The 115,343-nt window shown below is 43.2% G+C and carries 110 protein-coding genes and 1 tRNA gene (1 of these 111 running past the window's edge); 68 read left to right on the top strand and 43 right to left on the bottom strand.

Features of this window, described 5'->3' with window-relative positions; all coding sequences use genetic code 11:
• The 10 genes from BM232_RS04345 to BM232_RS04300 all read left to right on the top strand — a co-directional run.
• A protein-coding gene (locus BM232_RS04345) for a formylmethanofuran dehydrogenase subunit B (protein ID WP_091711958.1) crosses the window boundary here: on the top strand, positions 1 to 163 show its 3' portion. The gene continues 1,112 nt to the left of window position 1, outside the view; only the last 163 of its 1,275 coding nucleotides appear in the window; its start codon lies off the left edge, out of view; its stop codon occupies positions 161 to 163.
• Between the two features lie 13 nt (positions 164 to 176).
• Positions 177 to 1,844: a formylmethanofuran dehydrogenase subunit A gene (locus tag BM232_RS04340; RefSeq protein ID WP_091711957.1), complete on the top strand. Its 1,668-nt coding sequence runs from the start codon at positions 177 to 179 to the stop codon at positions 1,842 to 1,844.
• Positions 1,841 to 2,740, top strand: a complete 900-nt coding sequence (gene fhcD / locus BM232_RS04335; RefSeq protein WP_091711956.1) for a formylmethanofuran--tetrahydromethanopterin N-formyltransferase — start codon at positions 1,841 to 1,843, stop codon at positions 2,738 to 2,740. The genes BM232_RS04340 and fhcD overlap by 4 nt, the downstream gene beginning before the upstream one ends.
• Complete coding sequence (locus BM232_RS04330; protein ID WP_091711955.1) at positions 2,737 to 3,552, top strand: formylmethanofuran dehydrogenase subunit C; 816 nt, start codon at positions 2,737 to 2,739, stop codon at positions 3,550 to 3,552. The genes fhcD and BM232_RS04330 overlap by 4 nt, the downstream gene beginning before the upstream one ends.
• A 90-nt stretch (positions 3,553 to 3,642) precedes the next feature.
• Positions 3,643 to 4,647 carry a class 1 fructose-bisphosphatase gene (locus tag BM232_RS04325; RefSeq protein ID WP_091711954.1) on the top strand — a complete coding sequence of 335 codons (1,005 nt, stop codon included), beginning with the start codon at positions 3,643 to 3,645 and terminating at the stop codon, positions 4,645 to 4,647.
• A 191-nt stretch (positions 4,648 to 4,838) separates the two neighbouring features.
• A complete protein-coding gene (locus tag BM232_RS04320; protein ID WP_091711953.1) occupies positions 4,839 to 5,306 on the top strand; it encodes a DM13 domain-containing protein in 468 nt (155 codons plus the stop codon).
• Positions 5,307 to 5,357: 51 nt separating this feature from the next.
• Entirely contained in the window at positions 5,358 to 6,380 is a 1,023-nt protein-coding gene (locus BM232_RS04315) for an alpha/beta fold hydrolase (RefSeq protein ID WP_091711952.1), read from the top strand.
• A gap of 4 nt (positions 6,381 to 6,384) precedes the next feature.
• The gene (locus tag BM232_RS04310) at positions 6,385 to 6,780 is read left to right on the top strand and encodes an MAPEG family protein (protein WP_091711951.1); all 396 of its coding nucleotides are present in this window, start codon (positions 6,385 to 6,387) and stop codon (positions 6,778 to 6,780) included.
• A 99-nt stretch (positions 6,781 to 6,879) separates the two neighbouring features.
• A complete protein-coding gene (locus tag BM232_RS04305; RefSeq protein WP_091711950.1) occupies positions 6,880 to 7,404 on the top strand; it encodes a lipocalin family protein in 525 nt (174 codons plus the stop codon).
• Between the two features lie 48 nt (positions 7,405 to 7,452).
• A complete protein-coding gene (locus BM232_RS04300) occupies positions 7,453 to 7,884 on the top strand; it encodes an MgtC/SapB family protein (protein ID WP_091711949.1) in 432 nt (143 codons plus the stop codon).
• 9 nt (positions 7,885 to 7,893) lie between these two features.
• On the opposite strand, the gene BM232_RS04295 is transcribed toward BM232_RS04300, so the two are convergent.
• Complete coding sequence (locus tag BM232_RS04295) at positions 7,894 to 8,244, bottom strand: VOC family protein (RefSeq protein ID WP_091711948.1); 351 nt, start codon at positions 8,242 to 8,244, stop codon at positions 7,894 to 7,896.
• 189 nt (positions 8,245 to 8,433) lie between these two features.
• Here BM232_RS04295 and BM232_RS04290 point away from each other — a divergent pair, with 189 nt between their 5' ends.
• The 5 genes from BM232_RS04290 (at position 8,434) to BM232_RS04270 (ending at position 13,463) form a co-directional block, all read left to right on the top strand.
• Entirely contained in the window at positions 8,434 to 9,000 is a 567-nt protein-coding gene (locus BM232_RS04290; protein ID WP_091711947.1) for a sigma-70 family RNA polymerase sigma factor, read from the top strand.
• A 5-nt stretch (positions 9,001 to 9,005) separates the two neighbouring features.
• Positions 9,006 to 9,998: a FecR family protein gene (locus BM232_RS04285; protein WP_177207247.1), complete on the top strand. Its 993-nt coding sequence runs from the start codon at positions 9,006 to 9,008 to the stop codon at positions 9,996 to 9,998.
• A gap of 76 nt (positions 9,999 to 10,074) precedes the next feature.
• Positions 10,075 to 12,462 carry a TonB-dependent receptor gene (locus BM232_RS04280; RefSeq protein WP_091711945.1) on the top strand — a complete coding sequence of 796 codons (2,388 nt, stop codon included), beginning with the start codon at positions 10,075 to 10,077 and terminating at the stop codon, positions 12,460 to 12,462.
• A gap of 104 nt (positions 12,463 to 12,566) precedes the next feature.
• The gene (locus BM232_RS04275) at positions 12,567 to 13,007 is read left to right on the top strand and encodes an acetyltransferase (RefSeq protein WP_091711944.1); all 441 of its coding nucleotides are present in this window, start codon (positions 12,567 to 12,569) and stop codon (positions 13,005 to 13,007) included.
• Between the two features lie 18 nt (positions 13,008 to 13,025).
• Complete coding sequence (locus BM232_RS04270) at positions 13,026 to 13,463, top strand: GNAT family N-acetyltransferase (protein WP_091711943.1); 438 nt, start codon at positions 13,026 to 13,028, stop codon at positions 13,461 to 13,463.
• A 34-nt stretch (positions 13,464 to 13,497) separates the two neighbouring features.
• Here BM232_RS04270 and BM232_RS04265 read toward each other — a convergent pair whose 3' ends face one another.
• From BM232_RS04265 to BM232_RS04255, 3 genes are all read right to left on the bottom strand, one after another.
• On the bottom strand, positions 13,498 to 16,656 hold the full coding sequence (locus BM232_RS04265; RefSeq protein ID WP_091711942.1) for an efflux RND transporter permease subunit: 3,159 nt from the start codon (positions 16,654 to 16,656) through the stop codon (positions 13,498 to 13,500).
• Positions 16,657 to 16,668: 12 nt separating this feature from the next.
• Positions 16,669 to 17,751, bottom strand: coding sequence for an efflux RND transporter periplasmic adaptor subunit (locus tag BM232_RS04260; RefSeq protein ID WP_091711941.1), 1,083 nt, complete (start codon positions 17,749 to 17,751; stop codon positions 16,669 to 16,671).
• A gap of 251 nt (positions 17,752 to 18,002) precedes the next feature.
• Positions 18,003 to 19,304, bottom strand: a complete 1,302-nt coding sequence (locus BM232_RS04255) for a DEAD/DEAH box helicase (RefSeq protein WP_091711940.1) — start codon at positions 19,302 to 19,304, stop codon at positions 18,003 to 18,005.
• A 298-nt stretch (positions 19,305 to 19,602) separates the two neighbouring features.
• Between BM232_RS04255 and BM232_RS04250 the strand changes: the two genes are divergently transcribed.
• The 3 genes from BM232_RS04250 to BM232_RS04240 all read left to right on the top strand — a co-directional run bounded on the left by BM232_RS04250 (position 19,603) and on the right by BM232_RS04240 (position 22,351).
• Positions 19,603 to 20,331, top strand: coding sequence for a plastocyanin/azurin family copper-binding protein (locus BM232_RS04250; protein ID WP_091711939.1), 729 nt, complete (start codon positions 19,603 to 19,605; stop codon positions 20,329 to 20,331).
• Positions 20,332 to 20,399: 68 nt separating this feature from the next.
• Positions 20,400 to 22,151, top strand: coding sequence for a 30S ribosomal protein S12 methylthiotransferase accessory factor YcaO (gene ycaO, locus BM232_RS04245; RefSeq protein ID WP_091711938.1), 1,752 nt, complete (start codon positions 20,400 to 20,402; stop codon positions 22,149 to 22,151).
• A 123-nt stretch (positions 22,152 to 22,274) separates the two neighbouring features.
• Positions 22,275 to 22,351 (top strand) — tRNA-Asp (locus tag BM232_RS04240).
• A 187-nt stretch (positions 22,352 to 22,538) separates the two neighbouring features.
• Here the strand turns inward: BM232_RS04240 and BM232_RS04235 are convergent.
• The 14 genes from BM232_RS04235 to def are packed head-to-tail and all read right to left on the bottom strand — an operon-like array spanning position 22,539 to position 35,355.
• Entirely contained in the window at positions 22,539 to 23,288 is a 750-nt protein-coding gene (locus BM232_RS04235; RefSeq protein ID WP_091711937.1) for an HAD family hydrolase, read from the bottom strand.
• A complete protein-coding gene (locus BM232_RS04230; protein ID WP_091711936.1) occupies positions 23,278 to 23,469 on the bottom strand; it encodes a DUF3012 domain-containing protein in 192 nt (63 codons plus the stop codon). Before BM232_RS04230 ends, BM232_RS04235 begins: the two co-directional genes overlap by 11 nt.
• A 15-nt stretch (positions 23,470 to 23,484) precedes the next feature.
• Positions 23,485 to 24,762, bottom strand: coding sequence for a dihydroorotase (locus tag BM232_RS04225; protein WP_091711935.1), 1,278 nt, complete (start codon positions 24,760 to 24,762; stop codon positions 23,485 to 23,487).
• Complete coding sequence (locus BM232_RS04220) at positions 24,759 to 25,733, bottom strand: aspartate carbamoyltransferase catalytic subunit (protein WP_091711934.1); 975 nt, start codon at positions 25,731 to 25,733, stop codon at positions 24,759 to 24,761. The genes BM232_RS04225 and BM232_RS04220 overlap by 4 nt, the downstream gene beginning before the upstream one ends.
• The gene (pyrR, locus tag BM232_RS04215; protein ID WP_091711933.1) at positions 25,730 to 26,254 is read right to left on the bottom strand and encodes a bifunctional pyr operon transcriptional regulator/uracil phosphoribosyltransferase PyrR; all 525 of its coding nucleotides are present in this window, start codon (positions 26,252 to 26,254) and stop codon (positions 25,730 to 25,732) included. The genes BM232_RS04220 and pyrR overlap by 4 nt, the downstream gene beginning before the upstream one ends.
• Entirely contained in the window at positions 26,251 to 26,670 is a 420-nt protein-coding gene (ruvX, locus tag BM232_RS04210; RefSeq protein ID WP_091711932.1) for a Holliday junction resolvase RuvX, read from the bottom strand. Before ruvX ends, pyrR begins: the two co-directional genes overlap by 4 nt.
• Positions 26,667 to 27,227: a YqgE/AlgH family protein gene (locus BM232_RS04205; RefSeq protein ID WP_091711931.1), complete on the bottom strand. Its 561-nt coding sequence runs from the start codon at positions 27,225 to 27,227 to the stop codon at positions 26,667 to 26,669. The genes ruvX and BM232_RS04205 overlap by 4 nt, the downstream gene beginning before the upstream one ends.
• A gap of 7 nt (positions 27,228 to 27,234) precedes the next feature.
• Positions 27,235 to 28,617 carry a Trk system potassium transporter TrkA gene (gene trkA, locus BM232_RS04200; RefSeq protein WP_091711930.1) on the bottom strand — a complete coding sequence of 461 codons (1,383 nt, stop codon included), beginning with the start codon at positions 28,615 to 28,617 and terminating at the stop codon, positions 27,235 to 27,237.
• Positions 28,618 to 28,626: 9 nt separating this feature from the next.
• Positions 28,627 to 29,901, bottom strand: a complete 1,275-nt coding sequence (locus BM232_RS04195; RefSeq protein ID WP_091711929.1) for a sigma-54-dependent transcriptional regulator — start codon at positions 29,899 to 29,901, stop codon at positions 28,627 to 28,629.
• Entirely contained in the window at positions 29,898 to 32,063 is a 2,166-nt protein-coding gene (locus BM232_RS04190) for a sensor histidine kinase (RefSeq protein WP_091712075.1), read from the bottom strand. The genes BM232_RS04195 and BM232_RS04190 overlap by 4 nt, the downstream gene beginning before the upstream one ends.
• On the bottom strand, positions 32,054 to 32,629 hold the full coding sequence (locus BM232_RS04185) for a DUF4390 domain-containing protein (RefSeq protein WP_245752810.1): 576 nt from the start codon (positions 32,627 to 32,629) through the stop codon (positions 32,054 to 32,056). Before BM232_RS04185 ends, BM232_RS04190 begins: the two co-directional genes overlap by 10 nt.
• A complete protein-coding gene (rsmB, locus tag BM232_RS04180; RefSeq protein ID WP_091712074.1) occupies positions 32,607 to 33,920 on the bottom strand; it encodes a 16S rRNA (cytosine(967)-C(5))-methyltransferase RsmB in 1,314 nt (437 codons plus the stop codon). The genes BM232_RS04185 and rsmB overlap by 23 nt, the downstream gene beginning before the upstream one ends.
• On the bottom strand, positions 33,913 to 34,842 hold the full coding sequence (fmt, locus tag BM232_RS04175) for a methionyl-tRNA formyltransferase (protein ID WP_091711928.1): 930 nt from the start codon (positions 34,840 to 34,842) through the stop codon (positions 33,913 to 33,915). The genes rsmB and fmt overlap by 8 nt, the downstream gene beginning before the upstream one ends.
• Positions 34,843 to 34,851: 9 nt before the next feature.
• Positions 34,852 to 35,355 carry a peptide deformylase gene (gene def, locus BM232_RS04170; RefSeq protein WP_091711927.1) on the bottom strand — a complete coding sequence of 168 codons (504 nt, stop codon included), beginning with the start codon at positions 35,353 to 35,355 and terminating at the stop codon, positions 34,852 to 34,854.
• Between the two features lie 399 nt (positions 35,356 to 35,754).
• Here def and BM232_RS04165 point away from each other — a divergent pair, with 399 nt between their 5' ends.
• From BM232_RS04165 to topA, 4 genes are all read left to right on the top strand, one after another.
• Positions 35,755 to 36,786, top strand: a complete 1,032-nt coding sequence (locus BM232_RS04165; RefSeq protein WP_091711926.1) for a LysM peptidoglycan-binding domain-containing protein — start codon at positions 35,755 to 35,757, stop codon at positions 36,784 to 36,786.
• Positions 36,787 to 36,804: 18 nt separating this feature from the next.
• The gene (gene dprA / locus BM232_RS04160; protein ID WP_091711925.1) at positions 36,805 to 37,908 is read left to right on the top strand and encodes a DNA-processing protein DprA; all 1,104 of its coding nucleotides are present in this window, start codon (positions 36,805 to 36,807) and stop codon (positions 37,906 to 37,908) included.
• Positions 37,909 to 37,932: 24 nt separating this feature from the next.
• Positions 37,933 to 38,400 (top strand): Smg family protein, encoded by a 468-nt coding sequence (locus tag BM232_RS04155; RefSeq protein ID WP_091711924.1) that lies wholly within the window; start codon positions 37,933 to 37,935, stop codon positions 38,398 to 38,400.
• An 84-nt stretch (positions 38,401 to 38,484) separates the two neighbouring features.
• Positions 38,485 to 40,767, top strand: coding sequence for a type I DNA topoisomerase (topA, locus tag BM232_RS04150; protein WP_091711923.1), 2,283 nt, complete (start codon positions 38,485 to 38,487; stop codon positions 40,765 to 40,767).
• A gap of 20 nt (positions 40,768 to 40,787) precedes the next feature.
• Here topA and BM232_RS04145 read toward each other — a convergent pair whose 3' ends face one another.
• From BM232_RS04145 to purE, 4 genes are all read right to left on the bottom strand, one after another.
• Entirely contained in the window at positions 40,788 to 41,303 is a 516-nt protein-coding gene (locus BM232_RS04145) for a hypothetical protein (protein WP_091711922.1), read from the bottom strand.
• Between the two features lie 15 nt (positions 41,304 to 41,318).
• Positions 41,319 to 41,624: an Rdx family protein gene (locus BM232_RS04140; protein ID WP_218153294.1), complete on the bottom strand. Its 306-nt coding sequence runs from the start codon at positions 41,622 to 41,624 to the stop codon at positions 41,319 to 41,321.
• Position 41,625: 1 nt separating this feature from the next.
• A complete protein-coding gene (locus BM232_RS04135; protein ID WP_091711920.1) occupies positions 41,626 to 42,765 on the bottom strand; it encodes a 5-(carboxyamino)imidazole ribonucleotide synthase in 1,140 nt (379 codons plus the stop codon).
• A gap of 113 nt (positions 42,766 to 42,878) precedes the next feature.
• Positions 42,879 to 43,370 carry a 5-(carboxyamino)imidazole ribonucleotide mutase gene (gene purE / locus BM232_RS04130; RefSeq protein ID WP_091711919.1) on the bottom strand — a complete coding sequence of 164 codons (492 nt, stop codon included), beginning with the start codon at positions 43,368 to 43,370 and terminating at the stop codon, positions 42,879 to 42,881.
• Positions 43,371 to 43,598: 228 nt separating this feature from the next.
• Between purE and gltB the strand changes: the two genes are divergently transcribed.
• The 3 genes from gltB to hemE all read left to right on the top strand — a co-directional run bounded on the left by gltB (position 43,599) and on the right by hemE (position 50,697).
• Entirely contained in the window at positions 43,599 to 48,083 is a 4,485-nt protein-coding gene (gene gltB, locus BM232_RS04125) for a glutamate synthase large subunit (RefSeq protein ID WP_091711918.1), read from the top strand.
• A 23-nt stretch (positions 48,084 to 48,106) separates the two neighbouring features.
• Positions 48,107 to 49,510 (top strand): FAD-dependent oxidoreductase, encoded by a 1,404-nt coding sequence (locus BM232_RS04120; RefSeq protein ID WP_091711917.1) that lies wholly within the window; start codon positions 48,107 to 48,109, stop codon positions 49,508 to 49,510.
• 122 nt (positions 49,511 to 49,632) lie between these two features.
• Entirely contained in the window at positions 49,633 to 50,697 is a 1,065-nt protein-coding gene (hemE, locus tag BM232_RS04115) for a uroporphyrinogen decarboxylase (RefSeq protein ID WP_091711916.1), read from the top strand.
• A gap of 82 nt (positions 50,698 to 50,779) precedes the next feature.
• Here hemE and BM232_RS04110 read toward each other — a convergent pair whose 3' ends face one another.
• From BM232_RS04110 to BM232_RS04100, 3 genes are all read right to left on the bottom strand, one after another.
• Positions 50,780 to 52,051, bottom strand: a complete 1,272-nt coding sequence (locus BM232_RS04110; protein WP_091711915.1) for an ammonium transporter — start codon at positions 52,049 to 52,051, stop codon at positions 50,780 to 50,782.
• An 18-nt stretch (positions 52,052 to 52,069) separates the two neighbouring features.
• The gene (locus BM232_RS04105; protein WP_007144177.1) at positions 52,070 to 52,408 is read right to left on the bottom strand and encodes a P-II family nitrogen regulator; all 339 of its coding nucleotides are present in this window, start codon (positions 52,406 to 52,408) and stop codon (positions 52,070 to 52,072) included.
• 62 nt (positions 52,409 to 52,470) lie between these two features.
• A complete protein-coding gene (locus tag BM232_RS04100; protein ID WP_091711914.1) occupies positions 52,471 to 53,223 on the bottom strand; it encodes a TorF family putative porin in 753 nt (250 codons plus the stop codon).
• Between the two features lie 297 nt (positions 53,224 to 53,520).
• On the opposite strand from BM232_RS04100, the gene lgt reads away from it, so the two are divergent.
• Positions 53,521 to 54,303, top strand: coding sequence for a prolipoprotein diacylglyceryl transferase (gene lgt, locus BM232_RS04095; protein WP_091712073.1), 783 nt, complete (start codon positions 53,521 to 53,523; stop codon positions 54,301 to 54,303).
• On the opposite strand, the gene BM232_RS04090 is transcribed toward lgt, so the two are convergent.
• Positions 54,290 to 54,643: a diacylglycerol kinase gene (locus BM232_RS04090; RefSeq protein ID WP_091711913.1), complete on the bottom strand. Its 354-nt coding sequence runs from the start codon at positions 54,641 to 54,643 to the stop codon at positions 54,290 to 54,292. The two genes, lgt and BM232_RS04090, sit on opposite strands and share 14 nt — an antisense overlap.
• A 102-nt stretch (positions 54,644 to 54,745) precedes the next feature.
• Here BM232_RS04090 and mnmG point away from each other — a divergent pair, with 102 nt between their 5' ends.
• The 15 genes from mnmG (at position 54,746) to glmU (ending at position 69,653) form a co-directional block, all read left to right on the top strand.
• Entirely contained in the window at positions 54,746 to 56,629 is a 1,884-nt protein-coding gene (mnmG, locus tag BM232_RS04085; protein WP_091711912.1) for a tRNA uridine-5-carboxymethylaminomethyl(34) synthesis enzyme MnmG, read from the top strand.
• Positions 56,629 to 57,258 (top strand): 16S rRNA (guanine(527)-N(7))-methyltransferase RsmG, encoded by a 630-nt coding sequence (rsmG, locus tag BM232_RS04080; protein WP_091711911.1) that lies wholly within the window; start codon positions 56,629 to 56,631, stop codon positions 57,256 to 57,258. The genes mnmG and rsmG overlap by 1 nt, the downstream gene beginning before the upstream one ends.
• 8 nt (positions 57,259 to 57,266) lie before the next feature.
• A complete protein-coding gene (locus BM232_RS04075) occupies positions 57,267 to 58,043 on the top strand; it encodes a ParA family protein (protein WP_091711910.1) in 777 nt (258 codons plus the stop codon).
• Between the two features lie 15 nt (positions 58,044 to 58,058).
• Positions 58,059 to 58,919, top strand: a complete 861-nt coding sequence (locus BM232_RS04070) for a ParB/RepB/Spo0J family partition protein (protein WP_091711909.1) — start codon at positions 58,059 to 58,061, stop codon at positions 58,917 to 58,919.
• A gap of 296 nt (positions 58,920 to 59,215) precedes the next feature.
• On the top strand, positions 59,216 to 61,075 hold the full coding sequence (locus BM232_RS04065; protein ID WP_091711908.1) for a methyl-accepting chemotaxis protein: 1,860 nt from the start codon (positions 59,216 to 59,218) through the stop codon (positions 61,073 to 61,075).
• Between the two features lie 209 nt (positions 61,076 to 61,284).
• Complete coding sequence (locus BM232_RS04060) at positions 61,285 to 61,659, top strand: ATP synthase subunit I (protein WP_091711907.1); 375 nt, start codon at positions 61,285 to 61,287, stop codon at positions 61,657 to 61,659.
• A gap of 7 nt (positions 61,660 to 61,666) precedes the next feature.
• A complete protein-coding gene (gene atpB, locus BM232_RS04055; RefSeq protein WP_091711906.1) occupies positions 61,667 to 62,536 on the top strand; it encodes a F0F1 ATP synthase subunit A in 870 nt (289 codons plus the stop codon).
• A 49-nt stretch (positions 62,537 to 62,585) separates the two neighbouring features.
• Positions 62,586 to 62,819 carry a F0F1 ATP synthase subunit C gene (gene atpE / locus BM232_RS04050; protein WP_091711905.1) on the top strand — a complete coding sequence of 78 codons (234 nt, stop codon included), beginning with the start codon at positions 62,586 to 62,588 and terminating at the stop codon, positions 62,817 to 62,819.
• Between the two features lie 49 nt (positions 62,820 to 62,868).
• On the top strand, positions 62,869 to 63,339 hold the full coding sequence (locus BM232_RS04045) for a F0F1 ATP synthase subunit B (protein WP_091711904.1): 471 nt from the start codon (positions 62,869 to 62,871) through the stop codon (positions 63,337 to 63,339).
• A 12-nt stretch (positions 63,340 to 63,351) separates the two neighbouring features.
• Positions 63,352 to 63,885, top strand: a complete 534-nt coding sequence (locus BM232_RS04040) for a F0F1 ATP synthase subunit delta (RefSeq protein WP_091711903.1) — start codon at positions 63,352 to 63,354, stop codon at positions 63,883 to 63,885.
• Positions 63,886 to 63,911: 26 nt separating this feature from the next.
• Positions 63,912 to 65,453 carry a F0F1 ATP synthase subunit alpha gene (gene atpA, locus BM232_RS04035; protein WP_091711902.1) on the top strand — a complete coding sequence of 514 codons (1,542 nt, stop codon included), beginning with the start codon at positions 63,912 to 63,914 and terminating at the stop codon, positions 65,451 to 65,453.
• Between the two features lie 14 nt (positions 65,454 to 65,467).
• Positions 65,468 to 66,334 carry a F0F1 ATP synthase subunit gamma gene (gene atpG, locus BM232_RS04030; RefSeq protein ID WP_091711901.1) on the top strand — a complete coding sequence of 289 codons (867 nt, stop codon included), beginning with the start codon at positions 65,468 to 65,470 and terminating at the stop codon, positions 66,332 to 66,334.
• Positions 66,335 to 66,364: 30 nt separating this feature from the next.
• Positions 66,365 to 67,741, top strand: a complete 1,377-nt coding sequence (gene atpD / locus BM232_RS04025) for a F0F1 ATP synthase subunit beta (protein WP_091711900.1) — start codon at positions 66,365 to 66,367, stop codon at positions 67,739 to 67,741.
• A gap of 17 nt (positions 67,742 to 67,758) precedes the next feature.
• The gene (locus BM232_RS04020; protein WP_091711899.1) at positions 67,759 to 68,187 is read left to right on the top strand and encodes a F0F1 ATP synthase subunit epsilon; all 429 of its coding nucleotides are present in this window, start codon (positions 67,759 to 67,761) and stop codon (positions 68,185 to 68,187) included.
• A gap of 101 nt (positions 68,188 to 68,288) precedes the next feature.
• Positions 68,289 to 69,653 (top strand): bifunctional UDP-N-acetylglucosamine diphosphorylase/glucosamine-1-phosphate N-acetyltransferase GlmU, encoded by a 1,365-nt coding sequence (gene glmU / locus BM232_RS04015; RefSeq protein ID WP_091711898.1) that lies wholly within the window; start codon positions 68,289 to 68,291, stop codon positions 69,651 to 69,653.
• Between the two features lie 14 nt (positions 69,654 to 69,667).
• On the opposite strand, the gene BM232_RS04010 is transcribed toward glmU, so the two are convergent.
• The 3 genes from BM232_RS04010 to BM232_RS04000 all read right to left on the bottom strand — a co-directional run bounded on the left by BM232_RS04010 (position 69,668) and on the right by BM232_RS04000 (position 72,039).
• Entirely contained in the window at positions 69,668 to 70,108 is a 441-nt protein-coding gene (locus BM232_RS04010; protein WP_091711897.1) for a hypothetical protein, read from the bottom strand.
• On the bottom strand, positions 70,090 to 70,659 hold the full coding sequence (locus BM232_RS04005; RefSeq protein WP_091711896.1) for a Panacea domain-containing protein: 570 nt from the start codon (positions 70,657 to 70,659) through the stop codon (positions 70,090 to 70,092). The genes BM232_RS04010 and BM232_RS04005 overlap by 19 nt, the downstream gene beginning before the upstream one ends.
• Before the next feature lie 1,053 nt (positions 70,660 to 71,712).
• On the bottom strand, positions 71,713 to 72,039 hold the full coding sequence (locus BM232_RS04000) for a DUF1820 family protein (protein WP_091711895.1): 327 nt from the start codon (positions 72,037 to 72,039) through the stop codon (positions 71,713 to 71,715).
• A gap of 348 nt (positions 72,040 to 72,387) precedes the next feature.
• On the opposite strand from BM232_RS04000, the gene BM232_RS03995 reads away from it, so the two are divergent.
• The gene (locus BM232_RS03995; RefSeq protein ID WP_091711894.1) at positions 72,388 to 73,893 is read left to right on the top strand and encodes a B12-binding domain-containing radical SAM protein; all 1,506 of its coding nucleotides are present in this window, start codon (positions 72,388 to 72,390) and stop codon (positions 73,891 to 73,893) included.
• A 255-nt stretch (positions 73,894 to 74,148) separates the two neighbouring features.
• On the opposite strand, the gene bfr is transcribed toward BM232_RS03995, so the two are convergent.
• Positions 74,149 to 74,631 carry a bacterioferritin gene (bfr, locus tag BM232_RS03990; RefSeq protein ID WP_091711893.1) on the bottom strand — a complete coding sequence of 161 codons (483 nt, stop codon included), beginning with the start codon at positions 74,629 to 74,631 and terminating at the stop codon, positions 74,149 to 74,151.
• A gap of 161 nt (positions 74,632 to 74,792) precedes the next feature.
• Between bfr and BM232_RS03985 the strand changes: the two genes are divergently transcribed.
• The 3 genes from BM232_RS03985 (at position 74,793) to BM232_RS03975 (ending at position 77,589) form a co-directional block, all read left to right on the top strand.
• Positions 74,793 to 76,130: a ferredoxin reductase family protein gene (locus BM232_RS03985; protein ID WP_091711892.1), complete on the top strand. Its 1,338-nt coding sequence runs from the start codon at positions 74,793 to 74,795 to the stop codon at positions 76,128 to 76,130.
• Positions 76,131 to 76,210: 80 nt separating this feature from the next.
• Positions 76,211 to 77,164 (top strand): magnesium/cobalt transporter CorA, encoded by a 954-nt coding sequence (gene corA / locus BM232_RS03980; RefSeq protein ID WP_091711891.1) that lies wholly within the window; start codon positions 76,211 to 76,213, stop codon positions 77,162 to 77,164.
• Between the two features lie 59 nt (positions 77,165 to 77,223).
• Positions 77,224 to 77,589, top strand: coding sequence for a winged helix-turn-helix transcriptional regulator (locus BM232_RS03975; RefSeq protein ID WP_091711890.1), 366 nt, complete (start codon positions 77,224 to 77,226; stop codon positions 77,587 to 77,589).
• 95 nt (positions 77,590 to 77,684) lie between these two features.
• Here BM232_RS03975 and katG read toward each other — a convergent pair whose 3' ends face one another.
• Together katG and BM232_RS03965 are read right to left on the bottom strand one after the other, a co-directional pair.
• Entirely contained in the window at positions 77,685 to 79,901 is a 2,217-nt protein-coding gene (katG, locus tag BM232_RS03970; RefSeq protein ID WP_091711889.1) for a catalase/peroxidase HPI, read from the bottom strand.
• Positions 79,902 to 79,994: 93 nt separating this feature from the next.
• Positions 79,995 to 80,900, bottom strand: a complete 906-nt coding sequence (locus BM232_RS03965; RefSeq protein ID WP_091711888.1) for a hydrogen peroxide-inducible genes activator — start codon at positions 80,898 to 80,900, stop codon at positions 79,995 to 79,997.
• 113 nt (positions 80,901 to 81,013) lie between these two features.
• Between BM232_RS03965 and BM232_RS03960 the strand changes: the two genes are divergently transcribed.
• The 8 genes from BM232_RS03960 (at position 81,014) to BM232_RS03925 (ending at position 87,522) form a co-directional block, all read left to right on the top strand.
• The gene (locus tag BM232_RS03960) at positions 81,014 to 82,009 is read left to right on the top strand and encodes a hypothetical protein (protein ID WP_091711887.1); all 996 of its coding nucleotides are present in this window, start codon (positions 81,014 to 81,016) and stop codon (positions 82,007 to 82,009) included.
• Positions 82,010 to 82,025: 16 nt separating this feature from the next.
• The gene (locus BM232_RS03955; protein WP_091711886.1) at positions 82,026 to 82,385 is read left to right on the top strand and encodes a glutaredoxin family protein; all 360 of its coding nucleotides are present in this window, start codon (positions 82,026 to 82,028) and stop codon (positions 82,383 to 82,385) included.
• A 57-nt stretch (positions 82,386 to 82,442) separates the two neighbouring features.
• On the top strand, positions 82,443 to 83,087 hold the full coding sequence (locus tag BM232_RS03950; RefSeq protein WP_091711885.1) for a hypothetical protein: 645 nt from the start codon (positions 82,443 to 82,445) through the stop codon (positions 83,085 to 83,087).
• Positions 83,088 to 83,233: 146 nt separating this feature from the next.
• Positions 83,234 to 85,336: a TonB-dependent siderophore receptor gene (locus BM232_RS03945; protein ID WP_091711884.1), complete on the top strand. Its 2,103-nt coding sequence runs from the start codon at positions 83,234 to 83,236 to the stop codon at positions 85,334 to 85,336.
• Between the two features lie 113 nt (positions 85,337 to 85,449).
• Positions 85,450 to 85,788 (top strand): zinc ribbon domain-containing protein YjdM, encoded by a 339-nt coding sequence (locus tag BM232_RS03940; RefSeq protein WP_091711883.1) that lies wholly within the window; start codon positions 85,450 to 85,452, stop codon positions 85,786 to 85,788.
• A 105-nt stretch (positions 85,789 to 85,893) separates the two neighbouring features.
• Positions 85,894 to 86,250: a nuclear transport factor 2 family protein gene (locus BM232_RS03935; protein WP_091711882.1), complete on the top strand. Its 357-nt coding sequence runs from the start codon at positions 85,894 to 85,896 to the stop codon at positions 86,248 to 86,250.
• Between the two features lie 19 nt (positions 86,251 to 86,269).
• Entirely contained in the window at positions 86,270 to 86,695 is a 426-nt protein-coding gene (locus tag BM232_RS03930; RefSeq protein ID WP_091711881.1) for a hypothetical protein, read from the top strand.
• The gene (locus BM232_RS03925) at positions 86,695 to 87,522 is read left to right on the top strand and encodes a DODA-type extradiol aromatic ring-opening family dioxygenase (protein WP_091711880.1); all 828 of its coding nucleotides are present in this window, start codon (positions 86,695 to 86,697) and stop codon (positions 87,520 to 87,522) included. The genes BM232_RS03930 and BM232_RS03925 overlap by 1 nt, the downstream gene beginning before the upstream one ends.
• 4 nt (positions 87,523 to 87,526) lie before the next feature.
• On the opposite strand, the gene BM232_RS03920 is transcribed toward BM232_RS03925, so the two are convergent.
• Positions 87,527 to 88,705, bottom strand: coding sequence for an MFS transporter (locus BM232_RS03920; RefSeq protein WP_091711879.1), 1,179 nt, complete (start codon positions 88,703 to 88,705; stop codon positions 87,527 to 87,529).
• A gap of 101 nt (positions 88,706 to 88,806) precedes the next feature.
• On the opposite strand from BM232_RS03920, the gene BM232_RS03915 reads away from it, so the two are divergent.
• Both BM232_RS03915 and BM232_RS03910 read left to right on the top strand, forming a co-directional pair.
• Positions 88,807 to 89,670 carry a LysR family transcriptional regulator gene (locus tag BM232_RS03915; RefSeq protein ID WP_091711878.1) on the top strand — a complete coding sequence of 288 codons (864 nt, stop codon included), beginning with the start codon at positions 88,807 to 88,809 and terminating at the stop codon, positions 89,668 to 89,670.
• 194 nt (positions 89,671 to 89,864) lie between these two features.
• Positions 89,865 to 90,785 carry a DUF808 domain-containing protein gene (locus tag BM232_RS03910; protein WP_091711877.1) on the top strand — a complete coding sequence of 307 codons (921 nt, stop codon included), beginning with the start codon at positions 89,865 to 89,867 and terminating at the stop codon, positions 90,783 to 90,785.
• Between the two features lie 40 nt (positions 90,786 to 90,825).
• Here BM232_RS03910 and gdhA read toward each other — a convergent pair whose 3' ends face one another.
• A complete protein-coding gene (gdhA, locus tag BM232_RS03905) occupies positions 90,826 to 92,151 on the bottom strand; it encodes an NADP-specific glutamate dehydrogenase (RefSeq protein WP_091711876.1) in 1,326 nt (441 codons plus the stop codon).
• A gap of 210 nt (positions 92,152 to 92,361) precedes the next feature.
• On the opposite strand from gdhA, the gene BM232_RS03900 reads away from it, so the two are divergent.
• Positions 92,362 to 92,949 carry a hypothetical protein gene (locus BM232_RS03900; RefSeq protein WP_091711875.1) on the top strand — a complete coding sequence of 196 codons (588 nt, stop codon included), beginning with the start codon at positions 92,362 to 92,364 and terminating at the stop codon, positions 92,947 to 92,949.
• Between the two features lie 44 nt (positions 92,950 to 92,993).
• On the opposite strand, the gene BM232_RS03895 is transcribed toward BM232_RS03900, so the two are convergent.
• A complete protein-coding gene (locus BM232_RS03895) occupies positions 92,994 to 94,373 on the bottom strand; it encodes a DegQ family serine endoprotease (protein ID WP_091711874.1) in 1,380 nt (459 codons plus the stop codon).
• 18 nt (positions 94,374 to 94,391) lie between these two features.
• Entirely contained in the window at positions 94,392 to 95,282 is an 891-nt protein-coding gene (locus BM232_RS03890) for a DnaJ C-terminal domain-containing protein (RefSeq protein WP_091711873.1), read from the bottom strand.
• A 162-nt stretch (positions 95,283 to 95,444) separates the two neighbouring features.
• On the opposite strand from BM232_RS03890, the gene BM232_RS03885 reads away from it, so the two are divergent.
• A complete protein-coding gene (locus tag BM232_RS03885) occupies positions 95,445 to 97,538 on the top strand; it encodes a TonB-dependent receptor (protein ID WP_091711872.1) in 2,094 nt (697 codons plus the stop codon).
• A 66-nt stretch (positions 97,539 to 97,604) separates the two neighbouring features.
• On the opposite strand, the gene BM232_RS03880 is transcribed toward BM232_RS03885, so the two are convergent.
• The gene (locus tag BM232_RS03880) at positions 97,605 to 99,083 is read right to left on the bottom strand and encodes a RimK family protein (protein WP_091711871.1); all 1,479 of its coding nucleotides are present in this window, start codon (positions 99,081 to 99,083) and stop codon (positions 97,605 to 97,607) included.
• 166 nt (positions 99,084 to 99,249) lie between these two features.
• On the opposite strand from BM232_RS03880, the gene BM232_RS03875 reads away from it, so the two are divergent.
• The 3 genes from BM232_RS03875 to BM232_RS03865 are packed head-to-tail and all read left to right on the top strand — an operon-like array spanning position 99,250 to position 101,932.
• A complete protein-coding gene (locus BM232_RS03875) occupies positions 99,250 to 100,323 on the top strand; it encodes a DUF2817 domain-containing protein (protein ID WP_091711870.1) in 1,074 nt (357 codons plus the stop codon).
• On the top strand, positions 100,301 to 101,419 hold the full coding sequence (locus BM232_RS03870) for a GNAT family N-acetyltransferase/peptidase C39 family protein (RefSeq protein ID WP_091711869.1): 1,119 nt from the start codon (positions 100,301 to 100,303) through the stop codon (positions 101,417 to 101,419). Before BM232_RS03875 ends, BM232_RS03870 begins: the two co-directional genes overlap by 23 nt.
• Before the next feature lie 54 nt (positions 101,420 to 101,473).
• Positions 101,474 to 101,932 carry a tellurite resistance TerB family protein gene (locus BM232_RS03865; RefSeq protein ID WP_091711868.1) on the top strand — a complete coding sequence of 153 codons (459 nt, stop codon included), beginning with the start codon at positions 101,474 to 101,476 and terminating at the stop codon, positions 101,930 to 101,932.
• Positions 101,933 to 101,944: 12 nt separating this feature from the next.
• Here BM232_RS03865 and BM232_RS03860 read toward each other — a convergent pair whose 3' ends face one another.
• A complete protein-coding gene (locus BM232_RS03860) occupies positions 101,945 to 102,520 on the bottom strand; it encodes a GIY-YIG nuclease family protein (RefSeq protein ID WP_091711867.1) in 576 nt (191 codons plus the stop codon).
• 172 nt (positions 102,521 to 102,692) lie between these two features.
• Between BM232_RS03860 and BM232_RS03855 the strand changes: the two genes are divergently transcribed.
• The 6 genes from BM232_RS03855 to BM232_RS03830 all read left to right on the top strand — a co-directional run bounded on the left by BM232_RS03855 (position 102,693) and on the right by BM232_RS03830 (position 110,763).
• Positions 102,693 to 103,184: a sigma-70 family RNA polymerase sigma factor gene (locus BM232_RS03855; RefSeq protein WP_091711866.1), complete on the top strand. Its 492-nt coding sequence runs from the start codon at positions 102,693 to 102,695 to the stop codon at positions 103,182 to 103,184.
• Positions 103,185 to 103,187: 3 nt separating this feature from the next.
• Positions 103,188 to 104,126, top strand: a complete 939-nt coding sequence (locus tag BM232_RS03850; protein WP_091711865.1) for a FecR domain-containing protein — start codon at positions 103,188 to 103,190, stop codon at positions 104,124 to 104,126.
• Positions 104,127 to 104,231: 105 nt separating this feature from the next.
• Positions 104,232 to 106,670 carry a TonB-dependent receptor gene (locus tag BM232_RS03845; protein WP_091711864.1) on the top strand — a complete coding sequence of 813 codons (2,439 nt, stop codon included), beginning with the start codon at positions 104,232 to 104,234 and terminating at the stop codon, positions 106,668 to 106,670.
• A 142-nt stretch (positions 106,671 to 106,812) separates the two neighbouring features.
• The gene (locus BM232_RS03840) at positions 106,813 to 107,325 is read left to right on the top strand and encodes a sigma-70 family RNA polymerase sigma factor (RefSeq protein WP_091711863.1); all 513 of its coding nucleotides are present in this window, start codon (positions 106,813 to 106,815) and stop codon (positions 107,323 to 107,325) included.
• Positions 107,318 to 108,265, top strand: a complete 948-nt coding sequence (locus BM232_RS03835; protein WP_091711862.1) for a FecR domain-containing protein — start codon at positions 107,318 to 107,320, stop codon at positions 108,263 to 108,265. Before BM232_RS03840 ends, BM232_RS03835 begins: the two co-directional genes overlap by 8 nt.
• A 77-nt stretch (positions 108,266 to 108,342) precedes the next feature.
• On the top strand, positions 108,343 to 110,763 hold the full coding sequence (locus tag BM232_RS03830; protein WP_091711861.1) for a TonB-dependent siderophore receptor: 2,421 nt from the start codon (positions 108,343 to 108,345) through the stop codon (positions 110,761 to 110,763).
• Positions 110,764 to 110,880: 117 nt separating this feature from the next.
• Here BM232_RS03830 and BM232_RS03825 read toward each other — a convergent pair whose 3' ends face one another.
• From BM232_RS03825 to BM232_RS03810, 4 genes are all read right to left on the bottom strand, one after another.
• Positions 110,881 to 111,243, bottom strand: coding sequence for a hypothetical protein (locus tag BM232_RS03825; RefSeq protein WP_091711860.1), 363 nt, complete (start codon positions 111,241 to 111,243; stop codon positions 110,881 to 110,883).
• A gap of 157 nt (positions 111,244 to 111,400) precedes the next feature.
• Positions 111,401 to 112,273 (bottom strand): PA4780 family RIO1-like protein kinase, encoded by an 873-nt coding sequence (locus tag BM232_RS03820; protein WP_218153293.1) that lies wholly within the window; start codon positions 112,271 to 112,273, stop codon positions 111,401 to 111,403.
• A gap of 161 nt (positions 112,274 to 112,434) precedes the next feature.
• Entirely contained in the window at positions 112,435 to 112,800 is a 366-nt protein-coding gene (locus tag BM232_RS03815; RefSeq protein ID WP_245752808.1) for a Fis family transcriptional regulator, read from the bottom strand.
• 34 nt (positions 112,801 to 112,834) lie between these two features.
• Positions 112,835 to 113,500, bottom strand: coding sequence for a pyridoxamine 5'-phosphate oxidase family protein (locus BM232_RS03810; RefSeq protein ID WP_091711857.1), 666 nt, complete (start codon positions 113,498 to 113,500; stop codon positions 112,835 to 112,837).
• A 405-nt stretch (positions 113,501 to 113,905) separates the two neighbouring features.
• Here BM232_RS03810 and BM232_RS03805 point away from each other — a divergent pair, with 405 nt between their 5' ends.
• Both BM232_RS03805 and BM232_RS03800 read left to right on the top strand, forming a co-directional pair.
• Positions 113,906 to 114,205 (top strand): hypothetical protein, encoded by a 300-nt coding sequence (locus BM232_RS03805; RefSeq protein ID WP_143092256.1) that lies wholly within the window; start codon positions 113,906 to 113,908, stop codon positions 114,203 to 114,205.
• A gap of 432 nt (positions 114,206 to 114,637) precedes the next feature.
• Entirely contained in the window at positions 114,638 to 115,027 is a 390-nt protein-coding gene (locus BM232_RS03800) for a hypothetical protein (RefSeq protein ID WP_143092255.1), read from the top strand.
• Here the strand turns inward: BM232_RS03800 and BM232_RS03795 are convergent.
• A partial coding sequence (locus tag BM232_RS03795) for an integrase core domain-containing protein (protein ID WP_143092254.1) occupies positions 115,020 to 115,343 on the bottom strand: 324 nt, incomplete at its 5' end. The two genes, BM232_RS03800 and BM232_RS03795, sit on opposite strands and share 8 nt — an antisense overlap.

The raw sequence follows: 115,343 nt of genomic DNA, 5'->3' as shown, positions 1-115,343 counted from the left end.
GCAGGAACCGGAAGTCTTTATTCCTGTTGGTGTGCCAGGCATTGATCACGTCGGTCGTACCTTCCGCTGTGATAGTTCTGTGTCATTACCACTTAAAAAATTACGTGACAGTGGCTTACCCAGCACTTATGACGTGCTGACTGCTGTTGAGAAAGCCCTGTAAACGGAGAAAAAATATGCTGACAAAATTAACGGGTGGACGCATTTTTGACCCAGAACATGGGCAAAATGATGTTGTAAGAGATATTTACATCCGAGACGGCCGCATAGTGGATGCGCCGGCGGATGGTAAAGTCGATGAAGAAATTGATGTTCGTGGCAAAGTGGTTATGTCTGGTGCGATTGATATGCACACCCACATTGGTGGCGGTAAGGTCAATATTGCCCGCACGATGTTGCCGGAAGATCATGCTGAATCCTTGGTTGAACGTACTGAGTTAATGCGAAGTGGTTGTGGTCACGCTGCGCCAAGTACATTAACAACTGGTTATCGCTACGCTGAAATGGGTTACACAGCAGGTTTTGAACCTGCGGTCATGCCAGTAAATGCGCGTCAGGCACATATGGAAATGCATGACACACCGATTATCGATAAAGGTGGTTATGCCATGCTGGGAAGTGATGACTTCCTGTTACGCATGATGGCGGCAAATGAAGATCAGGAAGCGATCAATAACTATGTTGCCTGGACTTTAACCCATAGTCAGGCGATTGGTCTGAAAGTGGTCAATCCTGGCGGTATTAACGCATTCAAATTTAACCAGCGTAAGTTGGATTTAGACGAGAACAATAGTTTTTACAATGTGTCTCCACGTGAGATTCTTCAGCGTTTATCACGTGCAGTGACGGAGCTTGGTGTACCTCATCCATTGCATGTGCATGGTTGTAATCTTGGTGTACCAGGTAATAAAGATACAACTCTCGATACGATTCAAGGTATTGAAGGTTTGCCGATGCATTTAACGCACATTCAGTTCCATAGTTATGGCACAGAAGGTGACTTTAAATTCTCATCAGGTGCAGCCGAGATTGCTGAATCTATTAACAGAAACAAAAATATCACAGTCGACGTTGGTCAGATTTTGTTTGGCCAAACAGTCACTGCCTCTGGTGATAATATGCGTCAGTTTGATGGCAGCAAACATGCACACCCGAATAAATGGGTTTGTATGGATATTGAATGTGATGGTGGTTGTGGTGTTGTACCGTTTAAATACAAAGATCAAAGCTTTGTAAATGCCTTGCAATGGATGATTGGTCTGGAAACCTTCCTGATGGTTGATGACCCATGGCGTATCTTCCTGACCACGGATCACCCAAATGGTGCACCGTTTACCAGTTATCCACACCTGATTAAATTGTTAATGGATAAATCATTCCGTAACGATATGTTGTCTACACTGCATCCAGAAGCACAAAATGCCACGCATTTAGCCTCATTGGATCGTGAATACAGTCTTTACGATATTGCCATCATGACACGTGCTGGTGCAGCAAAATTGGTCGGTTTGGCAGATCGTGGACACTTAGGTGTTGGTGCTGCTGCAGATATCACGGTATATACCGATCATGCAGATCGTGAAAAAATGTTCACTTCACCTGATTATGTATTTAAAGATGGCAATATCGTTGTGAAAAATGGTGAGCTGGTGAAAGTCACCTGGGGTACGACGCATGTGGTCAAACCTGAATATGACAAAGGTATTGAAAAACCATTAAAAGAATACTTCGATAAATATCACACAATGACCATGGGTAACTTCAAAATCAGTGATGATGAAATCGTTGATGATGGCCGCGGAAGTTTGACCGTACAGCCGTTGAAAAAAGGAGGCAAGTTATGATTATCAACGGCGTCACTATAGACGAGACGTTTGCTGAAGCTTTTCCGATGAAAGGCACTCGGCTGATTATTACGGCATTAAATGCTAAGTGGGCCATGATTTCAGCGCAAGCATTTACTGGTTTTGCTACCTCAGTTATCGCCTGTGGTTGTGAAGCAGGTATTGAACGCGAACTGGATCCAAGTGAAACACCAGATGGTCGTCCTGGTGTATCAGTGCTTATCTTTGCAATGGGTGGTAAAGGTTTGGCTAAACAAGTGGAAACACGTGCTGGCCAATGTATCTTAACCTCACCTACATCAGCTTTATTTTCTGGTCTGGATAACAGTGAAAAAGAAATCGCTTTAGGCCAGAACCTGCGTTATTTCGGTGATGGTTTCCAGATTTCAAAAATGATTGATGGCAAACGTTACTGGCGTATTCCTGTCATGGATGGTGAATTTTTAACGCAGGAAAAAACCGGTGTTCATGATTCTGTCGGTGGTGGTAACTTCTTGGTATTGGCTGAATCACAAGCACAAGCATTAGCCGCGTGTGAAGCGGCAATTGAAGAAATGAGAAAAATACCAAACGTCATCATGCCTTTCCCTGGTGGTGTTGTAAGATCAGGTTCTAAAGTAGGATCGAAATTTAAAGCTCTTAATGCGTCTACCAATGATGCTTTCTGTCCGACTTTAAAAGGTCAGACAAAGAGTGATTTATCACCGGAAGTTGAATCAGTCATGGAAATTGTTATTGACGGTTTGACCAAAGAAGATATTGATAAAGCGATGCGAGTTGGTATCCAGGCTATATGTGACTTAGGCGCTGAAAACGGTATTCGTCGTATCAGTGCTGGTAACTATGGCGGTAAATTAGGTCCATATCACTTCCACTTGCAGGAGATCATGGCATGAGTGCATTAACATTCACGTTAAAAACGTCACCTGCACAGCGGGTGGATTGTTCACCATTAACAGCAGATAAACTGGCGGATAAAACAGCCGCGGACATTGCGGCGATCACCTTAGTTGTGGGTAATCAAAAAGTTCGTACTGACGAGATCTTTGATATTCAGGGTGATGATGTTGCGAATATTCATTTCGTTAAAGCTACAGACAAACTGGATCATATTGGTCATGCGATGACTACCGGTAAGATTACGGTGGATGGTGATGCCGGTGCTTATCTTGGTCAATTTATGGCAGCGGGTGATATCGTTGTTAATGGCAATACTGCGATTTACACTGCCTGTGAAATGAAGGGCGGTACCATTAAAATTAATGGTAATGCAGGGGATTTCCTTGGCGGTGCGCGTATTGGTTATAAGAATGGTATGACCGGTGGTACCGTGATTGTCACAGGTAATACGGGTGCCAGAACAGGTGACCATATGCGTCGTGGTTATATCTTCATTGAAGGTAATGCCGGTGATTACTGTGGTTCAAGAATGGTGTCTGGCACAATTGCCGTGTTAGGTAGTGTGGGTAAGCATTTTGGTTACGCGATGAAACGTGGCACCTTATTACTGACATCGGCACCAGAACAAGGTATTTCTGCTAACTTTAATGACTGCGGTTCGCATACATTAGCTTTTTTACCATTGATGTTTGCATCCTTCAAAAAGTTTGATACCAAGTTCGCTGAAATTGAACCTTTTTCACGAGTTCAACGCTATGCTGGTGATATTTCCGGCATAGGTATGGGTGAGATTTTAATTAAGATTTAAACCTTAAAAACCCGGCTATAAGCCGGGTTTCTTTTCTCTCCGTGTTAGAAATAATGATAACTTTAATGTGTTAATAACGGAGACGTCTTTATGTCTGATATCGGACAATCAGTTAATCAGTTCATTGTTGAAACCCAACGTACTCATTCTTCCGCGGCTGATGATTTAACCGGGCTGTTAAATGATGTTATTAGTGCCTGTAAAAAAATCGCGAACTTAGTTAACCGAAGCAGCATCTTAGGGCTTGAAGGTTATGCCAGCAGTAATAATGTGCAGGGTGAGCATCAGAAAAAACTCGATATTTTGACCAATGATGTAATGGTTGAGCACTTAAACTGGACTGGCCACCTTGCCGCCATGGTGTCAGAAGAAATCGATGACGTTATTACTATTTCTGAGGATTACCCAAAAGGTAAGTACTTACTATGTTTTGATCCATTAGATGGATCGAGTAATGTAGACATCAACCTGAGCGTAGGTACCATCTTTTCCGTATTACGTTGTCCTGAAGGCATCGAAACTCCCAGCCACGAACATTTTTTACAAAAGGGCACAGAGCAAGTCTGCGCCGGATTTTGTGTGTATGGTCCCAGCACCATGCTCATTCTTACCACTGGCTTTGGTGTAAATGGGTTTACCTTGGATAGAGAGGTTGGTGAGTTTATGCTGACCCATCCGAATATGCAGATTCCTGAGGACACCTCAGAGTTTGCGATTAATATGTCGAACCAGCGTTTTTGGGAGCCACCTGTTAAACGCTATATTGATGAATGTATTCAAGGTGTGGATGGTGAGCGTGAGAAGAATTTCAATATGCGCTGGAATGCCTCAATGGTAGCGGAGGTGTATCGTATTCTGACACGCGGAGGGATTTTTATGTATCCACTCGATAGCCGCATTGCAAAGCAAGGCGGGAAGTTACGTCTGCTGTACGAAGCAAATCCGATGAGTTTTATTATTGAGCAAGCAGGTGGTGTCAGTAGCACCGGTAGGGAACGTATTATGGAGATACAACCTGAATCTATCCATCAGCGTGTGCCAGTTTTTCTTGGTTCGAAAAATGAAGTGGAAAGGGTCGTTTCATACCATAAATAATGGTTATCGCAGTCAAAAGAAGATGAAATGGAATGATCGCCACTCGTGCTCCAGAATTACTGAAAAATATGCATGCAATAGTTGAGCAGCATGTGCAGCAACTAAATGTTTACAGCAGTAAATTAATAAGAATAAACGGCAGATACAAGCGCTTTCAGTGCAACAGTAACGTGGCTAAAGGGAGGTAATCCATGAAAAAGGTATTATTACTGATAACACATGGGCTGATGTTGGTAGTTGGTTTTGCATTAGGTATTTATGCTTTACCGATACTGACTCAACCTGATAAACCTTCCATGACAGATATTGGTAAAGTTGCGACATCAGCATTATTCACCGGGCAGTTTGAACGTGATCTTGAAGGAAGTGATGCACTCCATTACGGCAACGGAACCATATATATCAATGCTCAAAAAATAGCATTTGATGGACAAATCTCCCCCGGTCCGGATTACAAGCTGTATTTATCGCCGGTGTTTGTTGAGAATAAAACCGACTTTTTAAAAAACAAAGATAAGATGTTAAAGGTAGGAGATGTCAGAACCTTTAATAGTTTTTTGCTGGATATGCCTGACGGGGTTAATCCAGCTGATTATCAAGCTGTGGTGATTTGGTGTGAGTCATTTAATATCTTTATTACCGCTGCTAAATATCATTAATGTTTATGTTCTCGAGTCAAAACAATCAGAAAAACAGGTAACTAGTTAGTCATGATGAAGATATACCGTACCGTTAGTTTGATATTTATGCTGTTGCTGATCAGTACCGTTGTCTCTGCAAACAATAAAACGGGGTTTCGGTTAGAGAATTTTGACTATCCCTATCCTGTTCAGTTTATGCCACTTTCCAGCCAGAAAAAGCAGCTGGAAATGGCCTATATGGATGTAAAACCGACAGCAAAAGCCAATGGGAAAACCGTTGTATTGTTTCACGGTAAAAACTTCTGTGCGGCTACCTGGGGAGAAACAATTAAAGCTCTAGCGGCGGCTGGATATCGGGTTGTTGCGATAGATCAGATAGGTTTTTGTAAATCATCAAAACCGATTGATTACCAATACAGCTTCCACCAACTGGCAACCAATAGCTGGAATTTATTACAAAAACTGGGTATTGATAAAGCAGTTATTGTCGGCCACTCAATGGGTGGAATGCTGGCAACACGTTATGCTTTACTGTATCCGGACAATGTTGATGCTTTATTTTTAGTCAATCCAATTGGTCTGGAAGATTGGTTAGCTAAAGGTGTGCCGTATGTATCAATTAAAGATTGGTATAAAAACCAACTGACACTGACTACGAAGCGTGCCAGAACATATCAGCAAAAAACATACTATGCGGGTCAATGGCATGATAATTATCAGAAGTGGGTAGATATGCTAATGATACAGTTTAGAGCAAATAAGGAAGACTCGGCCTGGTTATCTGCTATTCAATACGACATGATTTTAACGCAGCCCGTTGTGCACGAATTTGATCAGCTCTCAGTGCCAACATGGCTCTTTATCGGTGAGAAAGATAATACGGCTATCGGCAAAGCCTTTGTTTCTGACGACATCAAAAAACAACTGGGTAACTATCCCGTGTTAGCCAGAAAAACGGCAAAAGCAATCCCGGATTCACATCTGATATTGTTTGATGATTTAGGTCATTCACCACAGATTCAGGATCCGGAACGTTTCCAACAGGCGTTATTAAACGCATTAAACACCCTATTTTCAAAACAAAGTGAGTAGATGTATGCCTTTTATTTTATGGGTTTTATTTATTGTGGCGATTTTACCGATGGTACTGGCGATGTTAGGTGGCTATTGCCGTTACAGACAGTTTGGTAAGTTTGATAATCACTATCCAAGATTACAGCAAGCGCATATGACGGGGTTGGGGGCTAGGGTGTTAGCTGCCCAGAATAATGCCTGGGAGTCACTAATGCTGTTTTCTGCAATGACTATATTGGCTTATGCCTCTGGACTTAATCTAGCTGATTTTAGTTATCCGGCAGGCTTATTTTTACTGAGTAGAATTTTCCATCCGCTGTTTTATATCCTGGATATGGATAGCTACCGCTCATTGGTCTTTTTGATTGGTTTATTCAGTGCCATTTATATTGGCGTGAAAGCGCTGACTGCATTTTAGCCTCGATCAGCTTATTTTTTCTTTAAGGGAAACAATAGCGTCTGTTCGTGTCGTACACATATTACTTCATCCATAAAAATAATGAGGGGACGGTGATATATGCGGCTAATTGGCATGCTGTGTTTGTTAGTAATGAGCGTCGTGGCCTGTACCGGCTCACCAAAAGGCGTCACGCCTGTAGATAACTTTGTTTTAAACCGCTATCTCGGCAACTGGTATGAAGTAGCCAGACTCGATCACCGTTTTGAACGTGGTCTAATCAATGTTACGGCACAATATTCTTTAAAAGGCGATGGTGGCGTTAAAGTTATCAACCGGGGATACTCGGAAGAGGATAAAGAGTGGAAACAGGCAGAAGGTAAAGCCTATTTTGTCGAAGGTCCACATACCGGACATCTTAAAGTCTCATTTTTTGGGCCCTTCTACGGAAGTTATGTGGTGTTTGAATTAGAAGATGATTACCGCTATGCCTTTGTGTCAGGTCCAAACCACAATTATCTGTGGTTGTTATCACGGACACCAAATGTCTCTGATGAAGTAAAGCAACGCTTTATTAATAAAGCCAAGGCGGCAGGTTTTGATACAGATGATCTGATCTTTGTGAAACAAAAATCATTGAAATAGATCGCCTGCTAATGGCATGGTGACATTCTGTTTTTATGAGATGTTTTTATGCCCGAGATTAACTTTGAGCAGGTTTGGTTTAATTTATATCAGATAGGCATTGCCTTTATTCTGGCATTACCTATTGCCGTTAACCGTGAATATGTCGATACCGGCGGTGCCGGGTTAAGAACCTATCCGTTAGTTTCTATCGCCTGTTGCTCATTTATGTTGGTAGCAATGGATGTTTATCAGGGAAGTGATGCTGAGGCGCGGGTGATGTATGGCGTCATTACCGGTATGGGCTTTATTGGTGGTGGCGCCATTGTGAAAGAATCTGGCAGAGCGATGGGAACGGCCAACGCTGCCGGTATTTGGCTAACGGGTGCGATAGGTCTTTCCGTGGCATATCGAAGGTATGAAATTGCTATCGTGCTATCACTGATTGGTTTTTTGATATTTCAATTTGGCAGTTATCTGAAAAGGCATAATGAATCATAAAGTTATGGTTTATTCAGACCAGACGGCATATTCATTACCTGTGAGATCGGTAAAGTGAAAACGTCGTCCGCCCGGAAAAGCGAAAATCTCTTTGACAATCTGACCTCCGGCAGCCTTTACGCCTGTTAGTGTTTCCTCCAGAGTCTTGCTATAGAGCACAATCAACACGCTGCCTGATTCTGGCGTAGCTACTAGCGGTGACCGATAAAATCCACCATCGATACCTGCGTCTTCAATGGCGATGTAGTCAGGACCATAATCAATAAATTTCCATCCGAAGGCATCACTGAAAAAAGCTTTGGTCTTATCTAAATCCGATGATGGAATTTCAAGATAGTTAATCTTTCCAGTGTCTTTCATTATTTATCATCACCTCAGGTCGTTTTTAGATAATCAATATAGTTCATACGCTTCTTTCTACAAAGAATTTATATCTTATTCACAGCAATAAGCGTTTCATATTAACGGTATAGAACGGTTTTTATTAAAAACAAAAGGTTGCATAAGAGATAGTTTTTAAATGATAATAGTTATCATTAATGTTTATCTATGGTTCAACCGTTTACTATGTCGACTAATAAACAGATTGTTTTTCATCACCCAGCTCATAAAAACGGTTTCATTTCTTCTTTGTATGAAAATCATCACTATTGGCTGACAGGCTGGTTAAGTAAAAAATTAGGCTGCTCGCAAAACGCCAGAGATCTCACACATGACACCTTTGTTAATGTTATCAGTAAGCAAAATGACTTAACTCAAATTAAAGAACCTCGCCCGTGGTTGCTGACCATTGCCAAGCGTTTATTAATTGATAAACGCCGCCGCTTTTTATTGGAGCAAGCCTATTTAGAAGCGTTAAAACTTAGTCTGGATGATGCTGAGCCAATACCATCAGCAGAAGACGTTTATCTGGCGATCAATGCACTAGATACTATTTCACAGGCTTTGGATAAGTTACCAAAACATGTCAGACAAGCTTTCATTCTCCGACATATTGATGGTTTAACTCAGTCTGCTATTGCTGAACAATTGGGTGTATCAGCAACGATGGTTCAGAAATATCTGATTCAGAGTTTAGTCGCCTGTCAGCAGGTGTTTGAAACAGAATCGTATTAATGGTCATGAGTTCACCAGTTGAAATGAAGGATTCAGAAAACATCTCCACCCAAGCTGCAGAATGGCTTGTGTTAATGACTGATGAAGAAAACCCACCGTCAGCAGCACAAAAACAAGCCTTCCTTGATTGGAAAAATCGGGACCCTCGCCATGCCGATGCTGTGGATAAGTTAAACGCCATGTTAGGCGGCATCCAGCAATTACCCCGAGTAGCATCAAAGGCGGCGTTATCTGTTTCGGTCAATGACAGACATCATCAGCATTCCTGGCAAACCTTGGCAAAGACTTTTGTACTGTTAATGGTTGTTTTTATTCCCATGCTTATTTGGTTGCCAGATAGCGTGACGCTGATAATGGCGGATAAAAAAACAGACGTGGGGCAATGGCAATCATTCACCCTGGCAGATAATTCAGTTATCACACTGAGTAGTGATAGTGCCATTAATGTCGATTTCAATAACGCTCAGCGAACCATTGATTTGTTGAAGGGAGAAATGCGGGTCAAAGTCAGTAAAAATCCCAAACGACCGTTTGTAGTGAAAACAGAGCACGGAAGTCTCACGGCTCTGGGTACAGAGTTTAGTGTAGCTAAGCGTTCCGATTACAGTTTATTAAAAGTGATTGAATCCAGTGTAGCTGCGACCTGTCAGCGAGAAGGTTGTGATGTTAAAGCCCTTCACCCAGGCCAGCAAATTCGTGTTTATGCAGAACACCTGGGTAAGATTGCTGACTTTAATGTCAGCGATGCCAGCCTGATTTGGGACAAACATCAGTTAATGGTGGATGGCATGTCGTTAACTAATGTGCTGACTATTCTGAATCGTTTCCATCATGGCTATTTCTATTTTGATGCTCAGCAGTTAGACAATTATCATGTCTCTGCTGTGTTACCACTGGATAAGCCACAAGAGGCATTAGCCTTATTAGCAGATTCATTACCGATAAAAGTCAGCACGTTAACACCTTGGTGGACAACGATTACTATGGCATCAAAATAATAAAATGATGTTCCTGGTGGTGATTTTCTTATGTCATTCGTCAACGTTAATAAGACAAATGAAATAAGGGAGTCTCATGTTTATCAATCGTTTTCTTTCACCAGCACGGTTTCGTTATAGCCTGATGGTGTTTTTATTAAGCTGGCTTTCCATTGCTTCGGCAGCAGAGAGTGACAAAAAGCCAATTGACATTGCTGCAGGTCTTTTATCAACCAGTCTCACTCAACTTGCCAGTCAGGCAGATATATCCATCGTGGTGAATACCGATCTGGTAAAAAATAAATCAGCAAAAGCAATTAAAGGTTTATACACGCCAGAGAATGCGTTAGCTACATTATTAAGCGGTCATAATCTTAAAGCAGAAAATACCGGGACGGGCTTTGTGATTAAAGCTGTAGCAAATGATGAAGTGGTATTAAATGCTATTGATATCAATGCAGAAGCAGTAAAAAAGTCATTACAAACGGAAAAGTATGCGGGTGGTCAGGTAGCGAAACAAGGTCGTGTCGGTATCTTAGGTAATCGCGATGTGATGGACACGCCATTTAATATGACTAACTTCACCAGTGACTATATTGACAATATACAAGCTGAAACTTTAGCCGATGTGGTGGCGACAGATCCTTCTATAAGAACAGCCCATGTGAGTGGTGGCATGTTGGATTCTTTCCGGATTCGTGGTTTTTCCATGAATGAAGGTAATTCAGGTGATATCGCTTTTGATGGTGTGTACGGTGTGGCTTCTAATTATCGGGTGCTGGCTGATTATGTCGACAGAATTGAAGTCATCAAAGGCCCGGCGTCAATGATCTATGGAATGTCACCAGATAGTAGTGTCGGCGGCAGTATCAATATTGTGCCCAAACGTGCTTTGGATGAAGACTTAACACGGTTTACCGCCTCTTACGCTTCTGATAGCCAGCTAAAAGGGCATCTTGATCTGAGCCGACGTTTTGGTAATGACGAGCAATTTGGGGTCAGATTTAACGGTACTGTCAGTGATGGTCATACCGAACGTGAAAATCAATCACGTGAAGTCGAATCATGGGCATTAGCTTTGGATTATCAAGGCGAAAAACTGAGAATGACCGCCGATCTTATTCATCAAAAAGAAGATCTCGATGCCCCATTACGTCATCTCTGGTTAGGCAGTGGTGTTGATGTGCCATCGGCCCCGGATGGTGAACATAATATTACTCAGGACTGGGAATGGTCGAAGGTTGATGACAAATCATTACTGCTCAAAGCAGAATATGATATCCATGATCAATTAACCTTTTTTGCGGATATTGGTGGTGGCAGAACTCGTGTCTCCAGACTGTTTGGTTATCCCACGATTACTAACGCATCTGGTGATGTCACAGTAACGCCGAGTAATGCGGATTTTAATGTGGATCGATATACCGTCAGCACCGGTCTTAGGGGCTGGTTTGATACAGGTATGGTTAATCACAATATGACGCTGCAATTAACCGAGTATCGTGATCAGCTTGAAAAAGCGACGATCAATGCCAGTTCTTCTTATGTAAATAATCTTTATTCACCAGTAGATCAGACCAAGATTGCTGTGGCGAATCCAGCGCATGCGGCTAGAGTCAGTGAGAGTAGGCTGAGAGGAATTGCCTTAGCGGATACTTTGTCTATATTGGATGACAGAGTGCAACTGACATTAGGCGTCAGAAAGCAGCAGGTGGAATCAGACAGCTTTAATGCCATTACAGGTGCTGTCACCACACATTACAACGAAAGTGCCTTAACACCGATGGTCGGCATTGTATTTAAACCCTGGGAAAATGTATCGCTCTATGCCAACCGCAGTGAAGGTCTGAGCAAAGGCGATATTGCCCCTGATAGTTCAGCGAATGCGGGTGAAGTATTTGAGCCTTATAAAACCAAGCAATATGAAGTAGGAGCTAAGGTAGATTTTGGTGAGTTTACCTCGACAGTCAGCCTGTTTCAGATCGAAAAGCCCAGTTATCAAACAGTAAACAATATCTCGTCGGTTTCGGGCGAGCAACGTAACCGGGGTATTGAAATGAATGTCTTCGGACAATTAACTTCGGATATCCGTGTATTAGGTGGTTTCATGTTGTTGGATGCGGAATTAAATAAAACCAATAATGCTGCAACCAAAGGCAATACACCTGTCGGGGTTGCTGAGCGGCAGGCGAATATCAGTGCCGAGTGGGATATGCCAATGGTGCCAGAATTAACCTGGACGGCAAATCTGATATACACCGGCGAACAATACGTGAATCAGACCAATACTCAGAAGATACCCAGCTGGACCAGGCTCGATTTAGGCGCACGTTATGGTTTGTTGGTGGCCGGTAAAGATGTGACTATTCGTGCCGGTATTCATAATGTCTTTGATCGTGATTACTGGTCTGGTGTTGATACCTGGAGTGGCATGGCTTATGGTGCACCACGTACATTTACAGTCTCTACCACCATCGACTTTTAAGATATGCCTCTCTTGTTATCATGACAAGAGAGGTTTTCTCTATGTTGATGTCATACGTTTTACACTGCAGAATGCTGCTCTGAAAATTTTTGATTGAAATAATAATGTGGATTGAAAAAGCAACAAAAGCAGATTATCAAAAGCTGATAGAAATATGGGAAAGCTCTGTCAGAGCAACTCATGATTTTCTGGCTGAACAGGATCTTCAGGCATTGAAACCATTGATATTGGAAAACTACTTTGATGTGGTTGAGTTAAATATTGCCAAAGGTGATGATGGTGAAATAGTCGGATTTTGTGGTGTGAGTGATGACAATATTGAGATGTTGTTCGTTTCACCAGAAGCAAGAGGACAGGGAGTTGGGGTAAGACTTGCTACTCACGCAATAAACGACCACGGTGCAAATAAGGTCGATGTGAATGAACAAAACAGACAGGCATTAGGCTTTTATGAGCACATTGGCTTTGCCGTGGTTGGACGTTCAGCTGTTGATGGTCAGGGTAAACCTTATCCATTGCTGCATATGCAACTAGCAGAACGTTAACGCTGCCCATATTGAAAAATGAAGATTAAAACAATCACTGCAGATGAAACATTAAGCCTAAGAAGTCAGGTTCTGCGTTCTGATAAACCGCTTTCCCAATGTGTGTTTGAGGGGGATGAGTCAGCGACTACACGACATTTTGGTGCTGTGGATGAAACAGGCAGCATTGCAGGGATTGTATCGGTTTATCTTAACGATAATCCTTTGCTTAAGCAGACCAATACCTACCAAATAAGAGCGATGGCGACAGCGTCAAACTATCGAGGCAAAGGTCTGGGAAACGCGTTATTAAATGCTGCTGAGTGCTATGCAAAATCGCAGGGGGCGAAGTTAATCTGGGCCAATGCCAGAAGTACAGCAATAGGTTTCTATACCCAGTCAGGTTATAGCCTCGCTTCCAAAGAATTTATTATTCCAGATATTGGGCCACACTTTTTAGTGACTAAAGTCTTGTAATAAAGACATTGTTATTCGCTTTTTAGTCCTGATCTTATGTCGTTGATATATCTGTTCTCCTGGCAGAGAAGCGCTTAGCCCAGTTTAATACTGTAATTAATAAGCTGGGTAAAAAGGTCAGCGTGACAATCATTGAACATAAAATCCCAACTAGTACCACAATACCAACACCACGATACAGCTCAGTACCAGCGCCTGGAATAAAGACCAAAGGTGCCAGACCAAATACGGTAGTGGCGGTAGACATCAGAATCGGACGTAAGCGAGTCGCAACCGCCTGATTGACGGCATCACGGACAGACATGGCTTTATCTTCCAAATTTCGTCTTGCCTGCTCAACAATCAAAATCGGGTTGTTAACGACAGTACCCAGCAAAATGACAAAGCCAAGCATGGTAATCATATCGAATGGCTGAATAATCGCGGGTAGACCAAAGATATTTAGCACTGGCCCGGCGGCATTTACCGCCGCTAAGCCAACAATACCACCGGCAATACCTAGAGGTACGGTCGCAAGAATCAGTAGTGGATACCCCCAATGATTAAAGATAGCGACCAGCAGCAAATAAATAAGAATTAAGGCGATGACCAAGTTGCCTGATAAAGATTCACGGGTAGCGTCTAACTGATCGGCTGCACCCGAAATACTGATAGAAACCCCTTTAGCCACTTCCCCCTCAGCCTGCATATTTGGCAGTATTTGGGTGCGAACCTGATTCACGGCAGTTTCCAGTGCAATTTCTCGTGGTGGAATAATCAGTAAGGTGACGGTGCGACGGCCATTCACACGCCGTAATTGGTCGCTGTCTACTGTATCAACAATATTGGCCAGCGCATTTAATGGCAGAACGGTGCCTTGTGGTGTCATGATGGGTACATTAGCCAATGAGGACAGTGTTTGGTTTTGTCCGGCGGTGCTGAAGATGAACATATCAATTTTGTCATCATTCATAAAAAACTCATCCACATAAGCGCCATCACTCAGCGCCGCTACCGTGTAACCAAAATCATCTGCAGACATATTGATCTCGGCCAGCCGATCCCAGTTGGGGCGAATTTCGACTAAAGGCTGATCCAGAGATAGCGCTGAAGGTTCAGATTCAATCTGCGGATTACCAAACAACTTTTCAGCACGTCTCATAGCAAATTCAGCAGTGCTGTAGAGGCTTTCCTGATCCGCACCAGAAATATCGAGATTAACGGCGCGTGTACCACCCTGATTGCTGGAAATAATAGAGCCTCGGTTCGAAAAGCCACGCATTCCCGGATATTCTTTAAACATCGATGTCAGTGCATCCATCATTGCCTGTAAGTCTTTTGGTCTAACAGGTTCACTCAAGATCCAAATTGATCCAGGGTTGATACGTTGGAAGTAATATTTGAGTGCAGGAAGACGGTGCTCACCATCATCAAATTTTTGTGGGTCAGCGTGCAAAGCATCGCTCAAATGCTGGCGGATATCATCTGCCAGGATGTGCATTTCTGGTAAGTTGTAGCCGGGTGGGGCAATCATCATACTGAAAGCTTTGGGTTCCTCACCTTCAGGTAAATACTCCGCAGGTGGCAGAAGATACCAACCAGCGCCCATGGTTCCGGTAAATATAATCATAATAGAAAGAAAACGTTTTAATGGTGAGGTGTTGAGCCAACTGACCATTTTCAGAATTGGGCCAGGGTGGCTTAAATCATCACCGTGATCGCGATCATCTCCAAAACCAACTCGGGCACAAGCTGCAGGAACCACGGCAACAGCAAATAACATGGAGGCCAATATGGCTGTGGATATTGCTATAGCAATATCTGAATAGAGCTGACCGGCTTCTTCATCAACAAATAACACCGGAGCAAAAACGAGTACCGTAGTCATACTCGAAGCAAGTACCGCGGTCCATACTTCTTTCACACCGGTAATCGCGGCTTGAATACGATCCAGGACTCGACGACGGGCCTGTTCAATACTTTCCAGTACCACAATGGTGTTATCTACGGTCATACCAATGGCAAAAGCAATCCCTGCCAGTGAGATAACGTTGATGGTGCGATCAAAAGCCAGCAGACCAATAAAGGCTGCAATCGTACACACCGGCATACCGAGCAGGCCAATAATGGTCGCTCTGCCTGAACGTAAGAATAAATACAGAATAAGCGTTGCCAGAATGGCCCCCAACGCGAGGTTCTGTGTGACCTTTTCTACTGAGGCTTGAACATAACGGACATCATCACCAATCAGGGAAATCGTTAAGCCATTAGGCTCTAGCTGATCATGCCGAATCTCATCGATTTCTTTCAGCATGGCTTGTTTGATATCAATGACATTTGAGCCGGTTTCACGTTTAACAGCCATAGTCAGTGCCGCTTCATCATTGACGATTGAATGACCCCGAACTTCATAATGATCCAAGCGGACTTCAGCTACATCTTTGAGTTTGATATCCGTATTGTTGCGATGCACCAGGGTTAACTCTCTAAGGCTTTCAACGTCTTTGAAACGTCCTACGGTACGAATAAAGTAACGCCGCTTACCATCATCAAGATCACCGGCTGAGGTATCTCTGTTGCGTTCACGAATGGCGTCTCTGACATCAGTTAAGGACAGGCCGCGTTGGGCGAGTTTTGCGGGATCAATATGGATTTGTATTTGTCTTTCAGCACCACCACGAAGTTGAACTTCCGAAACACCAGGAACCCTTTCCATACGTGGTCTGACATCATCATCGATAAAATCAGTGACCATATCCATATCAAGACTCAGCGGATTACCGGGCAGCGGAGTGACTGCAAAATACATAAACGCATTTTCTGAGAAAGAACTACTGTATAGCCTTGGCTGATCGACGTTTTCAGGGTAATTGGAGACCTGACTGAGCGCGTTAGATACTTCTATAAGGGTTTCATTCACATCCACCCCAAACGGAAATTCCAGCTCGATCGTCGCCTGACCGGTATCTGCCAAAGACTCCATTCGAGCCAAGTTAGGCACACTGCGCAGATAACGTTCCTGTTCAATAAGGATTTCTTTTTCAATATCCTGTGGTGTTGCACCAGGCCAACCGGTAACCACACTGATGGTTTGCACATCAAGATCCGGAATCATCTGTACTGGAATACGTTTCGCTGCTGCAATACCCAGTACCATAATGATGAGAACAATAACCGTGAGCAGCTTTCCGTTTCTGATAGGGGCTTCAAGCATAACTAGACCTGATTATTGTTCTGAGTCAATGATGGTAACGCTTTGCCCATCACGTAAAACTTCGTTACCACGAGTAACAACCTTGTCGTCTAGAGTGATGCCAGACAAAATAGTAACGCCCTGACTGCTTTGGGTGCCGATGTGGACTTTATGGCGCTTGGCAACGCCATCTTTTACAACAAACACGCTGTAACCACCGTCAGGATGGAGCAGTAAAGCATCCCTGGGGATAATGATTCGTGGTTGGCTTGGTTGATTATCATTCAAGCCGATAATTGCTTTTGCTGAGGTGCCCGGCAGTAGGCTGATATCACCTGTATCAATAAGGATTCGTACTAAAAAGGCTCTCGCCTGAGGATCGCTGACCGGCACAATGGCATTTATGGTCCCTTTAAAGCGTTTATCGGGGAAAACATCAGGGATAACTTCTACCTGATTTTCACGGTTAATTTCTGAGAAACGCTCCTGAGGTACTTTGACATCCAGTCGGACTTTATTGGTTGCTACCAGTTCAAGCACAGTTGTGCCCCGGTTAACCCATTCACCTGCTTCGGTAAGTTTGGCACTGATAACACCAGAGAATGGAGCAGGAAGATTATGGCGAGATAGTTGTTCCTGAGCTGATGCTTCTGCTGCCTTTGCTGCCATTAGCGCTGCTTCAGTCAGGTTCAGATTGGATAAACGGCTGGCATTTTCACTGGCAGAAATATAATTTTTTTCACGTAAGCCTTTGGCTTCATTCACTAGACGTTGAGCTTCGTTACGCGCTGCTTGTGCTTCAGCTGTGGCGGCTTTGGCCTGAGCCAGAACTTGTTTAGACAAAGCAGGATCAAGTTCCAGTAACAAATCGCCTTTTTTGACTTTACTCCCTGCATCAACCAAGACATTTGATACCAAGCCATCAACACGTGGTGAAAGCATGGCTTGTTTTTCTGCTGTGAGAGTGCCGGAGAGAGTTAAGTTATCACTTACTTTCGATTTTTCCGGCAATATAACTGAGACTGGTGTTTCAGCATAAATTTTTGTGGCGGTTAAAAATCCAGATAGAGCAAATAAAAATATGCAGATTAATTTTAAATAATAATGATTCTTCATATTATTCCGTTTTATCAAATCGTCGCTAACTTAGGTAATAAGTCAGAGCTTAGTTCCCTGATATGTAAATATTTGTTAAGAATTTGATATGAAGGTTACATCGAAAGGTAAATTTTTACTAATCCACTAATTCGTATGGATTTTATTTGTATTATTGATGATGACTTAGCAAGGGTCTAATCAAGCTATTTATTTGCTTGTGTTACGCAGACGCAGAGCGCAAGTTACGCTCTGCATCTAGTAACTAAGTCCTAGCGTGGTTTTTTATTTGTTCTATTGGCTGGCTTGGCCCGTGGCGGACGGCGAGCTGGCCGTTTTGCTGCTGTTGCATTATCAGCATTAGCTCTGGGTGGACGGCGCTTTGCCGGACTACGAGTAGAAGGCGCTTTTTTGCTTATGCTGTAACTATCAGGCACATCATGCGTTGGTTCAAAACCATCCACATACTCACGTTCGAGTTTATTCCCGATAAGTTTTTCAATGTCTTTGAGTTGATCAATTTCATCAGCACTAACTAATGAGATTGCTTCACCCGTAGCACCAGCACGGCCTGTTCGTCCTATTCTATGAACATAATCAGCAGCCACGTTTGGCAGATCAACATTGATTACATGAGGTAGCTGATCAATATCTAAACCCCGGGCGGCGATATCTGTTGCGACCAAAACTTGAATAGCATTGGATTTAAAGTCTGCCAGCGCCCGTGTTCTTGCCCCCTGACTTTTATTACCATGTATGGCAGCTGCTTTCAGGCCATGATCTTCCAGATATTTAGTTAATTTATTGGCGCCATGTTTTGTTTTTGAGAATACTAATACCTGATACCAGTTGTTATCCTGAATAAGCTGGTTCAGCAACGCTGGTTTTTGTTTTTTATCAACAGGAATGATCCACTGTTTCACTTTCTTAGCGGTGGTATTAGCTGGTGCAACAGAAATTTCTACCGGGTTTTTAACCAGGCGTTTTGCCAGATCGCGGATCTCATTAGAGAATGTCGCCGAAAACATTAAGGTCTGACGTTTTTGTGGTAAGAAATTAATGATCTTGCGGATATCGTGGATAAAACCCATATCCAGCATACGATCTGCTTCATCCAGTACTAACACTTCCAGCTCATCAAAACGAATGGCATTTTGTTGATACAGATCCAGAAGACGACCTGGTGTCGCCACTAACACATCAACGCCACGGCGCATTTGCATCATTTGAGGATTGATTTTAACACCGCCAAACACAACAGCGGAGCGTAATGGTAAATATTTACCATAAGTTTTAATGCTTTGTTCGACTTGCGCTGCAAGCTCACGAGTGGGCGTTAAAACAAGCGCACGAGCTTGATTTGCCCGGGCAGGCTTGCCTTCAGATAATTTATGCAAAAGCGGTAAAGTAAACCCAGCGGTCTTGCCTGTACCGGTTTGGGCAGCAGCCATTACATCGTTACCCTGCATGATGGCAGGAATCGCTTTGGCTTGAATTGGGGATGGGGTCGTATAACCTGATTCTGTGACTGCACGTTGTAGTGGCAGAATGAGGCCTAACTCGGAAAATGTCATAATTTACTCAATATAAAGCTTTATAGTGAAAACAGCGTCTTCGCATTATTCAGCGTGTGTTGTTGGATAAGGTTAACAGTCACGGTTTTGTTACATCGACAAGAAGTGATGTAAAAGTGGAGGTTATGCCAGAACGTCTGTTAACACATGGAACTTATTGTTTACCATGAATGTAGGTAATGAAGAGTTCTACTGCTGTAATTATGACAGAGTTTTAATGAGAATATTGTTTTCTCTACACAAAATCGCTAGTCGAGAGTGTTATCATTTGTGTATAAACTTTTATCCAGGAGGAATCATGAAGAAAAAATCGGTCTTAATCGCTATTGTGATTGCATTATTAGCAATCTTTGTTGTGGCAGCCGTCTCTACGGTGTTTGTGAATGATAGTAAAGAACGTTATGCCAATGTCTCATCCAATGAGTCTGATGATGCCGTTGCACCAGCGTCAGTGAAAGATGAGTCAACACAACCATTGGCACAAAATGAAGTCGGTGGAGTGAATGAGACAGCTACCGAGCACATGGAAGATGCGAATGAAGCCGTACCTGAAACCGTTGTAGATGAAGGTGCGATTGCAGAGCCGGATACGATGGAAGACGCGACGACTCCAGTTGAAGAAAAACAAGCTGAAGCGGCACCTGCAGAGCAAACAAAAGCCCCCGCTGAAGCTAAAACACATATTGTGACTGCGGTTGGTCTGAAATACGATCCACTAGTGATTGAAATTCAGCCTGGTGATACTGTCGCTTGGGAAAATATGCCGACACATGACACCCAATCTCTGAAAGGCCTGATTCCGGAAGGTGCTGAAGCATGGCATTCAAAAATGGGTGAAAATTATCAGCGTACGTTTACCGTTGAAGGTATTTATGTATACAAATGTACGCCACACTTTGGCGCTGGCATGGGCGGTGCCATCATCGTTGGTAAGCCTGTCAACCTGGATCAAATCAAAGCGGCTGACGCCAAAGGCGCTGCAGGACGTTTAGTAAGAAAAGCGATTGCTGCTGCTGAAAAAATGTAAAAAACAGCTGATGATGTCAATCAACCCTCTGTTCGTATCGGACAGGGGGTTATTTTTTGGAAAAAATAATGACTCAACAAACATTTATTAAAGGTAAAGATCGTGATCTGGAAACCAGCATTGCGACCATGCAAGCAAAGTTAAAGGTATTTGGTTTTGATGTTGAAGAAGCTTCGTGGCTGAATCCGGTCAGTCATGTTTATTCTGTGCATATACGGGATAAAAGCTGTCCGTTAATGTTTACCAATGGCAAAGGCAGTTCTGCTAAAGCCTGTTTAGCCAGTGCCTTGGGTGAGTATTTTGAGCGCCTAAGTTGCAATTACTTTTTTGCCGATTTTTATCTAGGCGAGCAACATAGCCAGGCACCATTTGTGCATTACCCCAACGAGCGCTGGTTTGTTTCCAATGATGGTGAAATACCAGAAGGTTTATTAGATGAAGGTTTGTGGGATCACTTTGATCCAGAAAGAGCGCTGACCGCAGAGAAATTATTTGATACCAATTCCGGCGTCGGGGATAGAGGGATTTGTGCAGTACCCTATATTCGTCAACGAGATTATCAAACCATTTATTTCCCCGTTAATATCATTGGCAATATTTATGTCAGTAACGGTATGTCAGCCGGTAATACGCAGAATGAGGCACGTGTTCAAGGCTTATCTGAAGTGTTTGAGCGCTATGTGAAAAATCACATTATTGCTGAAGGGATTTGTTTACCGGAAGTGCCTCAGTACGTACTCGACCGATTCCCTAAAATTAAAGCGGCATTGTACGAACTAGAACAACACGGCTATCACCTAAAGGTGGCAGATGCTTCTTTAGGTGGGCAATTCCCGGTGATGAATGTCACTTTGATTAATCCAAAAGATGGCTCTGTGTTTGCTTCTTTTGGTGCTCATCCTAGTTTTGAAGTGGCTTTGGAAAGAACCGTCACCGAGTTACTACAAGGTAGAGGTTTGGATCAGTTAGACGTCTTCCATCCACCGACATTTGATATGGAAGAGGTGGCCTCACCACAAAATCTGGAAATGCACTTTATTGATTCCAGTGGTTATGTGTCTTACGACTTTTTCCGTGATGCGCCGGATTATGACTTTTTTGACTGGGATCATGACGCTCCAACCCGCGATGAATTTACTTATTTGACCGACATCATTCATGAGATGGGGTTTGATATCTATATTGCCGATTATGAGCATCTCGATGTTTATGCCTGCCGTATTCTGGTGCCAGGTATGTCTGATATCTATCCAGTAGATGAGTTGCTTTGGGAAAATAATAATGAAGGCGCTTTATTCCGTGAAGACTTGTTATCGCTGAAGTTTCGTACCAAAGAGCAGTGGCGTGAGTTATTAGTGGCTCTGGAAGATGGTGGCTATAACGACCATACACCTGTTGCTCAGTTTATTGGTTTAGCACCTGATCCAGGTACGCTGTGGTCGACTATTCGTTTAGGCGAAATCAAATTGATGCTGTGTTTAGCTCTTGAAGATGAACAGGCACTGGAGTGGGTGGACTGGTGTTTGTCGCTGGGGCAAGGCGATGAGGCGCAATTACGTTTCTATCGTTGCTTAAAAGCGTTATTGGATATTAAGTGGGATGATGAGCGTGACTATAAAGATTATCAGCACTATTTATCATTAATGTACGGTGAGCAAAATGTACAAGATGGCATCGCCATTGTTGATGCAAAAACAGTTTTCCATCAATTACATACACCCGGTCTGAGCCTGCACGGATTTGAACGCCATAATGCACTGCTAGCTGGGTATGAAAAATTACAAAAAGCCAAAAAAGCGTATTGGGATAAAAGGGATTAATGACAAATTCGAGGCGAGAGAGAAAATTTTTACAGGAAACACTAACACCTTTGTAAAAATTGCTGTATATTCTCTCGCTTCTTCGGCCAACAGACGATTTTTAAGTCTGCCAAGAAGGATAGTGGAGCGGTAGTTCAGTTGGTTAGAATACCGGCCTGTCACGCCGGGGGTCGCGGGTTCGAGTCCCGTCCGCTCCGCCATTATTCCTTTATTCAAACACCCATCTTATTTTTCTATTCTGAGCTGACGCGCTCGCCCTCTTCTCAAATCTGGCTAGGCAAAATTTGTTGTTCTATAAACGTTCGACGAGACTGGATTTAAATATTGGAATATCTATCCAAAATCGAGCCACATATTTGTCGTCATGTTAGTATGTGACTTCGAAGGTTAAAGTTGAGCTATATCTGAGAGCTGAATAAGAGAAATTCTGTCGATGTTATTAGCACTGTCTTTATCTGATGAGGTGTTATAGCCCCAGCCAGCCAGATAGAGCTGAATATCATCGAGACGATCGTCAGTAATGACATTAATGAGTGTGGGTAGCCTATCTTCAATAAACAGAATCTGTGTATTTATTTTTTCCGCATGAAGATCATTCAGGATCTGTTGTTTGCTCATATTTCGATCCAGGCCATAAACCTGTTCAATAGGTAATGAAATCTGATTAGCCTTGAGAATATGATCAACAAAACGCTCTTGTTTTGTGGTAATGATGACCAGGTTATCTGTTGGAATAGAACGAATTTTCTCAGCGATACCATTGAATAATGGGTTCATGGCAATCCAGCTATCGAAGTCATCGTGAATCCACTCATCACGTGTTGAACCAAAAATTTCTTTCAGTTCATCCACAAACATATCATCACGAATCATCAAAGCTTCCATCTGATGATGGAAGGCGGACATGATAGTCTCCACAGCCATGCCTTCATACAATAGTCGCATGATCAGCACAGCTTCATAACCGGTTTCCATGACTGGTCGGACCTGACGGAATTTTTCTGTCAAATCTTCGGGTATGTCTTTTGGCATATCAGCCCATAGTTTTAAAGCTACTTTCCAGCCAGCCATACCGGTTTCGATGGCGCTATCACAGATAACACCATCGAAGTCGAGCGCGTAGAGTTTATTTGTCATTGCTTGGAAAAATACAGTATTGAGTGAAATCAGCCGCTTCATTGGCGGTCCAGTCGCCTTTGGCTTTATCTCTCATCATTTGGCACCAGTCTTCGCTACCTACCTCAGGGCTACAGGCGCTAACCAGGAAAAATGCACCAAGCAGCGCGACAAAGCATAAAACAGTTTTTAGTGATTTCATTTTGTTTCCCTTAACTTAATCTCGTTCATGAACTAAGCGGCCATGAAATAGTGTGTGACTAACCTGATGGTTAAATAACCAGCCTTCAAACGGACTGTTCTTTCCGGCACTAACAAAATTTAATGGCTGGCATTCATATTCTGAATCAGGGTCAATCAGGCAAATATCGGCGACAGCGCCTACTTTCAACTGCCCTGAGTTGATACCCAGAATATCTGCCGGGTTACAGGTTAAAGCCGCTAAAGCGGTATGCAAATTGACCTCGTCATCTTCTACCAACTTCATTGTTAATGGTAATAAGGTTTCAAGACCAGAAATACCAGGTTTTGTTTCTGCAAATGGGCCTAACTTATCGTCTTTATCAAGTGGTTGATGATGAGAGGATATCGCTGATATAACGCCATCACGGACACCTTGTTGCAATTGCTCACGGTCGCGGATACTGCGAAATGGCGGTAAGACATGGCTCAACGCATCATAGTTACCTAGGTCATGCTCGGATAAATGCAGGTGATGTGCACTGACATCAGCAGTGACGGGTAAACCACGATTTTGTGCTTCACGAATTAATTTGACGGCTTTACCAGTAGATAAATTATGAAAGTGAGCACGTACTCCGGTTTGTTCAATCAAAATTAAATCACGACTGACAGCAATGGTCTCGGCACTTTCTGCGATACCGCCTAAACCAAGTCGTGAGCTGACTGCGCCTTCATGTACACAGCCCTGACTTTGTAACCAGGGATCGGAAGCAGTAATAAAGACGGTCATATCCAATGTGGCAGCATAAGACATCGCTCTTTGCATGATGACACTGTTTTTAATTGGAGAGAGTCCATTACTGATACCAACACAACCAGCTGCTTTCAGTCTGGCCATCTCGGCTAATAATTCACTGCCCAGATTCTGGGTCATTGCACCCATGGTTAATACCATGCTGCGACCAGATTTTTTGGCGCGATCGTCAATTAATTCAACGACGGTGGGGTTATCTATTACTGGAGCGGTATCAGGAGGTACGCATACGGTGGTAATGCCTCCTGCAGCAGCTGCCTTAGTTTCTGTCAGGATGGTGGCTGTGTGCTCCTGTCCTGGCTCACGGACTCTAACACTGAGGTCAATAAGGCCTGGGCTTACTATTAAGCCAGTGGCATCTATCGTTTTATCGGCATCAAATCCTTCAAGCTGTTCGCCGATAGCGATAATTTTACCGTCACTGATATAAACATCTTGTCGTGCATCAAATTGACTGGCGGGATCAATAACACGCCCATTTTTTATACGAATCTTCATGCTGGCAGCTCGTTTTGTTCAGATTGTGCACCCATCGCCATGGACATGACAGCCATCCTGACGGCTATTCCATGAGTCACTTGTTCTAATATGACAGACTGCGGACCATCGGCGACTGAAGAAGCAATTTCAACACCGCGATTGATGGGGCCAGGATGCATCACAATAGCGTCAGGTTTAGCGAGTTTGAGTTTATCGTCTGTCAGCCCAAAGCAGTGGAAATACTCCCTAGCACTTGGGATTAAAGCTCCTTGCATACGTTCAAGTTGCAGACGCAGCATAATAACCACATCAACATCCTCTAAGCCCGCTTCCATATCGTGATAGACATGTACGCCAAGTGTTTGGCAATCGGCAGGCAGTAAGGTCTTGGGACCAATAACCCGAATTTCACCCACACCTAAAGTAGATAGTGCCTGAATCTGCGAACGAGCGACCCGTGAGTGCAAAATGTCACCAACAATCGCGACCCGAAGATCCGGGAAGTTGTTTTTATGGCGACGGATGGTAAACATATCAAGCATGGCTTGTGTGGGGTGGGCATGACAGCCATCACCAGCATTAATAACGCTGACATGAGGAGACACATGCTGAGCAATAAATTCAGCTGCACCACTTTGATTGTGTCTGACCACAAACATATCGGTGTGCATTGACTCAAGGTTATGCAGTGTATCCAGCAAACTTTCACCTTTAGAGGTGGCTGAGGTGCTGATATTAAAGTTCATCACATCAGCAGACAAACGCTTAGCCGCCAGCTCAAAGGTTGAGCGGGTACGGGTGCTGTTTTCGAAGAACAGGTTAACGATGGTTTTACCGCGCAGGATAGGGACTTTTTTTACCTGACGATTGGTAATGCCCGAAAATTGTTCTGCACGGTCCATAATTTCAGTCAGTAACGGCTTTTTTAGCCCTTCAATCGTGAGAAAATGGCGTAGCTGACCGTTTTCCGTCAATTGGTTGTTATTCATTCAGCCTTGCCCTTATTTCGATATTCCAACTGTAATCCAGAGCTGTTGATGAGTTTGATATGTTGGCCTTTAGTGACTTCAACAGTTTTCCCGATGATGTCTGCCTGGATAGGCAGTTCACGTCCATTACGGTCAACCAAAACCACCAGGGTGACGCTGGCTGGGCGGCCATAGTCAAAAATCTCATTGAGGGCTGCACGGGTAGTTCGTCCACTATGAAGTACATCATCAACCAGAATCAGATGACGGCCATCGACGGCAAAAGGTAAATCCGAAGGTGTTACCTGAGGATGCATGCCTATGCGGGTGAAATCATCCCGATAATAAGCAATATTAAGGGTGCCGAGCGGGGCGTCGAAAAAGTCGTCACCCAAAATAGCTTGTAAAGCTTTGGCAACCCATACTCCGCCGGTATGAATACCGACGAGTAACGGTTGTTTATCCGCGAATTTATCGCGAATATCTGCTGCCATATCATTGAGCAGGTTCTGAACTTGAGTTTGAGTCAGTGCGATGGTCATTGTTGGTTCAGCCATGATTGAAGTATGAGTTGTGCAGATAACTGATCGACGTCACTGCGTTGACGAGAGTCCATTTTACTGCGGATTCCCATTTGGTCTAGTGCTTCGTATGTTGTCAGTCTTTCATCTTGCCATTCCACAGGAATATTAAAGCGACCATTCAGCCGATTTCCAAAGCGTTTGGCGGCGGCGGTCATTTCTTGCTCAGTGCCATCCATATTCAGAGGAAGACCAACGATGAGCAAATCGGGTTGCCATTCTTTTAGCAGTTTTTCAATTTGTGACCAGTCCGGAATACCATCACGTGCTTTGATTGCGGTCAGTGGATTTGCGGTCGCCGTTAACTCTTGTCCAACGGCTATGCCGATATTTTTCATGCCAAAATCGAAACCAAGTAAGGTTCTGGCTGTACTCATGAATGACCTGCAAAGTTAGACATCAGATTAATATCAACGCCGATGGATTTAGCGGCCGCCTGCCAGCGTTGTTCAGCCGGTGTGGAAAATAATAACTCATGACTGGCTGGAACAGTTAACCAGCTATTTTCCATGAGTTCCTCTTCTAACTGTCCTGCTGACCAGCCAGCGTAGCCCAGAGTGACCAGAGCGTTGGATGGACCTTCATCGGTACCAATAGCTTCTAGAATATCCGTGGATGTGGTCAAGATAACATCTTCAGATAATTGTAAACTCGATTTCCAGGGAGATTGAGCCTGATCATGTATTACCATCCCCTGACCTTTTTGTACCGGTCCGCCAAATAAAACCGGGGTACTTTTTATACTTTCAGATGGATTATCAATATGAAGATGAGATAAGAGTTCTTCTAACATGACTCGGGTCGGTCGGTTAATAATCAGACCCATGGCGCCATTTTTATCATGTTCGCATAGATAAATGACTGAGCGATAAAAAAACGAATCGGCCAGATTAGGCATCGCAATCAGAAAATGGTTTTGTAATGAAGACTCCATAACACTCCTAAAAGAAGGTAAAGCCGACCTGGAATAAACGTTCGACCTCTTTTATATAGCGTTTATTCACTAAAAATAAAATAACGTGGTCTTCAGATTCAATAATGGTTTCATCTTTGGCAATAATGACTTCTTCACCGCGTACAATCGCACCAATGGTCGTTCCTGGTGGTAAGTCGATTTCATCAATGCGGCGACCAACGACAACAGAGGAACTACTGTCACCGTGAGCAATGGCTTCTAAGGCTTCTGCTGCACCACGGCGCAAGGAGTGGACCGCGACAATATCGCCACGACGTATATGGGCCAGCAGACTGCCAATGGTGGCCTGCTGTGGTGATAAGGCAATATCAATACTGCCGCTTTCTACTAAATCAACATAGGCTGCACGATTAATCAGCGATAAAACCTTACTGGCACCAAGTCGTTTTGCCAGCATCGCTGATAAGATATTGGCCTCATCATCATTGGTTAAGGCGCAAAACAGATCGACTTTATCGATTTCTTCTTCGAGTAACAGCTCTTCATTAGCGACATCACCTAACAGCACAATGCTGTTGCTCAACTCTTCTGATAAGAACTCAGCACGATCAGGATTGGCTTCGATTAATTTGATTTGATAATCATGTTCCAGTGCTTTTGCTAAACGGGCACCGATATTACCGCCACCTGCCAGCATAATGCGTTTATAAGGTTTTTCCAGACGACGAAGTTCGCCCATGACAGCGCGAATATCTTTGGTCGCAGCGATGAAAAAGACTTCATCGTCAGCCTGAATGGTGGTGTCACCGGTAGGCGTGATGGGGTGACCATCACGGAAAATGGCAGCAACCCGGGTTTCTGTTTTTGGAATATGCTTGCGTAAATCACGTAATGGATGCCCAACCAACAGTCCACCATGAAAAGCTTTTACAGCGACCAGCTGTACTTTACCTTCAGCAAAATCTAATACCTGTAAAGCATTTGGGTGACTGATCAGACGCTGAATATATTCCGTCACAATTTGTTCAGGGCTAATCAGCATATCAATGGCAATTGACTGCGGATTTTCTTTATCAAATAATTGTGGGGTGGAAAGGTAGCCAGTTGAGCGAATACGGGCAATTTTAGTTGGCGTATTGTAGAGCGTATGACAAATCTGACAGGCCACCATATTCGTTTCATCACTATTGGTTACTGCCAGAATCAAATCAGCATCTTCAGCACCGGCCCTAGCTAAGACATCCGGGTGAGAGGCTTGCCCCTGAATGGTCCGAATATCGTAATGATCCTGAAGTTTGAGTAAGTTGGTGCTATTGGTATCGACAAGGGTGACATCATCGTCTTCACGAGCAAGCGTGGCTGCGACAGAGGCGCCGACTTGACCGGCTCCGAGGATCAGAATCTTCATAGTCGCTTCCTAAATTTGTTTGGTATCAATACCGAGAGAACGAAGTTTTCGATAAAGATGTGTTCGTTCCATGCCTGCTAGCTTAGCCGCTTTACCGACATTGCCGTCTGTTTCCTGTAATTTACGTAATAGGTAAATACGTTCGAATTGTTCTCTGGCTTCACGCAGGGGTAGCTCAAAGTTAATGGTTTCATCGCCGTTTTCGATAGCTTCGGCTTCTGAAGCGAGCGCAAGATCAACATTCGTGACATCAATATCTTCACCATTACCCAGCACTAATAAGCGTTGAATAACATTTTTCAATTCAAGAATATTGCCAGACCAGTCATGATTTCTAAGGCGGTTTTGTGCGGCAACGGTGAAGCGACGATATGGCAGGCCAGAGCGGGTGGTTTGTACATCAACAAAGTGATGAACAAGTTCTGGAATATCTTCAATATGATCACGCAATGGCGGTACTACCAGAGTGATGCTATTGAGTTGATATAAAAGGCTTTCCAGAAAGTCACCGTTATCAACGGCTTTTTGCAAAGAGTACTGTGTGGCGCAGATTAGCTGACACTGCTGTAATTTATGAGTCTCTAAGAGGTGTAATAACAGTGCCTGAGCTTCATCGCTCAACAGGGCTAAATCATGGATGTATAAACAGTTATTTTTAGCTAAGGAGGTGATTTTCAGGCTATCTAATGGAAAGCTTTCCGGACTTAACTCAATAAACTTACCGCCTGAGAACTGACCGAGGCTGTGCAAATAATGCGAAAAACAATGTTTACCGACACCAGGCTCACCCACCAGCAGAATAGGCATTTCGTGTTTAGCAACGCGTTCAACTTGTTCACGTAATAATTTTATCTGATGGCTTTTGCCAACCGGGACCTGGGCTAGTTCGCGTTGGATGTTCGCTTGTTTTGCTTTATTTTCGAGGGCTTGCTCAACACCACGCAGAAGTTTGGCAGTAGAGAGTGGTTTTTCAATGAAATCACTGGCACCCAGACGCGTCGCTTCTACGGCGGTTTCGATAGTGCCATGTCCCGACATCATCACGATAGTGACATTTCTATTTTGTTGTTTGAATTCTTTTAACAGGCTGATGCCATCAATATCTGGCATCCAGATATCGAGCAGAATAAGATCAGGTTGCTGTTCGTTGAAAATCTGTTGTGCTTCCTGCCCATCAGCTGCAATTCTGACTTCATAGTTTTCATCTTCCAAAATGTCTTTGATCAGCTCACGAATATCGGGCTCATCATCAACAACAAGAATCAGTGGTTTGTCATTACTCACGACGGAGACTCCTCCAATGGTAATCTTATAATTATACTCGTTCCCTCTGGATCCAGATTTTCAGCCCAGACATCACCACCATGTTCTTCGATCATTTTTTTAACGATGGCTAATCCCAGCCCCGTGCCTTTATGTTTAGTCGTGGCATAGGGTTCGAATAATTTATCAATGATAGAAAAGGGGATGCCAGGACCATAATCCCGAACAGAAATTTCAAGCCAACGACGTTGTTGGTGAGTAAGTGGATGGTAACTGATAACGATATCGACGGGAAGCTGAGCGTCTTCACAGGCTTCGATGGCGTTTTTCAGTAAATTATGCATAACTTGGCGGAAACGATTGACATCAATTTTGACCGCCACACTTTCCGGACTGTTTAACAGCGTGAACTGATGGTTCGGATTACTTTGATACATGGTCAGTACTTCACGAATCAGCTGACCAATATCATAAGACTGTAATTGTAATGCCGGCGTGCGCGCATACTCGGAGAATTCATTCACCATTTCTTTCATCGCTTCAACTTGCTGAATGATGGTGTTGGTGAGTTTATCCACCACTTCGACCTGCTCATCAGGCACAATTGCTGCGTATTTCCGTTGCAGTCGTTCCGCTGAGAGCTGAATCGGTGTCAGAGGATTTTTTATTTCATGCGCCAGACGACGAGCTACTTCCCCCCAGGCAGCGTTTCGCTGGGCTTGTAACAGTGTTGTTATGTCTTCAAAGACGATAACCCAGCCACTGTTATTAGGTAATTCCGTACCATGGCAAATTAAGGTCTGGTTGCCGTTTTGTTTTTGAAGTTCTACCTGCTGTTCCCAAGCAATACCTTTGACGGCACAACGTTCAATCATTTCACAGAACGTTTTCATATTTTTGTTAATTTCAGCCAGCTTGGATAAAGGGCTTTCCAGACGTTGCTGTAGTTTTACACCAAGAATTTTGCTGCTGGCATTATTCGCTGTGTGCAGATAAAGGCGCTTATCCACGGTAACCACACCACTGGATAAACTGCCCAGTACAGTGGTGAGATAACTGGTTTGTTGTTCTAATAGTCGATGGCTTCGCTGTGAGGCATTACGCGCATGCGTCAACCTTTGTGTCATCTGATTAAATGAACGTACCAGAAAACCAATTTCATCATGACCTGAAGCTGTCAGCTGCATATTATAGTTACCAGAAGCCACTGCTTGCGTGCCTTGAGCCAGTTCTTGCAGTGGTTCGACAATACGTCGCGATATCCAGATAGCAAACCAGATGGAAACCAGAATCGTTAAAAATACAATCAGGCTTAAGGTCAGTGTAAACACTGTAATTAAGGGCTTTCTAAGATAACTTAATTCTTTGTAATCTGTGTAAGCATCCTGCACAGTTTTACCCAGCTCACTTAAATGATCATTGACTGGAAACAGGACATTGAGGATGCGTTCTTCCGCTAATACCGACTTTTGCGGAATTCTGACTGCCGCTCGCAGTTGGAGTTTGTCATCTTCCGAGGGATCCATGCCGATATAATCTTCACCCTGAAGCAGTTGATGCATGATGGTGTCGTTAGGCCTGTTAGGCACCATAATTGTCGGGCTTTCAATACTCGATGCAATGGGCTGTCCATCTCTTGCCCAGATACTGAGTTCCAGTGCGCCACTCAATTGCGTGAGATCCCGCAGACTATGTGATAGCTCGCTATCGGGTAATTCACTTAAAACACCTGCCATCATTCTGGTCTGACGCAGTAGGGTACGCATTCTAATGCCAAAGGCGGTGCGGCTTAACTCAAGTGAATCATTCAGCGCTTGCTCTACTTTCACGTCAAACCAGCTATTAATACCGCGATGCAGGAAGTGAATCGAGAAACCGTAAACGATGGATGTGGCAACTAAAATTAATAAAACAAACAGACTGACAAGTCTGACGGTGAGCCGTGACCCCGCTTCATGTTTTTTAAAGTCGCGATACAAACGATAGATACTACGGGCCAGTATTCCCACTAGTAATAATAAACAGGCAACACCAATACCAAAGATAACGATAAAGAGATCATTCAGTCGCGAACTGTCCTGGGTAGCGGCACTCAGTAAGTAAGCGAGAACAAGCAATAAAAATGCGAGTGAGAAGTAAGGAGCCGTTCCTGTGCTTAGTCGCTTGATAAGGCTTATAGCCATACTGCTTGAACCCATGGGCTGGTGAGTTGCCATTTGTCAGAGATTAATGCCCCTGGACGCATCGGGGTTGGCAAGGCATTGAGATCCAAGCCACTGCGAATTTCCAGAATGAGATTTTTCATATCCTGGGTATATTCTGGTGGCAGAGAGAGTGCATCAATATCGCCCAGGGCTTTTAGAGCGCCACTCAAACTGGGAAAGTTTTGTTGTTCATGAGTATCGAGCGACTCCACAATATATTGTTCTGATAAAGCGTGGTAGCGCAGCTCATAGGTCAGGGTACTTTCCCATAACGTTGTTTCCCACTGCCAGAAACTTCCCAATATTGGCAGAGCATCAATCAGCCGAAACTCTTGGAAAAAGGTAATGGGCACGCCATTTTGCAGGGCTTCAATGACTCTTGGTGTTAAAGGGTAGTTAATTTTAGCTGTCAGCACATAGGCATTACCAATGGGATGAACAACGGGATTATTAACACTAAAAACAGTGGCGGAGGCTGATGTTTGAATAAACAACCATAAGAAAAGAGACAGGAATAGACGCTTACTTACGGCGGAGGCAGGCATAATAAAAACCGTCCATAACATCATCACCAGGTAATCTCTGGTAGCCGAAAGGCCTTGGTGTTGCTGGTGCTGAGGAGAGTTTGACTTCTTCGGCATCCGGATGTCGTTGTAGAAACGCTTCAATTTGCTGCTCATTTTCTTTTTTAAAGGCAGAGCAGGTAGTGTAAACCATTAAGCCATCCGCTTTCAGTAGAGGCCACAAATTATCTAATAAAGCCTGTTGTTTACTGGCTAAGGTATCAATATCTTCTGGATGGCGTAGCAGTTTTATGTCCGGATGGCGGCGAATGACACCACTACCCGTACATGGGGCATCGATGAGAATACGGTCAAATGTTTGCCCGTCCCACCAATTGTTGGTTTCTGCTGCATCGGCGGCAACTAATCTGGCATGTAAACCAAGCCGATCGGTATTTTGTTGAATCTGAAGTAAGCGATCAGCTGAGATATCAATGGCTGTAACATCATTGTCGGGTGAGGTTTCAAGAATGTGGCAGGTTTTACCGCCGGGCGCAGCACAGGCATCTAACACGCGCTGTCCTAGTTTTATATTCAAAATAGATGTGGCTAGCTGGGCAGAACCATCTTGTACAGAGACTAATCCCTGCTCAAATCCCGGTAGTTTGAATACATCACAAGGTTGATCCAGCAAGATGCCATATTCAGTGGCTTCGATGATTGAGGCAGCAATTTGCTGCGACTCCAGCTGCTGTAAATATGCTTCACGTGAAACTTTTTGCTGATTAACGCGAAGCATCATCGGGGGCTGTTTATTGTTAGCTTCGGTAATGCGTTGCCAGTTTTCTGGCCAGTCATGCTGGTATAAATTGAGTAGCCAGCTTGGATGAGCGTAATTAGCGGGTTCATTTGCTAACAGCTTCTGATTGATTTGTTCTTGTTGTCTTAAGTAGTTTCTCAGGCAGGCATTTAATAAACCACCAGCCCAGACTTTTTTAAGTTTTTTACTGGCATCCACGGTTTCAGAAATAGCTGCATGATCCGGTGTATTTAAAAAACGTAATTGTAAAATGCCGAGAATTAAGAGTTGCTCAATATCTTTGTCTTTAGCTTTAAAAGGTTTTTTTATTAGCTGGTGGACGATAAATTGCAGAGTGGGGTAATAACGCAAACTGCTGTAGCAGAGCTGTTGGCAGAAGCCACGATCTTTTTCATCGACCTGAGGCAGATAGTGAGCTAAAGCGGTATTGAGGGAGCGTTGCTGTACAACCACTTCATTTAAAATGAGTGCAGCATTAGTTCGAGCACCTTTTATAAGGTTAGGTTTAGCCAAAATGATCGCCAACTGTCATGGTGTTTGCATTCAGGAAATCCTGCACAGACATAGCCCGTTTACCTGGCAGTTGTAGCTCAGTAATGCGTAACACGCCGTTGCTGGTAGCAACATCAATCCCGGCTTTGCTGACGTTAATAATTTCCCCCGCTGCTTTTTGTGTCTCTTCTTCCACTAGCTGTGCTTGCCATATGCGAAAAATGGCGTCGTGCCAGATTGTTTGCGCTACAGGCCACGGGTTAAAGGCATTAATCTTACGAAGAATATCCTGAGCGGAATTTTGCCAGTTAATATCAGCTTCTTTTTTCTCTAATTTGCTGGCATAAGTGCTCAACGCATCATTTTGTGGTTTGGCATTGTGTTGTCGCTGCTCAATATCCTTTAGTGTTTCAACTAAGGTTGTGGCGCCTAATATCGCGAGGCGATCATGGAGTACCTGAGCAGTATCTTCTTCAGTGATTGGGCAACGTGCCTCAGTCAGAACCGGGCCGGTATCAAGACCTGCTTCCATTTGCATGATACAGACACCCGATTCTTTGTCACCTGCCAAGATAGCTCGCTGAATAGGCGCTGCTCCACGCCATCTGGGCAGTAAAGATGCATGCACATTGATGCAGCCAAGCTTGGGTGTGTCTAAAACGACTTGAGGTAACAATAAGCCATAAGCAACAACAATCATCAGGTCAGCTTGGTAGGCGGCTAAGGTTTGTATTGCATCATCAGATTTAAAGTTAATGGGCTGCTCTACGGGAATATTATGATCCTGCGCGAGCTGTTTTACAGGACTGGCTGTTAATTTACGGCCACGACCTGCGGGGCGATCAGGCTGAGTATAAACAGCGCAAATTTCATGCTCGGTATTGATTAAAGCTTTCAATGTTTCTGCGGCGAAAGCCGGGGTACCGGCGAAAATAATGCGCATCCAAGATCCTTATAGTTTTTGTTTTTGGTGTTTTTCTAAGCGTTTTTTTATGCGTTCGCGTTTTAGGTTACTCAGATAATCAACAAATAATTTACCATCGAGGTGATCGATTTCGTGTTGAACACAGGTCGCCAGAAGACCTTCGGCAGCAAACTCAAACGGTTCGCCATCACGATTGACGGCTTTTATTTTTACCGTGTCAGCACGCACAACGGTTTCATAAGCCTCTGGCACCGATAAACAACCTTCTTCATATTCACGCTCACCTTGTTTATCCAGTATTTCCGGATTTATAAGGATGAGAGGATCTGATTTGTCTTCAGAAATATCAATAACGATCAGGCGTTTTTGTACATTCACTTGATTGGCGGCAAGGCCTATTCCTGGCGCATCATACATCGTTTCGAGCATGTCGTCGGCAAGTTGACGGATGTCATCAGTCACTTCCTTGATGGGCTCAGCTTTTTTACGCAGCCGGGGATCGGGGAAGTGGAGAATATTTAAAATGGCCATGAGTAATACCTGTTAGGATGATTTACTGCTTGTACAAACCTTATATTGTAGTCTGCCAGCGCCTTATTGAAAATATAATGGACATTGTGCGGTCCCAATTAAGTCCTTAGTTGATGTTGAAACATAACGTTACATGTACCGCTAATAGCGCTATAAACCGAGGCTGTTAACATTTTTTTGAGTTCTTTCCCGGTATTCTTATGCTGAATGCGACACTCAGAGTTAATAAGTAGTTCAGCGATGAATCTGAGAATTACTTGCCAGAGTTTACTTGTTGTCTAAAAATGATTAAGTTTGACGCTGGTAGCAATACTTGATTAGTCATACCGCATATAACACACTATTTAAAGTTGCCCGTTACAGGATTGGGGCGAGGTTAACGTCCATGAGGATGGTTCGATGATAAAGCGTATAGCGATTAGTTTGATTTTTGTTCTGCTGAGTACCCCTCTGCTGGCCAAGGAAGTGGAGCTTAATCCAGACCATCCACAGCGATATACGGTTAAAAAAGGCGATACGCTATGGGATATTTCGGGCATGTTCTTAAAATATCCGTGGCATTGGCCTGATATTTGGTATGTTAACCCGCAAATTGAAAACCCCCACCTGATCTATCCTGGTGATGAATTATCTCTTAGTTATCGTGATGGCAAACCGGTCATTGAGGTTAATCGTGGCAAACGTAGTGTGAAGCTATCGCCTGAAGTCCGGGAAACCATTTTAGATAAACCCATCCTAACGATTCCGTTATCGGCTATTGGCCCATTCTTATCCAAACCACGTGTGGTTGGTGATGAAGTACTCAATGATGCACCTTATGTTGTTGCCAGTGCCGATGAACGTCTTATTTCAGGAGCGGGTGATTATGTTTATGTTAGGGGCATCGCGGATTCGGATAGCGATACATATAGTATCTTCGAGGGTGGCAAAGCATATAAAGACCCTGACACTGGTGAAGTGTTAGGCTACGAAGCAATCTATTTAGGTGACGCTGAAAGAATGACTCGTGAGGATCCGGCCAAAGTCAGCTTGAGTTACACCAATAGAGAGATTCAAATCGGTGATCGCTTATTAGAAGTAGAAGATGAAGATTTTGATCTTAATTTTATTCCCCGCGCACCTGATAAACCTATAGCTGGACGTATCATTTCTGTTTTTGATGGTGTTTCTCAGATAGGGCAATATCAGATCATCGTTCTAAGTTTAGGCAAACGAGACGGCTTGGAAACAGGAAATGTTTTATCAGTCTATCAAGCCGGTGAAACGATAAAAGACTCTGTTTCGACTGATCGTAAGGATACAGTGACATTACCTGACGAACATGCTGGTGAAGCCATGGTGTTCAAATTATATGACAAAGTCAGTTATGCCATCGTCATGAAAGCCACTCGTGCTATCCATGTGTTTGATAAAGTGAAAAGTGCCCAATAAAAGGAATTATTTAGCGGAATGATAGCTAACAAGCATAGTGCATTAGCTTGTTGGATTGCTTTACAGCGAGTGCCAGGGATTGGCCCGATAACATATCAAAAGCTGTTGCAACAGTATGGCAATCCGCAATACATCTTAAATAACCCCGGCCAAATAACTGGCTTGAATGATGAACTGGTAGAGAAATTACGCCATCCCGATTGGCAACAAGTTGAACAAGATTTGCTCTGGTTGGAACAGGATAACCGTTACATCCTGACCATTGAAGATGAACGCTATCCGAGTTTACTCAAAGAAATTACCGATCCCCCTTGCTTATTGTATGTGCAAGGTGACGTTTCATTATTAAACGAATGGCAACTTGCGATTGTGGGTAGCCGAAATCCATCTCCATCAGGCAGGAACACGGCATATGATTTTGCTCATTATCTGGCTGATGGTGGTTTGGTAGTGACGAGTGGGCTTGCCATGGGTATCGACGCTGCAGCACATAAGGGAGCGTTGAGTAAGGGGAAAACGATAGCGGTTGTTGCTACTGGTCTAGATCGTGTTTATCCTGCCCAGCATCGTCAATTAGCCTACGATATCGTGGAAAACGGTGCGATGGTGTCAGAATTTCCGTTAGGTACTTCACCACGACCGGAGTTATTCCCGAGGCGCAACCGAATCATCAGTGGATTATCGCTAGGAACTCTGGTTGTTGAGGCCGCATTAAAAAGTGGTTCTTTGATCACTGCCAGAATGGCAATGGAACAATCACGAGAGGTCTTTGCTATTCCAGGATCGATTCATAATCCTTTATCGAGAGGCTGCCATCAGTTAATCCGGGATGGGGCAAAACTGGTAGAGACGGCACAGGATATTATTGAAGAGTTGGGTGCGCTGGCGGGGATCAAGACTCAATATGAAGACACTAAAGACAAAACAGAATCCACACATGAAAAAGACGGTGACTACCAAGTGTTGCTTAACCATCTTGGATTTGACCCGGTTGCTATAGATAGCCTGATAGAAAATACTGGATTGACGGCTGATGCTGTTTCATCCATGCTGTTATTACTTGAGCTAGAGGGCGAGGTTGAGTCATTGCCCGGCAGCCGTTATGTTCGGACGGGTTCCTGAACCAGGCTTATTAAAGAGAGTCAGATGAAAGAAAATGTCATTGATGTGTTGTTATATCTATTTGAAACCTACATCGATACGGAAGAACGAAATAAACCTGATAATGAAGTCTTAGAGCTTGAATTAGAGCAGGTTGGTTTTCAGGAATTAGAAATTCATAAAGCGCTGGAATGGTTAGATAATATGACCGTAGCCGCTGATCAACCTCTCAAACGACACGCCACAATGCGCGTTTTTAGTGACATTGAGCTGGAGCGGTTGGATGTGGAGTGCCGTGGTTATTTATTGTTTCTGGAACAAGTGGGTGTTTTAGACGTCGAAACCCGGGAGATCGTACTCGAACGAGTCATGGCGTTGGATACAGAAGAGATTGACCTTGAGCAACTTAAGTGGGTTGTGCTGATGGTGTTGTTTTATCAGCCAGGAAGAGAGGTCGCTTTCGCCTGGATGGAAGACTTGGTCTTTGAAGACATGGAAGCCGTCGTCCACTAGACTAAAAATAAAATAATAAACTTCAACATTGCCCGTCTTAACGGGCTTTGTTTATATGTGCGTAGGTTTTTGGTATCGGGGAAAATGGGAAAAAAACTAGTCATCGTTGAGTCGCCAGCTAAGGCGAAAACAATCAAAAAATATCTCGGTAAAGATGTCGAAGTCTTAGCCTCTTATGGTCATGTGCGTGATTTATTGCCAAAAGAAGGTGCGGTCGATACCGCTAAAGATTTTGAGATGAAGTACCAGGTTATCGACCGTAACAGTAAGCATGTCGATGCGATTGTAAAAGCGATGAAAAAAGCGGACTCCCTCTATCTCGCGACTGACCCTGATAGAGAAGGGGAAGCTATTTCATGGCATTTGTATGAGCTATTGAAAAAGCGTGGCGCGCTTAAAGACAAAGAGACACATCGCGTTGTTTTCCACGAAATTACCAAACAAGCTGTTAATGATGCGGTAGCACATCCTCGTGAATTATCCATGTCGCTGGTCAATGCGCAGCAGGCAAGACGCGCTTTGGATTATCTGGTGGGCTTCACCCTATCGCCACTGCTTTGGAAAAAAGTACGACGCGGGCTTTCTGCAGGAAGAGTACAAAGTCCAGCACTAAGAATGATCGTCGAGCGTGAGCTGGAGATTGAAGCCTTTGTTGCTAAGGAATACTGGAGCATTGAAGCAGACGCGATTGCTGATAAAAAAGACTTCCAGGCCAAACTAACTTATTTTGAAGATGAGAAACTAAGTCAGTTCAGCGTGACGGATGAAAAGCAGTCAGCTAAGGTCGTAAAAACATTGGAGAAAGCTGCACAAGGTAAGTTGCTGGTTTCGAATGTTGAGAAAAAACAACGTAAACGTAATCCTGCGGCACCCTTTACGACATCCACATTACAGCAAGAAGCTTCACGCAAACTTGGCTTTGGTGCACAACGTACCATGAGCATTGCCCAACAGTTATACGAGGGTGTCGATACCGGAGAGGGTGCGGTTGGTTTAATTACCTATATGCGTACTGACTCCGTGACCTTGGCTCAAGAAGCCTTAGATGAAATTCGTGGATTCATTGCAGAGAAATACGGCCAGAAAATGGTTCCTGCAAAACCGCAGGAATACAAAACGAAATCAAAAAATGCGCAAGAGGCGCATGAGGCGATAAGACCGACGTCTGTGTTGAGAACGCCAGAAAATATGAAAGCTTATCTTTCAGCCGATCAGCTGAAGCTTTATACACTGGTTTGGCAGCGCACAATGGCGAGCCAAATGGTACATGCTACCTTGAATACTGTAGCGGTGGATTTGGCTTGTGGTAAAGGTAACACTTTCCGCGCGAATGGCTCGACCGTAGTGAATCCGGGCTTTATGAGCGTTTATCTGGAAGATAAGGATGACTCTGCCTCCAGTGATAAAGATGAAAAGTTACTACCGCCAATGGAAGTCGGGCAGGTGGTTGACTTAAAAGCGATCAGACCTGAGCAGCATTTTACTGAGCCGCCACCAAGGTACAGTGAAGCCAGTCTGGTTAGAAGCTTAGAAGAACATGACATTGGGCGTCCTTCGACCTATGCCAGCATCATTTCTACACTGGTACAGCGTGAATATGTAGAAATTATTAATAAACGGTTTCACCCAACAGATGTAGGCCGTGTGGTGGGTAAATTCCTTGTTAATCACTTTACTAAGTATGTTGATTACAACTTTACCGCTGAGTTAGAGGATGAACTTGATGCGGTAGCCAGGGGCGAGGAAGAATGGGTACCGTTACTGAGAAAATTTTGGGGCCCCTTCAAGGAACAAGTCGAAACCAAAGACAAAGAAGTCCAACGCAGTGATGTAACACAAGAACTGCTGGATGAAGACTGTCCTAAATGTGGCAAAAAATTATCCAGCCGTCTTGGCCGCAGTGGTCGTTTTATTGGTTGTACTGGTTACCCTGAGTGTGATTACACACGAAATATTGATGGTGAAGAAACCACCAATAATGAACCCGAGGTAGTTGAGGGCAGAAAATGTCCAAAATGTGGCTCTGATTTATGGATACGAACGGGGCGGTATGGAAAATTCATTGGTTGCTCCAGCTATCCTAAGTGTAAACATATTGAATCACTGGAACAGCCTGCCAATACTGGTGTTGAATGTCCACAATGCCATAAAGGTGAGATTCTGACGCGCAAATCACGTCGAGGAAAAGTCTTTTATTCCTGTTCGGAATATCCTGATTGCGATTACGCTTTATGGAACGAGCCACTGAAAGAGCCCTGCCCGAAATGTAACTGGCCGATTCTTACATTAAAAACGACAAAGAGTCGTGGCACAGAAAAAGTCTGCCCACAGAAAGATTGTGATTATTCAGAGAAAGTAGAAAGCTAAATACCTTATCCAGCAATAACTTATTTAAGTTGTTGCTGGATGTTAACCACTTGTTGTTTATCTTTTTCAGCTTCTTCTAAGGCAGTTTTTTGACGAGCCTCATCATCTTCCAGCAAGCCATTTTTCAGATCCAGGCCGATGTAAATCAGGTTTTCATAGATGGCAAACAAAGGGGCACTAGGCTGTTTTTCTAAAAACGCTTTATTGTGCTCAAAATCCCGGCTGTACCTTGTCTTCATAGACATATATTCAGGTGTCCATTTATGGTTACGATACTGAATAAAATCATAAGTATTGTTGGACTGTTTGGCTTGCTGATAATGCTTAAGTAGTTGTTCTTGAATGCTTATATAGCTATTCGCCATTTCATTCGCATATTCATTAATATTTTTACTACTTAATTCTGTCGCTTTATGTTGTTTGGGTGAGTTGGGCGCTGGCGAATTTGCGTTATCACATCCCATTAAAAGCAGCATAAACAGCATGGAAATGCTGATCTTTAAAAGCGGATGCATCAATTTGATGTCTGCACGCATAGTCTTCACCTCGACTTATGATTGATTGTCAGAGCTTGGTTTCTTATCACTATGACCGAGAGACCTGTCAGGGGCGATGATATCACGCACCAGCTGCTTTAACTCAGTAATCTCAGGAAAGCGGCCTTGCTCTTTTCGGGACCATATTAGTTCATCATTCGCTCGCACCTCAAACAGCCCTCCGGTTGCCGGGATTAAAGTCAGCAAAGTGATTTCACCATCAAATGTAGTCAATAGTTCTTGCGCCATCCAAGTGGCTCTCAGTAACCAGCGACACTGTGTACAGTAACTAATGGAAATATGATTATTTTTAGTCGTCAAATCAATCTGCTTTTAAATTCTCAAAACAGGTTTCGGCTTGTTGCATTGCTTGATCAACCGTTCCAGCCAGGACATTGAAATGTCCCATTTTACGGCCTGGGCGTGCTTCTTGTTTACCGTATAAATGCAGTTTGATATTGGCTTCTGATAGTAGCGTTTCCCAGTGAGGCTGGCTGTTACCCCAGACGTCACCTAATAAGTTCACCATGACAACGGGGGTGGTTAGGTCACAATCTCCGGCAGGTAAACCACATAACATACGAACTTGTTGTTCGAATTGTGATGTGTGGCAAGCGTCAAGCGTGTAATGGCCAGAATTATGAGGGCGGGGTGCTATCTCATTAGCAATGATTTCACCTGTTTGACTGACAAAAAACTCCACGGCCATAGTACCTACATAGCCCAAACCTTTGGCAATATCATTAGCCATTTGAATGGCCTTTTGTGCTTGTTCCGCATGGACGGAGGTTGGGACTGTTGTTGTATGTAAAATACCATTCACATGCACATTTTCTGCAACAGGGAAGTTAATAATGGTGCCGGTTTGACTTCTGGCCAGAACAACCGAGATTTCTTTGTCTAAATCAATTCGTTGTTCTAGAACACATTCTTTTTCACCTAATGTTTCAAATCCGGCGTAAACATCTTCAATGGTCTTGCAGGGGATTTGGCCTTTGCCGTCATAACCAAAGGTTGCTACTTTGAGGATAGCTGGAAAAGCAATGACTTTTTCTGCTTCCGCGATATCTTGTTTACGACGGATGCAGAAGAAAGGCGCTGTTTGAATACCGAGTGAAGCAATAAAATTCTTTTCGACATTTCGGTTCTGTGTTGATGCCAAAGCTTTTGATGATGGGTGTACGATGGTTTTTTGCTCAAGAAAAGCTAATGTTTGTGCAGGAATGTTTTCAAACTCAGTAGTAATGGCTGCGCATAGCTGTGCCATGTCATCTAATGCTTTTTCATCATCGTAAGCAGCACAGATATGCTGATCCGCAATAACACCTGCCGGACTTTGTGGATCGGGATCGAGAACCACAACCTTATAGCCCATGATTTGAGCAGCAGAGGTAAACATGCGGCCAAGTTGACCTCCACCCAGCATACCTAATGTTGAACCGGGTAAAATCTGTGTATTCATCATTGACCTCATTTAATATTAGCGAGTCGAAATAAGAGTTGTGTGGGCGTAATTACTTTATTATGGTGTGGAATTGATTAAAAATTAATCAATACACTTTAATAATTTGTGTACTATTGAGGTGGCAGCGTCATCTCGACAACGGTTTGATGTTGTTTTTTGCGGAAAGCATCCAGTTTGTCTGCCAGGCTTTTGTCATTAACTGCTAACTGCGCGATTGCAAATAATGCCGCATTAGCTGCGCCGGCTTCACCGATCGCAAATGTAGCGACGGGAACACCTTTAGGCATTTGTACAATCGACAATAGTGAGTCTTGGCCTTTAAGATACTTAGATGGCACCGGCACACCTAAAACTGGAACGATAGTACTGGCTGCAAGCATACCGGGTAAGTGCGCGGCACCACCGGCACCTGCTATAATACAAGCGAGTCCTCGTTGTTGGGCCGTTTCTGCGTATTCCGTCAATAAGTCTGGCGTACGATGAGCCGAAACAACTTTGGCTTCATAGCTGATGCCAAACGCTTCTAGTTGCTCAACTGCTTTTTGCATAACGGGCCAGTCACTGTTGCTGCCCATGACGACACCGATTAAGGGTTTGTCCATGATCGTTCCGTTGTTCTCGTCGAAAACAGTGCATTTTAGCTATTTTATTGAAAATAGGAAAATTTAACGCTCATATTTTGCCAAGGAAGGTATCGTAATAATTGAATGGCAAGGTATCCATCGTTATAATAGATGATCCTTTCTGCCGTATTTGGTCAACGCTCCTCGAAGATGATTCCGAATACCGCCGGGCTATCCGACGGGTGAGCAGTGACGGCGCTAACTAATATGAAGGTACGTGACGTGAGTCAGCCAACAGAAATGAATCAAGGTCTCTATAGACCGCAATTTGAACGTGATAACTGTGGTTTCGGCCTAATCGCCCAAATGGACGATAAAGCTAGCCATTGGTTAATCGAAACAGCAATTGAAGCCTTGGGTAATCTTACCCATCGTGGCGCTATTGGCGCTGACGGAAAAACAGGCGACGGTTGTGGTTTACTACTGAAAAAGCCAGATAGCTTTTTCAAGGCCATCGCCGAAGAACATGGTTACAGCTTATCTCCGTTATATGCAGTAGGCATGGTTTTCTTATCTCAGGATGATGCTAAGGCTGAATTTGCGCAAAATGCTGTCGCTCAGAGTTTAATTAAGCAGGGATTAGATGTTTTAGGTTGGCGTGAAGTCCCCGTCGATCCAGCATCTGCTTGTGGTCAGCAAGCGTTAACTTCACTGCCAGTGATGCGTCAGGTCTTTGTGAATGCTGGCGAAGGCATGTCTGAAGCTGATTTCGAACGTCAACTTTATATTGCTCGTCGTCTTGCAGAAAAAGCGGTGACAGATGACAGTGATTTTTATATCCCAAGTTTGTCTTCGCATGTTGTCTCGTACAAAGGTCTAGTGATGCCGTCGTATCTGCCGGTATTTTATAAAGACCTGAACGATAAACGTATGGAGACATCAATTGCTGTTTTCCATCAACGTTTTTCAACAAACACTTGGCCACAATGGCGTTTGGCTCAACCATTCCGCTATTTGGCACACAACGGTGAAATTAACACTGTCCAGGGCAACCGCAATTGGGCATTAGCACGTGGTGCCAAGTTTGCAACTTCTCTAATTGAGAACATGGATGACATTCGTCCATTAGTCGGCACTTCAGGTTCAGACTCATCCAGCATGGATAATATGCTGGAAGCTTTATTAGCGGGCGGTGTAAGTTTATTCCGTGCGATGCGTCTGATCATTCCACCTGCATGGCAAAATGATCCCACCATGGATGCTGACTTAAAAGCATTCTACGACTACAACTCTATGCATATGGAGCCATGGGATGGTCCTGCTGGCGTGGTAACAACCGATGGTCGTTATGCAGCATGTACCTTAGACAGAAATGGTTTGCGTCCAGCGCGTTACATCATTACTAAAGATCGTCATATCACATTGGCTTCTGAAGTCGGTGTTTACAAATATGAACCAGAAGATGTTATCGCCAAAGGCCGTTTGAAACCGGGACAGATGCTGGCTATTGATACACAAACAGGTGAGTTATTGATGCCGGAAGACATCGATAATATGCTGAAAACAGCTCAGCCTTATCGTCAATGGTTAGAAAATAATCTGCAAAGATTGTCTGATGCAGCTGATGATGAAACTGGTCCAACACTTGAAGGTGATGAATATCAGGTTTATGAAAAGTTATTCAACATCACTTTTGAAGAGCGTGATCAGGTCATCCGAGTTTTAGGTGAAGCAGGTCAGGAAGCGATTGGCTCAATGGGTGACGATACCCCATTCCCAGTTCTATCCAAACAAGTTCGTTCGGTTTATGACTATTTCCGCCAACAGTTTGCACAGGTAACTAATCCACCGATTGATCCGCTTCGCGAAAATATTGTGATGTCACTGGAAACTTGTTTCGGTGAAGAACGCAATATGTTCGAAGAAGGTGAAGACCATGCTCAACGTGTTGTGGTTGATTCGCCTGTATTGTCTGAAAGCCAGTTCCGCCAGTTATTGGCAATGGGTAAAGACAATGCTGAATACGAGTCAATCACTTTATCTTTGAATTACGAGCCTGCTGTCGGCCTTGAGGCCGCTATCGATGCGCTTTGTGATAAAGCAATTAAAGCCGTTGCTGACGGTACGGTAGTGGTTGTACTGAGTGATCGTGACATTACCAAAGATAAACTGCCAATTCATGCCTTATTAGCAACGGGTGCGGTGCATCAACGACTGATTCAAGCTGGCTTGCGTTGTGATGCTAACGTTATTGTGGAAACTGCAACAGCACGTGATCCACATCATTTCGGTACTTTATTAGGTTACGGTGCAACTGCGGTTTATCCATACCTTGCCTACGCTTGTCTGAACGATATGATTCATACTAATGAAATTAAAGACTTGGATCGTGCAGAATTATGTCGCCGTTACCGTAAAGGTATTAATAAAGGCTTGTTTAAAATTACTTCAAAAATGGGTATTTCCACTATTGCGAGTTATCGTGGTGCCCAGTTGTTCGAAGTGGTTGGTTTAAACGACACTATTGTTGATAAATGCTTTACAGCTACAACCAGCCGTGTGAGTGGTTCAACTTTTGCTGATCTTCAATCAGATGATGAAACTCTGTCAAAACTGGCCTGGAATCAACGTAAAAAACGTGGTCAGGGAGGATTGCTCAAGTTTATTCATGGCGGAGAGTATCACGCCTATAATCCAGACGTTATTGCTACCTTACAGAAAGCAGTTCAAGGTGGTAACTACGATGATTATAAAGCGTATGCTGAACTGGTTAATGATCGTTCACCAATGGTGTTACGTGACTTAATGAAGGTCAAACTGGCTGACAAACCACTTGAGTTGAATCAGGTTGAAGATATCAGCAATATCCTCAAACGCTTTGATAGTGCTGGTATGTCATTAGGTGCATTATCACCAGAAGCGCATGAAGCGCTTGCTGTAGCAATGAACAGATTAGGTGGTCGCTCAAACTCTGGTGAAGGTGGTGAAGACCCTGATCGTTTTGGTAATGAACGTGTTTCAAAAATCAAACAAATTGCCTCAGGTCGTTTTGGTGTAACACCACACTATCTGGTGAATGCAGAAGTCTTGCAGATCAAAGTAGCCCAAGGTGCTAAACCGGGTGAAGGTGGTCAGTTACCGGGTGGTAAAGTTAATCAAATGATTGCGACTTTACGCCACTCAGTGCCAGGCGTGACATTGATTTCGCCGCCACCGCATCATGATATTTATTCAATTGAAGATCTTGCACAGCTGATTTTTGATTTAAAACAAGTTAACCCTGATGCGTTGGTATCTGTAAAACTGGTATCGCAGGCTGGTGTAGGTACAGTCGCTGCTGGTGTTGCTAAGGCTTATGCTGACCTGATTACCATTTCTGGTTATGACGGTGGTACCGGTGCAAGCCCACTTACCTCGGTCAAATATGCTGGTGGTCCATGGGAATTAGGTCTGAGTGAAGCTCATCAGACATTACGGGCTAATGACTTACGCGATAAAGTGCGCCTGCAAACCGACGGTGGTTTGAAAACCGGTCTGGATGTTATCAAGGCGGCTATTTTAGGTGCGGAAAGCTTTGGCTTTGGTACAGGCCCAATGGTAGCGCTAGGTTGTAAATACTTACGTATTTGTCATCTGAATAACTGTGCAACCGGTGTCGCAACTCAGAATGAAAAGCTGCGTACGCAGCACTTTATTGGCTTACCACAGATGGTGATGAACTACTTCCAGTTCGTCGCTCGTGAAACGCAAGAGTGGTTAGCTAAATTGGGTGTGGTCAGTTTGCAGGACTTAATTGGTCGTACTGACTTGCTGGAGTTATTACCAGGTGAGACAGCAAAACAACATAGCCTGAATCTGGCGCCGTTGGTGTCCTCTGCGGGCGTATCCGCTGATAAGCCGCAGTTCTGTTTAGAGCCTAAAAATGAACCTTATGATAAAGGTGAATTGGCTGAACAAATGGTGGCTGATATTAAAGAAACCATTGTTAATAAAACAGGCGGTGAATTTAGCTATCAGGTGCGTAATATTAATCGCTCCATCGGTGCGAGATTATCGGGTGAAATTGCCAAGCTTTATGGCAATTACGGCATGGCCGATAAACCTGTTCGTCTGAAACTAACGGGGTCTGCAGGTCAAAGTTTCGGTGTATTTAACGCGGGTGGCCTCGAAATGTACCTGGAAGGTGACGCCAATGACTATGTTGGTAAAGGTATGGCTGACGGTAAGATCGTCATCTATCCATCACCTGAAAGTGAGTTTGCAACCCAGGAAGCAAGCATCATTGGTAATACCTGTCTCTATGGCGCAACAGGTGGTGCGCTGTATGCTGCAGGTTGTGCTGGCGAACGCTTTGCTGTTCGTAATTCTGGTGCTACTGCAATAGTTGAAGGTGTCGGTGACCACGGTTGTGAGTATATGACAGGTGGTGTTGTTGCTGTTCTTGGTCAAACAGGACTGAACTTTGGTGCTGGTATGACGGGTGGACTTGCGTTTGTATTAGATAGTGACAATACGTTCGCTGAGCGTTACAACAAAGAACTGGTTGAGCTAGTCAAAATCGACAGCCCTGAAATGTCTGAATTATCACTCTATCTCAAAGGTATGATTGAAGATCATGTTCGCGAAACAGGTAGTGTGTGGGGACATCAATTGTTGGATGCGTTTGAACAACGTATTAGAGAATTTTGGTTAGTGAAACCAAAAGCAGCAGCAATCGATGGCTTGTTAAAACTTGCTACTAAAGCGGCATAAGTCCAGAGACTAAGATAATAATTATGGCAAAAAATACATTTCAGTTTTTAGATGTGGGGCGTTTTGACCCAAAGAAGCTTGATGCTGACGTTCGGATCAAACAATTTGGTGAAATTTATGGCGGTTTTGACTCCGATTCTTCAGCAGAACAAGCAGACCGCTGTTTAGAGTGTGGTAATCCTTACTGTGAATGGAAATGTCCTGTTCACAACTATATTCCTAACTGGTTGAAACTGGTTAGTGAAGGCAATTTAGAAGAAGCAGCTGAGCTATCTCATGCAACTAATACCCTGCCAGAAATTTGCGGCAGGGTGTGTCCTCAGGATCGTCTGTGCGAAGGTGCATGTACATTAAATGACGGCTTTGGTGCAGTCACTATCGGTTCTGTTGAAAAATACATCACCGATACAGCCCTGGAACAAGGCTGGCGTCCAGATATGTCTAATGTCACTGATACCGGTAAACGTGTTGCCGTTATCGGGGCTGGTCCCGCAGGTTTAGGCGCAGCTGACGTACTCGTACGTAATGGTGTTAAACCGGTTGTATTTGACCGTTACCCAGAAATCGGTGGTTTGCTCACCTTTGGTATTCCTGAGTTTAAGTTAGAAAAGCAAGTTGTGAAACGTCGTCGTGAAGTACTGGAAGGTATGGGCGTCGAATTCCGCTTAAACACAGAAGTGGGTAAAGATGTCGATTTTCAATCCTTAATTGATGAATACGATGCAGTATTCCTAGGAATGGGAACATACACCTATATGAAAGGTGGCTTCCCTGGTGAAGACTTGCCAGGTGTTTATGAAGCTTTACCTTTCTTAGTGGCGAACAATAAGCACTTATTAGATATCCCGACAGACGACTATGTTTCTATGGAAGGAAAGCGTGTTGTTGTCTTGGGTGGTGGTGATACCGCGATGGACTGTAACCGTACCTCTATCCGTCAAAATGCGGAAAGTGTGACATGTGCTTATCGTCGTGACGAAGAAAATATGCCAGGTTCACGCCGTGAAGTGAACAATGCGCGTGAAGAAGGCGTTCAGTTTTTATGGAACCGTCAACCGGTAGAAATCGTCGGTAATGGTAAAGTGGAAGGCGTTAAAGTTGTAACTACAGCTCTAGGCGAGGCCGATGAGCGTGGTCGCCGCCGTCCAGAGCCTGTGCCTGGAAGTGAAGAAATTATTCCGGCTGATGCTGTGGTTATTGCGTTTGGCTTCCGTCCAAGTCCAGCGCCTTGGTTTGAGAAATTTAATATCTCGATTGATGATGGTGGCCGCGTCGTAGCCCCTTCAGAAGCAGCGATTAAGTATCAAACAACCAACCCTAAGATCTTTGCAGGTGGTGATATGGTTCGTGGTTCGGATCTGGTTGTGACTGCAGTGTGGGAAGGTCGTCAGGCAGCAGAAGGTATTCTGGATTTCTTAGACGTTTAATCACTGATCTAGACCGTTAAATGAGAAGGCTTTTTCATACAGGGATATTGCTTCCTGTATGATGAAGCCTTTTTTATATCTATCATTCTTAAAAAATAGGTTCAGCTATTCAGGAGTTAAAAGTGAGCAGTCTAAAAAACGATCGTTATCTCAGAGCATTGCTAAAACAACCGGTAGATAAAACACCGGTATGGGTTATGCGTCAGGCGGGCCGTTATTTGCCTGAATATCGTGAAGTTAGGCAAAAAGCAGGTAACTTTATGACACTGTGCTCAACACCTGAATTAGCTTGTGAAGTAACCCTGCAACCGCTCAGACGCTATGATCTTGATGCTGCTATCATCTTTTCAGACATATTGACCGTTCCTGATGCAATGGGACTCGGACTGCACTTTGTGGCAGGTGAAGGGCCTAAGTTTTCAAAAACAATTCAGAATGCTCAGGACATAGCCAATCTTTCCGTTCCAGATATGGAAGATTCTCTTGGTTATGTCATGGATGCGATTCGTCTAACCAGAAAAGAAATTGATGGCAAAGTACCGCTCATCGGCTTTAGTGGCAGCCCATGGACATTGGCGTGTTATATGGTAGAAGGTGGTAGTAGCAAAGATTTTGCAAAAGTGAAGGGCATGATGTTTGATGCGCCGGAACAAATGCACGCTTTATTAAATGTCTTAGCTGATTCGGTTATTGCTTATTTAAATGCCCAGATCAAAGCCGGGGCACAGGCGATTATGTTGTTTGATACCTGGGGCGGCGCATTAAGCCCGGAAAATTACAAAACGTTTTCTCTGGCTTATATGGAAAAAATCGTCAATGGCCTGATTAAAGAGTCTGAAGGACGAGAAGTACCAGTAACAATGTTTACGAAAGGCGGTGGACAGTGGCTGGAGTGGATGGCTGAGACGGGTGTGAATGGATTGGGATTGGATTGGACAACTGATATTCATTCAGCAAGACAGCGAGTCGGTGATAGAGTGACGCTGCAAGGTAATATGGACCCTTGTGTTTTATATGCATCACCAGATCGGGTTGAACAAGAAGTGAGCACGATTCTTGAAGCTTATGGAAATGGAACCGGCCATGTATTTAACCTGGGCCATGGCATCCATCCATCAGTCAATCCTGAGAACATGGCAAGACTGGTAGATTCAGTTCATCGCTTAAGCGAAAAGTATCATCGGTAACTATATTTCTGATGTCGTAAAATAAAAAAAGGGCAAGTAATTAATACTTGCCCTTTTTCTTATTGAGTGTGACTAACTTGGTTTATTTACCAGTGTTAGTGAACTCTGGATAAGCTTCCATACCACATTCTACATAGTCAACGCCTTCGTACTCTTCTTCTTCAGAGACACGCAGACCCATGACTGCTTTCAGAATTGCCCAGACAATTAAGCTTGCAACAAATACCCATACAAAGATGGTTGCTGCACCAATCAACTGGCCAGAGAATGAAGCATCACTGTTTGTTAAAGGTACTGCTAACAGACCCCACAGACCAACGGTACCGTGAACAGAGATAGCACCAACAGGATCATCAATTTTCAATTTGTCTAAGAAGACGATTGAGAATACAACAATAATACCGCCGATAGCACCGATAATGGTTGCCATTAATGGTGATGGTGTATCAGGACCAGCAGTGATAGCTACAAGACCTGCTAATGCACCATTAAGAATCATTGTTAAGTCAGCTTTACCGAACATGATTTTTGCAACGATTAAGGCAGCAATAACACCACCAGCCGCTGCAGCATTTGTGTTCAGGAATACCATGGCAACTGAGTTTGCACTGGCAATATCACCCAGTTTTAATACTGAACCACCGTTGAAACCGAACCAACCCATCCATAGAATGAATGTACCTAATGTTGCCATTGGCAGGTTAGCACCTGGGATTGGGTTAATTTCACCGTTAGGACCGTATTTACCTTTACGTGCACCAAGTAATAATACGCCTGCAAGTGCTGCAGCAGCACCAGCCATATGCACGATACCTGAACCAGCAAAGTCTAAGAAACCAAGGTCACCAAGGTTGTACATACCGAAGACATCGTTACCACCCCAAGTCCATGAACCTTCCATTGGGTAAATAAATGCAGTCATTACGATAGCAAAACCAGCGAATGCCCATAATTTCATACGTTCAGCAACTGCACCAGAGACGATAGACATGGCTGTTGCAACGAAAACTACTTGGAAGAAAAAGTCTGAAGCAGCTGAGTAAACAGAGCCGCCATCAAAACCATTTTCAGCAGAAGAAGCTAAAGCGTCTGCAACTAATGTTTCACCGCCATCGATTCCAGCAAGGAAGATGCCGCCACCATACATGATGTCATAACCAACAACCAGATAAGCTGTACATGCAATGGCAAACAACATCACGTTTTTGGTTAAGATTTCAGTCGTATTTTTTGCACGAACCAGACCTGCCTCTAACATTGAGAAACCGGCGGCCATCCACATGACAAGAGCACCCATTACTAAGAAGTAAAAGGTATCCATGGCATATTGGAGTTCGAAAATTTGATTTTCCATATTATCTACTCCCCAAGCTTACAGTGCATCAGGACCGGTTTCGCCTGTGCGAATACGGACCACTTGCTCTAATGGATAAACAAAGATTTTACCGTCACCAATTTTGCCAGTGTTAGCACCTTTGATAATGGCTTCAATCACTTGTTCGACGATATCGTCATCAACGGCGATCTCCAGTTTCAACTTAGGTAAAAAATCAACGACATACTCAGCACCACGATATAACTCTGTGTGGCCTTTTTGACGTCCAAAACCTTTTACTTCAGAAACGGTCAATCCTTGTACACCGATTTCGGAGAGAGACTCTCTGACATCATCAAGCTTGAAGGGCTTAATAATTGCTACAACTTGTTTCATAAGCGTATTTCCTTCTGTAGAAAACCTACCCCCTCAACATCGAGGGGGTAGTTGTGAGAAGTTTAGAATGATGTACTAACGCTAGCTACGAAGCGATCGTCAGATGTTCCTTCACCAGCTTCAAAATCTTTACCGTCACTGTTGGTTCCAACATAAGCTATTGACCAATCTAAGCCTACAAATGGTTTACTCAGACCGATTGTGTAGTCAACATAGCTATCGGCTAAGTTTGTGCCTGGGGTTTTGTTTGAGAAATCATTACGTTCAGAATCAGTATAACCAACAGCAGCATTAAAGCCGATACCGTATGGTAGTTCATAGTCAAATGCTAAGTTGTAATAAACTTCATCAACATCATGACCACTTCCATCAGGAATATCACTTGTATATCCGATCATTGCTGTGAAGTAGCTATATGACAAAGAACCAAGAAATTCAGTGTAGTCACCATCAGAACCGCTTGTGCCAGGGTATGTGTAACGTAAAACAGATACATCGTAGCCTACACCTGAGTCACCGAATTCGTTAGCAAAACCAGCATAAAGATCAATTTCAATACTGTTGTCTGCACCAGTTGAAATGTTTGATGCCCATGTACCTGCATATAAACCAGAAGAATGCGAGTAGTCAAAGCTACCTTGAATGGCTGGGTCTTCGTCTGTCAACGAAATACCACGGAAGATGTAATCGCTAAATAAGCCTACTGATGCACTAACTGAATGCTGACCGTCTTCACTTTCCCAAGCCATTGCTGATGATGCAGCAAACATTGATGATGCTGCTAGTGTAAGAGCCGAAATTGTACGTAATTTCATTATGGTGTTACTCCTCGGTTTTAAAATGTTTATTAGTCTTTTTTGAATCCATGCGTTGGTCTTTTGCAACACTTTGTATTCAGACTACAACAACAAGAGCAGAATATGTGCCAACTTTACAAATTTTATATAAAACAAATATATAGAAGGTATGCTGACAGTATGAATATGAGGATTGTGATCAAATTGGTGCGATAAATTTGACGCTGCGTCCAAAATGGTGCAGGAATGATTTTATCTTTCGCGTTATATGCACTGAATTGGTATGATTGCCATACTTTATATAGAGTGACACTGATGACGTATCCCCAAATTGATCCTATAGCCCTAAGTATTGGCCCTCTTCATATTCATTGGTATGGCTTGATGTATTTGTTTGGCTTTTTGTTTGTCTGGTTGCTCGGTCTTTACCGTGTTAACAGAACAGACTGGACCCGACAACAATTAGAAGACTTACTTTTTTATGGTGCGGTTGGTGTCATTATTGGCGGTCGTCTTGGTTACGCCATTTTTTATGATTTGCAGACCAATCTGGAAAACCCGCTGAATCTGTTCAAAATCTGGCAGGGTGGTATGTCTTTCCATGGCGGTTTACTGGGTGTGCTGACGGCCTTTTGGTGGTTTGGTAGAAAAACAGGCAAATCTTTTTTTGAAATCAGTGACTTTATTGCACCGATGGTACCTATCGGTTTGATGTTTGGCCGTATTGGTAACTTTATTAATGGTGAGTTATGGGGAAAAGTAAGTGATGTGCCATGGGCTATGGTCTTTCCCGGTGCCGGACCATTACCAAGACACCCTTCACAGCTTTATGAAGCAGCATTAGAGGGTGTCTTGTTATTTATCATCTTATGGTGGTTTTCCTCAAAACCAAGACCAAAAGCGGCTGTTTCTGGCTTATTCTTATTAGGTTATGGGGTTTTCCGCTTCATCATCGAGTTTGTTCGTATTCCTGATGCTCAGTATGGCTATTTAGCATTTGATTGGTTAACAATGGGCCAAATTCTTTGTTTACCGATGATTGTGTTTGGTGCCGTATTAATGGTCATATCTTATAAAGTAGATGCTAAAGCAAAATAGTCAGCCATGTGGCCGTAGCAATTAAAATGGTCATTAATACAGCAAAAGAACCATAGTCTTTAGCTCGGCCAGATAATTTGTGTTTGTCTGTGCTGACGCGATCAACAACGGTCTCAATGGCCGAGTTTAGTACTTCAACGATCATCACTAACACAATACTGGAAATCATTAGTAGCCGTTCGACCGCTGTGACGTCTAGATAAAAGCTGACAGCGGTTAATAAAACAAACGCAAAAAACTCCTGACGAAAGGCTTCTTCGTGTTTCAAGGCTGCGATCAGACCTTGCCATGAGTAGACCAGAGCGAAGAGTAAGCGCTTAATGCCACGGTTTTTTTCCATAATGTCCTCAGTGGTTTGTAAGATAAACGTTTGAATTATAGGCAAACATTATTAACAGCATGTTAAAATTATCCTCTTTATTTTTTAGATTGTTGGTGTGATATGAGTTTCCAGGATCATTACGAGGTCATCATTGTTGGCGGTGGTCATGCCGGAACTGAGGCGGCGTTAGCGTCTGCACGTCAAGGCGTGAAGACACTATTATTGACACAAAACATCGAAACACTGGGACAAATGAGTTGTAATCCTGCAATCGGTGGCATTGGTAAAGGTCATCTGGTAAAAGAAATTGATGCCATGGGTGGGATTATGGCAAAAGCCGCTGATAGAGCGGGTATTCAGTTTCGTACATTGAACTCCAGCAAAGGACCTGCAGTAAGAGCAACACGTGCTCAAGCCGATCGTATTCGCTATAAAGCGGCCGTGCGTGCTTACCTGGAAAATCAACCTAACCTCTATATATTCCAGCAACCCGTCGATGATCTGGTGGTAGAAAATGATCGCGTTGTTGGTGTGGTGACACAAGCCGGTTTGCGCTTCTCAGCCAAAGCTGTTGTATTAACTGTAGGGACTTTCCTGGGTGGTTTAATTCATATTGGTTTACAAAATCATCAAGGTGGTCGTGCCGGTGACCCTGCTTCAATTGCTCTATCTCAACGCCTGCGTGCATTGCCATTTCGGGTAGATCGTTTAAAAACAGGCACACCACCACGTATTGATATCAACAGTATTAATTTCTCAGAACTGACCGAACAACCAGGCGACACACCAACGCCGGTTTTTTCTTTCTTAGGTAAAGCTGAGCATCATCCTCGACAAATCTCTTGTTTTATCACGCACACCAACGAACGTACCCATGATGTGATTAGAAATAATCTGGATCGCTCGCCTATGTATAGCGGCGAGATTGAAGGTATTGGTCCGCGTTACTGCCCATCTATAGAAGATAAAGTCGTGCGTTTTGCCGATCGTCAATCACACCAGATTTTCCTGGAGCCTGAAGGTCTGGAGTGTGGTGAAGTCTATCCCAATGGCATATCCACAAGCCTGCCATTTGATGTGCAGTATGAAATTGTGCGTTCCATGAAAGGCTTGGAAAATGCTCACATCACAAGACCGGGATATGCGATCGAATATGACTTTTTCGATCCACGTGATTTGCAGCCCTGGTTAGAAACCAAACATATGGCCGGATTATTCTTTGCTGGCCAAATTAATGGTACGACAGGGTATGAAGAAGCCGCGGCACAAGGTTTGATTGCAGGCCTTAATGCGGGACTACAGGCGCGTGGTGAAGAACAATGGTACCCACGTCGTGATGAAGCTTATATGGGCGTACTGATTGATGATTTGATTACATCAGGTACTCGCGAGCCCTATCGCATGTTTACCAGCCGTGCTGAGTATCGCCTGATGTTGCGTGAAGATAATGCCGATATCCGCCTGACACCTATTGGCCGTCAATTAGGCCTGGTGGATGATGAGCGCTGGGCAGTATTTAATAAAAAACAGGATGCTGTGGCAAAAGAAAATGCCCGTCTGGACAGTTACAAATTTGTGCCGGAAAAACTGGATCAAGAAAAAGCGGAACACGTCTTGGGTGAGAAACTCAATAAAGTGGCTTCAGCAAAAGAATTACTCCGTCGTCCGAAAGTTGATTATGCAGGACTGCTTGATTTGATGGGTGAGGAGCAGGATATTGCCGATGATGTGGCTGAACAGGTGGTGATTCAGGCCAAATATTCTGGTTATATTGATCGTCAGCAAAATGAAATTGAACGCCTGCAACGCCATGAGAACACAGAATTGCCGCTGGATATGGACTATAAAAACGTTCGTGGTTTGTCTAATGAAGTTCGTGAGAAACTAGAACAGGCAAGGCCGGGAAATTTAGGCCAGGCTGCACGAATTTCTGGTGTGACGCCTGCAGCAGTCTCATTATTATTAGTGCATTTAAAACGTAGCGGAATGAGCGAAGCGAGTTAATGCCGGAACAGAGTTTATTAAACCAGTTAAAACGTGGGTGTGAGTTACTAGAACTAACGTTATCAGACGAACAATGCCAGAAACTTATCTCTTATGTGATGTTATTACATAAGTGGAATAAGGTGTATAACCTGACATCCGTTCGTGATCCTGAGCAAATGATGGCTCGTCACATTATTGATAGTCTCTCGGTATTGCCTTATATCACATCAACATCATTATTAGATGTGGGCACTGGAGGAGGCTTACCTGGTGTACCCGTTGCCATTTGTCAGCCGCAAACACGAGTAACATTACTCGATAGCAACTCTAAAAAAACGCGTTTTTTACAACAAGTCAAAGCAGAACTAGCCTTAGATAATCTTACGGTTGTGCATGGGCGTGTAGAACAGGTATCTTTACCTAAATTTGCTATTATCACGGCTCGGGCATTTGCCAGTATTGATGACATCATTCAGCTTGCCGGTCATCATTGTGAAGATGGCGGTAGATTAGTGCTGATGAAAGGCACTTACCCAGAAGACGAATTAGCATTTGAATCTACAGACTTTCATTTGCACGATGTTATATCTTTAAACGTGCCTGAGTGTGATGGTGAAAGACATTTAGTAAGACTTATCAAGGATTAAGACTAAGTATGGGTGATATCTTTGCGGTGACCAACCAGAAAGGGGGAGTTGGTAAAACGACCACGACAGTTAATCTGGCAGCGTCACTGGCCGACTACGGTAAAAAAGTGTTGCTCATCGATCTTGACCCGCAGGGAAATGCTACAACAGGCTGTGGACTGGATAAAAATCAGTTAGAAAATAGCAGTTATGAAGTGATCATGGCTGAGGCGCGTGCAGTTGATGCCATCATCCGACCCGATGAGATTAGTTTTGATGTGATGCCCACCAACTCTGATTTAACTGCTGCTGAAGTTGAGTTACTAGAGATCAAACTGCGAGAGCATCGTTTACGTCTCGCACTGGAGTCGACGCGTGAGAAGTATGACTACATTCTGATTGACTGTCCGCCTTCTTTGAGTATGCTTACCGTCAATGCATTAGTTGCAGCACAGGGTGTTTTGATACCCATTCAATGCGAATACTATGCACTCGAAGGTTTATCGTCACTGCTACGGACGATTGAACGGGTAAAACAGCGAGCCAACCCTAATCTGGATGTCACCGGATTATTAAGAACCATGTTTGATGCTCGGAATAATCTTGCGAATGAGGTTTCTCGACAATTGATTAGCCATTTTGATGCAAAGGTTTTTCACTCGATTATTCCAAGAAACGTCAGGTTAGCTGAAGCGCCGAGTTATGGATTACCTGTACTGAATTATGACCGGGCTTCAAGAGGGTCGATTGCTTACATGGCACTGGCCAGTGAATTTATGCGACGACAAAAGCAAAGTGCTAAATGACAAGGTTGATAGAGAATGAGTAAAAAAAGAGGTTTAGGTCGAGGGCTAGATGCCTTACTTGCAGATGTTCATCAGGAAGAAAGTGCAAATCTAGATGACAGTTTGCAGCACTTTCCTCTTGATATGATTCAGCCTGGCAAATATCAGCCACGTGTTGATATGTCACAAGAGTCTCTGGAAGAGCTGGCTGATTCAATTCGGGCTCAGGGCCTGGTTCAACCTATCATTGTTCGCCCTGTCGGTGAGGGTAAGTACGAAATCGTAGCCGGTGAACGTCGCTGGCGGGCATCCAGAATGGCGGGTTTAGTGGAAGTACCCGTGTTGATTCGGGATGTGTCTGACAGAAGTGCCATTGCTATGGCATTGATTGAAAATATTCAGCGTGAAAACCTCAACCCGATGGAAGAAGCAAATGCTTTATTCCGCTTGCGTGAAGAGTTTGAAATGACGCATCAGCAGGCAGCTGAAGCGGTTGGCAAGTCTCGTGCGACAGTGACTAATTTATTGCGATTACGTAATCTGAATGATGATGTAAAACGTATGCTGGAAAATGGTGATATCGAGATGGGCCATGCCCGTGCCTTGCTGGGGCTCGAAGGCAGTGTTCAATCTGATGCCGCTAAGCAAATTGTGGAAAAGGTACTGTCTGTCAGAGAAACGGAACAGCTGATAAGACGAATTCTAAAACCTACACCAGACAAAAAAGCTGAGCCTGTTGCCGCACAAGCAGATATCGAAGAGTTAGAAAAGCGAATTGCTAATCGACTAGGTAAGGGAATCAGCATTAAACACAGAGCGAATGGCAAAGGTAAGCTGGTTTTCGATTATGCGAACATTGATGAGTTAAAAAATCTGATGAAACAAATTGGTGCATAACGGCTTTATTTTCTGAGTTTGCTGAATGAATGCACAAAAAGTGGAACGGTGCATTCGAGTGGTGCGTTAATCATTGTCGATGAGCAATAAATTTTATTAAATACTTTTTCACCCTCATAAAAGACTTATACATAAATAGCCCTATCTCATATAGTATTTTCTGTAAGTGAGTAATTACATTCTTCTGGTTTAATGGATTGTTATTAACTATTTTTTAGTTTGGAAAATATAAACAGGGATTGGACTGGCTATTGCATAAGCCAAATACACGTATGTTGTATTTGGAATATTAGCCAATGAGTTTATTAAGAAGAATTCTTAGCAATCCCACTCCTAAAGAGCCTCAGGAAAATACAGAATTGACGGAAGTGCCTGTTGAAGAGCTTGCTTTTAGTGAGGACGAAAAACGGTTTTACCGAGCTTTACAGTTAGTCAGTTCTCAAACATCACAATTATCACGCCAGATTTTTCGTGCTTTGGAAGTGCAAGAAAACTTTTTATCCGAAATCAGTCAGCGAACAAGCAAGCTTGATGCTGAATTGAATATGGCAAATGATTATCTAAACAGCTCAAATTCAACAGTAGGTGCTCTACAGGCACAAATTGATGTTGAAGTGAATGAGGTAAATACCTCGGTTGGTGAAGCGATGGAACAGATCAGCCAGACGCTTGCCGAAAAATCTCATAATGTTACAGATGTGCTGGACGGTATTTTAGAAATCGGAAAAGGCGTTAATTTGCTGGCATTAAATGCGGCAATTGAAGCTGCCAGAGCTGGAGATCATGGAAGAGGTTTTGCAGTGGTGGCCGATGAAGTAAGGCGACTGGCTTCTGTGACAATGGAGCAGGCCCAGCAAGCAGCTAAGCAGCTCGATTTCACACAAGTCAACGATGAATTACAAAATATCAGCCAAACCAATAAACAACGTCTGGACAACTTCGTCGAGGTGATACAAGCGGCTACAGCACAATTGACACAGCTATTTCAATCAATCAGTGATCAATTGCGTCTTGTCATGAACAACACTGCCGTCATCTTTGAAACGCTGGATTTAAGTTCCGGATCTATGGAGCGTATAAAAGGAAAGAACCGCATCATTAATGATGTGGTGGAAGAGATGAGTTCTGGTTTAGATAAGATCGATATTCAGAACACTAATATTGATAAAGCCATAGGGGCTTTTGATACTACCTTAAAAAAAATGTATCTGGTTCCAGATGCAGCTCATGATCAACTAGATGATATTTTGACTCGTGGAAAATTACGCGTCGCTGTTGAGCCCAATTTTGTTGGTTTATCGTTTCGAGAGAAATTGGGTGAACCACTTGAAGGGCTAGATATTGATTATGCTAAGGCGTTTGCCAGATATCTCGGGGTTGAGTGCGAATTTATTGAAGCCCCTTGGGATATGTGTACCGAATTACTCACAGCAGGAAAGAAATTTGGTGAACCACTGGCAGATATCGTTATTAGTGCATTGCCTCCATCGGCCGAGTATGACAATGTCGCTTATTCAGAAGCTTATACTTATCTTCACTGGGTATTAGCAAGACGTAAAGGCGATAACAGAATCAAAGGTATTAATGATCTAGGCGGTAAAGTACTGGGCATTATTAATGATCCGGCCGCGTTAGATTTATTGGAACAAAGAGGGATACGTTGGAGTAGCAACGAAAATAAACCTGACGGAAAGGTGGTGTTGGAGAATTTAATTGCTTACTCAGATCAGTCCAGAATACATCATTGCCTTGCTGATGGTGTTGTAGATGCGTTTGGTGTGGATCTTCCCATCTATCACTGGGCAAGTAAAAACCCGGCCAGCCCCTGGTACAACAAGATTGAAATTATTCCTGGCAATATCGCTCCACAGCCGTATTACTATACGATGGCGGTTAATGCCTGGGCATCAAGTTATCGTTTATTAGCCAAAGCCAACGAATTTATAGCTTGGTTTAAAACACAGAGTGAACGTACAGCCATAGAAAAAAGATGGCAGGGTGAACCGGTAGCCGGAAATATCAGTTATCGTGATGAGGCTGGTAACCTGATGGGTGAGGATGAGCTGAAAAAACTTTATCTGGCCCATTGTGAAAAATTTAAATTATCGCCGAAAGGTCTGGACTTGCCGAGCTCAGTCACTCAAGAAGTGGCGTAAAAACCAATGTACTAATAAGCACAAGTTACAGTATAGCGAGGATAGCGAGTGATCTGAGTTGATAACTAAGTGAGTCAATAAAGATTACGCAGCTTATGCACCGTCTGTAGGGATGTCGATTAAGTCGATATTTGTCGTTGACCCAGTCAAGTATACGTCTATATAATGCCGTAGTTTGCTTATGGGCAAGTGCAATCCAAGTGAGAAGAATGGATGAGTTAACAAGATTGCAACCACTGAAGAAAATGCTGTGGATGCAAGTATCAGTATGTTTGTTAGCTATAGTTCTTATTACTATTTGCGTAGGGTATGACATTGGGCTGGCAGTTGGTTTTGGCTGCTTAATAGCTATCATGAATACCCTTTTATTAATTTGGCATATCTTGCGAGCAGCAGAAACCGCGAAAGCGGATGCCAAAAAAAATTTAATCAGAGCATACAGATGTGTAGCTGAACGCTGGCTGAACACGGGAATAATGTTTGTAGTAGGCATTTTTTTGCTGAAACTCAATGTTCCCGCTGTGATGGCGGGTTTTATAGCTGCACAACTGGTGTTGTTTATGACAAATACTAACCGGGCTTGAAACCGACATGGCTAGTGAACAAATTACTTCATCAGAATATATAAAACATCATCTACAAAATTTGACTTATGGTCAGCATCCGGATGGTACTTGGGGCTTTGCCCATAACGCTCAAGAAGCATCAGATATGGGCTTCTGGGCAATTAATGTAGATACGATAGGTGTATCTGTCTTGCTTGGCGTATTAATGATGTGGTTTTTTCGCGGTGTCGCCAAAAAAGCCAATGCGGGTATACCAACAGCAACACAAAATTTTGCTGAGTGGATAATCGAATTTATCGATACAAGTGTAAGAGGTTCGTTCAGTGGAAGAAATCCACTTGTTGCGCCCCTCGCCTTAACAATTTTTGTCTGGATATTTTTGATGAACTTGATGGATTTAATTGCTATCGATCTGGTTCCTCAGCTAGCTGGTTTTGTCGGTTCGACCGCTTTCGGTGCTGACCCTCACCATGTGTTCTTTAAAGTTGTACCTTCAACAGACCCTAACGCCACATTCGGAATGGCTTTTGTCGTTTTCGCTATGGTTATTTACTACAGTATTAAAGTGAAAGGTCTTGGTGGATTTTTTGGTGAGTTGGCCTTTCACCCATTCCCAAAATGGATGTTCCCAATCAATCTGTTTTTAGAAGGTGTGACATTAATTTCTAAGCCAATTTCTTTATCCCTGCGACTATTTGGCAATATGTATGCTGGCGAAATGATCTTTATCCTGATCGCTATCATGTATGGCGCTGGCTTATTGCTTGGTTCGTTTGGCGGTGTATTGCAAATAGGTTGGGCAATTTTCCATATTCTAATTATCACATTGCAAGCGTTTATTTTCATGACGCTGACGATTGTTTATTTAGATATGGCACATCAAGAAAATCACTAGTTTTTGTGTTGTTAATTCAATAATTTCATTGAGTCTTTAGGAGAAAAAAATGGAACAAGCTTTATTGTTTATAGCTGGAGCCCTAATGATGGGGTTAGGTGCTTTAGGTGCTGCAGTTGGTATCGGTATCTTAGGCGGTCGTTTTTTAGAAGGTGCAGCCCGTCAACCTGAATTGATTCCTATGTTACGTACACAGTTCTTTATCGTTATGGGTCTGGTTGATGCGGTACCGATGATTGCTGTTGGTCTGGCTATGTACATTCTGTTCGCTGTGGCTGCTTAACCGGAAATATAATCCAAACCATATTAGCGAAAATTAAAGAGGTACAGGCATGAATATCAATGCAACCTTGATAGGCCAAGCAATTGCATTCTTGCTGTTTATCGGCTTCTGCATGAAATATGTATGGCCACCTATCATGCAAGCGCTTGATGAGCGTAAAAAGAAAATTGCAGATGGTCTGGCAGCTGCAGAACGAGGCAGACACGAACAAGAACTGGCTGAAAAACGTGCACAGCAAGTGATTCACGAAGCGAAAGAGCAAGCGAATGAAATCGTAGCTCAGGCAACTAAACGTGGTAATCAAATTGTGGACGAGTCAAAAGACAATGCCCGTGTTGAAGGTGAGCGAATCCTGACAGCTGCGAAAGCAGAGATTGATCAGGAAGCAAACCGCGCTCGTGACGAGTTGAAATTACAAGTTGGCAGTATTGCACTGGCTGGCGCCAGTAAGATTGTCGGCCGTGAAATTGATGAAAAGGCTCATACCGATTTGCTTGACGAATTGGTTAGCCAAATCTAGAGGAATGTTAGGATGGCAGAAGCAATAACCATCGCTCGTCCCTATGCCAACGCGGTATTTTCTATCGCGCAGGACAAAGGCGAGTTGAAGGCGTGGTCTGACCTGCTTGCGGTTTTAGCACGAAGTGTTCTAGAACCAGAAATGCAATCCATTATCACTAGCCCTGCAGTAAGTGACGAGCAGGCTGTTGATTTGTTGGCAGAGATTGCTGGCGATGCAATGACAGCCGATGCACGCAACTTTCTGTTGTTGTTGGCAGAAAACAACCGTCTGTTGTTATTAACAGATATTACCGTTCTCTTCGAAGCATTACGCGAAGAAGCTGAAAAATTAATGACCGCTGATGTAATTTCAGCACGACCTTTGACTGAAGAGCAGGCAGCAAAAATTTCTGCCGCTCTAAAAGCGCGTCTGGGCCGTGACATTACATTAAATACGACCATTGATGAAAGCTTACTTGGTGGTGCGATTATTCGAGCAGGCGATATGGTAATCGACGGTTCTGCCGTGGGTAAACTGAACAGACTGGCCAACGCTATTAACTAAGCGGCCCGTTTATAGAGGAAACAGAGATGCAACTGAATTCAGCAGAAATCAGTGACCTGATCAAAAAGCGTATCGAAAGCTTTGAAGGGGCCACTGAAGCGCGTACAGAAGGTACCGTAGTCGGTGTTACCGACGGTATCGTTCGTATTCATGGCTTAGCAGATGTGATGTCAGGGGAAATGCTTGAATTCCCAGGAAACACGTTTGGTATGGCCCTTAACCTTGAGCGTGACTCAGTAGGTGCCGTTATTCTTGGTGCTTACCAACACATTTCTGAAGGCGACAAAGTTAAATGTACTGGTCGTATTCTTGAAGTGCCAACAGGCGAAGCACTGTTAGGTCGTGTTGTTGACTCATTAGGTAAGCCTATTGATGGTAAAGGCGATATTAACTCAGAAAGCTCTTCTCCAATTGAGAAAGTGGCACCTGGCGTTATCGCTCGTCAATCGGTTGATCAACCTATCCAAACTGGTTTGAAATCAGTTGACTCTATGATCCCAGTCGGTCGTGGCCAGCGTGAGCTGATCATCGGTGACCGTCAAACGGGTAAAACAGCGATTGCTATCGACACCATCATTAACCAAAAGGGTACAGGTGTTAAATGTATCTATGTGGCTATCGGTCAAAAAGCCTCTTCAATTGCTAACGTTGTTCGTAAATTAGAAGAACATGGTGCGCTGGCCCACACTATTATCGTTGCTGCTTCTGCATCAGACTCTGCTGCTCTGCAATTTATTGCACCTTATGCAGGTTGTTCGATGGGTGAGTACTTCCGTGATAAAGGTGAAGATGCTCTGATCATTTATGATGACTTAACTAAACAAGCATGGGCATACCGTCAGGTATCTCTGTTGTTACGTCGTCCACCTGGTCGTGAAGCTTATCCTGGTGACGTTTTCTACCTTCACTCACGCCTGTTAGAACGTGCTGCTCGTGTTAACGCAGACTACGTTGAAAAAGAAACTAACGGTGCAGTGACAGGTAAAACAGGTTCATTAACAGCTCTGCCTATCATCGAAACACAAGCCGGTGACGTATCTGCGTTCGTACCGACTAACGTTATTTCGATCACTGACGGTCAGATCTTCCTTGAAACTGACTTGTTCAACTCAGGTATCCGTCCTGCGATCAACGCGGGTCTGTCGGTATCTCGTGTAGGTGGTGCGGCACAAACTAAAATCATCAAGAAACTGGGCGGTGGTATTCGTCTTGACTTGGCTCAGTACCGTGAATTGGCAGCGTTTGCTCAGTTCGCATCTGACCTTGATGAAGCAACACGTGCACAGATTAACCGTGGTCAACGTGTTACTGAACTGATGAAACAGAAACAATATCAACCTCTGTCAGTAGCTGAAATGGCGGTTTCGCTGTTCGCAGCTAACGAAGGTTTCCTGGATGACGTTGAAGTCAATAAAGTAGGCGATTTTGAAGCTGCTTTATTAGCGAATATGCATTCAAACCAAGCTGACTTGATGGCAACTATTAACGAAACCGGTAACTTTAATGACGATATTGCAGCGCAAATGAAAACTGCAATTGAGAGCTTTAAAAAAACTGGTAGCTGGTAATCGGAGCATAAGTCATGGCTAGCGGTAAAGAGATACGGACTCAAATTGGCAGCATCAAAAATACGCAGAAAATTACCTCTGCGATGGAGATGGTTGCTGCGAGTAAAATGCGTAAGGCTCAAGATCGCATGGCAGCGACACGTCCCTATGCAGACAAGATTTACAACGTTATTCAGCATTTAGCGTTTGCACATCCTGAGTACAAACATCCGTACTTACAGGATCGTGAAGAAACGAAACGTGTTGGTTACATTATCGTCTCGTCTGATCGTGGACTTTGTGGCGGTCTTAATAACAACCTGTTTAAAACGGTTTTGAAAGATATTAAAGCAAAATCAGATGCAGGTCTGGAAGTGGATGTCTGTGCTATTGGACAGAAAGCATCGACTTTCTTAAAAAGATTGCCCGTCAACCTTGTCAGTCAGAAAGTGCAATTAGGTGATGCGCCACAAGTGCATGACTTGATTGGTACTGTTAAGGTTATGCTGGATGCTTACAACGAAGGTCAGATTGACAGCCTATATTTTGTTTACAATGAGTTCGTGAATACCATGACTCAGGAAAACAAAATTGTACGGTTGTTACCGGCCAAGCCTGAGAAGCCGAGCGAAGAGCTTTCCCATCACTGGGATTACATTTACGAACCTGATGCAAAAGATGTACTTGACGACCTGCTCGTTCGTTACATCGAATCATTAGTTTACCAAGGTGTTGTCGAGAATATTGCCTGTGAGCAAGCGTCTCGAATGATCGCAATGAAAAATGCGAGCGACAATGCAGGTGATCTTATTGATGACTTGCAATTGGTTTACAACAAAGCTCGACAAGCTGCGATTACGCAAGAGATCTCCGAGATTGTTGCAGGTGCCGCTGCGGTATAACTGATATAGAAGATATTAAGAGGAAGCGAGATGAGCTCTGGAAAGATTGTTCAAATTATCGGCGCGGTCGTCGACGTGGAATTCCCACGTGATAGCCTGCCTAAAGTATATGACGCCCTCATGGTTGATGACGCTGGCTTAACGCTGGAAGTTCAACAACAATTAGGTGACGGTGTTGTTCGCGCAATTGCCATGGGTACAACTGATGGTCTGAAGCGTGATTTAGCAGTTTCCAACACAGGGAAAGCGATTAGCGTTCCTGTTGGTAAACAAACATTAGGTCGCATCATGGACGTCTTAGGTAACCCTATCGACGAAAAAGGCGACATCGGTGAAGAAGCACGTTGGGGTATCCATCGTAAAGCACCATCTTTTGACGAATTAGCAGCAAGTAATGAATTACTTGAAACCGGTATCAAAGTTATCGACCTGGTTTGCCCATTCGCTAAAGGTGGTAAAGTCGGTCTGTTCGGTGGTGCCGGTGTAGGTAAAACCGTTAACATGATGGAACTGATTCGTAACATCGCGATTGAGCATAGTGGCTACTCAGTATTCGCGGGTGTTGGTGAACGTACTCGTGAAGGTAACGACTTCTATCATGAAATGACAGATTCAAACGTTATCGACAAAGTATCACTGGTTTACGGTCAGATGAATGAGCCACCTGGTAACCGTCTGCGTGTTGCGTTGACTGGTCTTACTATGGCGGAATATTTCCGTGATGAAGGTCGTGACGTACTGTTCTTCGTTGATAACATTTACCGTTACACATTGGCCGGTACTGAAGTATCAGCGTTGTTAGGTCGTATGCCTTCAGCGGTAGGTTACCAACCAACACTGGCTGAAGAAATGGGTGTTCTGCAAGAACGTATTACTTCAACTAAGACTGGTTCTATCACTTCTATCCAAGCGGTATACGTACCTGCGGATGACTTGACTGACCCATCACCAGCAACCACCTTTGCTCACTTAGACGCGACTGTTGTACTGTCTCGTTCAATTGCTGAATTAGGTATCTACCCAGCAATCGATCCGTTAGATTCAACTTCACGTCAGCTTGATCCATTAGTTGTCGGTAACGAACACTATGACGTGGCTCGTGGCGTTCAAGGTACATTGCAACGTTATAAAGAACTGAAAGACATTATCGCGATCCTGGGTATGGACGAACTGTCAGAAGAAGACAAACTGACAGTATCTCGTGCTCGTAAGATTCAGCGTTTCTTGTCACAACCGTTCTTCGTAGCAGAAGTCTTTACTGGTGCACCTGGTAAATACGTCTCTCTGAAAGACACGATTGCTGGCTTCCAAGGCATTCTGAATGGCGACTACGATTCACTACCAGAACAAGCGTTCTACATGGTAGGTAGTATCGAAGAAGCTGTCGAGAAAGCTAAGAAGTACTAATCCCCTGGGAGGTAAACATGGCTATGACTATCCATGTTGATATCGTAAGCGCAGAGAATCAGATCTTTTCAGGTCTGGCACAAGCCGTCTTTGCATCAGCTGTGATGGGTGAAGTGGGTATTTACCCACGCCACACACCTATGCTGACTCGCCTTAAACCAGGTGAAGTTCGTGTCTTAAAAGAGAACGGCGAAGAAGAACAGTATTATGTTTCTGGCGGAATGCTGGAAGTTCAGCCACACGTTATTACTGTGTTGGCTGACACCGCATTACGCGCTGCGGACGTTGATGAAGCTGCTGCATTACAAGCGAAAGCAGATGCAGAAAAAGCGATCAAAGACGGCTCAGCGAAACGCGACTTTGCAGAAGCTCAGAAAGAACTGGCTGAAGCAATGGCGCAACTGCGTGCAATCGAGCGACTGAGATCGAGCAGTAAAGGACGTTAGTCTTTCACTGTGAAAAATAAAAAAGGCTGTCTTCGTGACGGCCTTTTTTTTATCTATTGTCTGCTAAACTTAACCCCATTATCACAAATACGGAACACCCTATGAGCCTGAGCATTATCATCCTCGCTGCCGGTAAAGGCACCCGCATGAAATCCGCTAAACCCAAAGTCATGCACACACTCGCTAATAAACCTTTACTGCAACACGTGATTGATACCGCTAAACAACTCAATCCCAGCCAACTTGCTGTGGTGTGTGGCAGTGGTGCCGACGAAGTGGTGCCTTATCTCGAACAGCAAGGTATTGATACCGCTATGCAGCTAGAGCAAAAGGGGACAGGTCATGCTGTAGAGCAAGCCAAAGCCTTTTATCAGGACAGTGACCAAGTCTTGGTGTTATATGGTGATGTACCACTGATCGAAAAAGACACACTTGAAGCATTGATTCATGAGGGAGATACCAGCGGTCTGAAAGTGTTAACAACGATTCTTGATGACCCAACTGGCTATGGCCGTATCGTGCGAGATGTCACAGGCCGTATGCTGATGATTACCGAAGAAAAAGACGCCAACGAAGAAACACGTGAAATCAACGAAGTGAATACTGGCATTATGTGCATCCCAACAAAATGGTTAAACGGGGCGTTGTCTCAACTCGATAACCATAATGCCCAAGGCGAATATTACCTCACAGATTTGATAGCTAAAGCCGTTGAAGAAGGTATAGATATTGATTCGATTACTTGTGAGGATGAGCAGGAAGTTGCAGGCGTTAACAACCGCGTCCAACTCGCTGAGCTGGAAAGTTATTACCAGCAGAAACAAGCCACTGACTTGATGATGGCTGGTGTCACCATGCGTGATCCTGCTCGTGTCGATATTCGTGGTGAACTGACGGTTGGACAAGACATTACCGTTGATGTGAATGTGATTTTTGAAGGCAATAATACGCTGGCTAATGATGTCACGATTGGTGCTAACTGTATCATCATCAATAGCGTGATTCATGAAGGTGCTGAAATTCTGCCTAATAGCATTATTGAAAATGCCAAAGTGGGTGCTAACTGTTCCGTTGGACCTTATGCTCGCTTACGTCCAGGTAGTCATTTAGCCGCTAAATCTAAAGTCGGTAACTTTGTAGAAATTAAAAATGCCAATATCGGATTAGGTTCTAAAATCAATCATTTAAGCTATATTGGTGATACCGATATGGGGGCTGATGTGAACATTGGTGCCGGTACGATTACCTGCAATTATGATGGAGCCAATAAACACCGTACTGTAATTGGTGATCGAGTGTTTGTGGGGTCGGATACGCAGTTGGTCGCGCCGGTGACGGTTGAGGATGGGGCTACTATTGGGGCTGGTTCGACTATTCGGAAGGATGCTCCTGCTGGTGAGTTAACGTTGACGGTGTCTAAGCAGAAGACGGTTAGTGGGTGGCAGAGGCCGGTTAAGAAGAAGTAATCAAGAAAACCCTTTTATGCAGCGAGCTCGTCATTAACCCTTTCAAATGGTTGTTTGAAAGGGGATGGGTGCTCAAGGCAGACCTGCAAAATATTATGAGAGACGATGCTAGGCTCACAAATAACTTGAGTGTGAATAATTCCGTCAGAAATATCCCCTGGGTAATGAGGGTCATTTCCACTTCTATAAAACATATAACCGAAATGATAGTGAAATAGATTGAGAGCTTTTGATTGTTGCATAAATGCTTCTCTCATCGGCGAGTTTACAAATGGCATTTCCCAACTAGGTTTGTACTTACCTTGAAGGTCATGGGGTGGTCTATGGCCATTTTTGATTGGTAAAATGAAATTCTTAAACAATGCCTTTGTGACATTTTCATCCATAGACTTGAGTTCAGCTAGTGATTTATTTGTGAAATTTACTCTATGCTGGGCTACTGGGCTTGAATCCATTTGTAAAACTCATCTTCCGTTGATATGTCATCTGGTACTGAAATAAAAGAAGTATCTACACTATCAAGCACCGATGATAATTGTGTATCTTGAATTTCACTAATTTGTTTGATAAAGAAACTGCGCATTTGATCATGGGTAATTTCATCGCCATCAACCTGTTCGGTTTCTTCATTATAATGTTCTCTCCATGGTGCTTCTTGATGAGTTTGGTTTCGTAAAAACCAAGCACCTTTGTTACCCCATTTATCCAGAACAAAATCAATAATATCTATGACCATTTTTGGGAGTGTTGCTAACTCTACATGTTGATGATTACTGCTCGGTATATAAGTGGAACCATAGATTTTATATGTGTGATATAGGGAGGGAACCACAGGGCCATGATCCCACGCTTCAATTCTATCAGAAAACATAGGCTCCCCCGTCGTAGCTAAATAATAGCCTTGGCAATAGTAAGCAAGTTTCTGTAATTTGAGATTCGAAACAGAAAGGTTACGCTCTGAAGCTTTTTGCAAAAGAGCAGAAGATATTGTCGCTGGGTCTAACATCCATTCTCCCCAAATGATGATTTATTCATCACTTAACTCTAAATTATACCGGATATACTCTGAATTCAGCAACTTATGAAATCAATAGAATATTTAGGGTCAGTGTAAAAACTATTAGAACCATTATCTTTTTCAACTTCACAAGCTGCCGCTGGGGCGTTCATTTTTTGCGTGGCCAAAAAACGAACCAAAAAAGGCCAGCCCAAAGCTTGCCCTATCGGGTTCCCTGCGCTTCTCAATCAGTTTGTAACACGACGAAAACTCGCTGCGCTCAGACACTCGTCGTGTTTGATCCAAACTGATTTCCGATGCTCGGCTTCGCAAAGGGTGCTTCAATACTTTCCAGACTCAGATACTGCTCCCAAAATCCCCCCGTTTGTGCTGATGAGTAGCGGAGGTTTATCTGGATCATGATTGGTCAGCACGGTAGGTTGGGTTGAGGAACGAAACCCAACGGGTAGTTTCTTGATTTAAAATCACATGCTGCCGCAGGGCGTTCATTTATTTTGCATGCCCAAAATAAACGAACCAAACAAAAGGGCACCCGATATTGCCTTCATCCAAAAATTAACCTTGTTTGATGGCGTGGTCGAAAACTCGCTAACGCTCAAACACTCGACCACTTAATCCATCAAACAAGCCTAATTTTTGGCGGCAATAGACGGGAAGGTTGGGAGTTTTTCAAATCTCCGTTTGTGATGATGAGGAATGACATTTATTCAGGTCTGAGGGAGGCTAGTGTTTGATTCGTGGCATCCATGCCACTCACCCTTTGGGCGCCTCCGGCGTCCAAATTTGTTCCCGACAAATTTGTGAGCGAAGCGAGTTTTAGCCGACCGCCTGAATCAATGTTATGACGAGTGGAGCCGCAGGCCAGTACGGTGGGGTGCCCTAGGGTTGTTAGGGAAATGGGCATGCATTTCCCTAACTCGCCATCAAGGCGAAATAATGACACGTGTAGGTTGGGTAGAGGAACGAAACCCAACATATATCAAGACAGAGGATTGTTGGGTTTCACAGGTTCAACCCAACCTACATTTTTTTTAAGCAACTCTATTTATTGGTTGGTGTATAAATCGGGCTGGGGAAGTGGGTCACTTTGCCATCAAATTCGGTGATTTTGGCTAAGCCTTTTTTGGTGACAGAATCAATTCTTAATACCGCATGCATAGGAATATAGGTGCGGGTTACATCAGTAAACTCGTCTTTGAGTTTTTCGTGGCTGGGGTCTAATACCACCGAGGTGTGGGTATCCCAAACGAAGTCGCCGATTTCGATAAAACCAAATAAGCCGCCTTGGCTGAGCTCGCGGGCATAGAGTTCGTAACGTTGGCCGGCTTGGATGAATTCGACACGGTATAAGAGTTCTTGTTTGCTCATGGTTTCTTCGTTTAGTTTTGTGGCTGTTATTTAGTGGTATTAGTAACACTGCTTGTTGCAGTTTGGTGAGAGTTAAATGGGGTTAATGGTGTGGTTTTCAAGTAGTAGGTTAGGTTGAGAAATATTTCTAATCAGTCCGCTAGTGTCAGAGGGAATGCATTAGTAAAAAAGTGCAATAGCACATCGAACTTGCAGAAATAATCTATTTTCATTTAAAACAGTAGCTGACTGGTCACTTCCAGCATATTAGGAAAAATCTTCTGGCCTTATGAAATACATTTTAGTGTAAATTAAAGTTAATGTTTGCAGTGCATTAGCGACTTGGGGATGAGTTCAAAAGGAGATTGCATGAAGTCGAATAAAGCAGACCAAGCTAAACATCATGTTTTGATTGTAGATTTGAATAACTTTTCCCGGTATCCAACGCTATCAGTCGGTTACTTGAGTTCAATATTGAAAAATAATGGTGCTGAGGTAGACGTTTTATCGCCATTGTTTTTTGGTGTGCATGGTTTTCCAAGGAATGTGAAAGAACCTAGGGGATATCACTACCTCAAGTTTTTGAATCACATAGCTGCGACTAGTGAAAATAGACTCCTTAAATTCCTGTATGACAGAATCAAAAATGTAAGAAAAAAAGATAAGACGATACTTCAACAAACAATTGTATCTGCCTTCCGAGAACAGATAAGAAAACATAAGCCAGATATCGTGTTGATATCAGCATATACCATGTACTTTGATGTGACATCAGTGATTGCCGGTATCTGTGATGACCACAACATACCGCTTATTATTGGTGGGAATAGTTTTGTCATTCCCGAGATAGCAGAGAAATGGTCTGTAATTCGAGGGGTCACTGCGGTGTTTGCTGGAGAGCCCGAGGCAATTCTCAATAGAATGGTTGATGATGTATTACTAGGAAATGATATCAGCCATTATCAAGGTGTTTATGAAGACAGGGGGCAGTGCAATATAGCTAAACCTCTAGAAAGTCTTGATAGTATCCCTTACCCAACTTTTGATGCTTTTCCTTGGTGTTCATACCCAAATAAGATAATCCCCATCATGACCGGTAGAGGATGTGAATGGGGGCGATGTTCATTTTGCTCTGATGTCTTAACCAGCGCTGGCCGAAATTATCGTTCTCGCAGTCTGGAAAATGTTATTTCAGAAATGAAATATCAAAGAAACAGACATCAAGCTAATCTCTTTGTCTTACTCGACCTTAAGTTGAATTCGAACCTTGATGTTTGGAAAGGTCTCGCAGAAAGAATTTCACATGAACTGCCTGATATAAAATGGACGGCATCTGTTCATGTAGATTCCAGAACAGATAATGGATTGAGCTATGTGGATTTAAAAAAAGCGAGCGATGCGGGCCTTGTAAGAATAACGACGGGGCTGGAGTCCGGTAGTCAAGAAGTGCTTAACAGCATGCTAAAGGGGACTAAATTAAAGCGAGTCTCTGAGTTTATCAAGACTGCACATGCCGTTGGGCTGAGTGTTAGGCTTACATGCATTATTGGTGAAGGAAATGAGCAAGCTGATGATATTAAAAAGACTACAAATTTTTTGCGTGAACATGAGCCTTATATTGAGAGAGTTGTTATAAATAGGTTTGCTTATATTCCGGGTACACCAGCATTTTATTTTCAAATGGCTCCAGAGAAAGCATATAAAAATATAAAGTTAGGTGAATTAGATGAGGAGAGTGGGCTTTTTAAGCATAGTAACTCAAGATATATGGAGTTAAAGCATCGTATAGCTGTATTTGCCTTGCTTAGAGTCGCAAACACAATTAACAGAAAACCATTAATTGAGAAGGCGATTGAGTTTGAAGGCGCCTTTTAGTTTGTGTGTGAACCACACAAATATGTGTCCATATATGCACAAAATAAAGCCACTTTTTACGGTGATAAACCCTTAGAAAGGAAGTTTTTCAAATTCCTGTTTGTACTGACGACAAATTGAGCAACGCAGTGGAGCCGCAGGCCAGCACTGTGGGGTGCCCTAGGGTTGTTAGGGAAATGGGCAAGCATTTCCCTGACTCGCCACCAAGGCGAAATGACCGAGTTTGGAAAGTCTGTCTTGATAGCTTTAAAGCAATTACTCCGCTTCCGCCAATGTCATGGCTTGCAGATAATTTTCCAGTCCCATTTTCTCAATCAGCCCCAGTTGTTGTTCTAACCAGTGGGTGTGATCCAGTTCGGTATCTTCCAGCTGTTGCTTAAGCATTTTACGGGTCTCAAAGTCTTTTTCTGCTTCACATAAAGCAATGCCATCACGAAGATTTTTTACCACGGTGTATTCGAGGTCCAAATCATTTTGCAGCATGTCTTTGACGGTGTGACCGACGTTAAGTGGTTCGCGGTGAGTCAGATCGGGCATGCCTTCCAGAAACAGAATACGTTTGATCATTTGGTCGGCGTGTTCGGTTTCGTCCTGCATTTCGTGAGCAATGCGGTTATAGAGGCGAGTCAGGCCCCAGTCTTCATACATACGGGAGTGGATGAAGTATTGATCCATAGCGGTCAGTTCGCCTGCCAGTAACGTATTGAGCAATTCAATAACTTTTGGGCTGCCTTTCATATGCTGATCCTATTTTTGAGTGTGATAAATATACGTGGTTGTTTTATGTGTGTTTGTTGACATTGTAATCAAACTTAGCTGCCCATGCAGAGCGTTAACGTTGCCTTAACTTTTGCTGAGTTAAATTAGACATACTGATTCCATTACTGTGTTAGAGATGTATGAAAAAAATTAAATATGCTTTGCTGATGGTGCTGTTTTTGCCCACAGTATTTTGGTTAATGGCAGATAGTTTATGGCCTGATCCGTTTACTTACTTTTCTTTTAGGGCTGTGTTTGTTCAGTACAGTGGAGTCATTGCTATTACGGTTATGAGCGTGGCTATGCTGCTTGCCCTTAGACCGAAATGGGTTGAGCCCTATTTCAATGGTCTGGATAAGATGTACCGTTTGCACAAGTGGCTGGGTATCAGTGCTCTGGTGTTTGCGGTATCACATTGGTGGTTTGCAAAAGGCACGAAATGGATGGTGGGCTGGGGCTGGCTGATTAAGCCTGAGCGTGGGCCCAGAGGAGCACAGCCAGAGTTAGGTTTTTGGGAAGGCTTATTTCGTTCGCAGCGAGGCTTAGCGGAAAGCATAGGTGAGTGGGCTTTTTATGCAGCTGCTTTGTTAATTGTGTTGGCCCTGATCAAACGTTTTCCTTATCGTTGGTTTGCCAAGACGCATACCTTATTAGCCGTCTCTTATCTGTTGTTTGTATTCCATGCGGTGATATTACTGAAATTTGAGTACTGGGCTCAGCCTATCGGTTGGTTGATGGCGGCACTTTTACTTGGCGGCAGCATTGCTGCGATCTTGGTGCTGATGGGGCGAGTGGGGGCTAAACGTCAAGTCAACGGACACATCACAGAGTTGGAATATCATTCGGATATGAGGGTGATGGAAGTCACGGTAAAAATGGATGAAGGCTGGCCTGGGCACAATGCTGGGCAGTTTGCTTTTGCGATGTCAGATAAAAAAGAAGGCGCACACCCTTACACTATCGCTTCAGCCTGGAATCCGGAGACTCGCCTGATTCGTTTTGTGATTAAAGAGTTAGGTGATCACACCGCGCGTTTGAAGCAACGACTGTCAGTGGGTATGCCGATTACGATGGAAGGGCCTTACGGTGAATTTAACTTTACGGATGATAAACCTCGACAAATATGGATTGGTGCGGGAATTGGCATCACGCCATTTATCGCTCGTATGAAACGTCTGGCTGACGAGCCGGACGGCAAAACCATTGATTTTTTCCATCCTACGGCACAGATCAACGATGTTGTCAGAGAGAAGTTATCTGCGGATGTGAAAGCTTCAAAAGTCACATTGCACTTAATGGTGGATGATGAAGATGGTCACCTTGATGCAGAACAAATCCGAGCAGCTGTACCTGATTGGCAAGAAGCGAGTATCTGGTTTTGTGGGCCTCCAGCGTTTGGCGAAGCCTTGCGTCAGGATTTCATTCAACACGGCTTACACCCCGGCCAGTTTCATCAGGAGTTATTTAAGCTGCGATAGGTCGGTAATTCATCGGCATTAAGCATGCATTACGTTACAATGCCTCACATCTGCCGTAATACAAGCAATGAGGAACTCGCATGCTTCGTCTGTACAAAATTGCACAAGGTTTGATCAAAGAAATTCCTATCGAAGGAGAGATTTCTTCTGCGCAGTTACGAGAAGCTGATTGGATTGATGCATTGGAACCGGATGACGATGAGCGGGCATTGCTCGGCACATTATTCAGTGATGAAGTGCCTGATGTGGATGATGTTGAAGAAATCGAAGCGTCAGCTCGGTGTTTTACTGATCAGGATGGTTTGCATGTGCATTCTTTATTTCTTGGCTATTCAGAAGGACGGCATCATACGGTCTCTGTCGCCTTCATCTTGCAGGAAGATCGACTGGTAGCGATTCGTGATGGTGAGTTGAGTGACTTCCGTTTACTACGCATGCGTGCGCGACGTGGGCAAATCAGCTGCAAAACGCCACGTGAGTTACTCATCACCTTGATGGAGCAAAAAGTCGAAAACCATGCGGATAATCTGGAAGATATACATCGTGAACTGGAACGCGTCAGCCATTTAGTATTGGAAGATGAAGCCGCAGACTTGGAAGACTGCATCAGTCAGCTAGCGAGGTTGGAAGACAGTAACGGAAAAATTCGTTTATGCCTGATGGATACCCAGCGGGATATTTCTTTCTTACTCAGAAATTTGCGTGAAGCTACAGAATCACGCGAAACCTTGTATGAAATTTTGCGAGATTTAGAGACCTTGATGTCTCATACCACGTTTCTGTTCGACAAAATCAACTTCCTGATGGACTCGACCCAGGGCTTTATCAATATACAACAAGCCCAGATTATTAAAACCTTCTCGATTGCAGCTGTAGTATTTTTACCACCCACATTGGTGGCGAGCATTTATGGTATGAACTTCCATGTGATGCCCGAGTTAGACTGGGAATATGGTTATCCTATGGCAATTGGTTTGATGGTTGCCGCTGGCATGGCACCCTATCTGTATTTCAAACGTAAAGGCTGGTTGTAGCTAAGACTTGTTTTTTTCGGACGGTAAGCGCTGATGACTAGATCAATAAGCGAGCATGAATGATGAGATGGGATGTCTACAATAAAAACTGTCCGACACGTTTAGTGCTGGATCGCATCGCTGATAAATGGACAGTTCTTACGGTAGGCGCTCTCGTAAAAGAAACAAAGCGTTTCAGTCAGTTACAACGCGAGCTCGATGGTATTTCTCAAAAAATGCTGACACAAACATTACGTGGTTTAGAGCGAGATGGTCTGGTTCATCGTCAGGTTTATCCGACGGTGCCACCGAAAGTTGAATATTCTTTAACCTCGTTTGGACGGACACTGGTTGAGCTGCTCGAAGGCATAAAGAGTTGGTCTGAAAATAATATTGAGCAGGTGATTGAGGCTCAACAAGCCTATGATAAGCAGGTTTCTGACTAGCTTTATCGCCGTTTTATATTCTTACCAGCCTAACCGTTTTTTAATAAAAAAGGCCTGACAGATAATATTATCTGTCAGGCCAAGTGCAGTAATAATTAGTGTTGTGCTAAATCGAAACGATCCAGTGTCATCACTTTGGTCCATGCTTGAACGAAATCATCAACAAATTTTTGTTTATTGTCATTCGCCGCATATACCTCTGCAACCGCTCGCAGTTCAGCATTAGAACCAAACACCAGATCAACAGGTGTTGCTGTCCATCGTTGCTTACCTGTTTCACGATCCACACCATTGTATAAACCAGGTTGTTCAGCTTTTACCCATTTGGTGGACATATCGAGCAGATTAACGAAAAAGTCATTGTTCAATGTGCCGGGATGCTCAGTGAACACACCATACTGAATACCATCTGTGTTGGCATTAAGACTACGCATACCGCCAACTAATACTGTCATTTCTGGTACTGACAGATTGAGCAGGCTGGCACGATCCACCAGCATTTTTGTGGGGGAACGGTCATTGCTGACATCAAAGTAATTCCTGAAGCCATCGGCTGTTGGTTCAAGTACAGCAAATGATTTTGGATCAGTTTGTTCGGCTAGTGCATCAACGCGCCCTGGTTTGAACGGTACTTCAATATCAAACCCAGCATCTCCTGCTGCTTTCTCAATCGCTGCTGCACCACCTAAAACAATGATGTCTGCTAGAGAAATCTGTCTATCGGCAGATTGCTTGTTGAAGGTTTGTTGGATACCTTCCAGCGTAGATAAGGTTTTTGCCAGTTCTTGCGGACTGTTCGCAGGCCAGTCTTTTTGTGGTGCTAATCTGACTCGGGCACCATTTGCACCACCTCGCATATCGGTACCACGGTAGCTGGCTGCTGACGCCCAAGCAGCTCTGACCAGTTGTGGTACTGTTAGACCTGAGTTGAGAATATTCGCTTTTAGCTCAGTGATATCTTTGGCGTTCACCACCGGGTGATTCAGTGCTGGTAATGGATCTTGCCAGATTAATGCTTCTTCAGGCACATCAGGACCAAGATAACGGGCACGAGGTCCCATATCTCTGTGTGTCAGCTTGAACCAGGCTTTAGCAAAAGCACGATCAAACTCTGACGGATTGTCGAGGAATCGTTCAGCAATTTCACGGTATTTGGGATCGACTTTTAAGGCGATATCCGTGGTAAACATCATTGGTGCATGACGTTTGTTAGGATCATGAGCATCTGGTACAAACTTCACTTCATCCGCATTTTTAGGGGTCCATTGTATTGCACCTGCAGGACTCTTGGTTTGCACCCATTCCATATTAAACAGGTTTTGCAGATAGTTAATGCTCCATGCAGTTGGCGTGATGGTCCAAGCACCTTCCAGACCACTTGATACGGTATCACCACCATTACCGGTGCCACATTTATTCTTCCAGCCTAAGCCTTGCTCTTCCAGACCAGCTGCTGCAGGTTCGGGACCGACACAATCTTTGGGAGGATGTGCACCATGTGCCTTACCAAATGTATGTCCACCGGCAATCAAAGCGACGGTTTCTTCATCGTTCATTGCCATCCGACCAAATGTGGTTCGGATATCATCAGCAGCAAGTTGTGGGTCAGGATTCCCTTCTGGGCCTTCCGGATTGACATAAATCAAGCCCATTTCAACGGCTGCCAGAGGTCTGTCGAGTTTTTTGTCACTGTGGTAGCGCTTGGAATTAGTGAGGAATTCTTTCTCTTCACCCCAGTCCACCATTTCTGGTTCCCAGTCATCAGTACGGCCACCAGCAAATCCAAAGGTTTTGAAACCCATGCTTTCCAGAGACACAGTACCTGTCAGCACCATGAGATCACCCCATGAGATTTTATTGCCGTATTTTTGTTTGATCGGCCATAACAGTCTGCGTGCTTTATCCAGATTCACATTATCAGGCCAGCTATTAAGTGGCTCGAAACGTTGCTGACCACCGGCTGCACCACCACGACCGTCAAAGATGCGATAAACACCAGCACTATGCCATGCCATGCGGATAAAAAACGGACCATAGTTACCATAGTCGGCTGGCCACCAGTCTTGTGGGGTATTGATAACTTGTCTGATGTCTTTTTTTACAGCTTCCAGATCAAGTGAGTTGAATGCTTTTGCATAATTGAAGTTTTCACCCAATGGGTTTGATTTTTCTGCATTCTGACGGAGTGGCATCAGATTAAGTTGGTCTGGCCACCAGAATGTGGGGGATTTGGGTTCGCCAGCAGAAAATGCACTGGCACTGGATAATGCAATGGCAATAGCCGTTGCTATAGGTATGGTTTTTTTCAACATAATACTCTCTCTCCTTGTTTGTTGATGAGCGAGAACGAGTATCGGTTGAAGTCTATGATTAGTAAATTTGAATAATTAAATGATAATGTGCAGTTATTTTGAACATTGTTTATCAAGTACTGTTTTTGCCATTTCCATTAATTTTTCAATACTGTTCAGTCGGGTAAAGTTGGGCCGCATAATGAAGGCTAATTGTCGATGAGGGCCGGGCTCATTCAAATGGATGACAGCAAGATCCGGATAGTGTGATTTGAGTTGTTCAATGGCCATTTCTGGAATCAAAGTACTGCCCAGATTATTGATGACCATTTGTATCAGTGTATTTAGGCTGGTAGCACGAAAGCTCTGATTAATCGTGTTTACTGACATATGGCAGGCATCAATAATGTGATCCTTCAGACAATGTCCTTCTTCCAGCAGTAAAAGGTGACTAAGATTAAGCTTGTCACTGGTGATTTCGCTGCCGTAAGAAGTGGATTCGTTTTTGCGGGTAATCAAGTAAAAATCTTCATCCCAGAAAGGCATTTCTAATAAGCCCTCACATGGAAACGGTAAAGCAAGTATTGCAGTGTCCAGCTCACCTCGCTTTACCTTATCTACCAGAATATGAGACTGATTCTCAAAGATATTAATTTGCGCCAGTGGATAGTTCTGCTTAAGAGCCGGTAATAATTTGGGAAGCAGATAGGGGGCGATGGTGGGAATCATTCCAATACTGAGTGGATAGCTAAATGGGCTTTTTTGTGTTTCGGCAAAGTTCTGTAAATCTTCTGCCTGCAACATGATCGAGCGAGCTTGGAGTAATACACGTTTGCCAATAGGTGTGACTAATACTTTTTTGTTGTCACGTTCAAAAATTTGTAGTCCAAGCCGTTGCTCCAGCTCATTCAAAGATGTGCTTAATGCAGATGGACTGATATTGCACTGCTCTGCTGCTTTTTTGAAATGTAAGGTTTCTTCTACCATCAAGGCATAGCGCAATTGTTTTAGCGAAATCATGTATTGATACTCAGTAAGGGTTGAAGCTAAGCAATAGCATAGCGATTTTTAGCTAACAAGCGCAGCGCTTAATTGTTAGACTCTAATACACAATAAGCAATTTTGAGAGAGATATGTATACCGATGATGACCTGCAACAGGCCGTAGATAAAGGAATCTTTACAGCCTCGTCTGTGGAGCAGTTTCGCCATGATGCACTGCAAAGGCGTAATACACACTTTGCCGATGAAGAAGACTTCAAACTGGTATCGAGTTTTAACGACATTTTTGTGTTGATGGCTTGCGCTTTATTGTTGTTATCCACAGGATGGGTGTTACAAGCTACCAGCGCGCCATTGGCTGCTGCTGTAGTTGCTATCATCTCATGGGGCTTGGCAGAGTTTTTTGTGTTAAAACGAAAAATGGCACTGCCAGGTATCTTTTTATTGGTAAGTTTTGTCGGCGGTATCTTTGCTGCCGTTGTTTTAGCACTGGGTTTACCTTCAGAAAATGGCTTTATGCTGGCGGGGTCGGTTGCCGCCGTTGCGGCTTGGTGTCACTGGAAACGTTTTAAGGTGCCGATTACGGTTGCTGCAGGTACAGCCTCTGCCGTTGTGTTTATCGTCTCCTTGTTAATTTCTCTTTTCCCAATACTAAAAAATTATTTAAGTTGGTTAATGTTTTGCGGCGGTCTGATCGTCTTTATTGTCGCTATGAAATGGGATTCAGCAGACTTGAAACGTGTCACCGGTAAATCTGATGTGGCTTTTTGGTTACATCTGACAGCGGCACCACTTATTGTGCATCCAATATTCTCTACCTTAGGTATTTTTGATGGGCAGCAAAGTAACTCTACTCTGGCTTTGATCATGGGTTTGTATATTCTGCTGACCTTTGTGTCATTGGTAATCGACCGTCGTGCCTTTATGGTATCGGCGTTGATTTATGTGCTGGTGGCTTTGACGGAACTGCTGAAAACCTATGGTTTAGCGGGTGACAGTTTTGCCTACGTTGGTGTTTTCATTGGTTTCTCGCTGCTGCTTCTATCCGGTTTCTGGCATAAAGTACGCTATCAGTTAGTCATGCGTTTACCTGCTAGCTGGCAGACGAAAGTGCCAGTAATTCAATGAATACAACGGCTCAACGATGAAAAAGTTTGTCTTATTTGTTGCTGTATTTGTGCTGTTTCAGCAGTGGCATACGGTGAGAGACTTTTTTATCCCGCCTAAAGATTATTCTTATTTACCCGCGACCTATGTGACGATGTATTCCACAGAATGGTGTGGTTACTGTGCAAAAATGCGTGCCTTTATGGAACGTAGAAATATTGCTTACGATGATCTGGATATTGAAAAGTCAGCACAGGCAAAACGCAACTTTGAGGCGCTAGGTGGTAAAGGCGTGCCTCTGTTAGTGGTTAATAAACAGGTGGTTCGTGGTTATAGTCCAGATCGTGTCTTAGATTTTTTAGATGCTATTCCAACCGAGTCAGTGAAGACAAACTAAAGCTGCTTGGCACCGAGATTGCAGATTCGTCATTGAACTCCGGGACGAGGACATAAAATGACAACTTCAAGCCAATTATCACGAGATCTAACGGCAAATGTTGCCGCCTTATCAGACAAATCTGTTGCTTTGATGCACCAGCGAAAAATGTCTGATGATGACGTGGAAACCTTTCAGAATATTCTGCAAAAAGTACAACAAACTCATGATCCGAAGGCTGCGTTGAGGAGCTTATCTGCTGATGAGCTTGATGTAGTCAGGCAAGCTCATGGACTTGCTGAGCCCATTAAAATTTCGGTGTTATCTGATGAAGGTGCGGCTAATCTATTGAATGCGCCCGGTTATACCCACGATTTAAATAATGACGGTCTGACCACAATTGGTGAGGGTAATATGTTTACCTTCCCTCCTGAGAATGCGCCTGCTTCATTTAAAGCAGCTTGGGAAGAAGCCTCCGATGGACTCTCGATAATGGATATTCCGACACATATGATTTTTGCGGTAGGTTTAGCCAATATTGGCCGCGAACCTGGTGATCCTAACTGGGTTAACCCTTATGCCAGCCCAGACTATGATTATGGCAATGCTGTCTCAGAGATTATGGATAGCGTGGAATACCAATATAATCACAATATGATGTCATTTGAGCAGTATCAAAAAAATATGAGTTTTTATAATAAGTTAACTACAGCAATGGATTAAAAAAGAACAAACAGAGAGTGAGTTAATAATCATTAGGAAGTCTGTTTAGTATCTGTCAGGCTTTAATTCCATTTTGACAGAAAACGTTAAATTACGTAAATTATTATAAATAATAATCATTATTATTTAGTTTACGGAAATTTAATATGAAACAAGTCAATAGCCCGACTCTTCGGCCTGGCTCATCACTTTTATTGTTAAGTAGTTTAATTCTAGCGAGTTTGCCTGTTTATGCAGAAGACATCGTGGATCTTCCGCGGGTACAAGTAACGTCTGGTGGTATAGTAGAAAATAGCTATATTCCACTGGAAAAAGAGCCCAAGGTAGGGAAAATGAGTGTACCTATTGAAGATAGTCCATATTCAATAGCTGTTATCGATCAGGGGTTTATACAAGATACGGGCGCTAAAACAATACAAGATGCGTTGCTTTATACCTCAGGAGTATATTCTGGAGCATATGGACTGGATACTCGAGTAGATGCTGCAAATATCAGGGGTATTTCTCCATCTCTCTATCTAGATGGATTGCGTCAGCTTTACGGCTCATATAACAGTGTAAGAACAAATCCATATGCATTAGAGAGCATAGAAGTTTTAAAAGGTCCTTCATCTGTTTTGTATGGACAGGGTGAGTTAGGTGGGATAGTAAACTCAGTGTCAAAGTTACCTAAAGATGAGCAACAAGGCGAAATATGGGCGCAATACGGCTCTTTTAATCGAAAGCAGTTAGCTTTTGATGTTACTGGACCAGCAACGGAAGATGGAAAACTGTTTTATCGTGTAGTTGGTTTGCAACGAGACAGCCAAACTCAGGTCGATCATGTCGATGATGATGGTTTTTTTATATCGCCCTCTTTCACCTGGCAACCTTCAGATGATACGAGTTTCACCGTTTTATTTAATCGTCAACAAAATTCAGGTCAGGTTTCTGCACAGTTTTTACCTCAATCCGTCACTTTGGATTCCGGTGCATTGGGAAGAGTTTCTTCAGATACTTTTGTAGGTGAACCTGGTTGGGATAGATATGATCGCGACAAGACAGAAATTACATTGATGCTGGATCATAATTTGAACGATGCATGGAAATTCTCGTCGGTTGCTCGTTATACAGAGTCAAAAACAGCGACAAGAGAGCATTGGGCCAGAGTTGGTGCAACGGTCAGTCCAACGGGGGATATTACGAGAAGTATTTACATGGCAGATAAAGAGACTCGTATTTTTAACATTGATACACGACTGGAAGGTCTCTTTGATATAGGTGTCACAAAGCATAATGTATTAATTGGTATCGATCACCAAGATGCTCTTTGGGAAGAGGATAACTATATAAGTGCTTCTAATGGCGGAACATCTATTAATTTATATAACCCTGTCTATGGCAATTTAAACACTGCAGCTTTGGCAAATCCATCTGACAGACCTGATAATCAGATCAGACAAACAGGTTTTTATATTGCTGATCACATGGAAATTGGTCCAGTTGTGCTTTCAGCTGCTTTAAGACGTGATTGGGCAAAAAATACTTTATTGGCAGTATCTGGGCCAAATACAAAAAGTGATGAAAAAGAGACAACTGGCAGAGCTGGAATCATGTATCGGTTCGATAATGGCTTTTCGCCTTATGCCAGTTATGCTGAAGCATTCACTATGAATTTGGGGACTGATGGAACATCATCAGCTAAAACTTTAGATCCAACAACAGGTGTCCAGAGAGAATATGGTTTTAAATATCTATCTGAAGATAAAACCCTAGCTATCACTGCCGCTTATTTTGATATCACTCAGAATAAGCGTATCAAGCAAGGCAGCACTCCTGGAGGCGTTTCTCAAACTGGAGCAACGATTGATGGATGGGAATTACAAGTTAATAAGCGGTGGAAGAAGTTCGAAACTCAGTTTTCCTATACTGATATGAACGCTGATGATGCCGAAACAGGAGAGCGACTTGCCTATGTTGCTGAAAAGGTAGCCTCATGGTGGAATAAATATTACTTTGCCACTAATTGGCGGGTAGGTGCAGGTATCCGTTATATTGGGACAAATGTGGGATCAGGCGGGATGCCAGAGGTACCATCAGAAACATTGTATGATGTCATGCTTGGCTATAGCGTCATGAATTGGGATTTTTCGCTTGATGCTAAAAATCTGACTGATGAAGAATATGTTTCATGGTGCCGTGCGGATGGCTATGACTGTGGTTTCGGTGAAAGAAGGAATGTGACTGCAAACGTTCGTTATCACTTCTAAATATCACCTCCTAGAAATAAAAAGGCTCCGAAAGGGGCTTTTTTTTATTGAGATAAATCAGGTTTTTGGTCTTATATCGGTTAGAATAACCCTTTTGTTTATCTGGAATTGATATGAGTGATCTGCCTAATTGCCCTGCCTGTGGTTCTGAATATACCTACCAGGATCAAGCCATGTTTGTCTGTCCTGAATGTGCTCATGAGTGGCAGGAAGGTGAAACTAATGCAGCGGCTGATGAAGATGTTATTCGTGACTCAAACGGTAATGTATTACAGGATGGCGATACCATAACCGTAATTAAAGATCTGAAAGTAAAAGGATCTTCAGCGGTAGTGAAAGTGGGTACTAAAGTGAAAAACATCCGTCTGGTGGGCGGTGATCACGATATCGATTGCAAAATTGATGGTATCGGCGCCATGAAACTCAAGTCTGAATTTGTTAAAAAAGCCTAATTCATACATTTATTGCCCTGTATTTTTCTGACAGGGCAATTTTTCTGCCCTATTTTTTGTCCAAGTCCACTCATCGGTGAGTCATCATTTTTTAGGAATACACGAATGGACAAAAATGCTGCGGAACAATTTGCTAATGAGTGGATTGCGGCGTGGAATAATCACGATCTTGAACAAATCCTGTCACACTACGACGATGATTTTGAAATGACATCACCGTTGATAGTGAAGTTAATGGGAGAGCCTTCTGGCCAGCTTAGGGGTAAAGAGACGATAGGTGCTTACTGGGCAAAAGGCTTGGAAAAGTATCCCTCATTACACTTTAAACTCCAGCATGTGTTGTGTGGCGCGGGATCATTGACTCTAATTTATGACGGCATAAGTGGTATTTCAGCTGAAGTTTTACATTTTGGCCCGTCCGGCAAAGTATGTCGGTCTTATGCTCATTATTTGACTGAATGAAAACGGATAAGAGAGTGATATGAGTTTGGAGCCAAATTGTTGGGCTGTTGTTCAGGAAGAAGCTTCAGGTTGTGGTATCGCTGCCTGTGCTAACCTCGCCCGTATAAGTTATGCCGAGGCAAAAGAGCTGGCAAATTCGCTTGGTATCTATGCTGAAGACAAAACACTATGGTCTGATACTTCCTACGTCAGGCAGTTATTATCGGCATTAAATATCTCTGTCAGTGACAAACAAACAGACTTTGTTTCTTGGGACAATCTGCCTGATAGAGCGCTCATTGCATTGAAGTGGCATGAGATCAATGGTGAACCTTTCTGGCATTGGGCTGTGTTTAGGCGTGATGATAATGGTGCTGTAGTGATTGATTCTGCCAGACGTTTGAAATCACCCATTAGAGCTGACTTTGGCAGAATGAAGCCGAAGTGGTTTTTAGCAGTCAGCTAATGGCGGATATCGTCTTCATTTCCCATGGTGGAGGCCCCATGCCTTTATTGGGTGATATTTCACATCAACAGTTAGTTGAAACACTCACTAACATCACACAGCAGATAAAAAAGCCAAAAGCCATTATTGTGATCAGTGCCCATTGGGAAGCAAGGCAGGTCAGAGTCACGCACCAAAAAACACCAGACTTACGTTATGACTACAATGGTTTTCCTGAAGCATCTTATACATTTAAATACCCATGTGCAGGTGCGCCTGAGTTAGCAGAACAGCTGGTGAGTAAGTTAAATACAGCGGGTATTGACGCCGAACTTGAGGAAAATAGAGGCCTTGATCATGGTGTGTTTGTGCCTTTAACCATTATGTATCCAGATGCTGATATTCCTTGTATTCAGCTTTCCTTAGTGAAAGGGCTGGATCCGGATTTACACCTCAAGCTTGGTGAGGTCATCGCTGAAAATCTTGCTGAAGATGTCCTGATTATTGGCTCTGGTTTCTCATTTCATAATATGCGTGCTTTTTTTACCAAAGATGATTTGGCGCATCAACAAATGAATCAATCTTTTGAAGACTGGCTGGTGGAGACATGTTCGAGCCAGACTATCACTGAAGAACAGAGGATGGTGCGATTTAAGGAATGGGAACAGGCACCTTATGCACGCTATTGTCACCCCCGAGAAGAGCATTTGTTACCGCTACATGTTTGTTATGGTGCGGCTGGACGAGCCTGTGATGTTGTTTATTCGATATCTATATTGGATAAAAAAGCGAGTATGTATTTATGGTCATCTCGCATTCCACCAATGAGTGATTCAAATACAGAGTAAGTAATTACTTCGATGTATTCTTTCGCATACTCAAATCCAGAATACAGGCAATCAATGCAATCCCGGTGGCACCCATGGTCACACCAGTCCACTCATAATGCTGATATAGCATGACAGAAAACCATGAACCAAATGCCCCGCCAATAAAATAGCAGGTCATATACGCTGAGGTGAGTCTGTTTCGAATATCTGGGTGTAAAGAATAAATTTTATTTTGATTGCTGACATGCACCAGTTGTACTGCCAGATCCAGTAATAACACACCTAGTAAAAGTGCAATAAGTGAGCTCGGTGCATTAAAAAGTAGCAGCCAACTCACTAATAAAGCCAGTAAACCGATGCGTGTACCAAGATCACCTTTACCCGCGTCAGCTAAGCGTCCAGCCCATGTGGCTGCAAATACCCCGGCAACACCAACAAGACCAAATAAACCGATTGTGGCATCGCTATATTCATAAGGTGGTTTGGCTAATAAGAAAGCCAGGGGAGTCCAGAACATGCTGAACAAAGCAAATGACAGCATGCCCAGTATGGAACGGTAACGCAGTATAGGTTCTTTAACAAATAAGCTGAGTACAGAGCCTAATATCTGCTTATAGCTCATATCATTATTATTATGATAAGTTGGTAAGAAACGAGCTAAAGCCAGTGTGGTGATGAACATGGCTACAGCAGCAAACCAATAGATATAACGCCAGCTACCTAGACTGGACAAGCCACCGGACACAACACGGGCTAATAATATGCCCAGTAATAATCCACCCATTATGGTGCCAATGACTTTTCCGCGTTGCTGTTCAGAGACCAGCGTTGCTCCTAATGGCAGTAATACTTGGGCAACAACGGAGCTGAGACCGGTTATAGCAGTGCCTAGTAATAACCATGGCAGGCTGCTAGCGAAACCACTTATTACCAAACCCATTGTGGCAAATAAGCTCATCACGATAATGAGCTTACGGCGCTCCAGTCTGTCAGCCAGAGGTACTAGAAATAATAAGCCAATGCCATAACTGAGTTGGGCGGTGGTGACAATATTACCTGCTAAGGAGTGACTTAAGCCAAACTCAGAAGCTATTGTATCTAGTAATGGTTGGGCGTAGTAATTACTTGCTACGGCAATGCCTGTTGCGGTTGCCATCAGTAAAACCAAGCCTTGTGTTAACACATTTTGTTGCTTTGTCATAAAGGTGTTTCAGTGAATGAGTTAGGCATACTATGCGATGTAAGTATTAATGATTCAAATGCATTGTTATCATTAAAGCTATCTTTAAATGAGATAGATGAATGAATCTAAGGCAAATTGAATATGTGGTAGCTGTAGCTGAGGAATCCAGTTTTACCTTGGCTGCTAAACGCTGCCATACCGTTCAGTCAGCATTAAGTCATCAGATTGCAAAGCTAGAAGAAGAGTTGGGTGTATCCCTTTTTGAACGGACGTCAAGAAAGGTCACTTTAACGCTGGCGGGACAATCATTTGTTGAGCAGGCAAAGCATACCTTAGATTCAGTTCAGAAAATTTACACTGACGTTACGGCAACAACAGGGCTTGTTTCAGGCCGTCTTAATGTCGGCATGATTTCAGCAATGACGATGATTAATATCGTAAATGTATTTGCAGAGTTTCACCAAAGTTACCCAGAGGTCGATATTGGTTTAAAAACAGCCGGTAGTGAAATATTGATCAACGATGTGGCAAACCATCGTTTGGATATAGCTTTGATCGGGTTATGGGTAGATGAGCCGATATCAGGTGTTGAATATTCTCAGTTAGCTGAAGAGCCTCTGGTAGCCGTGTTGCCATGCGAGCATCACCTGGCAAAATATCCTTTGTTATCATTACATCAACTTGCCGCTGAGCCGATGGTTAACTATCCAAAAGAAAGCAGTGCCCGACGACAGACTGATGAAGCTTTTGCCAGCCAGGGCCTTTTATCTAAAGTAAAGTTTGTGGTTGACCATATCAGTTTAATTGAGCAGTTAGTGGCGTCTGGTCTAGCTTATGCTATTGTCCCAAAACCTCTGGCCGAAGAATTCTCTGATGTTGTGGCTATTCCCATAAAAGAAGCACCAAAGCGAGCTTTGTATATGATTTGGTCATCAAGGCCCAGTCCAGCAGCAAAAGCATTTATGTCACTTATCCAGACTTAATACAATTATCAGCCTGTTGGGCTTACTTTAGTAATTTGCTTGCTAGAACAGCTTTAAGTTTGTTTGCATCAGCGGCATGCAAAATTAAGTCATAATGACAAGTATGGTTTTTTGCCTGATAAAAAAGAGCAAATAGACAGCGGATATCTAAATAAATACGCTATCTCTCACTAAACGTTATTGGAATAAAAAATATGGCAGGTGTTGGCTTATTAGCTCTGGTCGATGATATCGCATCATTACTTGATGATGTGTCAGTGATGACAAAGGTGGCAGCAAAAAAGACGGCAGGCGTATTAGGTGATGATCTCGCACTTAATGCACAGCAAGTCACCGGTGTAGACCCGAAACGTGAGCTACCAGTGGTGTGGGCAGTCGCCAAAGGTTCTTATTTAAATAAGTTAATTTTAGTGCCACTGGCTTTAGTTATTAGTGCTGTTTTTCCTATTGGTGTCACCATCTTATTAATGCTAGGTGGTTTATTTCTTTGTTATGAAGGCATGGAAAAGCTGGCTCATAAATGGTTACCACATGAAGAAAGTGATGACGAGCATAAGAAAAAACTGGCCGCTGCAACCACAGATAAAAATATCGATATCAAAGCCTATGAACGTAAGAAAATAAAAGGGGCCATCAGAACAGACTTTATTCTGTCCGCTGAGATTATTGTGATTGCACTCGGTGTTGTGCAAGGAGGGAGCTTTCTAACACAAGCGGTCGTGGTTTCTGTGATAGCTATTGTGATGACCTCTGGTGTCTATGGAATTGTCGCTGGTATTGTGAAATTCGATGATGCTGGTCTGGCCTTAATAAAATACGGTGATGGCGATAGCAACTTTGATGCTTTTCAACGCAAACTGGGACAAATCATTTTATTTCTTGCGCCGAAGTTAATGAAGTTCCTCTCGGTGGTGGGGATGATCGCCATGTTTTTGGTGGGCGGCGGTATTCTGGTACATGGCTTGCCATTTTTACATCATATATTAGAGATATTGAACACATCGATGGGTGCAGTGATGACTACCATCATGCCATTGCTGTTTAATGGGGTGATTGGCCTGATTGCGGGGGTGATCGTGTTATTAATCGTGACAGGGATTAAGAAACTGTTTTAAAGAGATGGGCCAGCTCAATTTGGATTGGCCCATTATTTTTCTAAATAAGACCAAACGCTAACATGGCATTCGCCACGCGTCTGAAACCCGCAATATTGGCACCCAATACATAATTATGCGGCTCACCAAATTCTTCAGCAGTCTGGCAGCAGGCTTTATGAATATGATTCATGATTTCATGCAGACGATCTTCACTGTATTCATAGCTACTACTGTGGGTGGCATTCAGTTGCATCTCTAAAGCTGATGAGGCAACACCGCCGGCATTAGCTGCTTTGCCTGGTGCAAAGGCGACATTATTGCTCTGCAAAATCTTAATAGCTTCTGGTGTGCTAGGCATATTAGCACCTTCACATACAGCTAAACAGCCATTATCGACCAGCTTTTGTGCATCTTCGGCTTCCAGCTCATTCTGGGTGGCGCAGGGCATGGCGATATCGCAAGGAATGTCCCAGATATTACCGTTTTCAATATATTCCGCATCGGGATGGCTATCGAGATAGGTATAGATTCGTTGTCTTTCGATTTCTTTGATACGGATAATCGCATCCACATCAATGCCTTTTTGATCGATGATGACGCCACCTGAATCAGAACAGGCAATGACTTTTGCACCTGAAGCACGCAGCTTTTCCATTGCGTAGGTTGCGACATTACCAGAGCCTGACACCAGAGCAATTTTATCTTTTAGTTCTTCATCATGAACCGCTCTTAGCATATCTTCACAAAAGAATACGGCACCGTATCCTGTCGATTTCTTACGTATGAGTGTACCGCCCCAGCCTGGACTTTTACCGGTAATGACGCCAGCTTCGTAACGTTGAGTAATGCGTTTATATTGACCAAACAAATAGCCAATTTCTCTGGCACCAATGCCAATATCACCGGCAGGTACATCGGTTGATTCGCCGATATGACGATAAAGACTGGTCATAAAGCTTTGGCAGAAGCGCATAACTTCACGATCAGATTTACCTTTCGGATCAAAGTCGGAACCGCCTTTACCACTGCCAATGGGTAGACCCGTTAACGCGTTCTTAAAAGTTTGTTCAAAAGCCAGAAATTTGATCGTGCCGAGAGTCACACTTGGATGAAACCGTAAGCCACCTTTGTAAGGACCAAGCGAACTATTAAAGCCAACACGAAAGCCTCTGTTGATGTGGATTTGACCATCATCATCTTCCCAGGGAACACGGAAAATAATTTGTCGTTCTGGTTCACACAAACGTTCAATAATTTTTTGTTCCTGATATTCAGGATGACGTTCTAATACTGGAGTGAGGGTTTCCAGAACCTCGTATAAGGCTTGGTGAAACTCTGGTTCTCCCGGGTTATGACTGATGATTTGCTGATAGATAGATTCCATTGTTCTAGACTTAATATCCTGTTTGTTTTTTGTGTAGATTAACTATTTGCTAATAGCTAAGCGTTGTTAAGCTAGTGACATACAATATACGGATGAGTTTTCTGTTTTAGCAAATTCATCATAAAAACTTTTCTATCTGAGTTAAGTTTGACATTGCTTGTTGAAAAGCTTTTGATCCTATTTCATAACGTGGTAAATGGAAGTTAAGTAATGAAAAAATATTGTCTTCTGATGTTGATTTTGGGTTGGTGTATACATTCACCAGTTGTCGCCGCCTACGAATGTTATCAAGAATCACCGACAGCGCAGTCATTGGGAGATAAGTATCGTGATATTGATAAAAGTCTTCGTGTTGATAAAAATGAGAAACAGCTGCAGTTTCTGAAAAAACTTAAAGGGAAATGGTCTGGGACCGGAGAAGAAATTCACTGTAAAGGCCCAGAGCGTCACCCTGAAAGATTGCAAAAAAAGATGCAAGTCAAAGCTGAAGTAAGAGAAAGCGGTAACGTTTTGTTTAGGGCACAGTTAGAAAAAAAGTTTCCGGCTGAAGGTGTTACTCGTTCAGATAGACTCGATCTAATTAATATAAAGAATTTATATACGCTGAGTATGAATGGACGACATATTGAAGCTAATCAACGAGAGCATGCTACCAATGGTCCTGATGCGGGTGTACGCTATCTGGAATATATGATTTCGATTGATGCACCAACGGATGATGAACTACATGTAGAGTGGTCGTTATTTATTAACAGTGTGTATGTCTTCACCCAAAAACTTGATTTGACCAGAGACTAAATAAAAAGGAGCCTGGATTATTTCAGGCTCCTTAGTCTTTTGGCTTACTTCAGTAATAAGAACATCGCGCGTCGACCGCGGATGATATTCAGTAATAATTCCTTCTCATTGCTGACCATTGGCTTGAACTGCTCCAGTGACGATACCGATTGACGATTCACTGAAGTGATAATGTCATCAGGTCTCAAACCTGCTTGCCAGGCTGGGCTGCCACGTTTTACCGAATAAATCACAACACCTTCAACTTGTCCGTAATAAGGCGAGTCTTGCTCAATATCACCAAAGGTCGCACCAGATAATTTTGGATGTACCAAGCCATCAGATGCGGTTTTACGCGTTTGTTTAACGGTCGCTTTGATGGTTTTTGCTTTGCCATTTCGAATGATATCGAGTTTGACGGTTTGGCCAACGACCATCAATCCAATGGTATTTCTCAGACTATCCGCGTTAATTAACCGCGTACCATCAACGGCAGTAATGACATCACCTACTTTTAAGCCAGCAACTGCGGCAGCTGAATCAGGAATAACATGGCTAACAACAGCACCTTGTTGAGATTTGATATTAAATGCTTGAGCCAGCTCAGGCGTAATATCCTGCATTTGCACGCCCAGATAAGCACGCTGAACTTCACCATGTTCTAAGAGCTGATCGCTGATTTGCTTGACCAGATTACTGGGAATAGCAAAGCCGATACCGATATTGCCGGATGAGGCGCCACCCGGTGAGAAAATGGCAGTGTTAATACCTACCAGCTCACCACGCAAGTTAACTAAGGCGCCGCCAGAGTTACCGGGGTTAATTGAAGCATCAGTTTGGATAAAGTTTTCATAACCTTCTATGCCTAGCCCACTTCTGCCTAAAGCACTGACGATACCTGAAGTCACTGTTTGTCCTAGACCAAATGGATTGCCGATGGCCACCACAAAGTCGCCTACACGCAGAGAGTCTGAATTGGCCAGTGGCAGGGCGGATAAGTTTTCAGCAGGAATCTTAATAAGCGCGACATCGGTGGCAGGATCACTACCAACAATATCGGCCTGGAAGGTGCGTCCGTCATTTAGTGAAACTGTTACTTCATCAGCACCACGAATCACATGATTATTGGTAATAACCAGACCTTCTTTAGCATCAATAATGACGCCAGAACCTAAACTTTGGCGTTGTCTCACCCTTGGCTGTTCAGGCACATTAAAAAAGTGCCTGAAAAAGGGATCGTTCATAAAAGGGTTGTCTTGAACTCTGACTTCACTTTTTGTCGCTATATTGACCACGGCAGGTTTAGTGCGATCAAGCATCGGTGCCAAAGAGGGCATCTCGTCTTTATCAGAAAACCAGTTAATTGGCAGTGCTGCCGAGGCAACTTGAGCAATTAAAACAAATGCGGCTAACCAAACAATGGATGATTTAAAGCTGAACTTCACAACGCCTCCCGATAAAAATTATTCCAGCGATTCTCGCGGGTTAAAAGCCAGTTCTTCCGCCATCTGCTGGTAAAGCTTCTTCGCTTTATCGTTATTTGCTGGTGGAACCATTATTTGCAAGACCACAAATTCATCGCCAGGTTCTTTGCCAGGCAGTCCACGACCTTTCAAACGCATTTTTTGGCCGCTGCGTGCACCTGCCGGAATGGTCAGATTAATTTTTCCAGCTAATGTCGGCACGGTCACTTTTCCACCTAATGCAGCCTCCCAAGGTGTAATGGGTAAATCTAAATAGACGTCCTTATCTTCCAGACGGAAATGAGGATGTGGTGCAATATTGACTTCAAGATATAAGTCACCCGACTTGCCGCCACCACCCGATTTACCCTGGCCTGACAAACGAATTTTTTTACCAGAGGCAATGCCTGCAGGGATCTTTACATTAATAGTGCCTGACTGACTGGCACCAGCCGGACGCCGAATCGTTTTGGCTGCACCATTAAACGCATCTTCTAATGAGATGGTAATTTTGGCATTCACATCTTCACCACGGGCAAAGAAGTTATCTCCCATGCCGCCGCCCATGCCTCCCATGCCGCCAAACATGTTTTCAAAGAAACTACTGAAGTTGCCACCACCAAAGCCAGCATGATCATCCCAACCTGGAGGTGGGTTAAATGATTGACCGTGACGATAGTTACTACCGAACTGATCGTATTGAGCCCGTTTTTGTTCGTCACGTAAGACTTCGTAGGCTTCACCTACCTCTTTAAATTTATCTTCAGCGTTTGCTTCTTTACTGACGTCAGGATGATATTTTCTGGCCAGTTTCCGATAGGCTTTTTTTATCTCGTCCTGAGAAGCGTCACGGGCGACACCCAAAATTTTGTAATAGTCTTTGTATTCCATAAATGGATTATGTACCTGAAATTGATCTCGATCATGTATTTGGGGATTTCAGTCTCTGTTTTCAATGGGGTTAGGGATTTTTCTGATGTATTGAAACGCCCTGTATGGGAGAATTCGACCCCATTACGAAATTAATGATCATTGACGAGAGAGAATTGGATTATGTTTTCAAAGAAACAACTCACATTCATGGTGGCTGCTGCAGCGACCACAATATGGCAACCCGCCTTTGCAGAAGATACTAGCGAAGATGATATTTCCTTAGGAGAAATGGTAGTAACAGGTACTAGATCAGAAACATCACTCAGAGAGTTAGCAGGTAATACTGGCAAAGTCTCTGAACAAGAGATTGATCTTATCAATGCTGACCATATTGAAGAAACTCTCGCACGCGTAAGCGGTGTGAATATTCAACGCGGGAATGGCGCTGAATCATTAGTCGCCATCCGTTCACCAGTATTAACCGGTCCCGGTGCTGCGGGTGCTTTTCTCTTTATGGAAGATGGTATTCCATTACGAGCAGCCGGATTTGCCAATAATAATGGCTTGGCAGAAGCTGATTATGAGTGGGCAGACAGTATTGAAGTTGTTAGAGGTCCAGGTAGCGCGTTGTATGGTTCTAATGCCGTACATGGCCTGATAAATGTGCTTTCCAGACCTCCATCACTCGATTTGGAAAGAATTCTTGATGTCACCGTCGGATCGGATGACCTTTATAAATTGAAAGGTACTGTCAGTGATACCGTTGGGAAACATGGATATCGTGTCAGTTTTAGTGGGACTGATTTTGGAGGTTGGCGTGATGATGAAGAATACGGGCAACAAAAAATTACAGCTCGTCATGATTACTACGCTGACAATGGTGATACGTTTACAACCGTCTTCTCCGCTTTTAATTTAAATCAAGAAACTGCAGGTTTTGTAGAGTCGGATGATGAAAAGGCTTATGAAGATACTTCGTTGATGAAAACGAATGATGATCCTGATGCATTCCGTGATTGGCACTCTGTTCGATTACATACGCGCTGGGACCATGTCATGGCGAATGGCGATATATTGAGCATTACGCCATATTTTCGTGATAACCGTATGAAATTTAGGCAGCATTATTTACCTTCACGAGCCATTGAGGAAAATGAACACACAAGTTTAGGAACTCAGATTGCCTACTATATGGACTTGGATGGTGGTCATAAAGTTATTTTTGGAACAGATTTAGAGTACACCGATGGTAGTCTGAAAGAGACGCAACAGCGCGCTAGTTATACTGCTTTTGGTAAAAACAGGCAGCAGGGCACTCACTATGACTATGATGTTGTGGCAACGACTATTGCACCTTATGTCCATGCTGAGTGGCAACTTGCCGAGAAGTGGCGTGCGACAACAGGCTTACGTTTCGAGCATGTTAATTATGATTACGACAATAATGTAGCTTCGGGTACAGGTGAAGCAGATGGAAGTCCATGCTTTGCCTCGCCATCAGAATGTTTATATCTCAGACCAGGAAACAGAGAAGATACATTCAATGATTGGAGCCCTAAACTTGGTATCGTGTATGCACTAAACCAGGATCACAGCCTATTTGCGAATTACTCACGAGGTAATCGTGCACCTCAAACAACTGACTTGTATCGACTACAAAATCAGCAAACTGTGGGTGATATGGATTCTGAGAAATTGGATAGTATAGAAGTGGGTTCACGTGGAACGGTAGCTATCATCGACTACGAAGTGAGTTTGTTCTATATGAAAAAGAGAAACTTTTTCTTCCGTGACTCTGATGGACTAAATGTGACTGATGGCAAGACAAAACACCGTGGTGTAGAAGTGGCACTTTCAATGCCTTTATTTGAACAATTTGATTTAGCTGTGAATTACACCTATGCCAAACATACCTATGACTTTACTAATACAGCAAGTGAAGTGCTGTCTGGTAATGAAATTGATACTGCACCAAGACATATCGCTAATGTCCGTCTTGGATGGGATGTTAACCCGCGTAGCCGTGCTGAACTAGAGTGGCAACATATGGGGGACTACTACTTAGACCCTTCAAATGAACACAAATATGACGGTCATGACTTACTGAATTTACGTGTTGAAACAAAAGTGACAGAGAAGCTGACTTTGCATGGACAGGTCAAAAATATTCTAAATGAAGAATACGCTGATCGAGCTGATTATGCATTTGGAAGTTATCGTTTCTTCCCTGGGCAGAAACGTAATTTCCAGATTGGAGCAAGTTACAGTTTCTAAACCAGAAACGGCTTGTTAAATAAAAAAGGCGCTGATTTTCAGCGCCTTTTTTGTTTCTACGATTGTTTAATGACGGGTTGCCCGACGTTCTTCCAGGCGCCTTAAAAACTCACGCATAATGTCATCGTATAAGGCCATGCCAAGGTAGTTATCCTCGACACCACTATCAATGCTGGGGTTGTCATTAATTTCGATAATCACGATACGGTTACCACTTTGTTTGATATCGAGACCATACAAACCATTTCCAATCAGTTTTGCTGCTTTTGTCGCAATTTTCAGTACTTTTTCCGGCACTTCGCTGATAGGAATAGCAGAAGACTTACCACTGGAGGTACCTTTTTTAGTGTTGTGATTATAGATTTGCCAATGACCTTTACTCATAAAGTACTGACAAGCATAGATAGGTTTGTTGTTAAACATACCGATACGCCAGTCATAGTCGGTGTACATAAATTCCTGTAACAGAATAATGGCCGATTGCTGGAAAAACGTCGGTGCTTGTTCGCGTAGTTCTTCCGCATTATTGACTTTAATCACACCTTCTGAAAATGCGCCGTCAGGAATCTTCATTACCAACGGGAAGGTTGCTGTTTCACAGAGTTTGTCTAAACCAGTCGTGTCATTGCGGTATAAAAGGTGTGAATCCGGCATTGGCAGATTGTTGGCTGACAAAAGCTCTTTCAAATAAATTTTGTTGGTACAGCGAATGATCGAGGTGGGATCATCAATCACCACCAAACCTTCACTTTCTGCCCGGCGAGCAAATTTATAGGTGTGATTATGTGTGGCCGTGGTTTCACGGATAAACAAGGCGTCATATTCGGCCAGACGGATGTAGTCTTTTGGTGTGATGAGTTCAACATCAATACCAAGACGGCGACCACTGCTAATAAATTTCTTTAATGCGGCCCTGTCGCTGGACGGCATAGCTTCTTTCGGGTTATGCAAGATAGCCATATCGTAGCGAAACTGACGGCGTTTGGCGGGTTTCCGCCATAGGCGATGACTAAAGCTATCCAGCGCTTCAGCAAAGAAATCTTGCTCTGTTTCACTCAGCTTATTAATCGCGCCGGCTTTTATCTGGCTGATAATCCAGTGTGTGTTAAAACTAAACTCCACTTCCAGAATCGGGCAAGGGAATTGTTCAAATAATTGTCTGGCCAGTTTTTGTAATGAGGTCACTGGTGTTTGCCCAAAACAGATTTTTAATACAAAACTTTCTTCTGAAGCGCCCATGCCGAGCTGTTTATCTAATTGCGTTGATAAATCCGATAAGTCATAGGCATAAAGACTTTTACGAGATAAGTCATTAATGGTGCGTAGTCCAGGCAAAACACGGTGGCCTCGTGCTTCGGCAACCATCGAACAGTAATAGCCGCGGCTAAGGTAATCCAGGCTACGACATAAGTTGATGATTTGCGCAGGTGCCTGTGTATTTTGCGACAAGGATTGCAGATAGGTATCGACATCAATTACTTGTTCGCTGGGAAAGTAAGGACGCCAATCGTCAATATTTTCAACTACTATCAAGTGCTTAGTCATGGTTTGCCCTTACTGTTAGTCGCCGGAATAGGCGTATTAAAAGCGCATCATAAAATGATTAACGCAGTGATGTGATAAAAATTTTTGCATCCCATTTTATTTGCTGGTCAAAATGGCAAAACTCACATATTCTTCGCGAAAATTTTGCACAGGAGGTCTGTTAAAAATGTATGCCGATGCCGTTTTAAGTGTATTTTCGCAGCGCTATTCCAGTGCGAGAGATAAATTTATTGATAATGTTGAAACCAGTTCGATTATTGAAAGGTTGACGCATCATATTCATCCGCTGAAAGGCCCAAAAAACGAAAAATTGTTTTGTGATATCGCTTGGGCGGGCAATCCAAAAGCAGAAAATATCATTGTCTTAATTTCAGGTTTGCATGGCGTTGAAGGTGGCGCTGGCTCTGCCATTCAGGCCGATTTTGTCACACGTTATCGCCGACTTCCTCCGGATGTGTGTGTGGTGCTTGTTCACGCGATTAATCCATGGGGCTTTGCCTGGGCAAGTCGAGGTGATGAGCAGGGTGTGGATGTGAATCGCAACTTTGTCGATTTTGATAAAACGCTTCCGACTTCCCAAGCGGCTGCAATATGGAAAGATCTGGAGCAAGGGAAAACAGATATCGCGACGGTGGCGCAGGACAGAGAAAAATTCGATTTATTATCCGAAGGCCAATATGAACAACCGTCAGCCCCATATTTTGGTGGCAAAGAACCAACATGGTCTCGTCAACTCATCGAAGAGCTGGCAGCACAAATTAAACCTGCCAAGCGTAAACAAGTGATCTTGATTGATATCCACACAGGTTTAGGCCCCTATGGTTTTGGTGAGCTTATTTGTGAGCACCCTGTCGAGAGTCAAGGGCAACAATATGCTCTTGAATTATTCGGTGCTACGGTGACCGAGCCTGCATTGGGCACGTCTACTTCAGGTTTGAAGTTTGGACTACACGATTATTATTGGCATCAGCTAGGTGACAATATATGTTTCCTAACGCTGGAATTCGGTACCTTTGGTACTCAGCAGATGTTACAGGTGTTATCGGATGATCAGGATTTACAGCAGAAAGGCAAAATGGACTGGTCCGATGATGCCACGCTGGATGTGAAGCATGCCATGCAGGACTTTTTCTGCCCTGATCAAAAACAGTGGCAGGAACTGGTGCTGTTTCGGGGGCGCCAGGTCATTGAAATGGCCATAGATGGACTAACTGAACATGCCAACCACAACGCCCGCTGAGTTTTTACTCCGCGAGGCTAGTCTTGATGATGTTAATGCACTCAGTAACATAGAAGAAGCGTGCTTTGAAACCGATCGTATTTCAAGGCGCAGCTTCAAATGGATGATCAAAAGAGGCCACAGCTTATTGCTGGTGGCGACAACTAACGATAAGTTGGTTGGATATGTGTTGTTACTCTACTCACAAGGCACATCACTTGGCCGTGTTTACTCATTAGCCGTTGATGCTGATTATCGTAAAGCCGGTATCGCAGCGAAATTAATGCAGGAAGCCGAGACTCAGGCACTGGATGATGGCCGGAGTTTTCTGCGTTTAGAAGTTCGTCCTGATAATGTCGGGGCGATCAAGCTCTATGAAAAGTTAGGCTATCAACCATTTGATATCGTCACTGACTTTTATGAAGACCATGCCGATGCTATCCGCATGATGAAAGTGTTGCATCATGTACCAGAGGTCACCCATCCAGAAGTTGCACATTACTCTCAATCAACCGAATTTACCTGCGGACCAGCCTGCCTGATGATGGCGATGAAAAGCGTGGACAATGAGTTAGCACTTACTCGCCAGCTTGAATTGCAATTATGGCGTGAAGCCACCACGATTTTTATGACATCCGGTCATGGCGGTTGTAGTCCGCAAGGGCTGGCGTTAGCCGCCAATGAACGTGGTTTGAAAACTACCTTAGTCTGTAACTCAGACGATATTCCCTTTATCAATGGTGTACGTAGTGAAGAAAAAAAGTCTGTCATTGAATGCGTGCATCAGGACTTTATTGAAAAGATAGCCAAGTCCGATATTAAACAAGTCAAAGCCTCAGTGGATGCGGCATTGTTAAGAAAATACTTATCCAAAGGCTCACTGGCGCTGGTGCTGATAAGCTCTTATCGGCTTAATCAAAGTAAATCACCCCACTGGATTCTGGTAGTGTCTGTTTCCGACACCTTTGTTTATTTTCATGATCCGGATGTGGACTGGGATGACAATAAAAGTGTCACCGACAGCGGATATATTCCGGTTACGCACAAAGAATTTAATCGAATGATTGGTTATGGAAAACCACGTTACCAAGCTGCCGTTATTGTAAAAGCTAAGTAGCGAAATGAACTTTATTTAACTGCTGGCAGTCGGTTTTGCTTGCAGGAGATAACTATGATCGAAAAATTAAAACAGATATTTTCATCCACCTTAGGTGAAAACACCGATAGCTATTTAGCCAATCAACAGCAATCTAAAATACTTGCTGCCGTTGCTTTAATGATTGAAATCATTGCGGTTGATAATGAACAGCATGAGACGGAAAAGGCGATGTTACGGCATATTCTCGCCACACATTTTAATGTTGAAGACAGCGATGCAGAAAAATTGATTGCAGATGCCCAAAGAGCTCATGACGACGCCACTGACTTTTACCGCTTTACGGCAGACATTAATCAGCACTATAACGAACAAGAGAAAATTGAACTGATAGAAATGCTCTGGCAAATTGCCTGGGCCGATCACGATCTACAAGATATTGAAGAACATGTGATTCGTAAGCTCGCCAGTTTGTTATACGTTTCCCATAAAGACTTTATTGCCACCAAACTTAAAGTGGTGGGCGAGCACTAATTTGGTGCTGGATTATTCTGAGTTTGCTTTATGCTTTTTCTTATCATTGCGAGTAATGCGTCCATCTTTCATTAAGATACCCAGAATGCTGTAACTGAGATAATCCTTTGAGCCTCCACCATAATCAGATTGAAGTCCAAGGTACTTCGCTGCATCTGAATTTTTTATACCTGAAGGATTAGCTTTAGCTAATTCCATTACAGCCGATTTTAATAACTCCAAGCCCATTTGTGCTTTTTCATAACAGCCATTAGGGATATTAACTTTGACTTTCTTAGATATATTTTCAGGGTTTGGACGTACTTTATTAGTTAATAAACCTCCGTGAGATGCAATGCCAAAAGCAGATATTAATTCAGCTTCAATTTTTAAAGCCTGTTCTTCGGTGAGATTATCTGAAATAACAGTATGTAAGACGTCTAGACCTGCTTCGTGTATCTCATGAATCACTTTTCCCTTGATTGAGTCGTCTATTCTTGTTTGATGTTCCCAAGCTCGATTACCTGTCCCTTTGCCGATATAAAATGGCTTTGCAGGTTTTTGTCTAGGATCTTTTAGGGCATATACGTAAAACGGGTTTTGAGCCATGACGTTCCTTAACTTTCAACGAATTTATTTAACTGAATTAATTATTAATATTATGCTTTTTTCCATTAAAAATAATCCTTAAAATTCAAACATAAACCCTAGACACTATTGATATATAACTCTCAAAACAATAATGTATCTCATTATCAATTGTGAAGTAGTTCTATTAATAATGGCTGTGCAATCGCTGGAATCACTTTATACAGAGCATCATCATTGGCTTCAGAGCTGGATCCGTTCCCGATTAAATAATGTTGAGCAAGCTCAGGATTTGACGCAGGAAACCTTCATCAAGGTATTGATGAAGGGACGAGAGCATGAATTCAATTCACCTAAAGCCTATTTAAGCAGTATTGCTCGTGGTTTGTTGGTGGACTTTTTCCGTCGTCGCACGGTTGAACAAGCCTATCTTGATACACTGGAAACTCTGCCAGAACAACATACTATTTCTGCTGAACAGCATCATCTCATTATCGATACCTTATTACAGGTCGAAAAAATGCTGGATGCAATGAGTGAACAGGGACGACAAATTTTTCTACTGGCTCAACTGGATGGATTGTCCTTTGCTGAAATCAGTAGACAATTAAATGTATCGGTAACAACCGTTCGTAAACATTTTATTTGGGCGATGACGCAGTGCCTGTTATTACTTGAAGATTAAACCATGAAGTTGAATGAAGACATTTTGACTCAGGCTGCCAGCTGGTTTGTGGATCTTCGCAATGCACGGCCCGGAGATGTCATATTCGAAGCACATCAGGCATGGCTTGATGCTGATAGTCGTCACTATGATGCCTGGAAGCGAGTGGAACGTTTACAAAAACAACTGCAATTAGTCCCAAATGAAATCAGACAAGGCACGTTGGAAAAAGCACGTCAGTCACGACGTCAATTAGTCAAAACACTGGTAGTTGTCTTAACGGTAGGCAGCGCTGGTGGTGTGGCCTACAAGCAGCGCGCTTTATCCAGTCTGATGGCACGATACCGTACCGACACGGGTGAACATAAAACCATAGAGCTGACCGATGGCAGCAACGTGTTTCTGAACACTAATAGTGCTTTGGATGTGAGTTTTAGTGATGATGTCAGGGAGCTAACTTTATACCGTGGTGAAATCATTGTTGAGACTGGCAAAGGGATGCCACAGCAGGATTTTATTGTAAAAACGGCACAAGGAAGAGTGAAGGCGCTAGGCACCCGCTTTCAAGTTCGATGTAATGATGGCGAGACCTGGGTCGGTGTTAGCAAACATGCTGTGGAAGTCCTATCAGAAAAAGCCAGTAAAGCTGTCAAAGTGCAAGCCGGTCATTGCATGAGTTTTGATACGTTGAAACACAGCCCATTAAGTTTGATGCCTTTGAATACGGACGCCTGGACACAGGGCATGTTGATCGTCAGTAACTGGCGGCTGGATCAATTTATAAATGAACTTGGGCGTTATCACAAAGGCGCACTTCGCTGTGATCCTGTCGTGGCATCGCTACGTATTTCCGGTGCATTTAATATTAACGATACCCAGTCAGTACTGGAAAATCTTAGTAGCACCTTACCTGTCAAAGTCCGTTATTTCACTCGTTTTTGGGCACAAGTTGAACCTGTCTGATTATTTTTTTAAATAATGGGGTTAACGATTCTGCTTTCTCGTTCGGCCTGTCAGATAACAGCGTTATCGCAACGTCATTATCTACATTAACGAACAGGACCAGTGATGAAACACACCACTTTCTTACCTTTAACTTTGTCGCCATTAAGCCGACAACTCATCATGGCAGGAATGTTAACGACAGCCTTGGCAAGCACTGATCTCATGTTAAATATCAGTCATGCAGACGGCGTGACTCAGCAACAAAGCTTTCATATTCAAGCTGGCACACTTGAATCGGCACTCAACCAGTTTGCTGTACAGAGTGGGATCACCGTTTCCTTCAGCCCTGATGTGGTGGCAGGAATTAAGACAAAACCGTATCAGGGATCAACTGCGCCATCAGCGCTACTGACCGAGTTATTATCTGGCACTGGATTAAAAGCGACGTTATTAAGCAATGGCAGTTATTCCATCGTTAGAAAATCAACGCCTGTCGCTGTTTCACCGAAGCAGAAACAAAGTGTTGAGTTAGACGATATGTTGATCACCTCAACACGTTCTGACACACAGCTAAAAGATTCACCACAAGTTGTGACCGTGATTAATCGTGCTCAGATTGAACAGCAGTTGGATATGAACAGTGATAGTTCTCAGATTTTAAGCAACTTATTACCGTCATTTTCACCTAGCCGCCAAAAGCTCACCGGTGGCGGTGAAACATTCCGTGGTCGTTCACCCTTGTTTCTGATTGATGGTGTACCACAGAGTAATCCATTACGTGACGGCCAGCGTGATGGCCATACTATTGATATGTCGATGGTTGAACGTATTGAAGTCATTCACGGTGCCAGTGCCATTCATGGGCTTGGCGCGACGGGTGGCATTATCAACTTTATTACTCGTCGGCCAAGCCAGGACACATTGAAACAAAGTCTCAATGTGCAAATGACCACGCCAACCGGTGAGTTTGGTGATGAAACCTCGGGTTATCGCACGGATTACAATCTGAGCGGTAGCAAAGATGATTTTGAATATACCTTAGGGCTGAGTTACGAAAGACAAGGTGTGTTTCTGGATGCCGATGGCACCGAAATTGGTGTTGATAATGTGCAGGGCGACATTATGAACTCAAAGAGTTATGACCTGTTCACCAAGCTGGGTTACTGGATAAACGATGATCAGCATATTGAGGCCTCACTCAACCGTTATCAGATCAAAGGTGGCAATGACTACATCAGTGTTGACGGTGATATTGATAAAGGCAAACCAACCACTTCTGTCAGAGGTACGCCAGTCGGTGAAGCTCCTTATAACCGTGTATTAACCACCAGCCTCAAATATCAAAATTATGATTTAGCAGGCATGGAGTTTATTGCTCAGGCATATAGACAAGAGTTTGAAGCTTTATTTGGGGCGTTGAAATCTTCAAGTTTTGAAGATCCTGTTCTTGCACCTGACATGATCGATCAAACTGAGGTGGAATCCGTAAAAAAAGGCGCTAAATTCACGCTTGTAAAGGATGGCTTATTTGATGATAAGTTGAAAGTCACTACAGGGTTAGATTTACTACGTGACAATACATCACAAAATTTAGCTCTTACTGGACGACGTTATGCCCCTGAAATTATTCATAAAAATTATGCGCCTTTTGCACAGTTACAGTTTAAACCTATAGATATGGTGGTACTGAATGCTGGTGTTCGCTATGAACATACAGAGTTAAATGTTGATACATATAAAACCGTGTTTGCAAAAGGTGGTGGCGTAACGGTAAAAGGAGGAAACCCCGACTATAGCGAAACACTGTTTAATGGTGGGATTGTTGTCAGTCCTTTATCTTGGTTGAGTGTCTTTGCTAACTATTCTGAAGGCTTTGGTATGCCTGATGTTGGACGAGTGCTGCGTAGTGTTGAAGTGTCTAACGCTAGTGTTGAAAGCTTACTGGACTTGAAGCCAATCCTAACCACTAATAAAGAAATTGGTTTACGTTTTAACTGGGAAACAGTTGATTTAGAAGTAAGCTACTATGAATCTGACTCTGATTTAGGCTCAAGACTTTCTCCTAATGCTGATAAAACTGATTACACCATTAATCGTGAGAAACAGGAAATCAATGGTGCCGAAGCAAATTTAGGCTGGAGAGTGAATGATGACCATAAATTGAATCTGGCTTATTCCTATATCCGTGGACGCTTTGACAGTAATGGTGACGGCAAAGTAGACAGTGATTTAAATGGTCAAAATATTCCACCTAACCGATTAATTGCCAGCTGGCAGGCAGAATGGTCGCCAAAATTATCGTCATTTGTGCAAGCGAGCTATAACTTTGACCGTAACTTTGATGAAGAAGCCGGTAAGAAAGAAGAGCAGTTCAAAGCCTATGGGCTGATTGATGCCACCATGGCGTATAAACTCTCCACCGGTAAGCTTCATGCTGGCGTCACCAATTTACTGAATAAGGATTATTTCAGTTATTCATCACAAACCAGTTATGGCTCTGATGCACGTAATTTCAAAGGTCGAGGTAGAACGCTTACCGTCGGTTACTCATTAGACTTTTAGTGAGACGTGAAAAGCCACTACCCCTGTGGTGGCTTATTAGTCTATGTAATAAAGGCTAAGTAATTGAAATTGATCAGCGGCCATTGCTAGAAAAATATCTAGATGTTAATGTATCTCATTATCATCTTTATGTTGTTGTAGTATGTCACAACCATCGGTCGATTCTTTATACAAAGATAACCAACCTTGGTTATTCAATTGGTTAGTAAAAAAACTGGGGTGTCAGCACCGGGCAGAGGATCTGACTCACGATACGTTTGTTCGCATATTACAAACGCAGTACAAGCAAAAGGAATTTACTATAGAGCAGCCCAAAGCCTATATCAGGACTGTTGCTAATGGGCTTGTAGTTGATTATTTTCGTAAAAAATCATTGGAGAAAGCGTATCAACAAGCTTTAAATGAAATCCCAGAATTAACGCAGCTGTCTGAAGAGACGCTTTATCTATTAAAAGAAACACTGGAGCAACTTGATAGACTTCTTGAGCGTCTACCAAAACGCGTGAAATCCGTGTTTTTATATTCTCAGCTGGATGGTCTTACCTACGCTGCTATTGCAGAGAAGCTCGGTATTTCTCTGCGAACGGTAAAAAGGGATATGCAACAGGCCTATATTCATTGTTTAACATTTAGCTGGTCTGAAGACAGTGAATAGTGACTGTCCCCCTAACAAAATTATTACTGAAGCAGCCGATTGGTTAATTCGTAGACAAGAATCTCCGTTGACTAAACAGGAGCAAGAGCAATTTGATAGCTGGCATGATCAAAGCAAGGATCATCAAAAAGCCTGGAGAATGGCTCAAACGCTTTCACGGTCATTTCAATCTGTACCCAGTGGTCTCGGCAATACTGTCCTAAAAAGATCGCAAAAGGATCGGCGACAATTAATCAAACTATTAAGTGGTTTGCTGGTGGTACCTGTTACAGGTGTTATTGCGTTTAAAACTTTGCCCGTTTCTAATTGGACTGCTGATCTCAGTACCGCCACTGGTAAGCAAAAAACACAAATATTAGCTGATGGTTCCCGGATCATAATGAACACTCACACAGCGCTGAATATTCTGTTTGATGATCATCTCCGACAGATTTATTTAATTGAGGGTCAAATTCAGATCTCTACAGCAAAAGACTCACTCTCGCGTCCGTTCATAGTTACAACACAGTATGGTCAGGTCGAAGCATTAGGTACGGTGTTCCAGTTAAATCAACTGTCTGATGGCATCGAAGTCAGTGTGCAGCAAGATACTGTTGAAGTGACTACTCTGTCAGGCGAAAAGCAACTGCTGCAAGCAGGGCAGAAAGCTGTCTTTTCTCAATATGATATTAGTCACCCTAAGCCGAGTCATACTGCTGATTCGGCTTGGGTCGAAGGGCAGCTCATCGTTGATGATGAGAAATTAAGTCATGTTATTCACGAAATTAGTCGCTATAGACATGGTTGGTTACGTTGTAGCCCGGACGTAGCGAACTTGAAAGTCAGTGGTGTATTTCAGCTGCATGACACCGATACAGTATTAAAAAATCTGGCGAATACTTTACCCATCAGCCTAGTTTATCGAACACCTTATTGGGTTACTGTCGATAAACCAAATTAATTTGGCCTCTTTTCTTTTGTGCTACGGCTATAGATGTAAACAAATCCTATTTACATTTATAAATAACAGGTAGCTCAATGAAAAAAACTACACAGTCAGAGACTAACACCATACCTGCTTTGCAAAAGCCTATATCCAAGAAGCTGAAAGCCGCTTTTCTACTTTCTGCATCATTAATCATTTCATACCCTTATTCTTCAGTTGTTCAAGCGGATACTCAGCAAAGTCAGCAAGTACAAGTGTTTAACATTGCTTCGGGAGATTTATCCAGAGTGCTCAGGCAGTTTGCAAGCAAGGCAAAGATTACCTTGTCCTTTGACCCTGCTTTAGTGTCGGGTAAGCAAAGCCGTGGACTAAAAGGGCAGTATTCAATAGAAGCGGGCTTGCAACAGTTGCTGGAGGGACAAAGTTTGCAAGTCATCACCATTGATGGCGAAAGCTATCGCATCGAAAATCGTTCTTCATCTAATGAAGTTGAGTTACCTAAAGTGAGTGTGTCAGGTGACTATATTGATGAGACCGGCTTAGGACCTGTGTCAGGCTATGTCGCCAAACGAAGTATAACTGCTGCAAAAGCTGACATACCGCTTATCGAAACCCCGCAAGCAGTGAACGTAGTAACAGCAGATGAAATAGAAATTCATAATGCGGAATCGTTAAATCAAGTATTGCAATATACCCCAGGTGTCGTTCCAATGGGGGCTGATAATACAACAAGTGATGGCATGATTATTCGTGGCTTCAATGTGACGGGGTCATCACCCATCTATCTCAATGGAAGTAAGTTACCCCGCAATACCTTTAGTGGAGTCTCAGAGCCTTATGCGATGGAGCGTATAGAAGTACTCAAAGGGCCTGCATCAGTATTGTATGGTAATGCTGCTCCGGGTGGCATTGTGAATATGGTGAGTAAGTTGCCTGAAACGGAAACCAAGCGTGAGTTAAAAGTGCAGGCTGGTAGTTTTGACCGGCGTCAGCTTGCAGGCGATTTTACTGGTGCTTTAACGGATGATGGCAGTTTATCTTATCGTTTTACTGGCCTGTATCGAGACAGTGACACGATGACCGATCATGTGCCGGATGATCGCAAGTTCGGTCAGTTTTCTTTGCGCTGGCAACCAAGTGAAGATACTTCATTAACATTACTGGCTAACTACCAGCATAACGAAACTGTGTTTGTTTATGGTTTACCGTCTCAGGGGACTGTAGAACATAATATAAATGGTCATATCGACCGTGATTTATTTGTTGGTGAACCTGACTTTAATAAGTTTGATACGCGTAATCAGACATTAGGTTATTTATTCAGCCATCATATTAATGATGCGCTCACTTTTCGTCAGAATGTCATTTATTACAATGCTGAAACGGATTACAACGATATTTATATCGGTTCACTCGATTCCTCACAGCGATTATTATCACGTGGAGCATATATCCGTCATGATGAAAATCGGACATTCACTATTGATAACCAATTCGAAGCCAAATGGGATTGGGGCAATACGGAGCATACTACTTTAGTTGGTATGGATTATGAGAAAAATCAATTTGAACGTATTCAATACAGTGGAAATGTTGCTGCTCTAGATATTTATAACCCTGTTTATGGCTCTACTGTTCTTATGAGTAATTCGCCGGCCAGAAGCACTGCTGAAAGTAGCAAGAAACTTGGCCTTTATGCCCAGGAACATTTGAAGATCGCTGATAAATGGGTAATTATGCTTGGTGGTCGTTATGATAACTTCAAATCTGATACCGACAATAAGCTAACCGGTACTTCCTCAAATAATGATGATCATGCATACACTGGCCGGGCTGGACTGGTATATTTATTTGATAATGGCTTTGCTTCTTATGTGAGCTATTCTGAGTCATTCGAACCTGTCTTGGGGCAGGGTGCTTCAGGTGTAAGCTTTAAACCAACGGAAGGTCAGCAGTATGAAGCTGGCTTACGTTTTCAACCAGAAGGCGCGCCATACTCAGTTTCTGCTTCTGTGTATAAATTGACTCAGAAAAATGTTTCTACTACTGATTTAGTCAATCCTAAATTTCTTGTTCAAGAAGGCGAGGTAGAGTCAAAAGGCTTTGAGCTTGAAGCCAAAGCCAGCCTTAATCAATGGAATTTCACAGCAGCTTATGCCTATATTGATAATGAAGTGACAAAAAGTAATAACGGTAGCGAAGGCAACCGCACCAACAATGTACCGCGTAATATGGCTTCATTCTGGACCGATTATCAATTTGTTAATGTCTTAAAAGGGCTAGGTGCTGGCGCGGGTATTCGTTATATCGGTGAAACTTATAACATTGCCAATACGGTTGAGGCGCCTGGATATACGGTAGTCGATGCTGTGGTGAACTACAGTTTGTCACCGGAGTGGAAACTGGCTTTAAATATTAATAATCTGTTTGATAAAAGATACGCCACATGTAGCTATGCCTGTTTTTATGGGGTAGAGCGCTCAGCGACGCTTACTGCTTCTTATAACTGGTAAATATCTATACCATCGATTATTCAGTAGATTTTTAATGAGACCAAAAAAGCCATCATAGAGTGTGATGGCTTTTTTATTTATAGACCTATTTAACTATGTTGACTGACAGCGTGTTATCTACTTTGAGTGATCGACGTCATTCGTTTTACCTTTGCGTGTGAATGCAAAAACTAGCCAGACAATGAACAAAGGAATGAGGAATGGCAGAAGAAACGGGAAGGTCATAGAAAAAGAGACCAGGCAGAAAAACATCAGGAAACCCAAAATGACAAGTCCAATGCCTGTGAACATGAACGCCATCAATATACCCATGCAAAGTAAGAGGATGGGCACAAAAACAATGCCACCGGCTTCTATCAGATGTTTTAATGGTCCCGTGACTTGCTCGCCATTATAGGTGATGGTGGTATTTGATGGCATCAGGCTCAAGGCACCGATGATAATCAACAAAAAGATAATTAATAAGGTCACTTTTTTCATAGATTTAAATACTCTTCTGCTTGATTCATCGGAATGGTGAGCTTGATAGAAAGCAATAACACCAGCGCTATGCGTCTTTCGACTTTACTTCTGACATTGAGTTGCATTGAAGGAGAGACTTCAAGTTATCAAGCAGAACATATTGGTTTATAGCTGATTAATCATCTTCATCACGTAAGCGTAATTTTCTTTCTTGTTCTTCAGCCAGAATAGCTTGAATTTCAAGCATCACAGCATCGACATCGGCTGCTTCAGTACTCTCTTCAAACAGGCCTGTGAGTTCTGTATCAGGCAGTAATTTACCATTCTCAAACAATGACCATATTTCTTTTTCATAATGGGTATGGCGTAACTCTGGTGCGAACTGGGCGTAGTAACGCGTCATATTTTGTACATCGCGATTTAACATGGCTTGTGCATTATTATTTGCCACGGCATTTACGGCTTGAGGTAGGTCGATAATGACTGGGCCATTTTCATCCACCAGCACATTAAATTCAGACAAGTCGCCATGAACTAAGCCTGCACAAAGCATCTTTTTCACCGAATGCATGACCAGAAGGTGATCTTCAATGGCTTGTTCAGCAGACATGGAGACATCATTGAGGCGAGGTGCAACATCACCATCCTCATCTGTGATGAGCTCCATCAATAACACGCCATTCAAGCAATCATAAGGTTGAGGCACACGCACGCCAGCACTTGCCAGCAAGAAAAGTGCATCCACTTCGGCATTTTGCCAGGTTTCTTCTTGCTGCTTACGACCGAATTTGGAGCCTTTTTCCATGGCGCGGCCACGGCGACTATTACGCACTTTTCGACCTTCCTGATATTGGGCGGCTTTTTTAAAGCTTCGTTTGACGGCATCTTTATAAACTTTGGCACAGCGAATGTCATCACCACATCGAACAACGTAGACATCGGCTTCCTTTCCGCTCATTAAACGACTAATCACGTCGTCCACAAGACCATCATCAACAAGTGGCTGAATTTGTTTTGGTATTTTCATTGCTCGAGGTATATCACTCAAATGTATCCAAGAAAAGATACTGTGCAGTATAAACTACAGACGTATAAGTATATGAGTGTATTACGCTTGCTGGTTATTTTGAGTCAGAACACAAGAAACCTAAAACCTAAGCAAAAAATACTGCTTTTAGAAAAAATAAAAAGGCTTGTTCGGCAGACCTATTACCCCAGTCTGATAGCCCAGTTGCCATTATGCTGTTGATGACAGGCCTCTTCGCTATCGTATGCAATATGCTCAGCAATCCGTTTTAGCTTGATATCCGTAGCCTGAAATTCAGAATGAATGAGTGACTCTATGCTTTGATTCTCATCAGACTCAAGGTAATTATTCAAATTCTGGTTTGTATCAAATACACAAACTACCTTTAAGCTCTTTGGGTAATCGTCATAATTCACCAAGTGGGTTAACCACTGAAAACCATCTATATCTTTCAACGCCTGCTCACAGACATCAGTTAATGATGATCGTATGGTGTTATCTAACTTTTTATCTGTTTTACGCATATTTAGGGTTAGCTTATTAGCCACTAATTGTACTCAGAAGAAACGTGTTTGATAGAGGTTAAGCCTTCTCATCACCCGACTGAATATACTCCATCCATTCTTCAATCGGCATGGTGCCACCTTCTTCGGCTACCTGATTTAATTCATGTTCACGTAATACGTCTTGCATATTATCAATACGTTTCCATGTTGCCACAGGTGTTTTGCATTCTTGTTTGGGGATATAACGCGAGTCTTTCACTTTTTGATAGCGGTGAACATAGCGGGGACAGTTTTGCCATAGTTCAGAAACGGTCACGCGTACCACCATTTCAGCTTCTTGCCATTCAGACAAAAGTGGATCGTCGCTAGATGCAACGGCTGTGCCTTGTACACGAATCCGATACGGTTTCTCAAAATCAATAAATAACAGACCGATTTCAGGGTGGCCTTGAATATTACCCATGGAGTAATACATACCATTGCCGTCATAACTGGGGAACGCAAGGGTTTTTTCATCCAGCACTTTAACAAAGCTGCCTGCTTCACCACCTTTATAGGACACTGTTGGTCGACCACGCTCATCTACCGTAGTCAGAAAAAACATATCCCGGCTTTCGATAAAGCCCTTAGCCATCTCGTCAACTTCAGTGACCAAAGCCACTTCCTCCACCCGATCGGCCATCTCCCGGCTATTGAATAAATCCTGAAGGGCGCGATGTTTATCGTTATATAGTCTGCTCATACATTTTCTCTCAGTGTTTCTATTTATTTTAGGTAATCCATAACTGTACTGTACATAAATAGCGGATGCCATCATAGAAAAATACAGCATAAAACGTCTGCGCAATGCCTGTTTTATGTAGAGTATATTGTAGGTCGGGATGACTAGACGCTGTCGTTGCTTTGACTGTGATAAACACGTTGATATGTTGCACATCCTAATACGCCAAAGCCAACAGCAACTATGAAAGTCACAATATTGGTCATCAAGCTACTCAGAACAGTGTGCATCAAAATCCTGTTGATGGAATACTGATGCTCAGTAAGCTGGTAACGGGAAGTACTCAGAACTGCTCATCTTTTATTCCAAACTAACCTTTATATTGAAGATGAATATCTCCATAAGGTTGGAATGACGGAATAAGCAATGAGACTGAACATGCTACTTCGATCAGGTGTTAAGGTTAATAGCCAATATCAAGAATATGGCGATAATGGTTTGTTGTCTGAGAAAACCTATTTTGGATACGATAACGATGTCAGTTGGCAGCATCAGGCCTTATTGCAAATCGATACTGAAGAAGAGATTGTGCAGGTTCATCTGAGCTCATCGGATCAAAGCGAGTCATCACAATTCAGCTTTAGCATGGATACGAAAAAAGATAGAGAAAAGACTGTCTCTCAATCCTCAAAAACGAGCAGCCATTTTATAGATTTCTATGCATGATTAGATGCACTTTCTGATTTCAGTGCTAGTTCAAGGCAAAACCTGAGTTCAAAGTAACCTAAGGCCAAAAGGTTCATAGCCCCAGAACATCGTACTTTCTAAACTCACTTCAGTTATAAGCCCCGATTGATCATAATTAATCGGGGCTTATTTATATTGGGTATTTAATCGACAAGAAAAATCAGCCGTTGTATTATTCGGATTAGCTGAGATTTTCGTATTATTCGCTTTTCAACAATAGTGGCTAGTTAAGCAAATGGATTTAATGAAATGAGAAATGGAGATCGTCTTATGAATAATGCCCCCCACAAGTTTTTTCATTCCCGAAATAATAAAAATGTGCCTGCCAACTTGATTTTAATTTTCTAGCAAAAAATGGTGTAGGTAGATTCTTTGTTTGAATTCATTAAAAGGCAATTTGTGATAGAGAGCATGCCAAATATTTCAGAAATTGTGGTCAGCAAGAAAAAATATCAGCTTATTTCAACCCTGTTGACGGTTGCTGTCTTCCTTCTTCCATTTAGTTTCATGCTATCTATCTATAGGATTCTGTTCATGAATGGGCTAAAAATAGGAGTAGGAGAGTTTGTTTTCTCTGGGCTGATGGTGAGTATTGTAATTGCATTGATTAGTGCAGCCAAAACTCTGGTTAAATTATTAAATGCTTACTCAAGTTACCTGCGTGGAATCAAGGAGCGAAGATTTAGAGCCGCTGGCTCAGCAGCTATTTCATATCTTTTTAGCATTTACATGGGGTTTTTTAGTTTAAATGAGGCATACCTCTTAGGGTTATTTAATGAACAAACTGTAGTGGTCAACTAATTCCGGACACGGGTTTAGACAGAACTTCCGCCTTTGCAGGTGGACATCCATCGTTAAATTGATGCGGCCGTTGCCAGTTATAATAATTCATCAGGTAATAGCTCACATCACGCATTGCCTCACTTATGTTTCGATACCCCAGTCTCGGCAGCCATTCAGCCTTAAAGCTCCGAAACAAACGCTCCATGGGCGCATTATCCCAGCAGTTACCACGTCGGCTCATGCTCTGAGTCATGCGATAGCGCCATAACCGTTGCCGATATTTTCGAGAGCTGTATTGGCTACCCTGGTCGCTGTGGAATAACACATTCTGAGG

The sequence above is a fragment of the Methylophaga sulfidovorans genome (assembly GCF_900114205.1).
Taxonomy (GTDB): domain Bacteria; phylum Pseudomonadota; class Gammaproteobacteria; order Nitrosococcales; family Methylophagaceae; genus Methylophaga; species Methylophaga sulfidovorans.
The sequence above is the reverse complement of the archived record's forward strand: the minus strand, read 5'-3'. Positions and strand labels throughout refer to the sequence as shown.

Excerpts from the sequence above, each read along its gene's own strand:
- BM232_RS04070 (WP_091711909.1), top strand. The coding sequence starts at position 58,059 with ATGAGTAAAAAAAGAGGTTTAGGTCGAGGGCTAGATGCCTTACTTGCA.
- BM232_RS03810 (WP_091711857.1), bottom strand. The coding sequence starts at position 113,500 with ATGAGCAGACTATATAACGATAAACATCGCGCCCTTCAGGATTTATTC.
- BM232_RS03960 (WP_091711887.1), top strand. The coding sequence starts at position 81,014 with ATGTATACCGATGATGACCTGCAACAGGCCGTAGATAAAGGAATCTTT.
- pyrR (WP_091711933.1), bottom strand. The coding sequence starts at position 26,254 with ATGACCATCGCACTGACTCAAACTCAAGTTCAGAACCTGCTCAATGAT.
- atpD (WP_091711900.1), top strand. The coding sequence starts at position 66,365 with ATGAGCTCTGGAAAGATTGTTCAAATTATCGGCGCGGTCGTCGACGTG.
- BM232_RS03860 (WP_091711867.1), bottom strand. The coding sequence starts at position 102,520 with ATGGCTCAAAACCCGTTTTACGTATATGCCCTAAAAGATCCTAGACAA.
- ruvX (WP_091711932.1), bottom strand. The coding sequence starts at position 26,670 with ATGAGTACAGCCAGAACCTTACTTGGTTTCGATTTTGGCATGAAAAAT.
- BM232_RS03955 (WP_091711886.1), top strand. The coding sequence starts at position 82,026 with ATGAAAAAGTTTGTCTTATTTGTTGCTGTATTTGTGCTGTTTCAGCAG.
- BM232_RS03800 (WP_143092255.1), top strand. The coding sequence starts at position 114,638 with ATGCCAAATATTTCAGAAATTGTGGTCAGCAAGAAAAAATATCAGCTT.
- BM232_RS04275 (WP_091711944.1), top strand. The coding sequence starts at position 12,567 with ATGTGGATTGAAAAAGCAACAAAAGCAGATTATCAAAAGCTGATAGAA.
- BM232_RS03850 (WP_091711865.1), top strand. The coding sequence starts at position 103,188 with ATGAAGTTGAATGAAGACATTTTGACTCAGGCTGCCAGCTGGTTTGTG.
- BM232_RS04320 (WP_091711953.1), top strand. The coding sequence starts at position 4,839 with ATGAAAAAGGTATTATTACTGATAACACATGGGCTGATGTTGGTAGTT.
- BM232_RS04230 (WP_091711936.1), bottom strand. The coding sequence starts at position 23,469 with ATGAAATCACTAAAAACTGTTTTATGCTTTGTCGCGCTGCTTGGTGCA.
- BM232_RS04315 (WP_091711952.1), top strand. The coding sequence starts at position 5,358 with ATGATGAAGATATACCGTACCGTTAGTTTGATATTTATGCTGTTGCTG.
- BM232_RS03930 (WP_091711881.1), top strand. The coding sequence starts at position 86,270 with ATGAGTTTGGAGCCAAATTGTTGGGCTGTTGTTCAGGAAGAAGCTTCA.
- BM232_RS04225 (WP_091711935.1), bottom strand. The coding sequence starts at position 24,762 with ATGAAGATTCGTATAAAAAATGGGCGTGTTATTGATCCCGCCAGTCAA.
- BM232_RS04120 (WP_091711917.1), top strand. The coding sequence starts at position 48,107 with ATGGCAAAAAATACATTTCAGTTTTTAGATGTGGGGCGTTTTGACCCA.
- BM232_RS03840 (WP_091711863.1), top strand. The coding sequence starts at position 106,813 with ATGTCACAACCATCGGTCGATTCTTTATACAAAGATAACCAACCTTGG.
- BM232_RS04340 (WP_091711957.1), top strand. The coding sequence starts at position 177 with ATGCTGACAAAATTAACGGGTGGACGCATTTTTGACCCAGAACATGGG.
- BM232_RS03845 (WP_091711864.1), top strand. The coding sequence starts at position 104,232 with ATGAAACACACCACTTTCTTACCTTTAACTTTGTCGCCATTAAGCCGA.
- BM232_RS03900 (WP_091711875.1), top strand. The coding sequence starts at position 92,362 with ATGAAAAAATATTGTCTTCTGATGTTGATTTTGGGTTGGTGTATACAT.
- rsmG (WP_091711911.1), top strand. The coding sequence starts at position 56,629 with ATGCCGGAACAGAGTTTATTAAACCAGTTAAAACGTGGGTGTGAGTTA.
- def (WP_091711927.1), bottom strand. The coding sequence starts at position 35,355 with ATGGCCATTTTAAATATTCTCCACTTCCCCGATCCCCGGCTGCGTAAA.
- BM232_RS04325 (WP_091711954.1), top strand. The coding sequence starts at position 3,643 with ATGTCTGATATCGGACAATCAGTTAATCAGTTCATTGTTGAAACCCAA.
- BM232_RS04235 (WP_091711937.1), bottom strand. The coding sequence starts at position 23,288 with ATGACAAATAAACTCTACGCGCTCGACTTCGATGGTGTTATCTGTGAT.
- topA (WP_091711923.1), top strand. The coding sequence starts at position 38,485 with ATGGGAAAAAAACTAGTCATCGTTGAGTCGCCAGCTAAGGCGAAAACA.
- BM232_RS04330 (WP_091711955.1), top strand. The coding sequence starts at position 2,737 with ATGAGTGCATTAACATTCACGTTAAAAACGTCACCTGCACAGCGGGTG.
- BM232_RS04290 (WP_091711947.1), top strand. The coding sequence starts at position 8,434 with ATGGTTCAACCGTTTACTATGTCGACTAATAAACAGATTGTTTTTCAT.
- BM232_RS03915 (WP_091711878.1), top strand. The coding sequence starts at position 88,807 with ATGAATCTAAGGCAAATTGAATATGTGGTAGCTGTAGCTGAGGAATCC.
- BM232_RS04265 (WP_091711942.1), bottom strand. The coding sequence starts at position 16,656 with ATGCTTGAAGCCCCTATCAGAAACGGAAAGCTGCTCACGGTTATTGTT.
- BM232_RS04110 (WP_091711915.1), bottom strand. The coding sequence starts at position 52,051 with ATGGAAAATCAAATTTTCGAACTCCAATATGCCATGGATACCTTTTAC.
- BM232_RS04090 (WP_091711913.1), bottom strand. The coding sequence starts at position 54,643 with ATGGAAAAAAACCGTGGCATTAAGCGCTTACTCTTCGCTCTGGTCTAC.
- atpG (WP_091711901.1), top strand. The coding sequence starts at position 65,468 with ATGGCTAGCGGTAAAGAGATACGGACTCAAATTGGCAGCATCAAAAAT.
- BM232_RS04155 (WP_091711924.1), top strand. The coding sequence starts at position 37,933 with ATGAAAGAAAATGTCATTGATGTGTTGTTATATCTATTTGAAACCTAC.
- BM232_RS04185 (WP_245752810.1), bottom strand. The coding sequence starts at position 32,629 with ATGCCTGCCTCCGCCGTAAGTAAGCGTCTATTCCTGTCTCTTTTCTTA.
- BM232_RS04295 (WP_091711948.1), bottom strand. The coding sequence starts at position 8,244 with ATGAAAGACACTGGAAAGATTAACTATCTTGAAATTCCATCATCGGAT.
- BM232_RS04205 (WP_091711931.1), bottom strand. The coding sequence starts at position 27,227 with ATGGAGTCTTCATTACAAAACCATTTTCTGATTGCGATGCCTAATCTG.
- BM232_RS03890 (WP_091711873.1), bottom strand. The coding sequence starts at position 95,282 with ATGGAATACAAAGACTATTACAAAATTTTGGGTGTCGCCCGTGACGCT.
- glmU (WP_091711898.1), top strand. The coding sequence starts at position 68,289 with ATGAGCCTGAGCATTATCATCCTCGCTGCCGGTAAAGGCACCCGCATG.
- BM232_RS04310 (WP_091711951.1), top strand. The coding sequence starts at position 6,385 with ATGCCTTTTATTTTATGGGTTTTATTTATTGTGGCGATTTTACCGATG.
- fhcD (WP_091711956.1), top strand. The coding sequence starts at position 1,841 with ATGATTATCAACGGCGTCACTATAGACGAGACGTTTGCTGAAGCTTTT.
- BM232_RS03880 (WP_091711871.1), bottom strand. The coding sequence starts at position 99,083 with ATGACTAAGCACTTGATAGTAGTTGAAAATATTGACGATTGGCGTCCT.
- lgt (WP_091712073.1), top strand. The coding sequence starts at position 53,521 with ATGACGTATCCCCAAATTGATCCTATAGCCCTAAGTATTGGCCCTCTT.
- BM232_RS04060 (WP_091711907.1), top strand. The coding sequence starts at position 61,285 with ATGGATGAGTTAACAAGATTGCAACCACTGAAGAAAATGCTGTGGATG.
- BM232_RS03920 (WP_091711879.1), bottom strand. The coding sequence starts at position 88,705 with ATGACAAAGCAACAAAATGTGTTAACACAAGGCTTGGTTTTACTGATG.
- BM232_RS04105 (WP_007144177.1), bottom strand. The coding sequence starts at position 52,408 with ATGAAACAAGTTGTAGCAATTATTAAGCCCTTCAAGCTTGATGATGTC.
- BM232_RS03870 (WP_091711869.1), top strand. The coding sequence starts at position 100,301 with ATGCCAACCACAACGCCCGCTGAGTTTTTACTCCGCGAGGCTAGTCTT.
- BM232_RS03825 (WP_091711860.1), bottom strand. The coding sequence starts at position 111,243 with ATGAAAAAAGTGACCTTATTAATTATCTTTTTGTTGATTATCATCGGT.
- bfr (WP_091711893.1), bottom strand. The coding sequence starts at position 74,631 with ATGAAAGGCAGCCCAAAAGTTATTGAATTGCTCAATACGTTACTGGCA.
- katG (WP_091711889.1), bottom strand. The coding sequence starts at position 79,901 with ATGTTGAAAAAAACCATACCTATAGCAACGGCTATTGCCATTGCATTA.
- BM232_RS04005 (WP_091711896.1), bottom strand. The coding sequence starts at position 70,659 with ATGTTAGACCCAGCGACAATATCTTCTGCTCTTTTGCAAAAAGCTTCA.
- corA (WP_091711891.1), top strand. The coding sequence starts at position 76,211 with ATGCTTCGTCTGTACAAAATTGCACAAGGTTTGATCAAAGAAATTCCT.
- BM232_RS03950 (WP_091711885.1), top strand. The coding sequence starts at position 82,443 with ATGACAACTTCAAGCCAATTATCACGAGATCTAACGGCAAATGTTGCC.
- fmt (WP_091711928.1), bottom strand. The coding sequence starts at position 34,842 with ATGCGCATTATTTTCGCCGGTACCCCGGCTTTCGCCGCAGAAACATTG.
- BM232_RS04145 (WP_091711922.1), bottom strand. The coding sequence starts at position 41,303 with ATGCGTGCAGACATCAAATTGATGCATCCGCTTTTAAAGATCAGCATT.
- BM232_RS03865 (WP_091711868.1), top strand. The coding sequence starts at position 101,474 with ATGATCGAAAAATTAAAACAGATATTTTCATCCACCTTAGGTGAAAAC.
- BM232_RS03910 (WP_091711877.1), top strand. The coding sequence starts at position 89,865 with ATGGCAGGTGTTGGCTTATTAGCTCTGGTCGATGATATCGCATCATTA.
- BM232_RS04250 (WP_091711939.1), top strand. The coding sequence starts at position 19,603 with ATGAAGAAAAAATCGGTCTTAATCGCTATTGTGATTGCATTATTAGCA.
- BM232_RS03965 (WP_091711888.1), bottom strand. The coding sequence starts at position 80,900 with ATGATTTCGCTAAAACAATTGCGCTATGCCTTGATGGTAGAAGAAACC.
- gdhA (WP_091711876.1), bottom strand. The coding sequence starts at position 92,151 with ATGGAATCTATCTATCAGCAAATCATCAGTCATAACCCGGGAGAACCA.
- atpB (WP_091711906.1), top strand. The coding sequence starts at position 61,667 with ATGGCTAGTGAACAAATTACTTCATCAGAATATATAAAACATCATCTA.
- BM232_RS04280 (WP_091711945.1), top strand. The coding sequence starts at position 10,075 with ATGTTTATCAATCGTTTTCTTTCACCAGCACGGTTTCGTTATAGCCTG.
- BM232_RS04040 (WP_091711903.1), top strand. The coding sequence starts at position 63,352 with ATGGCAGAAGCAATAACCATCGCTCGTCCCTATGCCAACGCGGTATTT.
- BM232_RS03805 (WP_143092256.1), top strand. The coding sequence starts at position 113,906 with ATGAGACTGAACATGCTACTTCGATCAGGTGTTAAGGTTAATAGCCAA.
- BM232_RS04270 (WP_091711943.1), top strand. The coding sequence starts at position 13,026 with ATGAAGATTAAAACAATCACTGCAGATGAAACATTAAGCCTAAGAAGT.
- BM232_RS04255 (WP_091711940.1), bottom strand. The coding sequence starts at position 19,304 with ATGACATTTTCCGAGTTAGGCCTCATTCTGCCACTACAACGTGCAGTC.
- BM232_RS03975 (WP_091711890.1), top strand. The coding sequence starts at position 77,224 with ATGATGAGATGGGATGTCTACAATAAAAACTGTCCGACACGTTTAGTG.
- BM232_RS04220 (WP_091711934.1), bottom strand. The coding sequence starts at position 25,733 with ATGAATAACAACCAATTGACGGAAAACGGTCAGCTACGCCATTTTCTC.
- purE (WP_091711919.1), bottom strand. The coding sequence starts at position 43,370 with ATGGACAAACCCTTAATCGGTGTCGTCATGGGCAGCAACAGTGACTGG.
- BM232_RS03935 (WP_091711882.1), top strand. The coding sequence starts at position 85,894 with ATGGACAAAAATGCTGCGGAACAATTTGCTAATGAGTGGATTGCGGCG.
- BM232_RS04075 (WP_091711910.1), top strand. The coding sequence starts at position 57,267 with ATGGGTGATATCTTTGCGGTGACCAACCAGAAAGGGGGAGTTGGTAAA.
- BM232_RS04000 (WP_091711895.1), bottom strand. The coding sequence starts at position 72,039 with ATGAGCAAACAAGAACTCTTATACCGTGTCGAATTCATCCAAGCCGGC.
- atpA (WP_091711902.1), top strand. The coding sequence starts at position 63,912 with ATGCAACTGAATTCAGCAGAAATCAGTGACCTGATCAAAAAGCGTATC.
- BM232_RS04300 (WP_091711949.1), top strand. The coding sequence starts at position 7,453 with ATGCCCGAGATTAACTTTGAGCAGGTTTGGTTTAATTTATATCAGATA.
- BM232_RS03885 (WP_091711872.1), top strand. The coding sequence starts at position 95,445 with ATGTTTTCAAAGAAACAACTCACATTCATGGTGGCTGCTGCAGCGACC.
- BM232_RS04010 (WP_091711897.1), bottom strand. The coding sequence starts at position 70,108 with ATGGATTCAAGCCCAGTAGCCCAGCATAGAGTAAATTTCACAAATAAA.
- BM232_RS03995 (WP_091711894.1), top strand. The coding sequence starts at position 72,388 with ATGAAGTCGAATAAAGCAGACCAAGCTAAACATCATGTTTTGATTGTA.
- mnmG (WP_091711912.1), top strand. The coding sequence starts at position 54,746 with ATGAGTTTCCAGGATCATTACGAGGTCATCATTGTTGGCGGTGGTCAT.
- BM232_RS04065 (WP_091711908.1), top strand. The coding sequence starts at position 59,216 with ATGAGTTTATTAAGAAGAATTCTTAGCAATCCCACTCCTAAAGAGCCT.
- BM232_RS04135 (WP_091711920.1), bottom strand. The coding sequence starts at position 42,765 with ATGAATACACAGATTTTACCCGGTTCAACATTAGGTATGCTGGGTGGA.
- BM232_RS03940 (WP_091711883.1), top strand. The coding sequence starts at position 85,450 with ATGAGTGATCTGCCTAATTGCCCTGCCTGTGGTTCTGAATATACCTAC.
- BM232_RS04190 (WP_091712075.1), bottom strand. The coding sequence starts at position 32,063 with ATGGCTATAAGCCTTATCAAGCGACTAAGCACAGGAACGGCTCCTTAC.
- trkA (WP_091711930.1), bottom strand. The coding sequence starts at position 28,617 with ATGAAGATTCTGATCCTCGGAGCCGGTCAAGTCGGCGCCTCTGTCGCA.
- atpE (WP_091711905.1), top strand. The coding sequence starts at position 62,586 with ATGGAACAAGCTTTATTGTTTATAGCTGGAGCCCTAATGATGGGGTTA.
- BM232_RS03985 (WP_091711892.1), top strand. The coding sequence starts at position 74,793 with ATGAAAAAAATTAAATATGCTTTGCTGATGGTGCTGTTTTTGCCCACA.
- BM232_RS04020 (WP_091711899.1), top strand. The coding sequence starts at position 67,759 with ATGGCTATGACTATCCATGTTGATATCGTAAGCGCAGAGAATCAGATC.
- BM232_RS03925 (WP_091711880.1), top strand. The coding sequence starts at position 86,695 with ATGGCGGATATCGTCTTCATTTCCCATGGTGGAGGCCCCATGCCTTTA.
- BM232_RS03875 (WP_091711870.1), top strand. The coding sequence starts at position 99,250 with ATGTATGCCGATGCCGTTTTAAGTGTATTTTCGCAGCGCTATTCCAGT.
- BM232_RS04165 (WP_091711926.1), top strand. The coding sequence starts at position 35,755 with ATGATAAAGCGTATAGCGATTAGTTTGATTTTTGTTCTGCTGAGTACC.
- BM232_RS03855 (WP_091711866.1), top strand. The coding sequence starts at position 102,693 with ATGGCTGTGCAATCGCTGGAATCACTTTATACAGAGCATCATCATTGG.
- BM232_RS04285 (WP_177207247.1), top strand. The coding sequence starts at position 9,006 with ATGAGTTCACCAGTTGAAATGAAGGATTCAGAAAACATCTCCACCCAA.
- BM232_RS04260 (WP_091711941.1), bottom strand. The coding sequence starts at position 17,751 with ATGAAGAATCATTATTATTTAAAATTAATCTGCATATTTTTATTTGCT.
- BM232_RS04305 (WP_091711950.1), top strand. The coding sequence starts at position 6,880 with ATGCGGCTAATTGGCATGCTGTGTTTGTTAGTAATGAGCGTCGTGGCC.
- BM232_RS04100 (WP_091711914.1), bottom strand. The coding sequence starts at position 53,223 with ATGAAATTACGTACAATTTCGGCTCTTACACTAGCAGCATCATCAATG.
- BM232_RS03945 (WP_091711884.1), top strand. The coding sequence starts at position 83,234 with ATGAAACAAGTCAATAGCCCGACTCTTCGGCCTGGCTCATCACTTTTA.
- gltB (WP_091711918.1), top strand. The coding sequence starts at position 43,599 with ATGAAGGTACGTGACGTGAGTCAGCCAACAGAAATGAATCAAGGTCTC.
- BM232_RS04045 (WP_091711904.1), top strand. The coding sequence starts at position 62,869 with ATGAATATCAATGCAACCTTGATAGGCCAAGCAATTGCATTCTTGCTG.
- ycaO (WP_091711938.1), top strand. The coding sequence starts at position 20,400 with ATGACTCAACAAACATTTATTAAAGGTAAAGATCGTGATCTGGAAACC.
- dprA (WP_091711925.1), top strand. The coding sequence starts at position 36,805 with ATGATAGCTAACAAGCATAGTGCATTAGCTTGTTGGATTGCTTTACAG.
- BM232_RS03830 (WP_091711861.1), top strand. The coding sequence starts at position 108,343 with ATGAAAAAAACTACACAGTCAGAGACTAACACCATACCTGCTTTGCAA.